This window comes from Pseudoalteromonas sp. A22, assembly GCF_018141345.1.
GTDB classification, from domain to species: Bacteria; Pseudomonadota; Gammaproteobacteria; order Enterobacterales; family Alteromonadaceae; genus Pseudoalteromonas; species Pseudoalteromonas maricaloris.
Genome location: NZ_CP047238.1, coordinates 2110416 through 2225758 on the forward strand (window position 1 = coordinate 2110416; position 115343 = coordinate 2225758).

A 115343-nucleotide genomic window follows, 5' to 3' on the forward strand; every position below is an offset into this window, starting at 1 on the left:
GTTGTACAAGTGCTCTATGCATACGTGCTACGCCACCGCGCATCACTGTAAAGCGAGAACCACTTAGCTTAACACCAGTTTCGAAATCGAGACCCTTATCAAGCGCTTCGCCAAGGTCAACATGATCTTTAACTTCAAAATCAAACTGCTTTGGCTCACCCCAAGTGCTTACTTCAACATTCTCAGACTCATCGGCACCTGCAGGTACCTCTTCAGCAGGGAGGTTTGGCAACGACATTGCGTAGTCATTAAGTTCAGCAAGAATTTTATCCTGCTCTTCTTTCGCTGCACTTAATTGGTCGCCCAAGTTTGCAACAGCATCTAGTAAAGGTTGAACGTCTTCCCCTTTCGCTTTAGCTTGACCAATCGCTTTGGAGGAACTGTTACGCTCACTCTGTAATTCCTGAGTTTTGGTTTGTAGCGCTTTGCGCTTTTCTTCTAATTCGGTGATCTTAGCAACATCGAGTTCAAAACCACGCTTTTTCAGACGCGCAGCGGCTTCCTCGATGTCTTGACGAAAGTATTTAGAATCTAACATTGTTTTTTAACCTTTTTGCATGATGAGGCAGAGACCAACCCAGGCCATAAAGATACACGCCACCACGTTTAATGTGACGTTAAACGCCATTTTCACATATTGCCCTTGTTGAAGTAACAACAAGGAATCCATTGAGAATGTAGAAAAAGTAGTCAGCGCACCTAAAAAGCCAATACCTATCAACGTTTTAGATGGAGAAACTGAAATAACTTCTTTTTCAATTAAACCGTAAAGCACACCCATCAATAATGAACCAAGAATATTAACGATCAACGTCCCAAAAGGGAATCCCTTACCTAAGAGTTTTATCGACATATCGCTGATAAAAAAGCGTAACATTGCACCAAACGCTCCACCTAGGGCAATTGTGAGATAATTTATTAGCATCGCTACTTGTACCTCTTGGTGCTACTTTGCGCATTTTGCGTCTGTAGATAGTTGAGCTTGTCGGCGATTTGTTTCTCAAGTCCCCTATCTGTCGGGTGATAATATTGTCGCTCTTGAATGGCTTCTGGAAAGTAATTTTCTCCGGCGGCAAAGGCGCCTGGTTCATTATGCGCATAACGGTATTCTTCGCCAAAACCGAGTTCTTTCATTAGTTTTGTCGGTGCGTTTCTGAGATGTTCAGGTACGGGGTAATTCGGATCACTTGCAGCATCACGTTTAGCTTGATTGAACGCCATGTAGACCGCATTACTTTTTGGCGCACTCGCAAGATAAAGCGTTGCCTGTGCTATCGCACGCTCTCCTTCACTTGGCCCTACCCGATGAAATATATCCCAAGCATTTAACGCAACTTGCATCGCTCTTGGGTCTGCATTGCCGATATCTTCAGTGGCGATCGCCAGCAATCGCCTTGCAACATAGAGAGGATCGCCTCCACCTGCTAATATTTTGCAATACCAATAAAGTGCCGCATCTGGTGCGCTGCCACGAACTGACTTATGAAACGCTGAGATTAGGTCATAATATAGGTCGCCCTTATTGTCATAACTTGATAATTGGCTGGGCAATACTTGTTTTAGTACAAGTTCATTCACCAAATGAGTGTTTGAATTTGGCTCAAAACTTAAGTCAACCGCCTGCTCCAGCAAATTAAGTGCCTTTCTCGCATCTCCCGAAGCTGCTTTGGCGATGAGTTCAAGCGCGCTGTCATCAATGGTGATCGCTAATTTCGACAGCTGTTCATCGCGGGACAACGCATCTTTGAGTACTTGACCTAATTCATCCTCTACAAGCGATTGTAAGGTATAGACACGCGCGCGAGACAAGATCGCGTTATTCAGTGCAAAAGAAGGGTTTTCAGTGGTCGCGCCAATAAAAATAAAGGTGCCATCTTCAATGTGAGGTAAAAATCCGTCTTGCTGGGATTTGTTAAAGCGATGTACTTCATCAACAAATAACAGCGTACGTCTGCCAAACTGAGCTAATCGGTTCTTAGCATCGACTACCGCTTCACGAACCTCTTTAATTCCTGCACTAACAGCGGAAAGCTTGATAAGCTCTGCATCCGCATAGTTGGCAATGATCTCAGCAAGGGTGGTTTTACCCACTCCGGGTGGCCCCCAAAGGATCAGGCTATGACAGCGTCCAGATTCGATCGCACGATAAAGTACAGAGCCTTTGGACAAAATATGACTCTGCCCGACATAATGCTCTAACGAGGTTGGCCGCATTCTTGCGGCCAACGGTCGTACATCTGGTGTAAAATCAAACCCTAAACTAGTCACTGCCTCTTTGGTCGTCTACGACCACTCCTTGTGGAATTGTAAACTCAAACAAACTCTCTTTTACTGGTACATTGACTTTGCTTTCTTTAAAGCTAAACGTAGAGACTTGACCTGAAATATCGTTCACTTTCAATAATGCTAAGCCGTCGTTTTTATCATCAAAACGCAGTGTTAATTGCTCTACCTGCGAGTCTACTTTGTTTTTTGGCGTGATCAGATATTCTTGACCGTTAAGTGCTACGTTGTACTTCAACCATTGACTGTCCTCTTGGGTCGTTAGTAGCACAAATGGCGTAGTATCAATAAGTTTAGTCGTATCTAGGATGGTCACTTGCTCGGCAAACGTATCGTAGTAATAGGTTGTTGCTCCGCTTGATACAAATAAAGTGTCATCCGGCATCTCTTGTTGCCAGCGGATTTTTAGTGGCTGCGCTAAGGTTATCGCCCCTTCACCGGTTTGCAACTCATTGCCTTCTTGATCCTTAACTATTTGCTCAAACTTACCTTGAAAGCTGCTTAATTCAGCCAGTCTTCCTTTTAGACTTTGCATCGCAGCCTCATCAGCCCACACTGGCTGAATAAGGAGGTTTGATAGTACCGTTAGCAACGCAATTTGCTTAAATTTTTTCATTAATTGGCTCCACCTTTTACCAATACATCTCGTGCACCATTATGACCAGGAGCACTTACCACTCCCGACATTTCCATTTGCTCAACTAATCGAGCGGCACGGTTATAACCAACTCTTAACTTACGTTGTACACTCGAAACAGACACTTTGCCTGTTTCAATAACAAACCCAACGGCTTCATCATAAAGTGGGTCAGACTCTTCATCCCCACCTTCCGGTGCTTCGCCTGGTAGTAAAATATCCTCGGTTGCTTCACCGCATAGAATTTCTTCTACGTAGTTTGGTTTGCCTCTTGCTTTCCAGTCACTCACTACCGCATGTACTTCATGATCGTCAACAAACGCGCCATGTACACGAACCGGAACACTCGTTCCTGGCGGCAAATAGAGCATGTCACCCATACCCAATAGGTTTTCTGCACCTTGCTGGTCTAAGATTGTACGTGAATCAATCTTACTTGATACTTGGAACGCCATTCGCGTTGGTATATTCGCTTTGATCAAACCCGTAATGACATCCACTGATGGGCGCTGTGTTGCCAGTACTAAATGTATGCCTGCCGCTCGCGCCTTTTGTGCAATACGTGCAATTAACTCTTCTACTTTTTTACCAACAATCATCATCATGTCGGCAAATTCGTCTATAACGACAACGATACTCGGTAATTTATCTAGCTCTTGTGGTTCATCCGCCATACCGTCTGTATCTTTAAAGAGTGGATCTAAAATAGGATGACCCGCTTCTTTAGCGTCTTTAATCTTTTGATTGTAACCTTTGAGGTTACGAACACCGAGCGCCGACATCAGCTTATAACGGCGTTCCATTTCCCCCACACACCAGCGTAGCGCGTTTGCTGCCTCTTTCATATCGGTAACCACTTCGCATAATAAATGTGGGATACCTTCGTAAACTGAGAGCTCAAGCATTTTCGGATCTATCATGATCATTCGCACATCTTCTGGCGGCGACTTATATAACAAGCTTAAGATCATGACATTAACGCCCACTGACTTACCAGAACCAGTGGTACCGGCCACCAGCAGATGCGGCATTTTGCCTAAATCAGCAACGACCGGTTGGCCTGCGATATCTTTACCAAGCACCATAGTCAAAGGAGATGGATTTTGTTCAAACTTAGGGGCGCCTATCACTTCAGACAAACGCACGATTTCACGGTGTTTGTTAGGTAGCTCTAAACCCACATACGTCTTGCCTGGGATAACCTCAACTACACGCACACTGACTGCAGATAATGAACGCGCTAAGTCTTTTGCTAAACCTGTGATCTTAGCAACTTTAATGCCCGGCGCGAGATCTAACTCAAAGCGCGTAACGACAGGGCCAGGATAGACGCCAACTACCTGGGCCTGAACATTGAAGTCTAATAGCTTAGTTTCAACTAACCGCGAGACCTGATCTAACTCTTCTTGCGAAATTGGGTTTTTAGCCTTGTCAGGTCTATCCAAGAGATCTAATGAAGGCAATGGATCTGCAGGTGGCTGAGCTTCTAGAAGCGCTTCAAATTGCTCTTTTGCGCTTGGTGGAGGCTGATAACCATTGGCCGCCTTTTCAGGTACTTTAGTCTTAAGAGGCCTTGCCGGAGAAACCACTTTGGTTTCATGCACTGGTGCTTCATCCAAGGCATTTAATGCTGCGACAGTATCTAGTGGCTCATCCTCTATCGCTGAAAAGTTGATTTCTTGCTCTAGAATATCATCTAGCTCATCAAATACCGACGGCTCTTTCTTCTCTTGTAAATCAGAGTGCGATGCAGCCGTGGTTTGAGGTGCAGGTTCAGTATTCGTTTTGCGGAACAATTTATCTTTTAATTTGCCAAGTCCACTGGGTTCTTCTTCAGCGTCGAAATCTATATTAATTTCCGTATCGGTTTGTTGCTGGTAAACCTGCTCAAGATCATCTTTTCGCTCAGTAGCTATTATTGGTGTCTCACTTTCTACTCTATCCGTTTTGGTGCCAGCACCCTCCGGTTTCTGAGAAACTGACTGCGTTTGCTCTATATTGCGCTCTGCTGTCAGCCTATCGCGTAACCATCTAAAACCGGCGAGTACCTTTTCACCTAAATAATCAACAAATTCAACCCAAGATACACCAGTAAGTAGCGTCATTCCTGCAAAGAAAAAGCACAGTAACAGTATAGAAGTACCAGTAAAGTTAAAGGCAGGCATCATGGCCCCTGCAACCACATCCCCTACTACCCCACCAGATGAGAAATTATAGATATCATCGAAATTGATGCTGCTGATTGCACTTGCAGAGGTAATAAACAGTGTCGCGCCAATAAGGCGTAAACCTAGCGTGGTGTAATCGAGTTGCAGTAGCTTATGCGGTTTTTTAAACAGTAGATAACCAAGAAACTGAAGTGCCGCTGGGATCAAAAATGCCAACCAACCGAAACTCAGCAGCATAATGTCTGCCAGCCAAGCTCCGGCAGCACCCGTTATATTGTTTACTTTTACGTACTCACCGGATTGAGTCCAAGCAGGATCGGCTGGGTCGAAACTTATCAACGCACACAACATAAATATTGCTGCAGCCGTGCTTACAATCAAACCTGTCTCTAAGAGGCGTTGCACACCATTTAAGCGCATTGTAATTAAACCTTTTTTCTGTTTCTTTTCTGGACTATAAAAGCCCAAAACGTCAGCAAATTAGTGATTTGCGTTAGTATTGCTGTATATACTTACACCTTACCAAGAAATACCTCAAGGTGCACAAGGTTTTATTACTTCTCCTTCTTCTCCTTTTACTTCTTCCATGACCACAAAAGTTCGACTTTCACTGATGTTTGGCAGTTTAAGTAAAATTTCTCCTAACACTCCGCGATATTCTGACATGTCGGTCACTCGTGTTTTCAATAAATAGTCGAAACTACCGGACACAAGGTGACATTCAATAATTTCATCATGCTGCTTTACTGCTTGATTAAATCTATCGAACACATCAGGCGAGTTTTTATTCACTGTAACTTCAACAAACACTAAAAGTCCCTGTCCAAGCTTAGCAGGATCGACTACGGCTTTATAACCTCGAATAAATCCTTCTCGCTCCAGCTTTTTAACGCGCTCCAAGCAAGGCGTAGCGCTCAATCCTATGCGTTTGGCTAATTCTACGTTCGAAATTCTGCCATCTTTCTGAAGTTCGACTAAAATCTTTCTGTCGATTCTGTCTAGTTGTTGATACATAGTGTAGTTTTTTATCCTGAATGATTCATTAATTCAGAGTATATCACTACATTGAAATATTAAAACAGTGAGACACACTGGCTATAGGTAAATATAATAGTCAAAAATTTTACCCCGTTCTTATTTTGAGGCGAATATTATGATTATTGGTGTACCTAAAGAGATAAAAAACCACGAATACCGCGTTGGTATGGTTCCTGCGAGCGTTCGTGAACTAATCAATCACGGTCACGAAGTCGTTGTTGAAACAAATGCTGGTATCGGCATTGGTTTTACTGACGAAGATTATGTTCAAGTTGGTGCTAAAGTTTTAGACACAGCGGCAGAAGTTTTTGCTACTGCTGATATGATTGTTAAAGTAAAAGAGCCTCAAGCTGTTGAGCGCGCAATGCTACGTGAAGATCAAATCCTATTTACTTACCTTCACCTAGCACCAGACCTTCCACAAACAGAAGATCTAATCAAGAGCGGTGCTATCTGTATCGCATACGAAACGGTAACTGATGCGCGTGGTGGTCTTCCACTGCTTGCGCCAATGTCAGAAGTTGCTGGTCGTATGTCAATTCAAGCTGGTGCTCAAGCGCTTGAAAAGTCGCGTGAAGGCCGTGGTATGCTGCTAGGTGGTGTACCTGGTGTTGAACCAGCTAAAGTCGTTGTGATCGGTGGTGGTATGGTTGGACGTAACGCAGCGCAAATGGCGGTAGGTCTAGGCGCAGACGTTACTATTCTTGACCGTAGCATTGATGTATTACGTTCTTTGAATGCACAGTTTGGTAGCCAAGCTAAAGTTATCTACTCAACGGCTGACGCACTTGAAAAGCACGTACTAGAAGCAGATCTTGTGATCGGCGGCGTACTAATTCCTGGTGCAGCGGCTCCTAAGCTTGTAACTGCAGAACACATCAAAGCAATGAAGCCTGGTGCTGCTATTGTTGACGTTGCAATCGACCAAGGTGGCTGTATCGCTACTTCTAAAGCGACTACACACGCAGAGCCAACATACATTGTTGATGACGTAGTTCACTACTGTGTAGCTAACATGCCAGGTGCTGTACCTCGTACTTCAACGTTTGCACTTAACAATGCAACGCTTCCGTACATCATCAAGCTTGCAAACTTAGGCTACAAACAAGCGCTACTAAATGACAAACACTTCATGGACGGCTTAAACGTTCTGAAAGGTCACGTAACGTGTAAAGAAGTGGCAGAAGGCTTCAACATGGAATATGTTGACCCGCGCGCTGCACTAGAAAATGCTTAATTTTGAATTTAAGTAGTAAAAAGGGCTTCAATTGAAGCCCTTTTTGTTTTGCTGTTATACCAATTCGCCTAAATGACTAGTTGATATTAGTTTGTCTCGAAATTCACTTCTGTATCTTGCGTTAACGTAACATCTTTTGTTTGATACAAACTAAAATCTGCATCTATCGTTTCGGCATCATCTAAATGACCTAAGCACGAATACCCTACTTTGTAATCTCCAGAACCAATAAATGCTATCTCATATTCACTCTCGACATCTAAGTTTGCGGTTGCTACTGGCGCTGAGTCTTCATCACTGATGTCGCTTGGCACTGCAACATCCGCTTTATAAAGATAAATAACGTGTTTGTACTCTCCGACTAGAGGAGCTAGGTCCGCGTTATCTGCTATACATGCATTTTTCACAGACTCGCTAACCATGCCCTCAATCTCGAAACTGGTTAACAGATTTTCCAAACGGACAGCTGTTGGTTTTAGATAAACGGTGTCATCATTTCCGCGCTTCAACAGCGCCTTATTTAAGTCAAACTCCAATACGATTTGGTTCTCACCTTCATTTAACGAGAAGTTATTGAGTTGGATCTCACCTACGCCATCGTTACCTTTACGGGTTACGGCTAGTGGTGCTTGACTACCATCTAAAAAACGCACGCTAGAGGTTAAATCGAAATTAGACCCCGCACTACCATTTACAACATCGGCTCTGATCCACTCATAATCACCAGCATCGATCTCTTGGTCATTTACAACCAAGTAGATATCATCACCCGTATATTCAAGCAGATTGATTTTCATTGGATTACCCTGCGCATCTAAGGTATCAAATGTGACATCTTCTTTTCCAGATGCTCTAAATGTCAGCCGTTGAATAACAAGGTTTACCTCTGCAAGATTATTCACAGCAGCATCTGATACACCAACACTTACGGTGGTTTTTTGGGTCGGTTGCGTGGTGTTGTTGTCGTTTGAGTCAGAACCTGAACCGCCACCGCATGCAGCGAGTATCATTGCCGAGGCAATTGCTGTTAAAACTGGTTTGTACATGATGTTTTCTCCTCTTCTAAGTCTTAAAGAATAGGAAGCGCACCATGAATAAATAATTAATATAAACGCAATAATTTGAAATACCTTCAAATCAACGCAGAAGATTTGGCATTTTCTTATTGAATGTCATAAGTTTAATGTATCAAACTTATTGGAGTGTGGCCGTGAAGTTTAAACACAAAGTCGTATCCGTCTCTGCGCTTGTGCTGCTTGCAGCATTACTGATCTTATCTGTTATTCAATACATTTCCGTGCAATCAGCAATCAAAGCACAAGCCGAACAAAGTGTGAATGAAATAATTCAAGGAATTGGTAACACTGTCACTGCGCAAATGAAAGGAGCAACCGATCTCGCCGCGCTTGCTACCAATCTCGTTGCTTCCACTGACACCTTAGACGCAGCCTTTCCTATCCTCTCGCAGCCACAGCTCACAACCTCTTTCCTACTGATAGGTTATGGTGAAGAGCAAACAGGAAAATATGTCGCTAGCGATCCAAATTGGAACCCTGGTGCAAACTGGGACCCGAGAAAGCGACCTTGGTATACCGACGCAAAAACTGCACGAAAGCTCATTATCACAGCACCTTACGCTGATGCAGTAAGCAACGAAATTGTGGTATCAATCGGTGCACCAGTGTTTAAACAAGGTCAATTCAACGGCGCGATTTTTTACGACGTTAGTTTGGCAAAACTCGGCGAAATGATTAACTCGTTTAACCTGCTAGACGCGGGTTTTGCCTTTATGGTGAGTAAAGACGGGTCGACTATCTCACACCCTGATGTAAAACTAAATGGTAAGTCTTCTCGTACATTTCTCGGTGATATAAGTATCTCAGAAAATATCCAATACGTTGAAGTCAACGGCGAAGACAAATTAGTGCAGTTTAAAGAAGTCGAAGGCTTAGATTGGTATTTAGGGGTGATGCTGGATGAAGACACCGTTTTTGCCGCACTTTCACGACTGCAAAGAGATGCAGCCATATTTGCCTTTATTTCTGTGGCGCTCGCGACTGTGCTACTTTCTTTTGTGATTAGCTTATTATTAAAGCCGCTTGATGAAATCAACACCGCCATGGCAGCTATCGCACGCGGTAATGCGGACTTAACCGTACGATTAAATACCGAGCATGAACCCGAATTTGCAGCACTGGCGCAAAATTTTAATGCCTTTACCAGTAGCTTACAGTCTCTAATAGCGAATATTCAGGGTCTAGGCCATGAAGTTTTAAACGATGCTCAACAAACATCTAAGGTTGCAAATAAAGCCAAACTTTCGATTCAAGAGCAATTAGCGAGTATCAAAGTCCTTGATGAAGCGACAACACACATGTCTGCAACTGAACATCAAGTAACACAATCTGCCCATGAAGCCGCTGAAGCAATTAAAACCACCGACCAAGTTGCTCGCCAAGGAGAAAAAATCGTTGCAGAAACAACGGAGACAATTCAAGAGCTATCTAATCAAATCAGTTCGGCAATGACCGTAGTTACGGAGTTAGAAAGCTCGTCTACAGCTATTGAGCAAATATTATCGGTTATCAACAGCATCGCTGAGCAAACCAATCTCCTAGCGCTCAATGCTGCCATTGAAGCCGCAAGGGCCGGTGAGTCTGGCCGCGGCTTTGCCGTCGTTGCAGACGAAGTAAGATCGCTTGCACAAAGAACACAAGAAGCCACAACTGAAATCCGTGGAATGATAAGTCAACTACAGTCAGGTTCAGAAAGCGCGGTTACTGTAATGAAGCAAAGCCAACACTATGTCGATAAAACGGTTGAAAAGGCAGAGCAAACTCGAGCCGCGCTTGAAGATATGCGTAGTGCCATTCGCCATATTGTCGATTTGAATTCCCGCATTGCTGATATGCTGAATGAGCAAAATGACATTGTAAATAACGTGAATAGCAGTAGCTCATCAATTCGTGGTATTTCCGAGTCGGTGTATAGCGAAGCTAAGAGCGTAGATGCCACCATGCAGTCTCAAGTAGAAAAGATAACAACCCAAGAACAACTACTTGAGCAATTCAAAGTTTGATTATCGGTAAACTAAACCGTTACTATAGAGACAGTTGTAAAGCGGCGCGATGCCAAGAGATAAAACATGAAAGCGAATTTGCAGGAATTATTTGAACAGTATTTTCAGATAGCTGAACAGGTTCAGATCAACCTCTACCCGGTTGATGACAATATGGTTCCAGAAAACGAATATCAATTAGAAGCTGCAATTCCGCCGCTATTTAAGCTCGCTAACGAAATTAATGAGTTAGATCTTAATGCCCTGCGACCACTTCGTAATCTGGGTGATATTGCCAATGAGTTAGCAGCTTATTTGCAGGCGCAATCACGTAAGATTGATTTAATTATCAGCCATATTCTCGCAACCGAAGAGCCTGACGACAGTCATCTATTTTGTGACAGCTACGGCGGCGGCGGCCTGACCGCAACGTTAGAAGCAGATTATGAGGTCGGACAATCGTTACGAACTAAAATATTTTTGCGCAATGAAGCCAGTGCTATCTTTTGCTACTCAGAAGTCATTGCCAAGCAAGATGGTAAGTTCACCCTCGCCTTTACCGCTATTAGAGAAGCGGATCAAGAGTTGCTCGTACGGGCGAGCTTACACGCCCAGACCAGACAACTTAAGCTGAAGCAGCAAAAAGACCAATAAGGCATTTAACGCATTAAGTGCCTTCTTTAAATGCTCAATTATCTTCACAAAACTTACTGACACACCTGAGGTTAATGATAAACTATAGGCTTATTATTATATGGTGATGATTTAATGAGTTTTACTTTACTCCCAGAATGGGCACCACAAGATGCAATCATGCTTACTTGGCCGCATTCTGATACCGATTGGAGCGACATTCTCAGTGACGTTGAACCTGTGTACGTTGCACTTTGCCAACATATTACCCAAGTTCAAGAAGTCGTTATCGTGGCGCATAATGAAGCGCTAAAACAGCATATCGAGAACCTACTCGGCGCAGCTGAGGTTAGCTTAACCAAGTGTCACTTTGTTGTGACGCCTTGCAATGACACATGGGCCCGTGACCACGGTCCACTTACAACGCAAACAAGTACAGGAAATCTATGTATTAAGGATTTCACCTTTACGGGTTGGGGTAATAAGTTTGCTGCGGATTTAGACAATAAGATCAATCTGCAGCTAGCCAAACAGGTCCTCAACCCAAACTGTACCTTTGAAAAAGTTGACGTGGTACTGGAAGGCGGCGGCATTGAGATCAACGAGTCCAATGTCTTATTGACCACTTCAGAGTGTCTGTTGAACCCAAATCGCAATCCACATCTAAGTAAAATCGAATTAGAACTATTGTTGCAAAAAGAGTTGGGTGCTGAGTCATTCCTGTGGGTAGATCATGGATACTTAGCCGGTGATGATACGGATAGTCATATCGACACGTTAGTGCGTTTTGCACCAGATAATACCTTGGTATATGTTAAGTGCGACGACAAATCAGACGAGCACTATGATGCCCTCAATAAAATGGAACAGCAGCTACGCACATTCCGCACCCCAAATGGCGATCCATACCGTTTGATTAGTTTACCTTGGCCTAGTGCTAAGTTTGATAACGAGGGGGAGAGATTACCTGCAACCTATGCAAATTATCTGATCTTGAATAAAACGGTGTTAGTACCTATCTATGGCGACGACAAAGATCAAGAAGCGCTGGACAAAGTCTCTCTCGCCCACCCAGAAAGAACGGTAATTGGCGTAAACTGCCTACCAATCATCCATCAATTCGGTAGCCTGCACTGTATTACGATGCAGTTACCAAAAGGTTTTTTAAGGTAAGTACCATGACTGAAAAAAACATCAAAGTTGGTATTGTTCAACATAGCAACTCTACAGATCTCGTAAACAACTTTGCGAAAACCTGTGACGGTATCCGAAAAGCGGCAAGTCAGGGTGCTAAGCTTATCGTGTTACAAGAATTGCACCGCAGCTTGTATTTTTGCCAGACTGAAGACACCGATCTCTTCGACTTAGCGGAAACCATTCCAGGCCCAAGCACAGACTCACTAGGCGCACTTGCAAAAGAGCTGAATGTTGTCATCGTTGCGTCGTTATTTGAAAAGCGCGCAACAGGGCTTTATCACAACACCGCGGTTGTACTTGAGTCTGACGGTACGATTGCAGGCAAATACCGTAAAATGCACATTCCTGATGACCCAGGTTTTTATGAAAAGTTTTACTTCACCCCTGGCGACATGGGCTTTACTCCAATTCAGACTTCTGTAGGCAAATTAGGCGTACTGGTGTGTTGGGATCAATGGTTCCCTGAAGGTGCACGCCTGATGGCAATGGCGGGCGCTGAGTTTTTAATTTACCCAACTGCAATTGGCTGGGATCCTCGCGATGATAAAGCAGAACAAATTCGTCAACGAGATGCTTGGATAATTGCACAGCGTGCACATGCAGTCTCTAACGGAGTACCTGTGATTAGCGTTAACCGTGTTGGCCATGAATCAGACCCTTCAGGTCAAAGTGAAGGTATTCAATTCTGGGGCAATTCTTTTGTTACCGGTCCACAAGGCGAAATGTTATTGCATGCATCTGAAGAAGCTGAGGAAATCTCTGTTGTTGATGTTGATCTTGCACGCAGTGAATCTGTTCGTCGCATCTGGCCGTATTTAAGAGACAGACGAATCGATCACTATCAGGATCTTTGCAAAATTTATCGCGATTAATAAATAGGAGTAATCAATGGCGAATGTGCAATGGAACAATTTACCTTGGGTAAAATCAAACAAGGATAAAATTTCGTGGGGTAATTTGGTTGGTAGTAGCTTGTCACTGTGTTTGAGTGAGCACATCCAACAACATGACAACTTAGTTGTACTCGTCACCCCCGATACACCCTCTGCACTTCGCCTTGAGCATGAACTGGCGTATCTTTTAAAAGACACGCCTGTCATGATGTTTCCTGACTGGGAAACATTACCCTATGATCACTTTTCACCACATCAAGACATTATTTCTCAGCGTCTTGCGACGCTAAATACACTCAAACAGGAAAAGCAATCCGTACTCATCATTCCTGTTTCAACCCTCATGCTACGTACCGCACCACCTAGCTTTATCCACGGCATGAGTCTTCAGGTAAAAAAAGGTGACACGGTAGACGCACAAAGCTTGCGTGATACCTTAACTCAAGCGGGTTATCGTCATGTTCAGCAGGTAATGGAGCACGGTGAGTTTGCTGTTCGAGGCTCCATTATTGATTTATACCCCATGGGTAGCCCACTCCCCTTTAGACTAGATTTCTTTGATGATGAGTTAGACTCCATTCGTCATTTTGATATCGAAAGCCAACGCTCAAACGATGAGATTGATGCTATCGATTTATTACCGGCGCACGAATTTCCAACCAATGCAGAAGACATTGAACGCTTTAGAATTAATTACCGTGAAGCGTTCGGCGCAAGTAGTGAAAAAGACAGTATTTATATGCAAGTCAGTAAAGGGAACTGGCCAGCGGGTATAGAGTACTATTTGCCGCTCTTTTTTGATTCGTTAGCAACGGTGTTTGACTATTTGCCTGAAGATACCGTATTTATGCCTTTTGGCGATATTGAATCTGCAGCGCAAACCTTTTGGCAAGACGTATCTAAACGCTACGAAAGTCGCCGGGTTGACCCACTTCGCCCTCTACTTTCACCAGCCAAGCTATATCAGCCAATAGAGACCTTGTTTGAAGGCCTTAACGGCTTCTCTCGAATAAAGCTTAGTCAAGCGATGCTAGGAACCAAAGCGGGCAATAACAATGTCGCAGCGGAATTAATCGACGATGTCCGCATTGAGCATAAACAAGCTAATCCATATCAAAAAATCCTCGATTACATCGCTGCTGAGAAAAAGCAAAAGTCTCGGGTGTTATTCAGTGTTGAATCAGAGGGCCGACGAGAGTCACTGCTTACCTTATTAAAACCAACAGGTCTAAAGCTTAAGCCTTATAAGCGCATTGCAGAGTTTGTCTCTAGCGACTCAGATGTTGGTATGGTCGTCACTCCACTTGCTACCAGTGTGAAACTACTGGATAAAAAATCGCTGTCTATCATCACCGAGCAAGAGCTGTTAGGTGTTAAGATCTCCCAAAAGCGCCGCCGTAAACATAAATACGAACAAGGGCAAGATGCCCTGATCCGAAACCTCGCTGAGTTAAAAGAAGGTCAACCTATTGTTCATTTAGATCATGGTGTAGGCCGCTATTTAGGGCTAGAAACCATAGATGCAGCGGGTATTGCGACCGAGTTTGTGACTATCATCTATGCCAATGACGCTAAACTTTATGTGCCTGTTTCTTCACTTCATATGCTCAGTCGTTACTCGGGAGGTGAAGAAGCTTCTGCACCACTTCATAAACTGGGTAATGACGCCTGGGAAAAAGCAAAACGCAAAGCGGCTGAAAAAGTCAGAGATGTCGCAGCTGAACTCCTAGACATATACGCAAAACGTCAAAGTAAACCGGGATATGCATTTAAGCTAGATGCGAGCGCCTATCGAGACTTTTCTGATAGCTTCCCATTTGAAGAAACAGACGATCAACGCAATGCAATCACAGCCGTACTTGCAGACATGCAATCAAGCCTAGCGATGGACAGACTCGTTTGTGGTGATGTTGGCTTTGGTAAAACCGAAGTGGCCATGCGTGCTGCATTTGTTGCCGTCAACGATAGCAAACAAGTGGCTGTCTTAGTACCAACTACACTCCTAGCCCAACAACACTTCGAGAACTTTAAAGACCGTTTTGCCGATCTGCCTGTTGAAGTCGGTGTGCTTTCGCGTTTTAACTCAGCGAAAGAACAAAAAGAAACGTTACAAAAACTTGATGAAGGCAAAATTGATATTGTGATAGGCACCCATAAGCTTATTCAAGAAAACATCAAGTTCGCCGATTTGGGTCTGTTGATTGTTGACGAAGAACACCGCTTTGGTGTGAGGCAAAAAGAAAAGATTAAGCAGCTAAGAGCGGATGTCGACATTCTTACCCTTACCGCAACCCCAATTCCGCGCACACTGAATATGGCAATGAGTGGTATGCGTGATCTCTCTATTATCGCGACACCGCCAGCCAAACGATTAGCAGTAAAGACCTTTGTGCGAGAGCGCAATGACGAGCTTATCCGCGAAGCAATTCTGCGCGAAATCAAGCGTGGTGGACAGGTTTACTTCCTCCACAATAACGTCGAGACGATAGATAAAATCACCGCTGATATCTCCGCGCTCGTGCCAGAAGCCAACGTCACCACTGCCCACGGACAAATGCGTGAAAAAGAACTTGAGCACTTGATGGGCGAATTCTATCACCAAAAGTATAACGTGCTTGTGTGTACAACCATTATTGAAACCGGTATCGATATCCCCTCTGCTAATACTATCATTATGGATAGAGCCGATAAACTCGGATTGGCACAGTTACATCAGCTTCGCGGCCGTGTAGGACGAAGCCATCACCAAGCATACGCATACCTACTCACGAAGAATAGCCAAGCCTTAACTAAAGACGCGGTCAAGCGCTTACAGGCTATAGAACAACTCGAAGACTTAGGCGCAGGTTTTGCCCTTGCCACCCACGATTTAGAGATCCGTGGTGCGGGTGAGTTACTGGGAGACGACCAAAGCGGTCAAATTCAAACCGTTGGCTTTACGCTGTATATGGAAATGCTGGAACAAGCAGTTGAAGCTTTAAAAAATGGTAAAGAGCCGACTCTCGATAACCTACTCCAGCAGCAAAGCGAAGTTGACCTGAAGTTCCCAGCACTGCTACCGGATGATTACATTCATGATGTAAATATTCGCCTTAGCATGTATAAACGCATTGCTAGCACAAAGTCGCTGGCAGAGCTTGATGAGCTACAAATTGAATTAATCGACCGTTTTGGGCTGTTGCCAGATGCGGCTAAAAACCTCTTTGCGGTGCAGTCTGTTAAGCTAAAGGCAACCCAATTAGGCATTAACAAGGTCGAAGCAAACCCCAAAGGTGGCTTCTTCGAGTTCAGTAGTCATACAAAAGTTAACCCAACATTCATCATAGGATTGATACAAAGTAGCCCGTCAACCTATAGAATGGAAGGCGCAAATAAACTGAAGTTCCTGATCGAAGAAAAAAATGGCCAAGAGAGATTAAAACTGGTCAATGCGATGATTGATGACTTTGAGAAAAAGGCTGTAGCATGAAAACAATAAAAAGTCTGGCCATCCTAGCGGCTTTGGTAAGTAGCGCGTCTGCACATGCCACCCGTTGGTTTGAAGTAGAAATGATAGCATTTGAGCAAGAGCCTAGTTTCTCTTTGCGAGAAGACTTTAGTATTGAACCTGAGCCGCTCAACCGGAAAAACATCAAGTCACTATTATTCGACGGTTTTAATACCACCGGCTATAAACTATGCTTAGAAGGCAGTGAGCAGTTTGCTGAGCACGACTTTATTCGTGGATTAACGTCGGGTGCACGCTCCAGTTCTTGCGATCCAGATGCAAACTATGTTGAAAAATTCGGCACTTTGCCTCTTTCACCGCAAGTTGAGCCACAAGAACATATGGACTCAATTTATTTATTGAATGAGTCACAGTTTAATTTTTCTAACAAAATTGCCGAGTTAAAACGTAAAGGACTCAAGCCACTGTTGCACACTGGTTGGCGATTCCCTGAACAAAGTAACAAGCGTGCTCCCAACATCGAAATTATTGCTGGCAAACAGTTTGCGCCACCATCCAGTTATAGCGTAACTGAAAATGACGATCAGTTTTCGTCACTATCGAAGCGCTTTAATATTCAAGAATCAAAAGAGCAAGTGCATTGGCAACTTGAAGGCTTGATTAAAATTCACGTGAGACACTACCTTTACGTGACCACGGATTTAGATTTAAAGTACGAAGACGGCAACGACATTCGTACTGCTCGTATGTCCCAATATACACGCGTGTATAGCGGCGACATACATTACTTAGATCACCCCAAACTTGGGGTCATCTTTCAAATAAGAAAATACAAACATTAGACGGGCAACCCTATGAAAAAATTACTAACTGCTGCTGCGCTACTCACCCTAGTCGGCTGTTCTAAAGTAAGTTTAGAAAACTACAATAAGCTAGAAGTAGGCATGGACAAAGCTGAAGTTGAGAACATTCTTGGCTCTGCTGATAAATGTGAAGAGAAAACGCTACACACCAATTGCATTTGGGGAAGCGAAGACAAGCACATTAAAGTAACGCTGCTTTCAGATAAAGTAACTCTTTATTCAAAGAAAGGTATTGAATAATCCTGAAACTTGTTATCGAGACTCAATAATAAATTGATTGAGTCTCATACCTTCCATCACTCAGTAGTTAAATAATGTTATAAAATTAGTGTCAAATAAGTTATCTCTCTTTGAACAAATATTCAATTCGTAAACCAATCAATACAATTAATTTTTAATCTCCCCAATACAACAACAATAAATTTAACAATTAATAACAAGATACTAAAAAAACGCGTAAATACTAGCTGCACAGTATAAAATGTAACAAATTAATTTTGAAAAAGTAAATTATCAATTGAGTGTGTAAATTTGTAATTAATCTAAATATAGTCGCTATTGCATACATAGATATGCTAAAAAATAGGAATAATTATGAAAATCAATACACTCTCATCGTCGATCAAAGCGGCTTTAGCCGTAAGTGCGACAATCGCAGCGGTATCTCCAGCAGTATACGCAGAAGAACAAGACGCAAATCAAGCTGTAGTAGATAAAGTTGAGCGCATAGAAGTAACAGGTTCACGTATTTCTCGAGTTGATCTAGAGTCAACACAACCTATAGAAACAATTGACTCTGAATATATAAGTAAACGAGGTACAACTAACTTAGCATCAGTGTTAGAGGAAGTCCCTGGTATCGCGCTTGCAGCGACAGCAAACCTTTCAAATAACGAACAAGCCGCTTCCCAAGGGGTTGGTCAAAGTACCGTTAATTTGTACGGACTGGGTTCTCAACGTACCCTATCTCTAGTTAATGGTGCACGTTTTGTTTCAAGTAATTCACCTGTAGGTGGCGGTAGTGCACCTGGTAGTCAGGTAGATATAAACAATATCCCGGTTTCTCTTATTGAGCGAGTAGAAGTAGTTAAGGTGGGTGGTGCCCCAGTGTATGGCGCCGATGCAGTTGCAGGTGTTGTAAACTTTATCTTAAAAACTGACTATGAAGGTGCCGAATTCTCAGCTGACGTAACGAATTATGACGAAGCAGGTAAGTACGATAAGTCATTCCGCGGTTTATTTGGCGGAAACTTCAATGAAGATAAAGGCAACTTAGTTTTTAGTTTTGAATACCAAGATCAGAAGAGTATCTTAGCATCCGAATTACCATCATGGGTTGACCAATGGGGTGGTTATACGCCTTTGGGATCTGACGCGGTAGTTGATGCCGATGGCAACCCTGTTGCAGGTCAACGTCGTTTATACCCAAATGGTAGAGCTGGAATTCTATCAAACTCTGGTCTTATCACTCCAGGACCGACAGCGGTAGTTAATGCGGGTTTAGGTGCGTGGCCAGACGGTTCATTTTTACAATTTGACCCAAGTGGTAACGGGCAATTAATTCCTTTCAACACAGGAACACCTACAGGTAATGCTGTTTGGTCTTCTGGTGGTGACGGCTTGGACCTTGCTGAATCTAATACTGCTCGAGAAGGGTTTGAGCGTTACAACTTTACTATATCAGGTAATTATAAGCTTACAGATGATGTCAACATGTCTGTACTAGGCTTCTTTAACTCATCAGATGCGGTAAATGAAGGTTACCAGCCAAACAAATATAGTTCTGGTCTATTCGGTGGCCTTGGCGCTGCACTTAAATTCGACACAGACTATGTTTACTTACCAAGTGAAACAAGGAATCGCCTTGAAAACTACCTTGGTGGTCCTGGTGAGTTTTATATGCACAAAGCTTGGACTTCACTGGGTAAACGTAAAATTACCAATGAATCTGATGTAAGAAGTATAAAAATTGGCTTTGATGGCTATTTTGAACTGGGAGAAAACGAATGGAAATGGGATGTCTTCTATCAACAGGGTGTAAGCAAAATATTCTCTCAAGACTTTAACATCAACGAAAATCGCTTCTTAGCGGCTATCGATGTTGGTTATAACAATGGCGCTATTGACTGTAAAGCCAACTATGTCGACGGCTATCACGACAAGTATACAACTAGCGGTTTTGGTGTAACAGAAACCCAATCAGTACTGGGTGAAGTTGGCAAGTGTGTTGCGTACAACCCATTTGGCCCTGCTTCTCAAGAAGTTCTTGATTATATCACCTACCCTGCAATGGGTTATTCACGTGTTGAACAAGATATCCTTCAAGCGTTCACCACAGGTGATATTATCGAATTACCTGCTGGTTATTTAGCAGCCGCATTTGGTTACGAAAGACGTACAGAAAAAGCAAGCTTTAGTGAAGATGGCACAAATGTGTTAAACAGTGGTTTGGCTAATGCATCTACTTCAGGTTCGTATACTACACAAGATTTATTTGCGGAAATCAGTCTACCGCTAGTTTCAAGCGACATGGATATTCCACTTGTAAATACGCTGAGCGTTGACGCTTCGTTCCGTAGAATTGACAATGATGCAGCGGGTAAAGACAATGTATGGGCTGTAGGTCTAAATTACCAGCCAATCAGTGACCTAATGGTTAGAGCTAACTATTCAGAAACCGTTAGAGCACCGTCTGTTACCGAACTATTTTTACCAGTAATTCAAGACTCTCAATTCGGCACAGATCCTTGTGATATCAATAATATAGATAAAGGTCCAAACCCAGCAACAAGAAGAGCTAACTGTGAAGCTGCTGGTGTACCAGATGGTTATAAGGCGGTATCAGGCAATGCTTCAAGGGTTGGTACAACTGGTGGTAATGTAGATCTTGAAAGCGAAAAAGCAGAAGGTTTAAACATTGGACTTGTTTATGCTCCAGAGTGGTTTGAAGGCTTCAGCTTTAAAATTGATTATATAAAGATCGATATTGAAGACGCGATTGTTGACTTCACTCTCACCGACATCTTAAATGCATGTTACGACTCTACTAATTACCCGAATGAGTTCTGTGGTAAATTTAGACGAGGCGCAGACTTCCAGATCCCTGCTGATAAAGCGTTTGAATCTGGCTATGTAAATGCTGCACTTCAAGAGTTTGAAACATATGAATATGAGGTCATGTTCAAGCGTCCATTGCACCAATATCCGCTTATTGGTGGATTACTACCTGAAAACTCTGGTGAGTTAGGTATTCGTTCACGTCTATATAACCTTAAAAAGGACGCTGAATCTAATACCGGCTTCGACTTCGAAGACAATACAGGTGAATACGAAAACCCAGATTGGCGTGGTGATTTAAGATTTGACTATACTCTCGAAGACATTAACGTGTATTTTGATGTTGAGTACCACGGTGAAGGTAATCGCAACAACGACTCTACTAATTTCTATGATTATATCGATCAAAACGGTAATCCGTATAACAAGATCCAATCACAGACTTTATATACTTTAGGTGGTTCATATTACCTGAATGATAATGCCATTGTGCGTTTCCGAGTGGATAATCTATTCGATTGGTACCCAAGTGTTCGTGAGCTATCAGTTGCTAGATACACTTATGGCCGTGTATTCAGCGCTGGTTTCACGTACAAGTTTTAAAATTTATTAGTACGTTATAAAGCTAGATGCCATTTCATGAGTGAAATGGCATCTTTTTAAGGCTTCTTTTTGCCCCCTGAACAGAGATTTTAACAGTACAACCCTTGCATGTCTTAATACTTGCTCAATTTGAAGAAGCAAATCTGACACTGACTGCGTTAAAAACTTCTCATTTCGAACGATTAAATAGCAAAATTTTCGCTTTGCCCACAGGATGTAGGTACCTTGGCGTAAGCAGGATGCGGAAGCGGTGTTATTGACAAGTTCCTCTCGCCTAAAAATAGATCACTTAATTAAGCGCATTCGTATAAGACTTCCAGCTACGCACCTACTGCACCCAAAGTACAATTCCAACGAAGCATATGGGAAGTAATTCAGATTCACTAATCAAATTGAACTACATAAGATTTAAGGTTAAATATATAACTTGCAGGTATTTGGAGTTATGCAACCTTGTTAAGAATTGTCTCGCACATCAGAGATGGTGCGCCAATCAATCCAAGTAATTCACTCAGTGAAACTTACCTAGTTTTAAAGCTTTATAATTGATTGAATGGCTATTTTTATCGGCCAAATCATGTTCAGCTATTGCATTGACATAATTTCAGTATGACTTTCACAGTAATTTCCAATTCAATAATTTAAATATTACCGCTTACTACTGTTAAATTTTTACAAATTAAAAAGGGCCGTAAAGGCCCTTTACAACAAGTAGAAACTAGCAAAAACAAGGATTAGCGCATTGCCATCATCATTTTAGCCGGTTCCTCTAGGAAGGTTTTCCATAAATTATTGAAACGTGCGATCGTGCCACCATCGATAATACGATGGTCGCCAGACCAACTTACTTGCATGATAGAGCGCGAAACCACATTACCTTCTGCATCGAAGCGCGGTAACTGCTGCACTTTGCCAAGCGCGACGATAGCAACTTCTGGTTTATTAATAATCGGTGTTGCAACCGTGCCACCAATCGCCCCTATGTTTGAGATTGAGATAGTACCGCCTTTCAGTGAATCAGGAGATACACGCCCTTCTCTCGCCGCTTCTGTCAGTTCAGTAACAGACTGGGCAACTTCTACAATCGATTTGCTTTGGCATGATTTAATATTTGGTACAAGAAGACCCAGCTTGCTGTCCACCGCCATACCAATATTGTGGTCATCAAAATAAGTGATTTCCGTACAGTCATCATTTACTTTTGCATTCAAAATTGGGAATTCGTTGATTGCAAGTGATAACGCCTTGATAAAAAATGGCATCATCGTCAGCTTCACGCCTTGTTTGGCATATTGCTCCTTCAGAGCACCACGAAGCGCTATTAAATCGGTTAAGTCAATCTCATCGCAGTAAGTGAAATGTGGGATCGTCGATACAGAGGCCACCATCTGTTTAGCCATCGCCGCTTTCATACCACGTAGAGGCTCAACTCTTTTACCACCTTCTGAGGTAGTAGTCAGCTTTTGTGGTTGAGGCTGTACCGTTGTACTAGCTTCATTCGTGGTCGAAGCGCCACTTGCACCGTGCTCAAGGAAATGTTCGATGTCCTCTTTATAAACACGACCATTTTTACCAGAGCCTGGCACTTCAGAGAGGTCAACACCAACTTCGCGCGCCTTACGGCGTACTGCTGGAGAGGCAATCGCTTTACCATTTTTTGGCAAACTACGCGTAGCCTCATCGTTTGCAGTAGCAGCTCGTGCAGTACTTTCTTTAGGTTTGTGGACATCAGCGATTGGATCGTCTGATTTTCCGGCGTGAGATGACGCCAACTTCATTTGAAATAGCGGACTATGCACCTGTGCTATCTCGCCTTTTTGATAATAGAGTTTTTCAACAATACCATCGTACTTGGCTGGAATTTGCACTAGCGCCTTGTCAGTCATTACATCACAAACGGCCTGATCTTCTTTGATTTCATCACCTTCAGCGACAAGCCATTCAACAATTTCGCACTCAACAATGCCTTCACCAATATCTGGTAAGATAAAGTCTTCTAGTACAGCACTGGTTGAAGTTGTTGGCGAGGATTGAGGTGCTGATTGCTCCGGCTGAGCAGCTTGCTCGCCGGCAACATCCATTGCAAACAAAGGTTCATGCACCTTTGCAATTTCACCTTTTTCGTAATGCAGCTTAGTGATCACACCGTCATGTACTGCAGGGATCTGCACTAGTGCCTTATCCGTCATCACGTCACAAATAGGTTGATCTTCTTTTACTTCGTCACCAACAGCCACCAACCACTCGACGATTTCGCATTCTACGATGCCTTCACCAATATCTGGTAAGATAAATTCTTTAGCCATAACTTATCCTTAAAATTCCATAGAACGTTTGATAGCGGCGAACACTTTCAGTGCATCTGGCACATACTCTTTTTCAAGTGCTAGAGGGTATGGCGTGTCTAATCCACAAACTCGCTCAATTGGAGATTCTAAATGCAGGAAACACTCTTTTTGTATGGTTGCTGCAATCTCAGCACCAAAACCATTTGTGATTGGCGCTTCGTGGCTCACGACCAAACGACCTGTTTTAACCACGGACTTGGCTACCGTGTCCATATCCCAAGGAAGAATGCTTCTTAAGTCGATTATTTCACAGCTAATACCCGCTTCTTCAGCTTTTTGCGCCGCTTGTTCGATGATTTCCATCTGCGCGCCCCAAGCCAATAGCGTTATGTCAGTACCTTCTTTAATCACTTCGGCTTTACCAAGCTCGATGCTGTAATCTTCTTCTGGCACTTCACCAACAGAAGCGCGATACAAGCGCTTAGGTTCAAAGAAAATAACCGGGTTATCGTCTTTAATGGCAGCACGCAGTAGGCCTTTTGCTTGATACGGGTTACGCGGTACTACAATTTTAAGACCAGGTGTATGCGCAAAGTAAGCTTCTGGCGATTGTGAATGATATAGACCACCTGCAATACCACCACCGTATGGCGTACGAATTGTTAAGTTACCCACATCAAACTCATTACCTGAGCGATAACGGAACTTGGCCGACTCGTTCACGATTTGGTCAAATGCCGGGAAGATATAATCCGCAAATTGAATTTCAGCAAGCGCAGGGGCACCAAACGCAGCAAGACCATTGGCAAAACCCAAAATACCTTGTTCAGTCAATGGTGTATTAAAAACACGATGTTTTCCGTATTTTTCTTGAAGGCCTGACGTTGCACGGAATACACCACCAAAGTAGCCAACATCTTCACCAAAAATACAAGCCTGCGGATGCTCCGCCATCGTGATATCTAGCGCCGAATTAATGGCGTGTAGCATGTTCATTTTAGCCATTATTTAATTCTCCCTGCTGTGACTGGGTATGCGTCTGGATAAGCTTTAATATGCGCTTTCAATTCATCATATTGCTTCTGCAGCGATGGAATTGGCGTGTCATAAACATCTGAGACCAGATCTTCTAATGCAGGCTTCTGTACTTTCTCTGCAACCTTCAATGCAGCCAAGATATCTTCACGGATTTTTTCTTTTTCCGCATCATCTTGGGCTTCATCCAGCCAACCTTGTTTTAGAAGCCATTGCTTAAATCGATTTACCGGGCAACTATTTTTAAATTCAGCTTCTTCGTCTTTAGTACGGTAACCAGACGGATCATCAGAAGTAGAGTGCGCACCCAATCGGTATGCAATAGATTCAATCATCACAGGCTCACCGTTTTCAACTGCAATTTTACGCGCAGCTTGTGTCGCGGCGTAAACGGCAAGCGCATCGGCACCATCCACACGGATAGTTTTTATACCATAGCCAACACCGCGAGCGGCAATACCATCACCTTTGAACTGTTCATCCGCAGGTGTTGAAATCGCATAACCGTTATTACGTGCATAGAAGATAACTGGTGAACCATGTACTGCTGCCATGTTTAGACCAGCGTGGAAGTCACCTTCTGACGCAGCACCTTCGCCAAAATAGCAAATCGTGACGTTATCGATTTCAGACGTTAGCTCGCCGGTTTCTTTATCAATGTGTTTTAACTTTTGGCCGTACGCATAGCCCGTTGCTTGAGGAATTTGCGTTCCTAGCGGCGACGAAATAGTCAGGTAATGTAATTCTTTAGAACCATAATGCACAGGCATTTGGCGGCCTTTGCCTAAGTCCTTCTCATTCGAGAACAACTGATTCATGAACTGCTCAAGCGAAAAACCACGATAGTGAATTGCGGCTTGCTCACGGTACTGAGCCATGATCATGTCATCTTCTTTTAGCGCTGCAGCACTTGCCGTAACAGCGGCTTCTTCGCCAAGACATTGCATGTAGAAGCTAATACGTCCTTGACGCTGAGCACCTTGCATACGCTCGTCAAGTAAACGAATAAACCGCATTGTAGAGTAAATTCTTAATGCCGTTTCTTTATCAATATCTGGTGCTGTTGCACCGTCTAAAACATCGCCTTGGTCACTTAAAATCTTTAATGTAGGGATATTGAGTGCATGACCATCTATAAATTCCAGCGCGTGGCTGATATTTAAGGATATATTATTGGGGTTAGTCATAACCTACCTTCTCTTGTTGTCATAACAAACTTACGGAGTTCAAACCCGACTTTCTCATACGAGATCTGGTTTCAGATTGCGTAAGACGAAAAGAGTCTTAACTCACCTCGCATTTATGATTGTGTTAATTGGTCTTGATCACATTCGTGGTTAGTATGAATAACTGGTCTAACAACTTATCAAAGACTGAATAATATTTGCGATTTAAGTAAGTAAATTAAATTAAAGCGTTTCAACTTTACGTTAACGTAAACGGTTATTCAACTAATCCTAGATGAATAACCGTGAAAATGCATCAATGTTTTTGGAAAGATTTTGATACGAAGGCAAGTAGGATTTTACATCTGTGATTTATATAAAGTTTTCATCAACCTCTAACGGTACAACGGTTAGCAATGCACGTTGCCCCAAAGCAACATTGGCATTTGGGAAGATAATAGCTTCTCCCTCAACCTCAGCGAAATACTGCTTATCTCCGTCCGTCGCTAGTAATTCACCTTTCGAAAAGCCTGTAAAATTCTCTGCAGAATCAGGGAATGGAAAAGAAAATTCGGCTTGAGTACGATTGATAGTACGATGAACGGTAAATAGCTCGAACTCATCTGCATTAAATTCTTTATATTCTACCTTTCCTTGGCTAATTAATGCTTTTAGCGTTTCCTTGGTTTTTGCAAAGCTCGCCATGTTATTCTCACCAAATGGCTTCACCTGCCCAAGTTCGATAGTGAAAGCATCGGCCCCAAACTGGTAAGAAGAAAAGTAACTAAATGTTGTCGCCGCAGAGCGCATCATTAATACGGTATTAACACCGCATGACAATAAAAACTGTAGCTGTGATTTCTTCCACGGCTTACCATGTAAAAACGGATAAACTGCAAACTTCTCATTTTTAGACCCTCGAATAGCAGTGTGAAGGTCATAGTGACAACGATAGCGCTCGTCACCGCCCTGTTCAAAAAATCTCCTAACGTAACCCTCTAGTTTTTGTGCTCGCACCTTTTCGGGGTTATCTGTTTCTTGATTATGTGCACCGTTAAATAGGCGGTTTAGATTTTCATCGACAAAACGCTGGCCAATATTAATGGATTTCGGGTTGCCAAAAATAAACAACACGCGCTGCGCCAATGCCAATTTGCCAGTAATAATATGTTGGATAAGCTCATCACATATTTCAATTGGCGCGGTTTCATTACCGTGCACAGCGCTCGATAGCACAATATCTTTCGTTGTTTCACCCGCGGGCGTAAACTGGATCACACCAGTATCATGGACTTCAACCAAGGTACCGTTGTCTAAAGTGAAGTTTACGGGTTCGAGTGTAAATTCGTTATTTCTTGTGATAGTAAGAAAGTCACCGCTTTGTTTTAATTCTGCTAAGTACGTCATAATTCCAAATTGATGTTGTTGAGTAATACCAATTATCTTAATTAAGTGATCTATTTTGAGGCGAGAAAATCTTGTCGATAACAAGGCTAAAATTTTGCTATTTAGTTGTTCTAAATAAGAAATTTTTAACGCAGTTAGCGTCAGATTTACTCCTTCAAATTGAGCAAGTATTAAGACTAATTGGTATAACCCGCATTGGGATACAAAAAAGCCATACGAGGAGTATGGCTTTTAGAAGCTTTTTGTTAACTAATCACTGAGTCAACCAATGTCTTTGCCTCATGTTCAAGTTCAGCTAAATGCGCTTCACCTTTAAATGATTCAAGATAAATTTTGTAGATATCTTCAGTGCCCGATGGGCGCGCCGCAAACCAACCATTTTCGGTAACGACTTTAAGGCCACCAATAGCCGCGCCGTTACCAGGGGCATTGGTTAATATCTGAGTAATTTTATCACCTGCTAGGGTGTCCGCCTTGATATTGTCCGCGCTCAATGCCTTGAGCTTTGCTTTTTGCTCAGTATTTGCGGGTGCATCGATACGTTTGTATACAGGCGCACCAAATGCTTGTTCAAATGCTTGGTAATGCTGAGATGGCGATTTACCCGTAACAGCTAGGATCTCAGCGGCAAGTAACCCCATGATAAAGCCGTCTTTGTCTGTACACCATGTGGTGCCGTCTTTTCTTAAAAATGCTGCGCCAGCACTCTCTTCACCGCCAAATGCGAGCTCTCCAGCTGCTAACCCGTCTACAAACCATTTAAAGCCAACTGGCACTTCGTAAACTTCTCGACCATTTGCACCACACACTTTGTCAATCATGGCACTAGATACCAATGTTTTACCGATTTTTACTGAGCTCTTCCAGCCTCGGTGTTTAATGAGGTAGTCAATTGCAACCGCTAAAAAGTGATTAGGATTCATCAGGCCATCAGGTGAGACAATGCCATGTCTGTCGAAGTCTGGGTCATTACCAATACCGATATCGTAGTCATCTTTCAGTGCTATCAAATTAGCCATTGCATAAGGTGATGAACAGTCCATGCGCACCTTGCCGTCTTTATCAAGTGGCATAAAGGCAAAACTTGGGTCGACGACGTCATTTACAACCGTTAGCTTCAAGTCGTAGTGTTTGGCGATCACAGGCCAGAAATTAACACCTGAACCACCTAGAGGATCCACACCAATATTAACTCCGGCTCGAGCAATGGCTTCCATATCAATTATATTACCCAAGTCTTGAACGTATGGTGTGATCAGATCTTCATACTTGATAAATCCAGATCTTCTCGCTTTCGCAAACGGGAATAACTCAACTTCAACCAAATCTTCGAGTAGTAGCTGATTGGCTCTATCTTCAATCCATTTGGTGACATCGGTATCGGCCGGTCCACCATTTGGTGGGTTATATTTGAACCCGCCATCTTCTGGCGGGTTATGTGATGGCGTCACCACAATGCCATCTGCAAGCTCGTGTGGATTGTTTAAATTGTGCGAGACAATCGCGTGGCTGATCACAGGGGTTGGTGTGTAGTCATCATTTTCTTGTGTGATAACTTGTACTTCGTTGGCAACCAAGACCTCAATAGCCGAGTTGAAAGCGGCTTCCGACAACGCATGGGTGTCTTTACCAAGAAAAAGCGGACCGTAAATATTGTTGTTTTTACGGTAATCGCAAATCGCTTGAGTAATAGCCAGAATATGCGACTCATTGAACTTAAAATTGAGTGAGCAACCTCGGTGGCCACTTGTGCCAAAGGCGACACAATGCTCTGGGTGCGCTTCTAAGTCAGGCTCATTTAAATAGTACGATGAAACCAGCTTAGGTACATTTACCAATAATTCTTTCGATACCTTTTTGCCAGCTTGCGGATGGATCGCCATAAGATTTCCTTACTTATAGGTAGTCTCTAATTTTCTCGGCAGCTTCATCTGTGTAACCTAACACCTTAGCTACTTCATGAAGCATCATTTTCTTTCTAGTCGTATTTGAATTTGTCATCACCCAATATTCGCTGTCTGCGATATTTTTCGGGTTCATACTGCTACCACTTTCGAGTAGTGCATTTTTACTCGTAGCAAAGTAAATTCTATCGCGGCCCTTAATTTCAAGCACACTATTAAATTCGGATTTATGTGTACGATGGAGCGCCGATAGGATAAACAAAAAGCGCCCGACTACACCTTTTTGCATGGCGAGCTCTTCTTTATTTAGAATATTAAAGACATTCGCTGCTGGCTTTACAGGTTGGCTTGGTGTTTTTGTTTGTGACTCAGCTGCAATTTCTTGTACTTGTTTTTCTTCCTGCTGTGCGACGGGTTTAGATTCTGTCCCAGGAGTAAGTTTTAATAAACGACGTAAAATCTCAGAAGCACTTTCTCCAATACTTTGTGTGTTACTTGCAATGTATTGATATAGCTCGTCATCTATTTCTATCTTTTTCATGCGTTTCCTGTCATCTATGCTAATTAGGAGCAACTCATTTCAATTGTCACTTAGTATATCCAAATTTAACTTATTACTCTATGGCTTTGCATTTTTACTCTTCAATGTCACAATTAGCGCCAAATTTGGAGGATTTATGCAGTTAAACTATCAACAAATTGGCGACCAAGCCAAACCTAGTGTATTTGTTATGCACGGACTCTTTGGTTCTTTGGAAAATGTAAATGTGGTGGCAAAAGCACTTGCTGAACATTTCAATGTGATTAACGTCGATTTGAGAAATCACGGTCGCTCTTTTCATGATGAGCAAATGTCCTATCCAATAATGGCAAATGACATCAAAGCACTAATGGATGAGTTAAAACTGGATAAAATACACCTCGTTGGTCACTCGATGGGTGGTAAAGTGGCAATGCAGTTCGCCCAATTATTCCCAGAAAGCATCAACAAACTTGTCGTATTAGATATTGCACCTGTTGATTATCACTCTAGACATGATGCAATAATTGCTGCGCTGAACGAAGTGCAAAAAAGTGATGTATCAAGTCGTAGTGAAGCAGATACTATCATGTCGCAGTATATTGAAACTGTCGGCGTGCGTCAGTTTTTGCTCAAAAGTTTAGCAAAAAATGAAGAAGGCAAACTTGCTTGGCGTTTCAATTTAGACGTAATTACTGAAAAATACGATACAATCACATCAAATATTAATGAAACTCATTCCTGTTTGTGCGATACTTTGTTCATTAAAGGGAATGATTCTGACTACATCCTGCCTGAGCATAGGGATGCCATCGCTCGTTTTTTCCCAAATGCGCGAGCAAAAATAATACAAGGTGCGGGCCATTGGCTACATGCTGAAAAGCCCGAAGCGGTAAATCGCTCAATTATTGATTTTCTTCAATAAAACGAATCGAATTTACCGTTATAAACTTAATTTATGCATTTAGGTTATGTTATAGTAGCCGCCGTTTAAATATTGAGTAGAGCTCAGATGGTCAGTCAATTTATAAATGAATTTGAAACGCTAGGGCTGTGGTTTGCGCTAGCTGGTATATTCTTTTTCATCGGTATGGCGATTCAGGACGTACTGAAAAAAGGTGACGTGCCAAAGTTCGGACGCTATATCGTTTGGCTGGTGTTGTTTCTAGGTTGCTCTGGATTTATAGCAAAAGGCTTGATCCAAGTGTTTTGGCAAGGCGCAGGTGTTGGATAATGGCCAAGGCTGAAACAGATAGAACGACTATCGACCTATTTGAAAATGAAAAACGTCCCGGACGTCCTAAGACGAATCCACTGCCACGAGAAGTGCAGTTAAAGGTTAACAAGCGCAATCAAATAAAGAGAGATCGTGCTCGTGGCCTAAAAAGGGTAGAATTTAAGGTTTCATCAGAGTTGTATCAAGCGCTAAGTGATATGGCAGAGTCGCAAAACATTAGTCGAAGTGCACTCATCGAGACCATCTTACAAGAAAAGTTAGCGGTTAATAGATAGAAGGTAAGCAATTAATGGCAAGCGTAGGTATTTTTTTCGGCAGTGATACTGGTAATACAGAGCACGTTGCTAAAATGATTCAAAAAGAGCTAGGTAAAAAGCTCGTTGACGTAAAAGACATTGCTAAAAGCAGTAAAGAAGAGATTGCTGAGTTCGATTTACTACTGTTCGGTATTCCAACATGGTACTACGGTGAAGCGCAATGTGACTGGGATGATTTTTTCCCTGAACTTGAAGAAGTCGATTTCGAAGGCAAACTCGTTGCAATCTTCGGTTGTGGCGATCAGGAAGATTATGCTGAATACTTCCTTGATGCGATGGGCATGATCAACGACATCGTCACCGAACGCGGCGCTATTGTTGTTGGCCATTGGTCTACCGATGGTTATGACTTTGAAGCGTCAAAAGCTGTCGTTGAAGATGGTAAATTTGTTGGCCTTGGGATCGACGAAGACCGCCAACCTGAGCTAACAGAACAACGTGTTAAACAATGGTGCGCACAAGTATATGATGAAATGTGCTTAAGCGAGCTGGAAGATTAATTCCATTTGCTTTGCACTTGCTGCCCGAGCAAGTTATTCTTAGGTATAGCGTCGTGAATATTGACCTAAGACAAATTATAACTAACAGATTGAGACAGATTTAATGACTGATCACAACTTAGAGCTTAAAAAGGCTGGTTTAAAAGTAACGCTTCCACGCATCAAAATTTTAGAGATCCTTCAGTCTCCTGATAATCAACACATCAGCGCAGAAGATGTGTACAAGATCTTATTAGACAAAGGTGAAGAAATTGGCCTAGCGACGGTATATCGCGTACTAAACCAATTTGATGATGCTGGTATTGTAACACGTCACCACTTTGAAGGCGGTAAATCTGTTTTCGAGCTGTCTGGCAGCACGCACCATGATCACTTGGTATGTTTAAAATGTGGCAAAGTTGTCGAATTTGAAGATGACGTTATTGAAACACGCCAAGAAGAAATCGCGAACAGCAATGGCATCAAGCTAACAAATCACTCACTATATCTATACGGTGAGTGCGAAGATAAAGAAGCGTGCAAAAAGTACGCTGAGGAAAATGGTAACTAACCTACCTTTTCGCCAATTTAAGCATTAAGCCAGCAAATTGCTGGCTTTTTTAATTTGCTGCATAAACACCTCCTTCCATTTATATGGTCACTATATCGTAGAGTACAATTCCAGCTGATCTTTGTATGCTTTTTTAAAAGCAGCTCTAGAAACGCAAGTCTCTAGATACTTTCGGCAATAGCTATATTGTTTTAGCCCATCAAACCTATCGACCAAACGAAGTACATCAGCCATCGCGATGTCTGCAACAGAAAATTGCTCAGCCAACCAAGTTTTTCCCCGAAGATATTCATTCATGTGTTTCAAGCGACTATGTAAAAATCGCTCTATCGCTTTGCTGCCATCACTCTCAAAAGTATCTCCAGAAAATTTCAAAATTGTCCATGGAAGAGTTGCCATTTCTACAGAGTTGAGCGCGGCGAATAACCACTGTATTACCGATGACCTATTCTCTGTGGATATTAATTCATCGCTATGTTCAGCGATGTATAACAGACCAGCACCACTTTCGAATATTTCCTTATCTTCATGGCTAAGCCAAGGAACTTGGCCAAATGGTTGATGTAAATAATGCGTATTTTCTCGTTCATTGAAAGCGGTAAGTTCTATATCATAGGATATGCCCGCCTCTTCTAGCGCCCAGCGCAAGCGAATGTCCCTGACATACCCTCTTGGCAGCTCAGGCACCCAATCAAACGTAGTAATGGTAAAGTTCGGCATATATCAGCTCCATGTCAATTGGACTGATAACTCAGCCCAATTTAATAACTAAGGTTAACACTCTACTATGGTCTTAAAGCCACCATAGATAAGCCTTTTGCCATCAAACGGCATTGGATTAGCTTCTTGATCGCAAATAGGATCTTTAAATACTTCTGCCATTCCAGCATCACGGACTTCTTTTGAAGGCCAAGTGATCCAGGAAAACACCACAGTTTCATCAGGCTTACATTTTACAGCCAGTGGAAAAGAGGTAAGCGTTCCATCAGGAACATCATCCCCCCATGCCTCGACAACGCGTTCTGCCCCAAATTTTTTAAACACTTTTGCCGCTTTACTGGCGTGCGTTTGATATTCTTCGCGCTTATTGGTGGGTACGGCGCATACAAAACCATCAATATAACTCATCTTTGACCCCTCTATTATTCTCGTCTTTGTGCTTCATAGCTGACATTGTTCTCGTCTTGCAACTCGCGAACAGGCCGAATTTCGATGCTGCCATAGCGTGCAGGCGGAATTTTGCTAGCCGCTTGGATGGCCTCATTTAAGTCTTTAACATCTAGTAAATAAAATCCCGCAAGCTGCTCCTTAGTTTCTGCAAATGGGCCATCGGTAATATCAACTTTACCCGCTCGTATCCGTAGTGTTGTCGCACTTTGAGTTGAGAGTAACGCATTACCCCCTATCATTTGCTCGCGCTCTTTTAATGATTCCCCACACGCGATGCATTCACGGTTAAGTGCGTCCCATTCATCTTGTGAGAGCTTTTCCATTGCTTGTTCATCGTAATAAACCAAAGCGACATATTTCATAGTGTGTCCAGCTCCTTATTAATTAGTATCTGAATAGCAAGCGTCTTTTGCTGCTCGCTTTCACTTAGCTATTCCGTGCTCAAAGTTAATTAGTATTACTAGGTAACATCACCATCCACGCAACACCGAATTTATCAACGACTTGACCATAAAGGGGAGACCAAAATGTTTCTTGTAATGGCATTCTGACCGTGCCACCATCAGCTAGAGCATTGAATGCCCGGTGAGCTTCTTGTTCAGAATCAATGGTTATAGACAGGCTAAATCCTGCAAACGAAGCATGATCACCACAGCCGTCAGATGCAAAAACCTTCATATCGCCAATACTAAACTCACAATGCATTACTTTATCTGAGAAGTTTTCTGGTATCGCACCATCAGGAATAGGATCTGGACTTTCGTTAAAGCGCATAAGCAGACCGACTTTGGCATATAGGTGCTGTTGATAGTATTCAAGTGCCTCTTCGGTACGCCCTGCAAAAAACAAATAATTGCAAACATGTGCAGTTTGCATCGCAATCTTTTGTCTTAATTGTTCTTCGTCTTCGAGGATTTCGCCGCTGGGATCGATATCCGCAAAGTCAGCCATTTCATAAAACGGTCGAACTTCAATATCAGACTCCTCATTCATGGGATTAGGGCAGCGCTTAACCCATTCTAGCGCCTCTTCCATTGATGTTACTTCCCAAACCCAATAACCCGCAATTAACTCATTAGTCTCTGCAAAAGGCCCTTTAGTTACAATGCGCTCTTCGCCTTTAAAACGAACGCGAACTCCCTCTTTACTCGGCTTTAAGCCGTCACCAGAAGTCATTATTCCAGCATCAACTAAAGCATTATTGAATTCTCCCATCGCAGCCATTAATTCCGCGGTTGGTAGCTCCCCTGCTTCAGACCCTTCACTTGCTTTTACAATCACCATTACTTTCATCGTCAATTCTCCTGTTGTCTTTTGCAAATAACCTCAGGTTAAATAGAGCTGAATAACCAAAGGTTACCTGCGGTTTTAGTAAATAAAGAGCTCTATACACTCTAGTCGAATGCATTCTTTAGAGATCGACAAAGTAAGGAAAAATTTTTTTAATTAATTTTCACCGAGCTTGAGAAGCTTTTGTTTGAGAACCCTTTGCTCTGGTAATTGCATTGTTAAATTGAGAGCAGTTTTAAATGCATTAATCGCACTAGCCGTTCTGCCAGCACGAGATAATAGTTCGCCATAAGCCGCATGAGCCAAGTGATACCTTTGCATTTCTTTGTGCTCAAATAGCCGCTCTATAATGGTAATACCCGCATCAGGGCCGTCTTTCATAGCGATTGCGACCGCTTGGTTGAGCTCAATAACGGGAGACGGGCTCACTTGGTGTAACTGAGCATATAATTCAATGATCTGTGACCAATCTGTCGCCGCGGCGGTTGTCGCAACTGCATGAGTCGCAGAGATAGCCGCTTGAATGGTGTAAAAGCCATATTCACCGGCGCGCATTATTTCAGCGACCAACTGCGTACCTTCTGCAATCATACCTTTACTCCAAAGGCTTCGGTCTTGATCTTCCAGTAAAATAATGTCGCCGCAGGCATTGGTGCGCGCCGCCTTTCTTGCATCATTCAGGAGCATCAGGGCGAGTAACCCCGCCACTTCTGGATCTGGCGTTAGAGAATAAAGTAAACGAGTTAAGCGAATTGCCTCCGAAGTCAGTTCACTGCGTATTGCAAGTTCGCCTTGTGTTGCTGAATACCCTTCATTAAAGACCAGATAGATAACCGTAAGCACCGCATCAAGTCGGTTGTTAAAGTCAGTGTCGTCTGGCAGCTCGAACGGAATACGGGCATCACGGATCTTCGCTTTGCCGCGCACAATTCGTTGCGCCATTGTTGTGTTTGACACCAAAAATGCACTGGCAATTTCCTCTGTTGTTAGTCCACAGACCTCCCGCAGAGTAAGCGCAACTTGTACTTTTGGATCAATAGCCGGATGGCAGCAGGTAAAAATTAACCGCAATTGGTCATCTTCAATTGCATTGGCGTTTTGCTCTTGAGCTTGGCCTGCGATGTCAGAAACCTCATCCAAGTCTGTAGCAGCAACTTCTAGCTTTTCTCTTTGACGTTGCTGTTTACGTATTGCATCAATGGCTTTAAAGCGACCAGTAGAAATTAACCAAGGGACTGGATTTTCTGGCATGCCTTGAGTAGGCCAATGTTTTAACGCCACATTAAACGCGTCTTGCAATGCTTCTTCCGCTAACTCAAAGTCACCTAGAAGGCGGATCAGTGTGGCGTAAATTTTCCGGCTTTCTTGCTTGTACAGCACTTCTATAGACTTACGAATAGCATTGCTATCGCAGGCGAGTTGATTGCTCATCACTTTCCTTCGTCAGCTAGGTTATCGCCATTTGAATTGGTATAGTCACTATTTCATAAATCAGCAAGAGCCTCAACTTGACACCATCACTCTGAAAGACTCAGCAGATTGGTTTTAGCCTGGGCAGATCCACCTTCTTTTTCCTATACTCTGCTCGCGATGCAATTAAAGCAACCGGGGTTTGCATTGTGAATATGCACATATTCGATTTTATGGTCATCAAATATGGTATGGAGGCAGTCTTTAATTTCCATTCCTTTTACTATTTGCGCCTCAATCATTACACCCAAGCTGTCGTAGGCCCTGATGGACAGTGATCTGGTTTGCAAGATTTCTGGCACTTCATTTACTTTAGGCTCTGCCAGTACTGCATTTTCCCTCACAAAGATAGGCCCAGAAGAGCGATATGGCGATAAAGTAGTATGGTGCTGATAATGTAACAACAACACCACCTCCCCAATCTCGGCTTCTTGTAGGGAAACGCGACAAGGGTAGCCGGGTTTAGCGTCAACGACGAACTTCTTGGCATGTAATGCCGTTAGCTCTTCATCACTTAAAGAAAATAAATGCTTAAATTGTTTGTAGTCAATCGCGTTAATTTGAAATTGTGTTGTCATGTTTACCACTCCTGCTTTCACTATAATTAGTGTAAAGAACTAGTAGTTAATGACTGGCCAGAAGTGGTACTAACACCTAAGTGTTAACAACAAATGTTTTAGGGTTTTTGGGAAAGAAAAAGTCAGGCTGACGGTCGCATAAAGCAAACTCACGTGTATTTTTATAGGGCAGCTTCATAAACCCTGCTACGCCATAATCTTGAATACTAACCGCGTATTGCATGATCCGAGTCAATAGCGCCTTAAATTGCGCCTCTTTATTAGCATCAAGTAGCCGGTAGTAATAATGAATTTTCATCCTATCTTGCAACGATTCAAAAATGATGCAACCTGTATGGTGGATCTGATTTAACTCGAACACGCATTGAATTATCTGCCTGGGCAGCTGCAGTTGCTCGTCTGGATCTTTGCCGTCTTCAAAGTATGAATGCGGGCGTGTAATTTCATTGCTCGAAATATCGCTAACGCTAAACTCTAGTTCTGGCAGATGGTCAAATTGGAACGCACCGGTGCCGTCACGAGTCAATTGAATAGTTTGTCGCGCGTCGAACAAACAGCATTTAAACAAGCCTTTTTGTTTGATCCCCTGCGCAATCATTACAGTGGCGTTCAACGCGTCTTTAAATGCAAGGCCTAATGTTTCATCATGTAAAATAAGACTCGACTCAACAAATACTTGCGCATCTTTCCAGTGAAAACTGAGTCCACCAACGACCGGGTATTTTGCCAGTCTGCTGATTGAGGCCAAAAAGGCTTTCTCGGTATCTCCGGTATCAAACAAAAACTCTTTATAATATCTATCTAATTGCGCGTCGTTTACGTCTCTTAGATTGTGTTTATCGTCAGCACGACGCAAAAACTGCTTGCGTGAGCTATAGACGACCGTTTCAGGCTTAACTGTGGTTTCGTAGGTCCAAAAAGGAATGCGGGACTTTTTCTCTGACAGCGTTAAATCCGGTAAATACATTTTTGCCATTGCTGGCATATTACGAACAAAGTAATCCCCTGCGCTATCCCTCGTTGCTTTGTCTTTGCTAAGCATGCCATCCAGCACTTGCGCAAATACTTTTGGCAGCCCCAAAGCGCTAGCAGGAATGACCTGAGCACCAAAACGACATGATTGTGCACTAGCCAGTGCATAAATCGTCGATGCAACGCCTTGTTCATCGAAGCGAGGAGAAGATTGTGCACCCGACATTTGCTCATCGCCAATAAAGTACACATCTCCCATCCGAGCGTTAGTCGTACTTACATCAGATGACATCAAATCCATGATATTGCTGGCGATAGGCTCACCATGCACGTCCACCTGAGCATAGACTGAGCTTCCCCAATCAACCAAAGAGAAACCATCGGAAGCTTCATCCCATACGATATTAGATGGCTTAATATCTCCATGAACAATGGGCTGAGGAGACATGCCATTGCGACGCTCACGCAAATCAACCAACACATTCCTGAGTTTTAGCGCGAGGCTCACCAACTCATGCGCTTTAAAACGGCCCTTTTTGAGTGAGATCTTTTCTAAGTCTTCACCAGGGGCACGCTCCATCATTAAAATGCCTTGCTTTTTTACTCGCTCGAAGGCATAGAAGTTTGGCACCATCGGGTTGTCGATTTGCGACAACATATAGCCTTCATCTTCAAGCCTATCACGCACACTTTGGGCAAGCGTGATCCGAGAAAATTTAAACACCCAGTCTTTCCCCATATCACTTGTACCAGCAAATACGAAGCCAAATGCACCGGAGCCAATTACCTCAACATGTTTATAACCAAGTTGGCTCAATTGTTTTTTACAGATATTCAGCCATTGACGGTGCTTTTTTGCATCATGATGAGACAGTAAGTAGATGGACTGCTGTTCGTTGATATAGAAGTGTTGGATGGATTTTTCAGACATAATTATACGTAGAAAAAGCAATAAAAAAGGTCGACATTAGCCGACCTCATTCAGTATTAACCTTGCTGTTCTATCTTAGCCCACGAATCACGTAGACCAACAGTTTGGTTAAATATTAGCGCTTCTGACTTGTTATCACGACAGAAGTAACCTAAACGCTCAAACTGATAACCTTGCTCAGGCTTAGCGTTTGCAAGTGCTGGCTCAAGTTTGGCATTTGCAATGGTTACCAAAGAGTCTGGGTTTAACACTTCCGTGAAATCTTCAGCAGCCGCTGGGTTTGGCACGGTAAATAGGCGGTCATACTGACGCACTGGCGCTTCAATACAATGTGAAGCAGATACCCAGTGAATTACGCCTTTCACCTTGCGACCATCTTCTGGGTTTTTACCCAAAGTATCAGGGTCGTAACTACAGTAGATTGTCGTAATATTACCGTTTTCGTCTTCTTCAATGCGCTCAGCTTTAATCACATAAGCATTACGAAGACGCACTTCTTTACCTAGCACCAAACGTTTGAACTTTTTGTTCGCTTCTACGCGGAAATCTTCTTGTTCAATGTAGACTTCACGGGTAAACGGTAGCTCACGCTCTCCCATGTCTAATGTCGGATGATTAGGCGCTTGTAGCATTTCAACTTTATCGGCATCAAAGTTTTCAATGACTAGCTTAACCGGGTCAAGTACCGCCATTGCGCGTGGTGCATTTTCGTTTAAGTCGTCACGGATACACGCTTCAAGCATGCCCATTTCAACCATGTTGTCCATTTTGGTTACGCCAATGCGCTTACAAAATTCGCGAATTGCAGCTGGTGTATAACCACGACGACGAAGGCCTGCAATTGTCGGCATGCGCGGGTCATCCCATCCTTCAACATGGTTATTAACAACCAAGTCATTAAGCTTACGCTTCGACATCACCGTGTATTCAAGATTTAAACGAGAAAACTCGATTTGCTGCGGATGACACTCGATGCTGATGTTATCTAGCACCCAGTCGTACAAACGGCGGTTATCTTGGAACTCTAATGTACAAAGTGAATGCGTGATCCCTTCAAGCGCATCGGAAATACAGTGCGTAAAGTCATACATCGGATAGATGCACCACTTATCACCGGTTTGATGATGGTGTGCAAAACGTACACGATAGATGATAGGGTCGCGAAGCACCATAAATGAGCTTGCCATGTCAATCTTAGCACGAAGAACACATTCCCCTTCTTTAAACTCGCCATTTCTCATTTTTTCGAATAAGGCTAAGTTCTCTTCAGGTGAAGTGTCACGATAAGGACTATTTTTGCCAGGTTCAGTAAGCGTACCGCGATATTCACGCGCCTGCTCGGGCGACAGGAAGCAAACGTACGCTTTGCCATTTTCGATTAGCTCAACTGCGTAGCTATAGAGCTTGTCAAAGTAATTTGATGAATAGCAAATTTCGCCATCCCATTCGAACCCTAGCCACTGTACGTCTTGTTGGATCGACTTAACGTAGTTGATGTCTTCTTTTTCTGGGTTGGTATCGTCAAAACGTAAGTTACACTTACCTTGATAATCTTGGGCAATACCAAAATTTAAGCAAATTGATTTAGCATGGCCAATGTGTAAAAAGCCATTTGGCTCAGGTGGAAAACGTGTGTGCGTAGACGCATGTTTGCCACTGGCAAGATCCGCATCAATAATGTTGCGAATAAAGTTTGATGGGCGATTTTCAGTTTCCGCCATAGGAAATCTTTCCTCTGAATTATGCTCTTAGTTAACCTCGGCATTATTACAAAAACTCAGCCGAACTTACAGCAATTATCTGCGCTGTATCAGGATTTATTCATTTGGTTAAATGTTCATCAGATTTTTGTGACAAATTTTGTTCTAGCGCAATATTTCCGTCACAACTTCATCCTATAGTTGCGCCATCTCAGTGTTTATACCACAAACACTGCTTAAGTCACGTTACCGAGGAAAGGACAAAAGTAATGGCTTCAATGAATTTGAATCGTGTTTATATATCAACTAAGGCTAGGAACAATCACTATATTCTTGCTGAGTTTAAACCGGATGATGCATTCTATGCATGTTTTGACTCCAGCAGCGCGTGTTACGAGCGTTTGTCTCGTCAGCTATTCGCACTGTGTGACGAATATGAGCTGCATAATGTACATGTAATTGCGAACGATAAATTGCCGGTGGTGCGTTACCATGACGAAGCCTATACCATGCAAACAGAAAAGCAGATTTTGTTTTTCTATAATCCTAAGTTCCACGAAGCGCACCAAACTTATCTCAATGACGGATACCAAGCGCGTAAAATCCGCTTATTATTTTTAGCCACGGGAAATGAATTACGCGCCAATGCAGCGACCTTCCACAACAAAGTGAAAAAGGTGCTTGATGCACTTAAAGAAGGCTTTTCTCCGCTAGAACCTCAGTTTAGAGTGAGAGACCATCAACATTTAACCTATGACCTATTTGCCAAAGCGAAAGGTGACAAAGAGTCGTATGGTTATAAGTTGCGTGCACTTTACCCTCGTTATCAAGCCAGAAACTGCACGCTACCAGAAGAATATAGTGAAATGACCTACGCGACCTTTAACATTCCAGTGTCACGTGCAATAAAAACAGAGTTCCAAAGCCAAATGCGCCCTGGTGATTACGGACAATTCTATCGCACACTAGAAGATGCATTTCTGTCTTCTTGCGCCGATAAACAACTCAATATGGTAGCAATGGTAGCCGATGGCCGTTTGCCTATCATCAGAAGCGCCAAAATCGATAAGTCCGATACTAACCGAGAGCTACAAAAGCTGAGTTTTGATACCGGCTCCGGTGACAATCAAATTTACTCGCTGTTTAACGAAGCAAACCTAGTGGACACCATTCGCTTTGTGATCGTTGCCAATGACAAAGACAAAAAAGACATGGGCTATGGTCGTTTTATGAATCACGTAGAAACGGCTATCAAACGCTTTGTTGCGCAACTTCCTGTTAATGTTGAAAAGCAAGATGTCAACGTACGCTTCTTCCAGCATATTAGTTACGACTATTAATAGATAAAAGGGAGCATGTTCTATTAGGGTGTACTTTTGTCACCCTAAGGCAAAGGAATATGCTCCAATTTATCACCGGGGATCATATCGAACCTACCCTCACGCCAATCTTGCTTCGCTTGTTCAATACGGGATTTACTAAAAGAAACAAAGTTCCAATCAATATAAGGGATTTTTTTAAACGCCTCTCCGCCGAGCAATACCACTCTGCTATTCTCATTGAAATGTAATTGCGCGTCGTCGTCTTCAAGTAATACAAATGCTCCTGCACTATATGATTTATTCGACACCACCACTTCGCCGTAAATCACATATACGCCAACTTCTTGTGTCTGATCAGGCCTTTCAATATGTCCGCCAGCTTTTGCCATCACATCAACATAAAACATAGGTGAAAATGTTGGGACAGGAGAATGCAAGCCATATGCACTGCCGATAATGACCCTAGCCATCACCCCTTCTAGTTGCCTAGTAGGCAAGTCAAAACGGTTTATATGTGAGAAACTGGGTTCAACTTCAGCATTTTCTTCCGGTAACGCCACCCAGCATTGCAAACCATGAATAGTATGTGATTGCGCTTTGGTTTCAAACGATTCTCTCTCCGAGTGTACAATGCCGCTCCCTGCTACCATCCAATTTACATCCCCTGGGTGGATCTCAAGTTGATTACCAAGAGAGTCACGATGGAGCAAGTTACCATCTAACAAATAAGTGAGAGTTGCAAGCCCAATATGTGGATGCGGCCTTACATCAATACCATCACCAGCACTGAAGTTACCGGGGCCCATTTGATCAAAAAAGATAAAAGGACCTACCATACGTTTCGCACGCTGCGGAAGTACGCGGTTTACTGAAAGACCACCGATGTCATGTGCTTTGCCATTTAGTTGAATTGCCATTACTTTGCTCCATCATGTTTTGTTTTATTATGGAGCTCAGTAACCAGAAGTAAAATACGCAATTAAAGATACAAGCATTCTAGAAAATAGAATCACACCGATTTGTACCAAGTGAGGCCTGAATACGGTTGCTGCTGCAAACTTTTTAACCGACTTTGCAAACTACCACTATGGATCTCGAGTTTGTGGTGATCGGGGTCATAAATATAGAGCGAGTCTCCTTCGCTGCTATTTTGCTGCCATAAGCCGACTCCATTATCCAATAATGTTTTAGAAAAAGTTGTAAAGTCTTCGGCAGCAATATTGAACGCTATATGACTGTAATCTGAGCTTGGAGATGGCTCTCCTAAAGATAAACAAAGCCATACGTCACCAAGCGCTAAATATGCCCCTTTGTCCCAAGTTACCCAAAGCTCGCATCCCAGCAAGTCGCAGTAAAAATCCAGTGATGTTTTTAGGTTAGACACTGTGATTGTGATGTGATTTAAGCCGGTTAGCACATTCCCTCCGCTAGACATGAAAAAAGCCGCGACCATAGGTACAACGGCTTTAACAACCAGAATTATTTTTCTTGATGTAGGCTAGCTACAAAAAGAAGCGTTACAGTGCCTGTTCAAGCTCTGGTAACGCATCAAATAGGTCCGCAACAAGGCCATAATCAGCCACTTGGAAAATGGGCGCTTCTGGGTCTTTGTTGATAGCGACAATGACCTTAGAATCTTTCATACCTGCAAGATGTTGAATAGCGCCGCTGATCCCAACTGCAATATATAAGTTAGGCGCCACAATCTTACCGGTTTGGCCCACCTGCATATCGTTAGGCACAAAGCCCGCGTCAACTGCAGCACGCGATGCACCAATTGCGGCCCCTAGTTTGTCAGCAATACCATTTAGCAAGGCAAAGTTTTCACCGTTTTGCATACCACGGCCACCTGAAATAACAACCGGTGCGGCAGTTAATTCAGGGCGCTCAGATTCAGTTTGTTCAATGCTCACAAACTCACTCACTTGAGAGGCAATACTTTGCGAGCGATCCTCAATGTCACATGCTGCTTGAGTCTCTACGGCATCAAATGCGGATCCACGCACAGTGATAACTTTTTGTGAGTCTAATGATTTTACAGTCGCAATTGCATTACCCGCATAAATTGGACGCTTAAAGGTGTCTGCATCAATCACATCGATAATTTCTGAGATCTGTGATTTGTCGAGTAACGCCGCGACACGTGGCGCGATATTTTTACCTGTGGTAGACGCTGAAAACAAAATGTGTGAAAAGTCACTTGCTAATTCAACAACTAGCTCAGATGTGTTTTCTGCCAATTGATGTTCGAATGAAGCATCGTCAACAGCAACCACCTTTTGTACGCCAGCGATCTGTGCAGAGTGATTGGCAGCCTCAGCAATGTTGTGACCTGCAACTAATACGGTAATGTCGCTTGCGATTTTTGTTGCAGCAGCAACCACCTTAGCGGTTTCAGGTTTCAATACACCATTTTCATGCTCAGCAATAACTAATACGCTCATGAGATCACCTTTGCTTCTGTTTTTAACTTGTTTACTAACTCTTCAATGCTCTCAACCATCACGCCACCAGAGCGCTTAGCTGGCTCTTCAACTTTCACCAATTCAATACGAGGAGCTAAATCAACGCCTAACGAATCCGCAGCGATTACGTCTAGTGGTTTACGCTTAGCTTTCATGATATTTGGCAATGAAGCATAACGAGGTTCATTTAAACGCAAGTCTGTTGTCACGACAGCTGGAAGTGATAGCGATACCGTTTGCAAACCGCCATCAACTTCACGCGTCACTTGCACTTTATCGCCTTCAACTACAACTTTAGAGGCAAAAGTGCCCTGAGCACGCTTAGTTAACGCCGCTAGCATTTGTCCTGTTTGGTTATTATCAGAATCGATAGACTGTTTACCTAGAATGACCAGTTCCGGACTTTCTTGTTCCACTACCTTAGCCAGTAGTTTTGCAATGTGTAGAGATTCAAGTTTTGCGTCTGTTTCAATGTGGATCGCTTTATCTGCACCTAGTGCAAGCGCCGTTCTCAATTGCTCTTGGCAAGCTTTATCGCCAATTGATACGGCAATAACTTCCGTTGCGGTACCCGCTTCTTTCAAACGAACCGCCTCTTCTACTGCGATTTCACAAAATGGGTTGATCGCCATTTTAACATTGCTCAAATCAACATCACTGTTGTCAGATTTGACTCTTGCCTTTACGTTGTAATCAATCACGCGTTTGATTGGCACAAGTACTTTCATGGTTACTCCATCATCTGGTTATTCTCTAAGCTGACGTCTACGTCAACAAATTATTTTATTGGTTTCAGACTACTTCCTGTTGACGTAAACGTCAACCTCAAATAACCTTAGTTTAACGAAAATCAAACTAAAGCCTCTCTTTAGTTAATCTACCGTCAAATAGTGTGAGGTTAATAATGGTCGAACGTGAAACCATGGAGTTTGATGTTGTGATAGTTGGTGCAGGTCCTGCGGGCCTGTCTTGCGCTATCCGACTCGCTCAACAGGCTCAAGAAAAACAACAAGAATTAATGATCTGTGTAGTCGAAAAAGGCTCAGAAGTAGGTGCACATATCTTGTCGGGTGCAGTATTTGAAACCAAAGCACTAGACGAACTTATCCCTGATTGGGCTGCAAAGGGCGCTCCCGTAACAACGAAAGTGACGGCTGACGACATTTATTTATTCAAAAATGAAACCAATGCCACCAAACTGCCTCATCTAGTGGTACCAAAAACATTTAAAAATGACGGCAACTATATTGTTTCCATGGGGAATGTTTGCCGTTGGCTCGCTGAACAAGCAGAGCAACTTGGCGTTGAAATTTTCCCAGGCTTTAGCGCCCACTCTCTAATTGTTGAAGAGCAACAAGTTAAAGGTATTATTACCGGTGATATGGGCCTAGATAGAGATGGCCAGCCTAAAGACAGCTATATGCCTGGAATGGAACTTAGAGCGAAATATACCGTATTTGCTGAAGGTTGCCGTGGCCACTTAGGCAAACAACTTATAGCTGAATTTAAACTAGATAAAGACGCTTCCCCTCAACACTATGGGATCGGCTTTAAGGAAATTTGGCAAGTAGACCCAAGCAAGCATAAAGAAGGTCTTGTTGTACACGGCACAGGTTGGCCACTCGACAATGATACCCATGGCGGTTCATTTATGTATCATGCTGAAAACAATCAAGTCGTTGTCGGGTTAATCATCGACTTAAATTACACTAATCCACACCTAAGTCCATTTGATGAATTTCAGCGTATGAAGCATCACCACACCTTTGCGAGTGTACTGGAAGGTGGTGAGCGCATTGCCTATGGTGCTCGCGCAATCGCCAAAGGTGGCTTTCACAGCCTACCTAAAATGCATTTCCCAGGTGGTTTACTGATTGGCTGTGACGCAGGTACCCTCAACTTTGCCAAAATTAAAGGCAACCATACAGCAATGAAGTCCGGTATGCTTGCAGCCGATGCCATCATTGAGGCACTCGGTCAAGAAAGCGTTCCGTCAGACTTGGTAAGCTTTGCCGACAAATTTAAGGCAAGTTGGCTTTATGATGAGCTTTATCAATCTCGTAACTTTGGTCCAGCAATGCATAAGTTAGGTCGTATTATGGGTGGTGCCTACAATATGATTGACCAAAACATTTTCTCAGGTTCGCTACCATTTACTATTAAGGACGAACATCAGGATCACGCACAGCTTAAGCTTGCATCTGAATCGCAAACTATAAGTTACCCAAAGCCGGATGGTAAATTAAGTTTTGACAAACTTTCTTCCGTATTTTTATCGAATACCAATCATGAAGAAGTGCAACCATGTCATTTACAGTTAAAAGATTCTGATATACCAATCAAAGTCAATTTAGCTAAGTTTGATGAGCCTGCACAGCGCTACTGCCCCGCAGGCGTGTATGAAGTAAACGAAAACGAGCAAGGTGAGAAGCAGTTTGTTATCAATTCGCAAAACTGTATTCATTGCAAAACCTGCGATATTAAAGATCCGAGCCAAAATATAACCTGGGTCACACCAGAGGGTGCCGGTGGTCCAAACTATCCAAACATGTAATACCAATAAATCCTAAATTGCGGGGGCGAAATGCCCCTTTCTTTCCTATACTTAGCGTATATTTTTAAAAATAGAGCTGAGCCTATGCCACAACAATCCGTCACCTTTCGATTTTTAGCAGAGCCCACCGACGTCAACTTTGGCGGTAAAGTACACGGTGGTATGGTCATGAAATGGATTGATCAAGCTGGATATGCTTGCGCCGCGGGTTGGAGCGGTAGCTACTGCGTTACCGTTTCAGTAGCGGGCATGCGCTTCCACCGCCCGATTCTTGTGGGTCAGATTGTTGAAGTTTCCGCGCGCATTGCCCATACCGGGAACACCAGCATGCAGATTTTTATTCAGGTGCGCTGTGGCGATCCAAAAACGCAGCGACTTGTCGAAACCAATCACTGTATTATCAGCTTTATCGCTATGGACCAGGCTGGGTATCCAATTCAAATTCCGCAGTTTAAAGCGAAAACCGAAGAGGAGAAAAAATTAGAAGCCTATGCGATGAAAATGAAGGAAATAGCGATCCAGACTGAATCGCTATTAGAAGAAACCTTGTCCGATAGTAAATAACATAAAAGTCTGATAACAAAAATTGAAGTGTAGAAGTTCAGCTACGATTGAACTTCTATCAGTTTAAAGGAGCTATTCGGCTCACCAAAAACCAAGACATTACACTCACCCCAACTTTTCGGTATATTCCACTGCATATTTTCAGCAAATTTAAATTGTGAAAACTGGTTATCACATCTTACTTCAAGGGTATGAAGTGCGCCTGAAACCTCAGTGATAGCGAAATTTGGTCTGACCAATGCGTGCGTCCAGACATCATCATTTTTGATTTCAGCGGCTATAACAAGCATCTTGCTCTTATCTGCTATTAAAGCAACGATTTCATCTATGACAGGTTGAACTGCCGACTTGTAAGTGTCTTGTCCATCTAATTCCATTAGTTTTTTATGGTTTTTCAGCGCTCCTTTATATTCCTGCAGCTGGGTTTGGAGCTTAATTGCATTGATAAGTGCGTTGGAGTAGAGTTCAGGTTTAACGATATCCTTGCCGTGCCAGATGATCCCTTTATGCGCCTCAAGTTCTTGTCTAGTTTCAGCTGTTAGTTGAAAGTATCGCGCTTTTACTAAGTTAAAAAACGCTTCTTCATATCGATTCCAACGACCTTTTTTTGCCAGTTTATCAATATGTTCTTTAGCTTCTACTAGCTTACTTTCATCAAGGAGGTTATTGATGTTGCGATAACTTCTCACAAAACCTCGAGATGCTCCTTCTTCCGCATCTGACATATTAAATGAAAACATCACACTGTTTTTGCACTGCTTAATCGGCTTACCATCTTTTGTTGCTGGAGAATATTGCCAACGTTTGATTGCTCGCAGTGCAGCGCGTTCGAAGCCTTTCTGTCCAGATGAATCCTCCACTATCGGAGACGCCACTGAACCATCCTCATTGATGATATAGCTCAGCGTAACCCAGCCTTCCCCGCCGACTAACGCAACATTACGTGGATACTGAGGAGCAACTCTTTCAACAGCCGATGCATTTACGATTGTAGATAAATGTAAGTTTGGCTCGCTTTGCGCAAATGCGTCTGTTGTGAGTGAAGCGAATAGAACTGAGGTCATTAAAGTAGATTTAATAAAATTTTCCATATCAAATTGTCCGTTATTGATAGCAGCTAAAATATAGCACAGACTTTATATTCGCGACAACGACCCTAAAACGGGGACCTTGTTTTTATTTACAATTTAGCTCAGATAAGAGCCGTACGTCCTTTGAAAAACGCGTGCCTTGCTGGTCCTGCACTTTAATGGAAGCTAGATAATGTAATGGCTGTAGAGCCTATGAAAACTGGAACTAAAGATACAAAATCATTCGGGAATATTGGCAATGGATTTGGCTAGTTAAATCGCGCTAAAGCAAATTTCTTGCTAGTGTAAATATGGCTTTTTCACTTGCAGCGAGCGCGTCGCGTTTGCTTAAGTTGCCTTCCTTTAATAATTGTAAGCTTACTTTTTCCGCTTCTTGACTGAGCAGTACATCCATTTTAGTTGGACTTACCGCTCCTTCTGTTAAATCATTTATTATTGCTTGCAACGTTGCTCTGCGCTCCGATATCGCGCGGATCAAAATAGGCTTTAGAGGAGAAGATTTGCAGAGCGCTTCTTGGCAGCTTTGGTCAACCTTTCTATGAAACTCCATTGTTTTTACTCACCTCGTTTCAGGCGATTAAATGCTTGTAATTTTTCTCGTAAGCCTTGAATTGGTTTTATGTCTTCGACCAATTGCTTGTATTCGTATGCTCTAGTACCAATAATTTGTTCGTTATCTGTGCGTAAACTCGAACGTAAGCTATTTTGGGGCGAAAAAGTATATCGATTCATGTTGCGACTTCCATCAATATTCCATTATTTACAAGGTTATGCGAAAAATCTGAATAAATGAATTACATGACATTACAGGGCTAATTACGAGCAGGATTTTGTGAAAGTCAGGATCAATAGTAAACTTCGCTCATCTTAATTAAAACAGAGACCATAGTGGAACAAATCACTATCGAGCCCATCGGCTTTATCCAATCTCCTTATAAACAGAAGTTCGCTATCCCGAGACAACCAAGGCTTGTCCCAGAGGCAAAAGCCAAGCTTAGATTTGTTGGTGAATTCAACCGCGAAGAATTTGTTCGTGGTATTGAAGCGTTCACGCATATTTGGTTGTTGTTTCGTTTTCATGAAACCGCTGATAAGGGCTACTCTGCGCTTGTACGCCCGCCGAGACTCGGTGGCAATGAACGTAAAGGCGTGTTTGCGACTAGAGCGACTTTTCGGCCCAACGGGATTGGCATGAGTGCAGTAAAGCTCGAGGGCGTAGAATATAAAAATGGTCAGCTGGATCTGTTGCTCTCTGGCGTAGATTTATTGGACGGTACACCAATCATTGATATTAAACCGTATCTCCCCTATTCAGATGCTCTGGTGGATGCCACAGCTGGCTTTGCTGATACTCGGCCAGAAACACAGATGTCTGTTAGTTTCTCAGACAAAGCCATCATCTTTATCGAAAAACAGAAAAACTATCCTGAACTTCAGCAATTCATTACCAATGTACTGAAGCAAGATCCTCGTCCAGCTTATAAAAAGAAACGCACATCACAGCAGGACTATGGTATGAGTTTGTATGATTTTAATATCCGCTGGACAGTAGATGGTGAGCATAACCATGTCACTGAAATTTCGTTAGCAAAATAGCAAACTCAGCGGTTTGCCAATAAACTTATAAATTATGAAGATGTTTAGGTATTAAAGCTTTTTAAGCGGCTACTGCACTGCTAGAATAGCCGCCAATAAGAGAACAATAAGTAACTTATACTGGAATAAGAATGCGTACGAGTGAATATATATTAGCGACTCTAAAAGAGACGCCGTCTGATGCAGAGGTGGTAAGCCACCAGCTAATGCTTAGAGCGGGTATGATCCGTAAATTGGCTTCAGGTCTTTATACTTGGCTACCATCAGGCCTAAAAGTTTTCCGCAAAGTAGAGAGAATTGTCCGTGAAGAAATGGACAAAGCGGGAGCGATTGAGCTGCTAATGCCAGTGATCCAGCCTGCAGAGCTATGGGAAGAGTCAGGCCGTTGGGAACAGTTTGGTCCTGAACTACTTCGTATTAATGACCGTCATGGCCGTCCATTTGCACTTGGTCCAACGCATGAAGAAGTGATCACTGATCTTGTACGTCGCGAAATCAACAGCTATAAGCAACTGCCGATCACACTTTATCAAGTCAGTACGAAAGTACGTGACGAAGTTCGTCCACGTTTTGGTGTGATGCGCGCGCGAGAATTCACCATGAAAGATGCCTATTCATTCCACATGACTGACGAGTGTCTTGAAAAAACGTATCACAAGATGTTCCAAGCTTACTGTAACATTTTTGATCGTTTAGGCGTTGACTACCGTCCAGTTATTGCTGACAGTGGTTCAATTGGCGGCAACCTATCGCATGAGTTCCATGTACTTGCAGAGTCTGGTGAAGATGCAATCGCATTCAGTGATGAAAGTAACTACGCTGCAAACATTGAAAAGGCAGAAGCGCTTGCACCAACTGAAGCTCGCCCAGCGCCAAGTAAAGAGCTTAATACATTTGACACACCAGAAGCTTTCACCATCGCTGAACTAAAAGCAAAACATGGCGTTAAACCACACCGTGGTGTGAAAACACTCATCGTGTATGGTGCACCAGACGAAGATGGTAAACGCGGCCTAGTCGCACTTATCGTTCGTGGCGATCATGACTTAAATGAGCTGAAAGCTGAAAAATTAGCACTAGTGGATTCACCGCTAGAGATGGCGAGCGAAGAAGACATTGTTAACACTATTGGTGCAAAACCAGGCTCTTTGGGGCCTGTTGGTCTTTCAATGCCTATTATTGTCGATCGCAGCGCAGCTATCATGGCTGATTTTGTTGCTGGTGCAAACAAAGATGGTATTCACTACAGTGGGATCAACTGGGACAGAGACGTAAGCGCTTATACTGTTGAAGATATCCGTAACGTGGTTGAAGGCGATCCAAGCCCTTGTGGTAAAGGTAAAATCCTTATCAAACGTGGTATCGAAGTAGGTCACGTGTTTCAACTTGGTACTAAGTACTCTGAAGCAATGAAAGCTGGTGTACTTGGCGAAGAAGGGAAAAACCAAACATTAACCATGGGTTGTTATGGTATTGGCGTTTCTCGTATCGTTGCCGCTGCAATTGAGCAAAATAACGATGATTATGGTATCAAATGGCCTGTTGCTATTGCGCCATTTGAGTTGGCAATCGTGCCAATGAATATGCATAAGTCTCACCGTATTCCAGAGATCGCAGAAAAGTTCTATGCAGATCTACAAAATGCGGGAATTGATGTGTTATTCGACGACCGTAAAGAGCGTCCGGGCGTTATGTTTAACGATATGGAACTTATCGGTATTCCATACACCCTAGTGATTGGCGAGCGTAACCTTGATGAAAATAAGGTTGAGCTGAAAAATCGTCAAACTGGCGAAAAACTGATGCTGGATATTGGATCTGCGGTTGAAACAATCGTTAATGCAATTAAAAGCAAATAAGCCTACGTAAATTGTATAATAAAAGAGCATACAGATGTATGCTCTTTTGTCATATTAGCTTCTCCTAACTGCCCCGCCACTGTCATCTTTGCCTCTTAGCATTGTCATTATTACGCTAAAGAGCCAAGCCATGAAAACAACATACTATCCGAGTATTTGGATCTCAGACGTACACTTGGGCTACAAGGACTGTAAAGCGAAGTTCTTGCTAGATTTTCTCAACAAAACTGAATGTGATGTACTCTATCTGGTTGGTGATATCGTTGATCTATGGTCAATGAAACGCCAGTTTTTTTGGGATCCATCCCACTACCAGGTATTAGAATGCATACAGAAAAAAGCGAGATCTGGTACACGCGTTATCTACATACCGGGTAATCACGACGAAACCTTCAGAAACTACGTTGGACAAACGCTTTTTAAAGTCGAAGTGCATAAAACCTTTATTCATACCACTTCAGCAGGTAAGCGGTTTTTATTACTACACGGTGATGATTTTGACTCGGCAACAAGATACAACAAACTAATCAGTATCATTGGGGATGCCGCTTATGATTTTCTACTCTTCTTAAATCGCTGGACCAATCGCGTACGACGTTTATATGGTGGTCATTATTGGTCGCTTGCATCTTGGCTGAAAAAACGCGTGCATAAAGCCAGAGAGGCCATTGCCGCATTCGAGAATGCAGCAATTCATGAAGCGAAGAAGCAAGGTGTCGACGGTATTATCTGCGGGCATATCCACCAACCAGAGATCCGTGTCGTAGATGGTATTGTGTACTGCAACGATGGTGATTGGATAGAAAACTGCACGGCATTGGTTGAAAACCAAGAAGGTCGTATCGAATTGCTGCATTGGTCAGATGTACAATCTGTCCTCAACGTAGTTGAAATTGACAATGTTAAAACCGATAATGTTGAAGCCGCTTAATTAGCGGCTTTAGTTCTTTCGGTCACTCTTCTTTTAATAGCTTATGCAGTAAATCGATGCGTTTATTGATACGCTTGTTTTGCACGTGTGCCTCTGCGCTTAAGCTCATCATTAAAATCAAAAAGATGTATAAAACGGGTTGTTCAATAATTTCTGGGTAGCGATAAATTAAAAATACGACTGCCGTTAGCATACCGATGATCTGGTAGAATCGTCGCTTATTATTAGGCCTCAGCGAATTAAACTCTTTTAGTATCGCTTCCTTTCGCGGCATATCCTCAAACAGCGCCTGAGGACAATCCTGATTTTTCTTCATATGCTTTCACTTATGTTTAGCGAAGTTATATTCGAAATAAACAATCGCCGTTGGTTAACAATACTTGTTGCCCAAAATGGGGAATTACCCAAGCTTTATCACTTAAAAAGACGTTTTATAAAAACAATCTCCGCTTTTCGTCAGGTGCGTTATATCACAAATGTAGTCATTGCCCAGACAATTATACCCAAAATAAACACTAGAATGCCATATTGAAAGTGCCTCACCATTGGGAACACCGCTTTATCCGTACGCTCAATAGACAAAGGATATTGCCAATGCGTTAACGCAAGTAAGAGTGGCTCAGCTTCTACGCTCATACCAGAGAGTGAAACCGTTGCGCCATACTCAGTATCAAAGACCAAATCAACAATATGATTACGACGAGTCGACGCGGTTAACCTATCCAATTCGCTAACTGTAAACGTATTCCAGTGAACCTTAATATCGTTAACTTCATCCTTTTTTACCTCTCGTGCTTGTTTATCTGTAAACAGTAACGCAGGTAGCAGCAAACTATTTTCCTCAACCTTAATTTGGTTACAGGGCGATTGGTAAACAAAATAGTGTTTATTACTGATGAGTAAAGACGTCAACCAATAGCTCAAATACGTGAGCACCAAAAATACTAAACCAGCAATGTAATTTTGTGACGAGTAAAGAATAAAGCAGGTCATTAGACCAAAAGCCCCTACCACCATCCAAACTATATGCAGCTTATGCTTAGGCGTCGGTAGTGCACATCGTAACACGGAGAATCGTGCTTCAATATCGCGATTGCGATTCATAAATAAAGGAAATAATCTTGCAAGGCTAGTTGGAGTTGAGCGCGTAGCTGATCTTCTATCTGCATCCGCATCTGCCGTCGGTTGAACGTTATGGTCAAGACCTGATGCAGACAAAAGCGCGGTGAGTTTATCAGCTTGCCGCAAACACGAAAATGAATAGACCGCAGGCTCCTCACTTTCTGATAGATAACTTATACCAATATAATTGAGTTGCTTGTTTCCACCCGAAGATACATCAGTCACAGTAGCAAGCGGTATCACACACTCGTCTATTCGCCAAACACTTACATTCAATAACGATAGTTGTTTAGTGATAACAAACTGCTTTTGTGCAGGGTCAAACATCAATCGATTACGGTATGAAAATAGTAACAAAGAAATCACTAAGTAGATCAGAGCTTCCAAAAAGCTTGACCCGACTAAGTGAAAAACCGACGATAACAAGAATAAAATGGCAATGCCGTTAGTAACTGATTCACTGACTGACTTAAGTACCGTGGTTGATGTCATCCTACATTCCTTGAGTGACTAATATTGAAACCTACTACTTGCACAAGCTACCTAAACAGGTAGAAGACTAAATTACAAAAAGTTAAACGCTGAACAAGGCGTTTATCGTACAGAAAAACGCCATAATTCTCAATGACTCACACCTAACTGAAGCTTTACCTAAACAAAACGGTTTCTTTATTAAACCATTTAACGCAGCATACGAGTAACCCTGCCGCTAAAACGGCAGAAGCGCCAAAAATTAATGCGACGTAACCATAATCAACTGTGCCTTTGATGATTTCTTTAATCGCTAATGCCACATTGGTAATTGGGATCAATGCAGTTTTAGCGGTTAACTCCATATTTGGCATTAAAGACATCACAATGGGAATGAAGATCCCCATGCTAAGTGGCCCCATGTAGTTTTGTGCTTCTTTAAAGGTTCTGGCGTAAATTGAGATGGCAAGTGTTAGCGACGAAAGCATCACTGCAACAGGAAGCAACAACGCAAAAATCAACACAAAGTCTAATAATGCAACCGACGAGAAGGCGTTTTTAATCACGTCTAGCTCGACAAAGCTACTGGCAATTCCTATCCACAGTGCCATACTGGAAACCGTGATAAGCGCACAGAATATTGAACTGCTCAATACGGTTAAAAATTTACCTAACACCAGCTCTGTGCGTGAGATTGGTGTTAATAACAGCGTCTCTAAGGTGCCACGCTCTTTCTCTCCAGCGCCTAAATCAATAGCTGGATAGCTTGCCCCCATCAATACCAACGGAATTAACATGTAAGGGATAAAAGCACCTAACTTTTCGCCTAAATTTTCGCGTTTGTCAGCAGTATCCACTTTAGTAATCGATATAGGCTGGAGCACTGCCACTTGCTCCGCTTGCGACAACCCCAGTGAGGTTAACTTCGCCGCTCTGAGTTCATCAGAAAACTTCTTAGCAAGTTTAGACAAACGGTCATAAATAAAGTTGATAGATTGCGCATCGTTAAACACGATTTTCCATTCACTTTTTACGCCAGACTCTAGATTTTCAACCGGATCGGATGGAATAAAAACCCCAACATCGATCACTCCTCTTCGTACCGCATCACTCAGCGCTTCGACGCTATCAAGCTTGAGCTCACCAGCATATTTCTTAAAACTTTTATGATAAAAAACCTGCTCAGAGAACTTTTCAGCATAAGCTTCATTTACGATGTAATACGTATGGACTTCTTGCTTTGCTTCCATGGCGGCTTGTGAAGCCATAAAGCCGACTAAAGCCATAACCACGGGAAATACCAACATCGGTAGTGCAATCACAAAAAACAGTGTTTTGCGGTCGCGCAGCAGCTCTCTAATTTCTTTTAAAAATACCTCAAACATGCTGTGCTCCCGTTAACAAATTTAAAAATGCCTGATTTAGCTCTTCACTTTGCCCCTTTGCTTTAAACTCAGCCAAACTGCCATCAAAACAGGTGATCCCTTTATCGATAACAGACACCCTATCGCACAATAACGCGACTTCATCTAAGTGATGGGTAGAAAATATAACGGGTGTACCACGTGCTTTGAGGTCGCGAATAAAAGAGATAACTGTTTGTGTGGTCATAATATCAAGGCCAGTCGTAGGCTCATCTAGTACCACGACTTTAGGGCTATGTACCACCGCCCTTGCTATATTGGTCTTTTGTTTCATACCGGTCGATAGGTGTTCAGCCCTTTTATCTAGAAAGGTCTCCATCTCTAAGCGCTGAAACAGCTCATCGCATTTCGCTTTTAATGCTTTTCCTTTTAAACCATGAAGTCGTGCAAAATATTCAACATTTTCTTTGGCGGTTAGACGTCCATATAACCCTGTTGACCCTGATAAAAAACCGATGGCTTTGCGTGCAACAACAGGCTTTTTCACAATATCCTGACCATCCACTAAGATAGTACCGGCATCCGGCGTCAGTGCAGTTGAGAGCATACGCAAAGTGGTGGTTTTTCCCGCCCCATTGGGGCCGAGCAATCCAAGTACTTCACCTTGCCCACAGTGCAAGTTAACCTCTTCTACACTGTGAAAAAAACCATCACGCTCGCGAGGATCCGTCTGACTTTTTTTCTTTTTGTGTTCGCGAGTCAGGGCGAAGCGTTTTTTTAATCCATTGATAGCTATCATGCTATTTCCTTCTTTTCGGCCTGAAATAGTCCGTATTTTGATAAAATTCTAAATCTTGTGGCTCATGCCAGTTTGGGATCCCAAGCAGCGGAATGGGTGACATTTTGGTATTATCTTCAAGCAACCCATCATTGATCAGTGCGACCAATTTATCATCTAACCAACGATATTGTTCGCTTAATGAAAGTTGCCAAAATGTGGCATCGACATTGATACACACCAGTTTTCCCGTCAGCCCAATAAAGGGATTGGTTAGCATCTCGTAGTTTGCGTGGCCAAATACAAAAGGCTTTAGGTTTTGCTGCCATTCTGAGCGATTATCGTAAAATACATTCTGCCATTGGTGTGATTTAAAGGCATCACGCCATTTATCATCATCGATTGCCAACACCAAACCACACTCATCAAAAAGTGTTAACGCATTGCGCTTTTTACTTCGCTGCTTTAAACCAAACTGTGCTATTTCTTCGATATGTAGGGCATTTAACAAAGCTTTTGTTTTTGGGAATAAACACCAAATCAACGCACCAAATAAGTCGTGCCAGTTTTGACTACGCGTCGGTACCTGATGAGTTTCAAAGATAATCTCTTCATAGTATTTATCGCCAAAGTCTATCGTTTCATCGGCCACAAAGCGGGTATCATACTGCTGCAAGCTAATGCTGTTTACGTGCGAAGACAACCACTCGGGGCTTGGCCAGTCTTGTTGACTTTTTAAGTCAAAAAGCTGATTTAAATGGGAAAATGGCTCAGCATGTAAACATGCAACCTGCCACGCCTCAGGCGCTGTAAACTTTTTCATTTGATTGAGATACTTATCATGCAATTAGCCGCCTATTTTACTGAAGCGCCTGATACTTGGCAAAAGCCAATTGTAAATGAGCGTAACAGGCTACATCGCATGCTAAAAGTAAGGTAATTATTAAAAATTGTGCTGTGCTTTATACCAGCTACGGATTTTCATTAATTTCTATCTCCTCTAGCCGTCTTGTCCCGCTCGAACTTTTACGCATTTTATGTTACTACTTATGGGTTCCTAACAAGTAAAAGAAAGGCAATTATGAAACTTAAACTGACGCTCAGCGCTTTATCTATGGCGGTGCTGGCGGGCTGTGTTAGCACTAGCAATAGCCCCCAAGACATTGATACTGCATACAATAGTATTAACGATGCTCAACTCAGAGCCCATATTAAAACCCTTGCCTCTGACGAATTTGGCGGCCGAGCTCCGTCAACAAAAGGTGAAGAGCTAACGCTTGCCTATTTAACCAAACATTTCAAAGCGCTTGGCTATCAGCCAGGTAATGGCAACAGCTTCTTACAAGAAGTGCCGCTTGTTTCGCTTGAAGCCGATCCTAATATGACGTTAACAATCGGTGGCAAAAACTACGAATATAAAAAAGACATGGTGATGGGCTCAGCCCGTATCAGCGAACTCGAGTCAATCAAAGATTCAGAGCTGGTTTTTGTTGGCTATGGCGTAAATGCTCCAGAATACGACTGGAATGACTACGAAGGCCTAGACGTGAAAGGCAAGACAGTGGTGATGCTAGTAAACGATCCTGGCTTTGCTAATCCTGAGTCGGGTAAATTTACCGGTGAAGCTATGACCTATTATGGTCGTTGGACGTACAAATACGAAGAAGCTTCACGCCAAGGCGCAGCAGGTGCGATCATTATTCATGAAACAGCGCCGGCTTCTTATCCTTGGAGCGTAGTAGAAAACTCTTGGAGTGGCCCACAGTTTGGCTTCCAAAAAGAAAATAACAATATGGACCGCGTTGCGGTTGAAGGTTGGGTAACGGTAGACGTTGCTAAAGAGCTGTTTCAAAAGGCAGGACTTGATTTTGACACCGCAAAGAAAAAAGCTGCTGAAGGCGCATACCACGTTGATATGGGCAACCTAAGCGCGTCAGTTACCGTCAAAAACACCATCAAAAAATCAACTTCGTATAACTTTATCGCCACCCTACCAGGTAGTAATAAGTCTGACGAGCACATCATCTACTCAGCACACTGGGATCATTTAGGTACCGATCCAAATCGTAAAGGCGACCAGATCTATAACGGTGCGCATGATAATGCCAGCGGTACAGGCGGTATGATTGAGGTAGCCGAAGCCTTTACTAAACTGCCAACTCGCCCTAGCCGTTCAATTACGTTTTTGGCTGTGACGGCTGAAGAGCAAGGTCTATTAGGCTCAAAATTTTATGCTGCAAACCCTGTTATTCCAGCAGAGAAAACCGTTGCTAACATCAATATGGATAGCCTAAATTTATTGGGTAAAGTAAAAGACATCAGCGTAGTTGGTATTGGTAAATCAGAGCTTGATGAAATGCTAGAAACCGCAGCAAAAGCGCAAGACCGTGTCGTTTCAGGGGATCCACGTCCTGCCGCTGGTGGTTACTATCGCTCTGATCACTTCGCATTTGCGAACATGGGTGTGCCTGCCATGTACGCCGGTGGTGGAACCGAAGCACGTGACGAAGAGACTGAAACCTACCGTAAACGTATGGGCTTAGTATTGCGTGGTTGTTATCATCAGCCGTGTGACCGCTACCGTGAAGAGTGGGATTTAAGCGGCGCGATACAGGATCTACAGCTGTTCTTTAAAGTTGGCTATGATGTCTCTGAGCAAGACGCGTGGCCGAAATGGAAAGCAACGGCAGAGTTCCAAAGAAAATAATGCAAATGATATTGATTTTCATTTAAAATGAAATTAAAGTGCAACTTAGACAATACACGGGTTGCACTTTATGTTTTTATCTCTACTTCGATACTCTCAACCAGCACATGGCGCTAAGGTGAGTTTATTGTTCAACAAACGGCTAATTTTACCCCTCGTTATTATTGTACTTTTAGCATTTGAAACGGCGAGACCAATTGTGGTCAGCGCGCTGAGTGATGCATTCTTTCAAGTCAGCGTTTTTGTTGCCGCTACCCTGCTCGTGTACTACTTTCTTGTTGACAGAATTCCACAGCTTAATCTCAGTTATCTGAGTACCAAATCCCCTATTCTCGAAATAGCCATGGCGTCAATATTGGGCGCGCTGCCAGGCTGTGGTGGTGCGATTATCGTGGTCACCCAATTTACCAAAAAACAAGCGAGCTTTGCTTCAGTCGTCGCAGTGCTTACTGCGACGATGGGAGATGCGGCGTTTTTGCTACTCGCCAAAGAGCCCCTGACAGGCTTTACTATCATTGCGATGGGGGTTGGTGTGGGTATCGTGAGTGGGCTATGTGTGCACTTAATTCATCAACCCGACTTTTGTGTCCCGCAGACCATCAATGAGGTCGAAGAAGAAACCTTACACGCGAGCCGTGCGTTTAGTCTAAGCCGTAAGGTGTGGAAGCTATGCTTACTGCCTAGCCTTGCAATTGCACTCGCGATTGCTTTTAACGTCGACTTAGCACCTTTTGATACAGAAATTGCTTGGCTTGGTGCAGCATTATGTCTTTTCGCTGTTTGCGTGTGGGCACTTAATTCAAAAGGCGTAAGCTATAAAGATATCACCTGTGAAGAAGGTGAATGCGACCCACCGTCAAAACTCACTAGAGTGCTACAGGACACGCACTTTGTGACCGCTTGGGTGGTTGCAAGCTTTTTGCTTTACGAGCTATCTACTGCGTATTTAGGACTTGATCTCGCGGTTTGGTTTAAAGACTATGCGCTGTATGCACCACTGGTGGCCATTCTTGTCGGATTATTACCTGGCTGTGGACCCCAAATTGTTGTTACAACGCTTTACCTGCAAGGCGTCGTGCCATTTAGTGCCCTTGCAGCCAATGCCGTTGCTAACGATGGCGATGCGTTATTTCCAGCGATAGCATTGGCACCAAGGGCGGCGCTATTTGCCACCATCTACTCTGCAGTGCCAGCATTTATCGTGGGCTACGGCCTCTACTACATTAATTTGGCTTAATACTTGAGTATGTCGACGTAGTGATCTGACGCAGGCTCAGTGCGCTAACTCATACACGATCTGGCAGTTTAAGGTTATGAGTTCAACCAAATCTGACCGTCCGTAACTAATTAATGGCCGAAAAGAGCGAATAGCGGGCGGTCAAATAAACTTATTTTTGGACAAAAATGTTTTAGGTCGTCGGCTGTATTAGGTGAGTTTCGCATAAAAATTCCTATGGGCTAGCGCCTCAAACACCGGCTTGGTGAAGTTGGCGGCTTTTTTGGAACAAAAAAGGTGACAGCTTTACCAAGTCCGAGTGCTTTGACTTGTTAGCGATCACGGTACGAGCCAATCTCTGTCTGGCCGTGCGAGCTGCCTTGCGTTGTTGTACGCCATATCCAGAGTCAGGCAGGTTGACGCTCTATAAAAACCATCATGGTTTACGGCAACTACAGCCAAATCAGCTACTGATGGATTACCCAAGCAAAGAGGCAAAAGCAATTGAATATTGCCCCTGTGGTACTGAGGGATTGCAGTCTTATAGTTTCTTTTTACTCGCTCAATAGCGTTGTCAATAGCGCCTTTTAAAAAGGTCTGCAACGCATAATCCTCCATTGATTTATAAGGTTCGGGAAAGCGCTCTTTATTATCTGAGACAATATGCTCAACATTCAGTCGTAGCTCTTTTGTAGCATCAAATACAAGTAAACCAGGGTTGTCAAAGTAGTTGGCCATTTCTGGCAAAGATTCGAAACGAGTTAGCTCATGCTGGCCTTTTCGACGCCAACCGACAAAAAACCAGTTTTGATTTGCTTGAGACTGGCGATTTGTAGAACAAAACGCAAATATTGGCTCTTGTGTGGCCGTAACTAGACCTGTATTGAATGCTAACGATTGTCCATCAGTTGATACTTCGAGCTTATCTTCCTCGGCCAGGCGCATATAAGTGTATTGGAGGTAGTTATACAATACCGGCTTATGATGATCCGTCTCAGTGTTTTGATAATCCCAATCCTCTGGCTCCGCTAGCGCAGCAAGCTCGTCTAATTTTTGATCCATTTCGGGAATGAAAATAAGATCAAATAATTTTTCTGGCCATGTACTCACGATTACTCCTTAATTTTGATTTGTGGCGCTAACATTTTATTCGTGCGCATGCGCGTTTACCTCATTGGACCAGTGAAAACGCGCACAGTTAACTATCAGTATGCAAAGAACTTATCAGCATTCTGCTAAATATACCATCTGGAAAAATGCGCATGCGCGTTTCCCAAACCTACTATCTCAAATCGCAGATAAGTAACCTTTTGATAAACAATAATATTTTAAATTTATTTATGCGTAAACGCGCAAAAATTTTTTCATTATTTCCCTTAATATCCGAGAATTCCAGATAATACTGTATATATACAGCTTAATAAGGTAAGGAGTTATCATTAGTCTAAAAAGTCCATTTCTGAAAGGTCTTCAGGAGGAAATGCGTATCCGTGGTTACAGCATTAGAACAGAAAAAAACCTACCTATATTGGATTAAGGCATTCATTAACTTTCACCACAAGCGTCACCCTGAAACAATGGGAACGGAAGAGGTTACACAATTTTTAACCTTCCTTGCCAACCAACGAAATTGGACAGAAACATGTTAGTACCGCTGTCCGCATTTGACCAATAGCTGAAATGTCAGAATTTACAGCGTTCTATATTTGTACTTTGTCAGGTCAAAAATTAGCGCTTATTCACTTAATTGTGTTCACTTAATTGAATAAGCCACTTTACTCACTCGGATGATAATGGCGAATACCATTGTCATCCACCATGACGTAACAGCTATCGTGGTTTTGAAACGCTTTGTAAAACACCTCGTCATATAGCAGCTTTTCGCTTTTCGTTTCGCCACCAACTCCTTGATAACTAACCAACATGTGACATTCATGACAAATAAGCGGATTCACCAAGCGCTTATCAGCAGCTTTGACTACTGCGGTTACTTCATACACTTTACCGTGCTCTTTATTTTTGAACCAAGTCATACACTAATTTCGCTCCAATTAAATCACTCAGTGCTGTTCCTACAGACTTAAACAAAGTAATTTCATTCTCGTTACTTCGACCTAGGTTATTTTTAGTCATTTCGCTAAGCTCTGCAACCACCTTATCGGGGCTAAATTGACCTTCACTGATCGGTAACAACAATTCGCCCGCCTCGTTCAATACATTGGCGCGACTATCTACAAAAACGCGACTCCTAGTTACCGTTGTGGTATCAATTTCTCGACAATCTTTATGGTGATTGCCAATGCAATCTAAATGCGTACCATCGCTCAACCACTCTCCATTGAACAAAGGCGTATGACTGCCTGTTGCACAGCTGATCACATCTGCTGAAGCAATAACAGACGCTGTTGCCTCCTGATACAGTGCAAATTCAACCTCCGGATGCTGCGAGGACAATAGATCCAGCAACAGACGTCCTTTTTCAGCATTGCGTGCAATTATTGAAATTTTACTATAATTTCTAACACTTAAATGCGCATTAATCATGTAACTGGCTAAATTGCCTGAACCGAAGAAAACCAAATGTTTGGCATGCTTAGGTGCTAAATACTCCGCGGCTAATGCTGACACAGCAGAGGTTCTCCACAACGTTACTTCGGTGCCGTCCACAAGCGCGAGCGGCTCACCGAACTGCCTAGAAAACAGCATGATTTTTGAATAAAGGCTGGCTTTATCGTGCTGGTTGTTATCTGGGAAATAGGTAAAGGCCTTCACGCCAATCACATCTGCATTCCAAGCAGGTAAAACAGCAAAAGCGTCATGATTGTTGTGACTATTATCTAGCTCAAAAACTTGCCGTGTTGGTGTACCTGCTGGTTGCGCAAAACCCTGTTTAAGCGCCTGAATTAAGCTTGGGTAGTTGAGGCTATCCGCGACCTCTTGGCGAGTAATAATTTGCATCATCATTCCTTAGTTTGTTAGCTGAAATACTTGTGGCGCGTGGGTTAAGCATTCAAAACCATTTTCAGTCACCAATACATCCTCTTCCAAGCGCACACCACCATAATTTGGAATGTAAATACCCGGCTCTATGGTAATGATATTGCCAGCTTCTAATTGGTGATCGACCCCAGGTTTAATAAACGGCTGCTCGTGTAGAAATAGCCCCACACCGTGACCAAGTCCCTCACCTGCGTATTGTGAAAAGTCACTATGACTTAACACATCGTGTGATGCGTTATTTAAATCTATGCAGTTAACGCCCGCATTTATTAGCGCCAACGCAGCTCGCTGCGCATGTTGAACCGTGTCATAAATGGATTGTTGTTGCTTCGTCGGCTCCCCCAACACGTAACTTCGCGTCATATCAGAGCGATAGCCGCTTATCACCGCACCAAAGTCGATAAGTACCAAGTCCCCTTGGTTGAGCTTTGTCTGTCCTGGGTTTCCATGCGGTAAGGAAGAGCGTGCACCAAATAATAGGATTGTGTCAAAAGAGAGTCCTTCGGAGCCTAGCTTTTGCATCTGATACTCAAGCTCAATTGCCGCTTCTCGCTCAGTGATCCCTACTTTTAACAAAGGCAGTGTACGGGCAAGCGCCGAGTCAGCTATCTCGGCGGCGCGTTTAATACAGTTAATTTCATAACCATCTTTAACTTGTCTTAGTGATTCCACCCACAGCGGCGCGGCAACAAGCGTGGTATTTTTTGCACTGATATTTAATGAGACATAATCTGCGTGACTGATTTGATGCGCTTCAAATGCAAGCTGTCGCGGCCCATCCAGTAATCTAAAAATACAATCAGGTAACGCTTCTTTATCACGATTTCTTAAAATAACTTCGACTCCAACCGCTTCATTGCAAGCACGCTCAAAGTAACGATAATCGGTGATGAGTCGGTGTTGCCCATTTGAAGACATCAACAATGTTGCTGCATGACCGGTAAAGCCGGTTAAATATACAATATTCTCGTAGCCATAGATAATGATAGCGTCACTTTGGTGTTGTTGTAATTTATTGACTAAGCGTTGCTGTCTGGCTGCGTAATCTACATTCATCGTAGTAAAAATCCTCTTACTAATGGATCGTGGTCGTCTAAAATAAATTGGTGTCGGCCTGTAATATAGGCCGTGCCCGAAACTATTGGGATCAACGATTTACTGTCATCACTAAGTTGATAACAAACATCTAAGCCCAATCCTAATATACCTTCAATAAAGATACGTTGGTTTGCGGCGAGCTCATCTCTGGCGGCAAGAATTGCAGCTCTACCACTGACACCAGTCCCTGTTGGACTGCGATCTAATTCGCCATCGGCAAAAATGCACACATGCTTACTGTGAGCAGAGTCCGATTGTTGAGAATTGGAATAGAAAATCACACCATATAAAAATGCGAGGCGCGCATCGTCATGCACTAAGCTAATCTGTGTTGCAATTTCTTGTTTAAGCGTTAAACCTAACTGCTGAATGTAAGCTGCATTTTTTGGTATAAGAGCCAAACCGATTTTATCGGCATCAATATAGGCATAAAACGCACCACCAAATGCGATATCCACTGAGATTAAACCAAATTCAGATGTCTTGACTTGCTTATCAAGTGTCACTACCTCTGCTGGTACATTGGCAAATTCAGCGTGGCCATCTCTTAGCCATGCGGTAATTAGCCCAGCAGGCGTATCTATCAACAACTGCTTCTTTGCGGGATTGTGCTTTAAAAATAACGTGGTTAAAGCAATAATCGCATGACCACACATTGTTGAGTACCCTTCATTATGAAGAAATAACACGCCAAAATCGCTTTCTGGTAACTGTTTTTCAACGATAAGCGCACCATACATATCAGCATGACCTCTTGGCTCATACATCAGCGCGGTGCGATAGTGATCAAGATTTTCTACGCAGTATTGCCGTTTATCTAAAATAGTGTTGCCTTGAGGTTCAGGGAAGCCACCGACAATCACCCGCAAAGGCTCTCCAGCGGTATGCATGTCAACCGACTCTATTACTTTCGCGTGGCTCAGTATCTGCTCCAAATCTATTGTTAACGTCATCATACTCTCCGTTATGTGAAATAAGCCAAACACTTGGCTTGGCTTAAACCAAGAACGAGGTGCATAGCACCCAGTCTTGGCTATCACCAGGGAAACTAGAATGTAAACCTTGCAACCAACGACGCGTAACGCTCAGTTTGTCGTAACGTTGTAATGCCGTAGTCAGGATTAACGATTAAGCCATTTTCACCATCTAAAGATCGCTGTTCATTGATCCCAAGCGCTTTATCACTGTTTAGTAGGTTATAAACGGTGCCCTTGAGTAACAAGTCATGTCCCATAATATCTGTAGAGTAACTGAGTGATAAGTCTACCGTGGTTGCCCAAGGAAGATTATCAACGCTGCCGCGAGGAGCTGGATTGCCGTTTTCGTCATAATGCGAAACATGGCCGTAATATTTACTCACGCAAGCATCCCAAGGGTTACCTGGCGCACAGCTATCTACACCGACAGGGTGTTTTGAGAAATAATTAGTCGGGCGACCTGATGACGTTCTTGCAACCAGCCCCAGAGTTAACTCATCTGTAATATCGTAAGAACCTGATACTTTTATTGTATGGCGATGGTCGTTCGGCAAATTACCATAGCCGTGATCCATCAGATCCGCGTAATCATAGGAAGTTGTCCAACCAGGATCTGCCTGATCGTTATCGGTTTTCACTAAACCTTCGGTATTACCATAGCTGTGTGACCAAGTATAAGAAGAATTAATCCGTAACTTGTCGGTAATATTTCCTTCTAAGGTAAATTCAAGTGCCAGATATTTACGCACTGCTTGTTGCAGGGCAAGCTCTTGTGCACTGAGTGTCACTTCATCGACTTGGCCATCGCCATCAAAGTCATAACTCATGGTGATCGCTTCACCCGGGTTATTTAGCACATAGTAAGAACCCTGACCGACATTGTCTTGGATACCGAGTTCGGCCAATTTCTTCGCAAGCACAGGGCCGACATCCGTATCTTCAACACTGCGTCCAAGATCTCGATAAATCGCTCTAACCCCAAATGCCATATCGTCAAAAACGGTGGTCTGGTACCCTAAGGTCAACTCATCAGAATACATCGGCTTAAGGGTGGAGGAAGCAATCAAACCGGGCTCTGTAATTCCGCGTTGGCGCCAGCGTCTATCTCGAAGCATCTCCCCTCGACTTGGCGAGCCATCACTTAATAAAACGGGATAGCCATCACTGTCGACTTGATCTAGGTCGAAATACTCAAACCACTCTACTGAAGCCGAGCCTTGAGTGATGTTCATGTTGGCAGACACAGGTTGAAAGTATCGCCCGTAAGTAAAGAAAACTTTGGATTCGCCATCACCGTTTAGGTCATAAATCGCTTGAAATCTAGGCGCAAGTTGGTTATCCATATCAACAAATGCTCTGCCGTCAGTGACGGTATTTTCAAACTGACTATAACGCAGGCCCAGATTTAGCACGAGTTGGTCGGTGACTTGCCAAGAATCATTGACGTAGAAAGCAAGCGAGTTAACCTCAGAATCAACCGTCCTAGTCCTCACTCGGCGTTCAATATAATCTTGACCAAGTGCAGCACCGGAAATACTCCCATCACCAGCGGTTTTAATTGTCCACCAGCCTTCCGCGTCTCCAAGACCATTTTGACCTTCAAAATAATCTACTGTCACTTTGGTATAATCGACACCAAACAGAATGGAGTGGTAATCCAAATCGATATTAAAATCTATTCTCGCTTGGTCACGGATAAATTCTTGCTCAGAAACACCGCTTGCTGTGTGGCTCGATAACGTTACCGTCCCTTCTCTTTCATCCCAAACTCCCGGTACGGTTGATGCGACAATATTTTCTACATTTTCAGTGACTCGACCAACTACCGCAGACACCGAGAAGAAGTCTGAAAAGTAGCCATTATAATTGATGCTGTATACCTTACCGCCATCTTCACCGGGAGCCGCTACACCTTGTTTATCACCAATCGCATCGCTTTCCCAATCATAGGCATAGGTTTGTCTCGTCCATTCTCTTTTGTTATTCATGGCTGAAAAGCCGATTGAGTGGTCTTCATTGATGAACCAATCTAGTTTTGCAAACCAGCGGTCTTCATCTCGGCTTCTGTCATTGAAGGTCGTTTGCCCAGCCCAGCGATTAACCTCTCGTCGAGGCGCATACAGACCATAGTAAAATAAGCTGTCTTCAATGAGTGCACCACTCGCCCAGATTTGCAGTTCTTTGAACGAGTCATAATCTTGCTCGGTATTTATATTGATGGTGCCATTATCTAAATAATTAGAGTCGTGATAACTATGACTTGATGAAGGATCGACCCTCACTTCCGCCCCTAAGTTAAATTCGTTATCACCAGATTTAGAGATTGCATTAACGATCCCCCCTAGTGCACCACCAAATTCAGGGCTAATTCCCCCCGTTTTGATTTGGGTTTGCGAAATGGCTTCCCAAGGCAAGCGAATTGAGCCTAAACCCGTTTGAATACTCGTGACATTTAGGCCATTAAAGTAATAACCATTTTCTGCTGACGAAGAACCGCCAAAGCTTGATGCACCACGAAATGAACTACCACCAGGTTCAGCGGTACCCGGTGCGAGTAACGCGATACTTTCAAAGCCGGTGTTTACTGGCATAACTTTAAGCTCTGCGTCTGTAAAGGTTACGCCAGCCGTTGACGAGGCCATATCAACACGTCGGATAGCCGTACCAGTTACCGCTATCCGCTCTATATCCTGTCCTTGTTGTAATAGTTGAGCGTCTAAAATTAGCGCCTGTCCAATATTAAGCTCAACATCCTCTTCAATAACGGTTTCAAATCCTGCTTTATTAATTGACACGCTGTAACGACCAACAGGCAGATTACGTAAAATGTATTCGCCCTTGCCATTAGTTTGTACAGCAAACTTCAGCCCCTTAGTTTTATGTGTGAAGGTTAATTGAGCCTGCGATAACTCAAGACCTTGACCATTAACGATGCTCCCTTTCACAGTGCTATTGCCATCTGCAGCAAATGCAGTAGTAGTCCCCAATGCTAGAGCAAGTGCTGATGCTGTGAGTGATTTACACAGTGTTTGCGCTGTTTTTTTGTTATTACGCATATTGTTGTCCTTTTGTTCCCATTGATTTGAGTGTTTTTTTGGTAACGAACAAACAATACACAATAGATATATTGTATACAATATTAATTATGCAATAATTACATGTAAAGATAATAACACTTTGATTTGGATAGGAATTATTTATTAATTTTTTATTTCAGCTCGTTTTTGGTACCGCTTGAACTCAGTACAAACAGCTTAGAAAGCAGACATGGAACAACCTAATCCATTGAATTATTTGATATATTCAAATTTAATCTAATTGGTGTCTACAGCAGTATAATTGGATCCATTTCAACTCGGCTGCTAGCCTGAGCGTTTTACTCAGCCTTCAAATTACTCTTTTTACGTTTCAAATAAATTCGCCCTAGCCCAATCAAATTACTCACCAAAAACGTACTTTCTAACACAATCGCCATGGGTGAGCCGACATAGCAATTATGTATCAGCCAGCACACCGTACCTAACATCATTACACACCGAAATGCCACCTGCTCGCGAATAAATGCACCAAACGTCAACAAAACACTACCAAAAATAGCATAAAGTTCGTAATTTGCATTTAAATGTACTAAAGGTGGCACTGTATTGAGTAGTAGAAACCCGATAAGCAAGCGCTTTGACTGCGACTTGATGAACACCAGATATCTGAGGCTCGCAACCGCCATAAGCAAAGCACCAGCCATAGCATCAAGTAGATAGAAGTGAATTGCAGTGAGTGCAGTCGACAAGCTGAGTGCCAATAACACCTGCTGGCGTTTCATAAATTGAAATGAGGCGAGATCGAGTAAAACAGCAACGGTAACCAAAACTTGAGATAATAAGAACATGACAAACTCCTAAAAGAAGCATTGTCACAGGCAGTTAGCTTGCTGTAATTCACCTAAGTTAATTTTCAGCCGTTATTTTCTTAAACGGTACTTTTATTGTAATTTCGACACCTTGTAATTTCGCCGTTTTACAGCGGATCTCGCCTTTTAAAAGTTGCGTAACCAAATTATAAACAATATGCATGCCTAATCCGCATCCGCCTTGATTACGTTTTGTGGTTACAAATGGCTCAAACAAGGTCTTTTGCATCGCTTCGTCCATGCCGACACCATTATCGCGGTATACAATAGTCCAGTGGCTATCTGTCGCCTCGACTAACACGCTGACTGTGCCAGAGGCACTCCCCTCAAAACCATGGATAACGGAATTGTTAAATAGGTTTGCCATTATTTGATAAACTGCGCCTGGATAGGTGGAGAGATTTACATCAGCATTCCCATCTATAGACAAATATACTTCTTTATTTTTAGCCAATGGTTTGAGTGAATCAAATACATCATTGATATATTCAAGCAGGTTAATATCACGCTCCGTCTCACTGGATTGATCGACTGCAACTTGCTTAAAGTTACTAATAAGGCTTTCTGCTCTTTGCAGATTGCGACTGATCAGCAGATAGCCTTCTTGCTGTGCATCGATAGAGGTGACCAAATCTTTTTGCTTAAGGGTTTTATTCTCAAGCTTTTCTACCAGCTCAGATAAACAATCTTCATTATGCGAAAGTGCGGTGATAGCTATACCTAACGGGGTGTTGATTTCATGCGCAACACCCGCAACCACAACACCCAAAGAAGCCATTTTTTCACTTTCAATCAAGTCTTCTTGCGTTTGCTTTAACTCAAACATTGCTTGCTCAAGTTTCTGATTCTTTTTATATAGCTCATCGGTGCGCATCGCGACTTTTATCTCAAGTTGCTCGTTTAACGACTGCAAGGCTTGTTGATGTGCTTTTAAATCAGCAATATCTTTCAGTGCCCCCGCTATCCGCGTTGCTCTACCATTGTCATCTCGGGCCACCACCTTTCCTCTGTCTAATACCCAGATCCATTCTCCCTGTTGATCTTTAACTCGAATAGACAGTTCATATACGTCTTCTCGTCCGTCTACACAGGATTGCAGACGCTCCTCAAGTAACACACAATCCTTAGGGTGTACAAACTGGTCAAGCTCATTGAGAATAAGTTTATCTTGGAGTTCACTAAAGTCGATCCTTGGATTCACGCTGTAGCGATAAATTTTACCCGACTCAACATGCCAGTCCCAAAGTTCGTCACCACTCGCCCACAACGACAACTCCAACCGCTCTTGTAGTGCAGACATTTTCTGATTATCCCGCAGTACTTGTTGATAACGCCGTTGTCTCGCTCGAACGAATGCAGCGATGATCAGCACAATGACTAAGGTGTAAAGGGTTTTCGAGTAGGCATTCCACCAAATTGGCGCGGCAATATAAATACTAAATTCATGAACGGGCGACTGCATATTAAAGCGATTTACGGTATAGGTTTCTACTCGATAGGTGCCGGGTTCAAGCTGGAGTAAGTTTATTTGCCGTGCTCCATTTGCAAGTTTTAACCATTTGTCGCTTAATCCTTTAATACGGTAGTAAAAGTTCAGCTTCTCAGAACCAAAATCTAAGCTTGAATATTGAAGCGATATAATATTTTGGTCATAGCGTAGCCGCAATGAACCCGCAAGCTCTGGCGCGACCGTGAGGATCCCATCAAGACTTGGCTTTAACGGCTCGCCTAATAATTCGATTGTGGAGACCAAAATAGGTCGCGCGGTATTTGAAATTGATACATTCTGAGGAAAAAATTGATTAAAGCCTTTGGCTCCACCCATAAAAATTCGACCATCAGGGGCTTTCCACGCGGCATTGTAGTTAAACTCATGGGCTTGCACTCCGTCAATGGGTAGAAAGTTATCAATAGCAAAATCCATCACATTGACGCGCGACAGCCCACCACTGGTGCCAAGCCACATGTATTCGTAGTCATCGTAAACCAGCCCCCACACGGCTTGGTTTCCTAGTCCTTCTTGCTCACCAATAGTACGGACAACTTTCATTTGTTTATCAACTAAACTAATACCCGCTTCACTTGCAACCCAGATACGTTGCCATGGATCTTCATCGATCATAAAGACCAAATTCGACTTTAAGCCATCCTGTGTGGTGAGGTTATGAAGCTGACCTTTACTAAATTTGAACAAACCCTCACCGATAGAACCAAACCATAGGTCCTGTCCGACCACTTTAAACGACGACACATGTGACGGCGCATCTGAACGATTTTCAAAAAACTGCACTAAGGTTTTCGATTCTTCGTCGTACCTCATAAGACCTAGCGTCCTTGAACTCACTAAGATCTGAGATTGGTACTCAATGACATCATTAAAACTGAGTTCTGGGCCATTATCAGAGTCAGGCATCAAATGGCTATATTCCCCTTGAGTTAAGGCGTATCTAACAACGCCATCTCCCCTTGTTGTTACCCACAACGTGTCATCATAAATCTTTACTTGAGTGATAAAGCTTCCTTTGATTGCAGACAAACTCGGGAAAATTCGATGCGCTTCGATAAAGCTCGATTTTTGATAAATATATAAACCGGATGACGTACCTATCCAAAAACGTTCACTACTGTCTAATGCGAAATTCCTAACATCAGGATGCCCCAAGGGAGCGTGCGGAAAGTTTTGTTCACCAACATGACCAAACGACTCGCTCAGCTGACTAAAAAAATGTAGCCCCTGTGATTCCGTACCAATCCATAAATCACCATTTCTATCTCGTTGAACGCTCAGAACATTGTTGTCTTGCAGTCCGTCATATTGCTCTGCACGACGATACCAATGACGTTTGATATTACCTTGCAGGTCTAAAATAAACACACCCGTGTTGGACGCGACGAGTATTTCATTCGCCCTGACTTTAATTTGATGAATACTAAGATTTACTTTCGCGCTGACCGACTTTTGCCATTGCACTTTATTGAACTGAGTGTCGAAACTAATGATTTTATCATCCGCGTCAACCACGAATATCCGTCCGTGGGAAAGCGACAGTGTTTTAAACTCACCTTCCAACAGAACATTGGCTCCGACTTTGTCTTTTGGCTGACTGACTAGGCCATCCGCATTGAGGTAAACAAACGCATCCCTTGTTTCTTGGACTTCACGAACAAATTTACCGGTTAAATAAAGCTTTTCAGGCGTCAAGGTTTGGTAGTTAACCCGGTAAGCGTCGCCTTCTTCTGTTGATACAGTGACTGATTCACCATAACAAGCCACTTTTTTCACTCTATCTGAGCTCACCGCCTCATTCTGCGCCGCTAAGATAGAGCGAAAGGTCCCCGCTTCAGTATCGTAAATGCTAAGCCCAGTACTTGTTCCAACCCAGATATATTTGCCACTGTGGCATAGTGAGGTAATAAAGCCACCGGAGAGATGATGTTTGGAGTTCTGCTTTACTTCAAATTGAACAAAATCATGACCATCAAAACGATTTAGGCCAGACTGTGTGCCAACCCAAATGTACCCGAGTTGATCTTGCGTAATTGCAGTGATAGTGACCTGACTGAGGCCAGAATTATAGTCATAGCGTCGCATAACCTGCGCCGTATCGCTAAATTCGGGAAAACTGGCGGCACAAGGAAAGCTCGGTAATAACAACAGCAGCAACACACAAAACCATTTCAGTGTGCTGTATGGTACAACGAACAGAGACATGCGCTTGAGTAGAGTCATATAGTCGAGATGTTAGCCCGCGTTATATTAACTATAGCAAAAGCGAAAAAGAGCATGTGTTTTTTGATGGGTTTAGCGCATCACGCAAGCTCACTCGTACAGCCAAGCTAAGCTAAGCTACAAATAGCTGAAGTCGGTTTATTCAATTCTAAAATCTATTACCAAGGCTTATAACTCAAAATGACTGTGGATCCCCGTGCCGTGCAGTAGCTCATACTTCTCTAGCAAGCCGTTCTCAAGCGTTACTAAGCTAATCGCAGAGTCTGACACCAAATAGCCATGTTTTTTTAGCGACGAAGGATGCTTACTTACCGATAGCTGCCAACGTTTCGTAAAGAGATTCAGAGGACTATATTTGGCATACAAAATCGTGTCCGTCTTATCTAAAATATTGATAAGCGGCTTTGGAAATTCGTTTTTTATCCCTGATGCAGTTAGCTGCCAAATACGATTATCATGACGACCAAAACGTGCCTGAACCGAAAAGCAAAACGAATAATGTACATCGCCGGAGAGTATAATGGTTTCTTTGGGTGTATCTGGACGCTTAAAAATTTCTATGAGCTTCTTCGCAGCCCCTTCATGCGCCATCCAATTTTCTACATCTACCATTAACGGCTCACCACACGCATTAAATACAGCTTGTATGGTTTCGATTGCCTTTACCCCAAATACTGGCGCAGGACTGACCATCAATACTGCACTGTGGTCGATAAGCGTGTCTTGCAGCTCCATCAGCATTTCCCAGTCAAGTAAACCACTCGGTTCATTGAAATCCTGTTCATTACGCCACCGATGTGTACGAGTATCTAGCACCACCACTTTTGGAAACGTATCTAAACAATAATGCCAGTGTGTGAATCGACGAACTTGTTTGTCAAACGCCGAAAAGTGCCATTCGTTGTCAATCAGGCTTGAATTAAAATCTGATGTCAGCGCCCCGCTATACTCAAACGCATCATTACCAATGCCCTGAAACAGCCAATAGCTAATGATGCCATTACTGATAATGCGTCGACTCACTTTATGGTTCGCAATTGCCTGTTCCCATTTAGCCGTCAAGTTCCAATCATCGGTAACATCATGGTCGTCAAACATCATTAGTACAGGCACGTTCGCACACAACCGCTCAGCACTAGGCAACGTTTCAACAAAGCCTTTTAAGGCGTCAAGTTCGGACTCAAATATTCGCCGAACTTTGTCGTTACCACCGTCATAATGAAGCGCATCAAAGTTAACCAACTGCCAAGCAATATGAGAGAAGTTTAACAGGTAACAGGCGACAAACTCTTCGAAGAAAATTAGGTGATTAAAAGCCTTAACACTAGAAAAGTGCGGTTCATCCTTTCGAAACCAGTAGCCCGGTGAAAACTTTGAGCGCTCCTGCCATGGCGTCTTCGGCAGATATAAGTGGCGATGGTAAAGCTGGGCTTGTTGATCAGCAGGTAAGTGCATTGGCAATTTGGTTTCTTTAAACAAACCTAGCCTTGCTATAAGTTGATGAATAGCCAGCAACGTGGCGCCGGCAACATCATCGGCATAGATCTGATCGCCAGAAAAAATACACAAGTCAGCACCTAACTCACCAAGCTCGCGCTGCTGCTCCTGCCACTGATCCGCAGTATGTAGACTATCTTTTGAGTGGTGATGCGGGTTACGACATGAGCCATGTAATATTTGATTGAGCACAGCCGGTATCGCAAAGCTTAGCTCTTCTCCATAACGCAGATAAGCTGGCTTATACGCGGCACCGTTAATAAGCACTTGATACTCGAGCAGCTGCGCTGTTGGCAGAGCCTTCTCGCTGCATATCATCAAAAAATGCAAAAAGCAGGCTGCACCGAGCTGAAATGTCTCAACCTCACACCGACTTTGATGGGCCAATAGCGAAGCCGAGATGTCCACGGCTTCACAAGTAACAATCTGAATACAAATTTTATTCTGTTCAGCTCGGCGAACCAGCGGGCCCATCAACACCTGAGGTAGCTGATTAAGTTGTGCTACCATCTTGGCGTTTCACCAAATTAAATAAAGAGTAAAAGTTATTCGTGGTTTGCTCTGCAAGCGCTTTGAAGCTCATTCCTTTTAAGTCAGCAATATAATACGCAACGTCTTGTACGTAAGCAGGCTGGTTAGTTTTGCCACGATGTGGGACAGGTGCAAGATAAGGTGAATCAGTTTCAATCAGCAATCGATCCATAGGGATTTGCTTAACGACTTCTTGAAGCGCCGTCGCATTTTTAAACGTCACAATACCAGAGATTGAAATGTAAAAACCAAGGTCAAGGGCCTGCTTTGCCATCGCCCAATCTTCGGTGAAACAGTGCAACACGCCACCGCAATTTTGCGCATTGTGGGCACGCATGATGTCTATCGTGTCCGCTTTTGCATCGCGAGTATGAATGATCAGTGGTTTTTGTAGCTGATTAGCCACATCTATGTGTCCAGCAAAGCTTTCCTGCTGTACCTGATGCGTATCTTTTGAATAATAATAATCTAATCCAGTTTCACCAATAGCAACAACCTTATCATTACTCGCCAGTTGTATTAGCCTTTCAACATCCAATTTATCTTTTTGATCTAGTGGATGTACCCCACAAGATGCAGAAACATCATCAAAATGGGCTATTTTTTCTAACATGGATGGAAATTGGTCTAGCGTCACGCTAACGCATAAAAAGTGTTCTACTTGTTTTTGTCTCGCGTTGCTGAGTACTTCTTCAAGGCTTAGGCCTAACTTTTCAAAATCGAGTCTATCTAAATGACAGTGAGAGTCTACAATCATACTGGCTCTACATGGTGTAAGTTGGTTTATCTGAATGCAAAGTCGCACCCAAAAGCTTATTTATTTTATCGTTCAAAGCTGGCGCGTCAACAAACGCAACGCCAACCCCAGATGGATTAGAATTTTGCGCGCCTTGCGGTGTTAACCAAGCAACAACCACGTCAACTTCGTCCGCTTCAAGGGCGTCAGGCAAGGTGACTCTGAGCTTTAATTCTTGCCCCATATCAAAATGGGCATTGGACTTGATAAATATGCCACCGGATTTCAGAAATGGCATATAACAACGATATAGCTCATCTAAATCTTCAAAATCCGCAAGTAACTCTTGCATGCACCACCTCTTTATAGCTGTTTTTGTAAGGCAAAAAGTAAATTAGAAATGCTCAGGTTTTGATTTAACCCTAACACATTTTTCTGTTCGTACATAAACCGATGTACTAAGCTCACTAAGTCTTGATACTGAGTAAAACCCAAACCATTCCCTTGTGTCATCGCCCCTTTTAAACGGTTGAGCAAAAAACGGGCGAATACATCACTCATTGCGCTGTGCTTTAACAAAATTTTTTCAACCGTTTGCGCACTCTCTACTGTTAATTGATTCGCCGCGTGATAAAGCGCAGTCACATCGTCAAGCGCACCTTCTTGTTGCCACGTTTCGATAATAAATGGCTGTAGAGAAAATTCATCAAACCAAGGGAAATCACAAGCGACATTTTTAGCTGCCAGCCACTGCGCGGCCTCTGCTTGATTGGGCGAGTGAATCGCCACTTTATTACAGCGGCTCAAAATGGTGGCAGGTAACTTACTGTCATCATCGCTGGTAACGACCAAATAACGATTAGCATTTGGCTCCTCAAGTGTTTTTAACAGCGCATTTGCGGCTGAATGGGTCATCAAATGCGCGTGCTCAATCAACGCGACTTTATTGCCACCTTGCTGCGCTGAATGGTTCAAGAAATGCGTGATCTCTCGAATTTCATCCACCCCGATTGATTTGCCCTCAGGCACTACACTCAGTCTATCAGGGTGATTACCAGCTAAGTTCAAGTTGCACGGCTTACATTGCCCACAGGCAGTGAGATTTTGTGGATGTAAGCATAAAAGTGCATCTGCCAAGTGCGCCGCAAGCAGAGACTTTCCCACACCTTTTTTGCCCGATAACAACTGAGCATGGTGCAAACGACCATTATGCTGTGCCCGAGCAAGATAACTCAAAGCGTCGCTGTGCCAACTTGGAAGCAAATTATTCATTGCCACCCACTGTAAGGTATGTGGCTATCAAGCTATCAAGTAGTTCAATACTTTGCTCAAGCACTTGCGCTTTACTTTGACTGGCATCAATCACAGTAAATCGTTCAGGGTCATTCTTCGCTTGAACGAGATAACCCTCACGTGCGCGCTGCAAAAATTGTTGCTTTTCATCCTCGAGTCTATCTAGCCCCTCACCTCGCGATTTGACTCGCTTTAAGCCCTCTTCAGGGTCCAAGTCCAAAATCAAATTCATGTCTGGACGAAAACCGCCAAGCGCAAGCTGATTAATGGTTGTGATGGTGGCAAGATCTAGTCCTCTTGCATAATGTTGAAAACTAAATGTTGCAGCGTCAAATCGATCAGAAATAACGACTTTGCCTTGCTCAAGTGCTGGAATAATTTTTTCACGAACGTGCTGAGCACGCGCAGCCCCAAACAACATAAGCTCCGTCATGTCTGTCATTTCGGGGGTTGAGGGATCTAGAATGATTTCTCTGATCTTCTCTGAGATCTCTGTTCCACCAGGTTCACGAGTCATCACAACTTCAATACCGCGTTGTTTTAAATGCGCTTCCAATCCGGCAATAACCGTCGTTTTTCCAGCGCCATTGCTGCCATCGCAGACCAGCATAAACCCTTTTTTCATAGCAAGGACGTACTCATCATTCTTATTTGACTGTTATTTTATCGTGTTTTAGTGAATTATTCACGACTGAAATAGAATTGAATTGCCTAGCAAATTGAATTTGTCATTCTGAAAATAATTTAAAACAGAAAAATTTGGTCTACAATAACAAGCACATCCGATTAGTTTTATGTAAGAACCGCCCCATGCCGAGCAACATTAACATGCCTTTTAGGCCCGTAAAGGAAACGTATTGATATGCTGGGTAAAATGCTTTGTTTGGTGTTCATGTTACTTCTTCTGGCTTATAGCCCAGTACATGCACGTGCAAGTGAACCGCCAGAGATAGATGTCGCGGTAGGACTTGAAAACTTTGATTTTCAGCCATTATTTGAAGAATTTAGTGCAAAAACAGGGATTAAAGTTAACATTCTTGCTTTTAACAACAATCAGTTGAAAAGCGAGTTATTGTTGTATGCAGATGCCCTGCAGTTACCGGATGCCGTGATTATTCCCAGCGATTATATGGGGTTGTCGGAACTGCAATTTTCTCAGGTGCCAGAATCTTGGTTAAGTAAAAAGCTCACACAAAAAGTCATTGAGAACAGTAAAGTCAATGGTGAGCTTAAGGGCGTACCAATTATGTATGGCAACCATCTTGTACTCTATTACAACCGCGCACTTGTGCCACACCCTATTACCGACTTACAAACCTACGCACAGCATGCTGTAACAGACAAACCTACGCTCGGCTGGAATTTTTATGAAATGTATTGGTTTGTGACCTTTGCGAACGCGCTTCAGCCTAACCTCATTCAGGCTGGCGTGCCACAGCTTGACACCAAAGCGATGCGCCTCGCAATTTCCAATTATCAATCACTTCTCAACAGCGGCATCATAGACGCTGATTGTGTTTATCAATGCTTAATGAATCGCTTTAAGACTGGCAAGCTCGATTACTTTGTGAATGGAATTTGGGCATATCGTCAACTTAAAGACAAGCTTAAAGACGACCTAGCTATCGCGCCTTTACCGAGGTGGGGTAATCATCAGCTGATGTCTCTAGCATCGTCTCATGTACTGGCTTTTCCTGCCAATGGCATAGAATCTAAAAAAGGTCCGCATCTAAAGCAGCTTGTTGACTTTATGCAAAGCCAAAAGGTACAAGATAAACTATGGGATGAGCTCAATGCGCTGCCAGCAAACGGCGACAGCTTAGCTGAACTTACAAAACGCGGCGACAAAGCACTGTCTCAACTGATTGCATCTTTGCATGAAACCTATCCACAACCGAATGAACCTATTATGGCCTATATTTGGGAAGCCATGTTAAAGGGACTAACACGCTATTTAGGTGGTGTGTATAGTGTCGAAGAAACGACGCAATATATGCAATTTATCGTCACAAAGTCGGGACAGAATGAAAGCAAATCGCAGCATCGTTGATGAAATAAAAAGAAAAATTACGGCATTATTCTCTCTCTTCCTGGTTGTACTGGTTGCGATGGTTGGTTTTTCTCTGATGCAACAAAAGGCAACCTTAGAGCAAGAAGACGTTAAACGCACTGGTGCAAGTCTTATCAGCGATTTTAAAGCGCAAGTCAATGAGCTTATCTATCAAGTTGCACCATTAAGTGAAGACCATATTTTATCTACCTTACCGAGCGATCTACTGTTTACTCAATACGCGGTTAAGGCGCTAACTAACTTAGTCGACAACACCGACATGGTGAAGTCTGCGTTTATCAACGATGGTTCCGTGTTTACCGTAGAGGGATATCCTTTTGATACCCTACGTTGGAACAATTCCGTATTTAGCGAGCATGCTAACAAGGTCCTCTCGCAACAGCGACGCACTTTAAGAATCGACAAACTGGTTGTCCCAGTTGAAAGCATTGAAAAAAAACCGTCTGATCAGGCCAAGTTGTTTCTCGCCATTCCCCTTAGACAAAAATTATCATCGTTAATGCGTCCTTATAAATATACGGGTGTACTATTCCTCGAAGTCGATCTTGAACCATTTTTAGATTCCAATCAGGAAAAAGGGTCTATCTGGCTCACCAGTCAAGAGCTTGTGCTTGAGGGAACACAGTCCTCAGATGCCACAGAAGGTGTATACCGCAGTCCTATTTATTCACTAAAAGACGATTTTGTAGCACTTGATTTACAGCTACAACGAGAAGCCGAAGTATACAGTAACGACATTTTACGCGCAGTGTTATACATAGTGCTTATCGGGTTGATGCTAGTGGTATTACTTACCTGGTATTTACGCCGATTAGCAAAACGCTTGACCAATCCGATGCAAGCACTTGAACGCCATTGTGAACGACTGAAACGAGGACATTACGTTTCTGCAAAAAGCGATTTTGAATTTAGAGAATTAAGAACACTTCAAGTGACTCTTAACCAACTTGCGAAGCAAATCAAAGAGCAGATCAGCTCTCTTGAAAGTGAAAAAGTAAAAGCACAAAGTTCAGAGCGGGCAAAAAGTCACTTTTTGGCGAACATGAGCCACGAATTAAGAACGCCACTTAACGGTATTTATGGCGTATTTCAGTTGATGAAGCACCATAGAAATGCAGCAGACTCCAAAGAACTCATTGCACAAGGCATGACGTCCACAGAAACATTACTTAGCTTACTTAATGATTTACTTGATTTTTCTAAAATTGAAGCTGGTGAATTAAAGATGGAATCAGCGACGGTGGATGTCAAAAGTATTGTCACTGAAGTAAAACAAGAGTTTGTCCATACTGCCAGTGCTAAGCAAATCGACCTGATTATTCATACTGAAGAACTCGCTAACCCTTATCGACTCGGTGATTCGCTGCGTTTGAAGCAGATACTAAGGAATTTAATATCCAATGCCGTTAAATTTACCAGTGACGGCTCTGTAACCATTATACTCCAAGATGGCGGTAAACATCTCTCCATCCGAGTAATAGATACGGGCGCCGGTATTTCCGAAGTCGCGCTAAAGAAGCTATTTAATCGATTTCAACAGGCAGACTCATCGACCACCAGAAAGTATGGAGGAACCGGTCTTGGACTTGCAATTGTAAAGCAACTCGCCGAGTTAATGGACGGACGTGTTACGGTGACAAGTAAAGAAGGTATTGGCAGTGAGTTTACAGTTGAACTCGTACTCGATATTTGCGACGCACCAGAACAATCTATCATGCAAGACTTGCAAGCTATACCCGCCTTGAAAGATAAAAACCTGCTACTTGCTGAAGACAATCCCCTTAATCAAAAAATATTTAGTGCCATGATTAAACCAACTGAAGCGAATCTTGTCATAGCTCAGGATGGTGAAGAAGCGATAGAGCTTTATCACGAATTGAAACCTGATATCTTTTTTGTAGATATTCAGATGCCAAAAAAAGATGGCCTAAAAGTATGTTCAGAAGTCAGAGAACAAGATAAAACAACGCCGCTTATTGCCGTCACGGCCAACGTGATGTCGGGAGATTTAGAAAATTATCAGCAGCTTGGATTTGATAATTGCGTCGCAAAACCGATAGATATGAAAAAACTTTATGAAGTGATAAATACGATTGTGAGTTAACGGTCAATTTAGTCCCATTTTAGTTGGCTAGATGTAATAAGCTAAATTGAAGAAAGTTCACTTAAGTTACAATTGAATAACATCGTGAAATTCTTATAATCTTAGCCTGAAAGCAGATATTCACCTCAGGTAAACTTCTTCTAGTACAACATTCAATTAGCATTCAAGTCTTTATACCATCAGCATTTTTACCTGCACTATTGCATGGTTTCATCGAATGTAATTTCATAGGAGTCAAAAGGAATGACAACCATCGTCTATAACGCGAAAACAGCAGAAATAGCCTGTGATAGTAGAACCACTACCGACAAGATAATCGTTACAGATAACGCTCAAAAGTGGTTTGATTATCACGGCTGGAGAGTGTTTTGCACTGGCCAGACATGCGATATATACAATTTGCAGCACAATTTTTCAAATAATCAGTTTGATACGATTGAGAGTTTGGAATTCATTAAATACCACCCCAAAAAAGGCGTATGGTATGGCTGTGTAAAAAGAGGCACCTGTAAATCTGAACCCTTAGCGCAATCTTATGCCATCGGCTCTGGCCAACAAGCAGCGATGTTTGGTTTACTCAATGGTTATAATACGGTGGAAATCGTTGAGCAAGTTAAACGTGTTGATTTTAGAACGGGCGGTGATATTCATTGCTTTAATGTCACCGACCCGTTAGAAAACACATAAGCCAGCGTCAAAATGCTGGCTCTAACTCACTTAAGTTAGTTAACCTAAGCTTCGGATAATTAATGCCTTTCTAGCAGCCAGTTTTAACGCTAACTGCGTTGAATTCACTTCCAATAGCCAGCTATTGATACGTAAATTCGCCTTGTTATCCTCAAAACTCTCTGGCTAGGTAAGAAGATAGTTTAAGGTGATTAAAAACAGTTAGTTAGTTCATTCCTTATCCAAACCTCAGGTTAGTTAAATAACTGAAAGCTCAACCGCGATATTGCCACGAGTAGCATTTGAATATGGACAAACTTCGTGAGCTTTCTCAACGAGTGACTGCGCCGTGTCTTTGTCTAAGTCGCCAACCGATACCGCCAATTTCACCGCTATCCCGAAGCCACCTTCGATTGGCCCAATAGACACTTCAGAGTTAATATGTGTGTCTTCTGGCAACTTAACTTTTGCTTTGCCTGCCACCAATTTTAATGCGCCAATAAAACACGCCGCATAACCTGCTGCAAACAACTGCTCTGGATTAGTCCCTTGCCCGTCATCACCACCTAAGCTTTTTGGTGTCGAAAGAGCAACATCAAGACGACCATCGTCAGATTTTGCCACACCTTCTCGACCACCAGTGGCAGTTGCTTTCGCCGTATATGCAATACTTTGTAGTTCTTTCATTTCGTTCTCCTAAGTTTGTGCTTGTAGAGTACTCACCTACACCTTAACGCAGCAAGGCTTTACTCCAGATGAAGTAAAATCAATTCAATATTTACTTTGTACGCAAAATAATAAATCAATTTTTTAGAATTGCAAATACTTTGTGTGCAAATTAAAATATAGTTTAGCTACTTTGTAGGAATATGTGATGAACTACCCACAACTAAAACTGGACGCTCAAATCTGCCACCGCCTTTACATGGCTTCCAATGGTATTGCCCGTGCTTACCGAGCATCTTTACAAAAACTCGACTTAACCTATCCTCAATATGTGGTGATGATGGCACTTTGGGAGAAAGATGAAATCAGCATTGCTGAGTTACTAGAGAAAACCGCCATCGATGGCGGTGCTATGACGCAAATCTTAAAGAAAATGACTGACAAAGCCCTGCTCTCTATCGTTAAAGACGAAAAAGATAAGCGCAAACGAGTGGTAAAACTACAAAGTAAGGGTCATGATCTGCGACACCAAGCTGCCACAATTCCCGAGCAGATCCGTTGTAAGTTTCCAAGTATCGACGAGCAAAAAGCACAAGCACTTATTGAATTACTAGATTCGATCAATGATGATTTGGCTTAAAGTAGAAATCAATAGAGGGTCATTGTAGCGCGCGTTCTAAATGTGCCAGAAATGCTGATATTTTTTTGGCCAGATGTTTACGGCCAGCATAGAACGCATAAAGCACGAGGTCTTCTGGTTGCTGCTCTAACTCGATTGGTATCAGCGCGCCTGACTCGATTTCTGCTTTACAGGAGTTCAGTGGCAAGATAGCAAACCCAACCCCAGATAGCGCGGCAGACTTGGCTATAAACCCACTGTTTACTCTGAAGTTCGATTTAACATTCACCGTCGTTAATCTTCCATCCTTGGTGGTAAATACCCAAGGCGTACCGTTTACGGCGGTAAGGGTTGAAATACAAGGAAGAGACTGTAAATCAGCTAATCTATACGGCGAAGTATGCTTTTCTAGCAAGCTGGGAGCTGCCACCACAACGCTTGGTAATCGAGCCAGCTCTTTAACCACCCAATTACTATCCTCAAGCTTGCCACGATGAAAGTAAAGCACGACATCAAAGCCATCTAAGAGGTTTTCTCTTGGACTCAGGCTAGTGTCACAACTTATTGATATTAATGGATGCGCAGCGCAAAAGGTTACTACCGCTTGGCCAAGTATGGGGATATCGGGCATCATTATACGCAAATGACCCATTGGCGTAGAGGCATGTTTATTGACTTCTTGCAACGCATCCGACAGCGAATCGATTAACGGCTTGGTACTCACATAAAGCTGCTCACCCGCCTCTGTCACTGAGATCCGCCTTGTCGTTCGTTCCAACAATCTTGCATCAAGCTTCTCTTCAAGTAGTGCGATGTGACGACTTACGTTGGAGGTCGGAATATCCAGAAACTCTGCAGCTTGTTTGAAGCTTAAGCATTCATAAACACAGTGGAAACTGTTAAGCCACTGGGGGTCAATCTGATCAATCATTTTATTAGCCCAAAATATGGGTTTATCAATTCAATAATGGACACTTTATTACCTAATCAAGGCTAATACAATCAAGACTTCTTTGTTTACATCAATTAAGGATGTCTATGTTTTCAGCTTCAATGACCAGCTTAGCAAGCCCAAAAGCTAAATTTGGGTTATGTTTTGTCATCCACTTTTTAATCGCATTAGATGCATTAATTATCGTGCCCTTTAGTGCAGAAATGGCGCTAAGTTCAGGTACCAGCCCATCAAATTCAGGACTACTCGTTTCAGCTTATGCAATTGCCGCAGCTTTCACTTGTTTATGGGTGCGTGGTACCGGCAACCTTTCAAAGGAGAAATACAAGGTCTTTATTTTTCTGTCAGCAACCACATTGTTAACCTTGCTTACTTCAGCGCTCGAGAGTTTTTATATCCTGCTTTTAGTACGTGCATTGACTGGCATTTGTGGCGGCGCACTGGTAGTACTTAATCTCAACTTGGTGATCCAGCTAAGCCATGAAAACGACAAGAAAAAAGACACCGCGATACTGCTGAGTGCTTTTCCACTCGCCTTGGCAATTGGGATCCCTGCTCTATTATTTATCACGGCAAATCAAGGCTGGCAGTTGGGGTTCATGATACTAGGAAGTGGCTTAGCCATTACAGCGCTATTATTTACATTTATATTCCTCTCAAACATAAAGCAAGCTTCGCAAAGCAGCGCTAGCAACCCAATGCCGAGCAACACATTTCACCCGACCAAAACCCTTAAATATGCTCTGTTCATCGCATTTTTTGTGGTGCTAAGTACATTTGCAATTTCAACTCAATTTCCGGTGATGCTAATTACCAACTTAAGCATCTCAAGCCCAATGCTAAGCGCATGCTATTTGTTAAGTGGTGTGTGTTCGTTTATTGCAATTCAGCTATACGCTCGACGTAAGCTAAACAATCACACAACCTCATACTTAATTTACTTTCTTAGTGGCTTGATGATATTAGCAGCCTTGTTTGGCTTTACGATAAGCTCAGTTGTTTTTGCAGCCGGACTGTTTACCCTGTTTGTGATTGCAAGCGCTACCCGTTCTATGATCTTAGTGACAGAACTCATAACCTCACTTCACGCAGAAGAGCGCAGTACCTTTATTAGTCTGCAAAATGCGATACAGCACTTTGCGATAGCCTCTGGCGGCACCATTGCAAGTTTGCTAGTCATGCCCCGCGAAAACCACACACTTAATTTTAATGTCTTGATTGTTGTCTCAACCCTATTGGTAGTTATAACGGTTGTTATGTGGAAAAACTTTCAAAGTAAGCGCTTTTAATCGCGATTTAGTGATTGATCAATAGATAATTGGGCAGCTTGCCCCAATTATCGCTTTGCTCTGCTTTAATAACACAATCCGCCATGGTTACGCCTTACTCTAAGCGCGCCTCTATGCGATAATGCCAATCTATCGTTAGTCATATGTGTCCGCATAGCGGCAAACAGCTTAGTTATCACGGTATACACACTGGTGTGAACTGATATACACATTAATATACACAGTTGTCATGCCATCACGACAAATATGATTAACCAAAACAAACAAAAACAGTAGAATAACTTTTTGATTTTATGACAAATACAAACCAATCAGATACACCAAATAATGCCCAGAACATCCCGACTATCTATTGGCACGACTACGAGAGTTGGGGTGCGACGCCGCAAAAAGACAGGCCAAGCCAGTTTGCTGGGATCAGAACGGATCTGGATCTCAATATTATTGGTGAGCCACTGATTGAGTATTGTCAACCAGCGCCTGATTATCTCCCGCATCCTCAAGCCTGTTTGGTCACTGGGATCACACCACAGTTAGCACTAAAAAAAGGCCTGACTGAGGCCGAGTTTATGGCAAAGATCCACGCTGAATTTGCCAAACCACAAACCTGCGTTGCCGGATATAACAGTATTCGGTTTGATGATGAGCTAACCCGTTATAGCCTTTATCGTAATTTTTATGACCCCTATGAACGTGAATGGCAAAATGGCAATAGCCGCTGGGATATCATAGATCTAGTTAGAGCCTGCTATGCGCTTCGCCCTGAAGGAATTGAATGGCCAACCCGTGAAGATGGTAACCCTAGTTTTAAACTGGAACACTTAACCGTCGCCAATGGCATTGAGCACGGCGCCGCGCACGATGCACTGAGTGATGTTACCGCAACGATTGCGCTGGCAAAACTGATTAAAACCAAACAGCCAAAACTGTATGAGTTCTACTTTAATCACAGACATAAAAAAGCGGTGTCGAGCCTAATCGATGTTTTCAATATGCAGCCTTTAGTACACGTTTCTTCTATGTTTCCAGCGCAACAAGGTTGCACCACTTGGATTGCCCCGATGAGTTTTCACCCGGTCAATAGCAATGCCGTGATCTGCTTTGACTTAACACAGTCGCCGGAGGTATTGAATGACCTTGACGTTGAGGCACTCAAACAACGGCTTTATACAAAACGCAGTGAATTGGGTGATGATGAGCTACCGGTTGGATTAAAACTAGTACATATCAATAAATGCCCGCTGGTAGCACCAGCTAAGACCCTCTTGCCCGAAAACGCAGCAAGGCTTGGAATTGACCGCGAGCAATGCCTTGAAAACTTAAAGTACCTTAAAGCACGCCCAGAGCTAAGGGATAAGGTTGCAGAAGTCTTTAGCGATGAAAAAGGATTCGAGAAACCAAGCAATCCGGATTATCAACTCTACGATGGTTTCACCAGCAAGGCCGATAAAGCCAAATTTGCAATCATTCGCAATGCATCGCCCGAAGAGCTGGCGACCATTGAACTGGATTTTGAAGACAGTAAATTTAACACTTTGTTGTTTCGCTATCGGGCAAGAAACTGGCCGCAGTCGCTCTCACCTGTAGAGCTTGATAAATGGCGTAAATATTGCCAAAACAAGTTGATGCATAATGAAGATAACCCTTCAATTTCAGCCGAAGATTTTATGCTGGAGCTTGAAAACTTAGTCGCCGAAAATGAAGGTAATGAGCGCAATATGCAGATCTTAAAAGCGCTTTACCATTACGCTCAAAGTTTGTAATTCGCAGGTTTTCGACCTATGGGTGTCGGCCCATTGGAGGTCGGCCTAAAGGCCGACCTACGGTTTTAGGTGTTACCCATTTCCCAGTACTTTGGCAGGATCCGTTTTGGTGGCTTGCCAAGCGGGATATAAGCTTGCGACGACTGCCATAACAAAAGTCGTGACTAAACTGATATAAATGTCTGTCCAAATAATTTTGCTCGGTAAGTATTCAATAAAGTAGACGCCTTCAAGCGGATTGCTATCACTCATATTGATCCAAGCTTTAAAAATATCGGGAATATTAATAGCAATAAAAATGCCGATCCCAGTGCCTAGCAATGCACCAATCCCTGCATACGTCACACCTTGTAGCGCAAAAGTCGAGAAAATCGTACTGTCCTGTGCGCCCATGGTTTTCAAAATGGCGATATCCGCCCGCTTTTCTTTTACTTCCATCACCATAGAAGAAACGATATTAAAGCTCGCGACAGCGATGATCAGAAATACCACGAGATAGACGATAGTGCGCACCATCTGAATATCCTGATACAGTCCGCCTTGCGTGCGAAACCAAGACGATACGTACACTAAATCGGGTAATGCCCTACCCGCTGATGTCGCGATTTGCTGTGCCTGAAACACATCACTCACCTTGGCACGCAAGTCCGTTACTTGATCTTCTCTAAAGTCCATCGCTTCTTGCAGTGCATTAAGCGGCACTAACGCTAATGTTTGGTCAAGTGGCCCACCCATATCGATAAGCCCCACCACCGTTGCTGTTAATCGCTTTGGCGCAGCGAGTGGATTATCCGAATGTTTGTTAGCAACCAAGAGTTGAATATTATCGCCAGCCACGACACCAAGCTTGTCAGCTATCCCTTTACCGATGATCACTTCACCCGGTTTTAATGCTTTTAGTTCCGCACCTTCTATAAAATCACCTATGCTCGACACCGTATGATGCCTATCCGGTGCGATCCCTTTTAACTGCGCCGCTTTTAAGGTGCCTTTGTATTGCAGCATAGCTGTTAAGTTAATTTCAGCCGTCGCGCTTACGATGCCACGCTGACTCTCCAAGATCTCTACTTTTTGCTGCCACGCTTGAATAGGGTCGTAAGGTGCTTGATAACTCACTTGCGGCACCACCGACAACAGCCGCTGCTCTAATTGTTCTTCAAAACCATTAATCACAGAAAGTGCGACTATCAATACTGCCATACCCAGCATTACACCAAGCGTAGAAGCACGGGTTAAAAAACCAATAAAACCAAGCTGACGTTTAGACTCTCTAAAGCGTTTGCTTAAAAAATAACTAAGCATGCTGATACACACCTACTTTGCCATCGTCCAGTTGCACTGCACGACCAAGCTTATCTGCCAACTCTAAGTCGTGTGTTACAACAACAAAGCTGGTTTTTAGCTGTTGATTGAGTTCAGCCAGCAAGTCATAAATTCGCAGTGCATTATGCTTATCAAGATTGCCGGTTGGTTCATCAGCTAGCACCAAATCAGGTTCTGTTACTAACGCTCTTGCTATCGCAACACGCTGTCTCTCCCCCCAGAAAGCTCTGAAGGCTTATGATCAGCACGATGACTCAAGCCTACTTTATCAAGCATGAGTAATGCCTTTTCGCGGGCTTGTTTTGCTTTATTACCGGCAATTAGTAATGGCATCGCCACATTTTCAACCGCGCTAAACTCCATCAACAAATGATGAAACTGATAGATAAAACCCAAATGCTTATTTCTAAATTCCGCCTGCTTTTTACGCGACAGCTTGCCAACTTCCACACCTTTGATTCTTACACTGCCGGTGGATGCTTTATCCAAGGTACCTAGAATATGCAGTAAAGTACTTTTACCTGAGCCCGAGCTACCTACAATCGCAAGCATTTCACCTTGGGTTACAGATAAATCAACGCCTTTTAATACCGTTACCTCGGCTTTACCATCTTGGTAGCTTTTGACCAAGTCCTGGCAGTCAATGACTAAATCACTCATATCTTAATACCTCTGCTGGCAGCACACTCGACGCGCGTTTAGCTGGATACAAGGTTGCTAAAAAGCTTAGCAATATGCTGCCCACTGCCATAATCGTTAAATCTGTTAGTTCTATTTTGACCGGAAGTTCAGCGCCACCAAGCAACTGAAGGCCTGCGAAGTGGAGCACCTCATTAATATTGTTCGAAAGCAATAATCCACCAGCAACACCAATGAGTGTGCCAAAAACGCCGTTATACATCCCTTGCGCCATAAACACTTTTGCTATCATTTGTGGTGTAAAGCCGAGCGTTTGCAAAATAGCCACTTCCCCTTGCTTTTCACTCACCATCATAGATAGCGCTGAAATGATATTAAATACAGCCACTATCACAATAAGGCCAAGTAATAGCGACATAATGCGCTTTTCCATTGCAACCGCCGCAAACAATGTGCCTTGCTGAGTTTGCCAATCCTGTGTCTCGAGCCCTTGTAACAAGCTGTCCGCTTGCTGATAAAAATCAGGCAGGCTAAAAGCATCATATAAATGAATGTTAAGGTCGTATTGCTCTGGCTTCTTGCGCATTAACCGCTGCAAGCTTTTGCCATCGGCAAATGCCAAATAAGTGTCAGCTTCGCTTTGGCCATCATATATGGCAGCTACGGTGAATAAGCGCTGCGTCGGCGTGCGACCAAGCGGTGTGTATGTGGTGAATTCAGGCATGATCACGCGAAGTTGTTGACCAACGCTTACGCCAAGTTTATTGGCTAAATAGCGACTCAGTGCCACTTGGTATTTTTGCTCGTACAATCGAGTTAAGCTACCTGCGCGTACGGCATCATCCAAAGCAGTTTCATACCCTTGAAATAGCCCTTGAAGTTGCACGCCCACCAAATCTTGATTGGTTTGTAGAATTACATCACTTGCAACATATGGCGAAACTTGCTTAACCAACGGATGATTTTCAATGGCTTGTAATTTATTTTGATCAAGTTGCTCATTTTCCTTAATTTGCACATGCGGGATCAAATCAAGCATGGCGGCTTTTAAGGTTTGCTCAAAGCCATTCATCACTGAGCTGACGGTGATCAAACTCATTAAGCCAAGGGCGATACCCGCAATTGAGAAAAATGAGATAAACGATATAAATGCATTGCCTTTCGCAGCACGGCTATATCTTAACCCAACAAAGAGGCTAACTGGTTGAAACATAATCTATCTCGTAAAAAACTGCTGCACGGATACTAACATACTCAAAACCAGATTGATGGCAGGATTGCTATAAAAAGTGTGACAAACTATAAATTTGTTGACGTTTAGGTGCGCATTGCTTATCCCGTCAAAACTTTACTGCTCGCCATACTTAACGATTACCTTTTGCGGATCTGATATGGCACGTTTCTACGTTTGACTATTGTTGATTTCACCACCGATGTGTGGGTATCACCTAGTGTCGAGACTTTATCCAAAATTTCGTCTAGCTTAGGCATACTCTCAAAACACAACCTCACATAAAAACAATCCTCTCCCGTCACTTTGTCACATTCAATCACTTCAGGAATGTTTTGGATCATCGCTTCAAGTTGTTTTAGTTTACCGGGATGCTGACGAATACGCACAATCGCTGTCAGCGGGTAATCAAAGCTTTCTGGGTCTAATTCAATACTGTATTTACTAATTACCCCATACTCTTCCATACGTTTCATGCGCTCATTCACACTCGGTGAAGACATATTCACAGCACGAGCCATTTCAGCAACGGACACTCGGCTGTTGTTTTCTAACAGCTTTATAAGCTTGCTATCTATCGCATCAAGCGACCATTTTTCATTATTAATTAGTTTTCGCATTTTTGCCTTTCATTTTTAGGAAATTAGAAAAATTAGCCTTTTATTGTCTATTAGTAATACGGCAAACCCTAAGTAATATGCAAGTATAGAATTGAATATGACAAGGTGTGAACAATGTTTGGCTCAGATAAAGAAAAAGGTTCAATAGAGATGATAATAGCTATGGTGCTGTCCGGCACCATAGGATACTTTGTCGTCAGTGCACAACAATCCTATTGGAATGTGGTATTTTTACGTTGTGTTATTGGCGCATTGTGCCTTCTTGGATACGTGCTCGTAACAAAGCAACTGACAAAAGAGGTGTTTAAAGGTCCCGTTTTTATGACCATCTTGCTCGGCGGTATCGCGCTGGTCGGAAACTGGGTGCTATTATTCGCCTCGTTTGACTATATTCCTTTTTCAATTTCAATCATCGCATACCATCTACAACCTTTGATGTTGGTATTATTAAGCGCGGTGCTTTATCGTCAGTATCCAAGTAAGGCAATCCTTTTATGGTTGGCCATCGCCGTGGTGGGATTATGGTTGGTTGTTGGGATCCCGTATCAAGAAATCGTCGCAGTTATTTTTGCACAAGAGAGTAACCAAGCCGTTTTTGGTCTGCTACTAGCACTTGGAGCTGCATTTCTGTATACCATTACAACGCTGATGACGAAAAAGGTAAGCCAAGTGCCATCCGGTGTAGTTGCTGTGATCCAAATCTTTTTTGGTGGCTTATTTTTGTTACCTTGGGTTGATTTTGCACACTTCCCAGAGACTTCATCGAGCTGGGGCAATATCCTATTCTTAGGCGTCGTCAACACAGGGTTTATGTATGTGATCATGTATGATGCGTTTCAACGCTTAAGCACCACATTAATCGCTATTCTTTCTTTTATTTATCCGGTCGTGGCGCTGTTTGTAGATTTTATTGCATTCGAGCACACGATTTCGATGCTACAAACGCTTGGGATTGTTTTAATCTTAACGGCCGTCAGCGCTGTAAAGTTCGATTGGAAGTTAGGCAAGTTATTTAGCACACCAAAGCAAAAAGCTAGTTAATTTAGCTAATTCGAACTTAAAGGAAATACCAGTGATAACAGCAGAGTAAAGTGCAAGTACTTTGCTCTGCTGCTGTTGACTAGCTTACTGCTCTAGATAACAAATAACCGCAGCTTGCTTAGGGTTGCTTTGTGTATCTTCAATTAGATAGCTCGCTTTTTTACTGTTTTGGCATAAACACATGTCGTAATGACTGATCATGTAAGCATTGCCAACAGCATCCTCATCCGTTTTTTGGATGCTACAGGTAGGCTCTCTCCAAATTGGATCCCAGCCGCTTTGGCCAATAGCAACAATTTTAATGTTTTGTTGAGTAACGAGTGCTTTCGCCTCCTCTACTTCTTGAGCAGATACAGACAATGCAGTGAATGCAACGAGTGCGGTGATTAGCTTTTTCATTTTTCATCCTTAATTTAAGTCAGCGCTATAGATCAAAAACAGCAAAATACTGTAACAGTAATAAAAATATTGAATAAAAACTCTATAGCGCTTGCTATTTTATTCATTAAATATGACAACTCAAGAATAAATTCATTAAATTTATAAAAACAATTTCAACATTAAAGCCACACAAATAAAAAATCCCCCCTAATACGTAAAGGCACATACTTTGGCTCCCTTCTTACTTAGATTAAATAAGAATATCAGACACAACTTAAATAACAAAAAGAAATAACAGAAATTAATTCTATTTATCTTAATAGCGCATTTCGCACAACAAACTCGCACAGTTTAAAAAGTCACAATGCCATTAACCTAAACACCGCAATTTTTTTAATTACGAATAACACAAGACATAGCTCAAACAATAAAAATACAACATTGATCATTAAGAGAAATTATTTTTCATACATTCAGAATATTAGTACATAGAGCATTTACACCAAACTTAATTCAATAAAACTAAAATATAAAAACCATATAAACAGTGTTGTAAATAACAAAAACAATTACTCCACAAAAAACAACAATGAAATTATTTAGGTTAATTCAGTCAAAATAAAATCATTAGCATCTAAATAATTTCAATGTTTGAATACGCAACTTGTGAACGAAGTGTAATTAAAATGTGTACAGCATTATTTTTAATTGCCTATTTATCATACTTCTGCATTGAGGTTTTTTGAGATGAATGACTTTTCTTCAAACACTTGTTACGAACTTGTCTCTGAAGCGCTAGAGGATATCGAGGCTCTACACGAGGAGTTTCAAGGTATTGAAGAGGATGAACATGCCAGCCACCGCGTTGTTGACATTGCACGGCAGTTAGTCGCATTTAAATCAATCACGCCGGATGATGTTGGGTGTCAACTGTGGTTAGCACAAGAGCTGCGGACTTTGGGTTTTTCAATCAAGCACTTGCCTGTTCGTGATGTGAGTAACTTAGTAGCAAGTATAGGTAACAATAGTGACGCTAGGTTTGCTTTTCTTGGTCATACCGATGTAGTACCGGCAGGAAGTGCACAAGATTGGCAGTTTAACCCTTTTAAGCTGACAGAACACAATGGCTGCCTCTTCGCTAGAGGTATTGTTGATATGAAAGGCGCTATTGCCGCCTTTTTCTGTGCAATTGAGGCTCTAGTGACAGAATTTGGAGTACCGGAAAAAGAGCTTTGGTTGCTACTCACCAGCGACGAGGAAGGCGAAGCGGAACACGGAACCAAGCGGATCGCTCATTTTTTAAAACAGCAGCGTATTGCATTTGATTTTACCTTGGTCGGAGAGCCAAGCTCAGAAGCGTATGTAGCAGACACACTGAAAGTCGGTCGTCGTGGCGCTTTGTCTTTTACCGTCAATTTACATGGTAAAAGTGGACATGTGGCTTACCCTCAAAAAGCGACCAATGCCATCCATTTGGCGCAAAATATTATGCAAGCACTATTGTCGCAGGATTGGCCAAAGCACTGTGATAACTTTGACTCGACCACGCTGCAATTCACCCATGTACATTCAGGAAATTTTGTTGACAACATCATTCCAAGCCAATGTCAGCTAAATTTTAATATCCGTTATACTCCCGCATACGACGAATATGAATTGGTCGAGCTGGTAAGAGAAACCATCGAAGAACATACGCTCAATTATGCATTAACGACCAGCAACCCCTGCCAACCCTATTACTGCGTAAATAATGAAGAGATCCCTTCTCCATCCCTCGCTATCGTCTGCGATGAAATCAACAGTCAATGTCATTTCACACCAAAACTATCGACCGCAGGGGGAACGTCGGATGGCCGCTTTATTGCTGAAATATCAACCTCAGTACTAGAACTCGGACTGGTGAACAAAACCATTCATCAAATAGATGAACACACAACAACATCCGACTTAATCCAGCTTCAACAGCTTTACTACGGCATCTATAAACGCCTGCTCTACCCTACGCTTCATGTTCACTCAACCGCTCAAGATGAACTACTGCAACTTCGCTAATTAATAGAAAATAGATAACTTCAAGGAATGCATTATGGCAATCGAAAATGAACGCTCTGTTCACCCCGCAAACGACACGCTACCGATAGCAATTATTGGCATGGGTTGTCGTTTCCCAGGTCACGCGAATAGTCCTGAATTGTTTTGGGAAAATATTAAACATGGTGTCGATTGCATCATAGAAACCCCAGAATCGAGATGGAATATTGATACTCATTATTCGTCTGTAAAGGCGAATAAAGGCAAATTGAGCTCAAAATGGGGTGGCTATATCGATGGTATCGATAAGTTTGATCCAGCATTTTTTGGGATCACGCCTCGTGAAGCCGAGTTTATGGACCCTCAACAACGTAAATTGCTGGAGGTAACTTGGGAAGCCTTGGAAGATGGTGGGCAAAAGCCATCTGAACTCGCAGGAGAGTCGGTCGGTGTTTTTATGGGTGGGTTTACGCTTGATTATAAAATCATGCAATTCACTAACCCTGATTTTGACAACATTGATGCCCACACTGCGACGGGTGTCATGATGACGATGCTTTCAAATCGCATCTCACATACTTTTGATTTTAATGGCCCCAGCATGTCCATCGATACTGCTTGTAGCTCCTCTATTGTCGCATTAGATATGGCCTGTAAAAGCCTACAGACCGGGGCAAGTAATATGGCACTCGCAGGTGGTGTGCTATTACATTTGGCACCACAATATACAGTATCCGAGTCTAAAGGCGGTTTCTTATCTCCGACAGGTTTTTCTCATGCTTTTGACGACTCCGCAAACGGCTATGTCCGTGCTGAAGGCGCTGGCGTCGTTGTGCTCAAGCGCTTAGATGATGCGATTAAGGATGGCGACCCAATTCATGCGGTGATCTTAGCCACCGGTGTAAACCAAGACGGTAAAACACAAGGGATCACGGTACCGAATGGGGATGCCCAATTGCGCTTGATGAAGGAAACCTATGCCAAAGCGAATATTAACCCCGGTAAAGTGCAGTACATTGAAATGCACGGCACAGGCACACCAGTTGGCGACCCTATTGAAGCAAAGTCTGTTGGAACACTCCTTGGGATCAACCGTGATCAAGCCGATAAATGCTACATTGGCTCGGTAAAAACCAATATTGGCCATACCGAGGCAGCCGCTGGTATGGCTGGTTTGTTCAAAGCGGTCAAAGCCATTCAAAACAAACAGATCCCACCGCATTTACACTTAAAATCAATTAATCCTAAGATTGATTACGCCAATGCGCCGTATGAGATCCCCACAAAACTTACACCTTGGCCTAAACATGAAGGTTTAGCCGTTGCGGGGGTAAACTCCTTTGGTTTCGGTGGAACCAATTCCCACGCGGTTATTCAAGAATACGTTGCGCCAGAAGTGCCTTCAATACCTCCAGCAAATGAGAATGGCTTAAAGCTTTATCCACTGAGTGCAAGAGATCAACACGGGATCCATCGCTTTGCCAAAGCGCATAATGAGTTTTTACAAGATAGCGATGCATCACTCAGTGATATTATTTATACACTGGGTGAGCGCCGTGAACATCACCAATATCGTCATGCAATTTGTTTTAAAAATGCAGAGGATCTGCAACAGCAACTACAAACATTAAGTCATGATGTTGAATTTGCTGTGGCCAACACACTGCGCACACTGAAAAAAGATGAGCAAAAACTCGTCTGGGTCTTCACCGGTATGGGGCCACAATGGTGGGCAATGGGCCGTGAGTTGTACCAATCAGAGCCAACTTTTAAAGCGATGATCGATGAGTGTGATAGCTATATGTCAGCGCTTACAGATTGGTCATTGGTTGATGAAATGCTTGCCGATGAATCAGCGTCAAACATGCAATATACTTGGCTTGCTCAAACGGCAAACTTTGCCGTGCAAGTCGCACTTGCAGCAATGTGGCGTCAACACGGCATTTCCCCTGATGTCATTGTTGGCCACAGTACCGGTGAAGCAGCAGCATTTTATGAAGCCGGGGTCTACTCATTAAAAGATGCTTGCACCATCGTAGTCCATCGAAGCCGTTTACAACATCAATGCCGCAACACAGGTAAAATGATGGCGGTAGGACTCTCTGACAGTGATGTCACGCCTTATCTCAACGACCAAGTTGAAATCGCAGCGGTAAATAGTCCAAACTCTGTCACCCTAGCTGGTGAAGAAAACGCGTTACACAGTATTGAAACACAACTGAGCGAAGCTGGTGTGTTTTGCAAGTTTCTCCGCGTTGAAGTGCCCTATCACAGCCAGTTTATGGAACCGATTAAGGCCGAATTGCTCGAGTGTTTAGCTGGTATTCAAGCTAACACCGCACATACTCCATTGTATTCAACGGTAACAGGAACACTTGCTGAGGGGCCTGAACTTGATGCTAACTATTGGTGGCTCAACGTCCGTCAAGCCGTGCGCTTTGTTGATGCCACCCGCGCAATATTACAACAAGGTTATCAAGCATTTTTGGAACTGGGTCCACACCCTGTGCTTGGCGCATCTATTGCCGAAACCGCAGAAGAACAAAGTTGCTCAAGTGTTGTCGTCTCGAGTATGCGCCGTAAATCCGACGAACAACACACCTATTACCACGCTGTAGCTCAACTATTTGGTTTAGGCTTTGAATTAAATTGGTCAGCCATAAACGGGCGAGGTAAGTTCACTACGTTGCCAACTTACCCGTTCTTGCAAGAGCGCTTTTGGACCGAGCCTGAGTACTTTAATCAAGTGCGTTTAGGGCAAAGTAACCATGCATTCTTGGGCCGTAAGCGCAGTGAGGCTGAACATGTTTGGAACGCGGTAACCGACACAAATCGCGATAGTTTTTTAAGCTGTCACCAAATCCAAGGGAATACCCTCTTCCCTGCTGCTGGCTTTATCGAAATGGCGTATGCTGCAGCCAAAGAGACTTGGGGCAATGGCAGCTATGCACTCGACCACTTTGTCATCGATAAAGCGTTATTTTTGAATAATGAACATGCACCCAATGTGCAATTCATTTTGCACCGTGATGAACCGAATTTTAAAGTGGTAAGCCTTGAAGATGGCAAAACGACCCGCCATGTTCAAGGGACAATCCGCCGAGTACAAAGCGCCAACCTTGCTGAGCCTATTGATCTCAATGCTATTCGTAGTGCTGCCACCAGCGCGCAGCAGCACGATGAGTTTTATGCACACCTAAAAGAGTTTGGTTACGAATATGGTCCATGTTTTAGAGCCATTGAACAGATCTGGGCTTCAGACAACGGCGTGCTTGCCAAGATCTCTTGGCCTACTCAACTTGAGCGAACAGCACAATTTACCCTACACCCAAGTCTATTAGATGCATGCTTCCAGACGTTAGTATTTACGGAACTTGCAGGTGCTAATGCTCAGCAATTTTCTATCCGCTTACCTGTGATGCTTGAGCAGATCTTGCTTTGCGAGCAGAACAATACTGATTTTTGGTGTTATACCCAAATCACTCATCGTGACGACGAAAAAACGGTCGGTGATTTATACCTCTGTGATGAGTCTGGTCAAGTCTTTGGTGTTATCAAAAACTTTATTGCACAAAGCGTTGACTCCGCTGCAAGTGGGATCACCACCAGAACCATAGATAGCTGGCTTTACCAAGTCAATTGGCTTGCAGAGCCTGAGCAGGAAATACAAAAAACTGACACATCAGGACGTTGGGTGCTCCTCGCAGATCAATCAGGAACAGCTGAACAGGTAGCCGACCGTTTAGCTCAGCTTGGCCACTCTAGCTGTATCGTTAAATCTGGAGAATATTTTGATATCGATAGAGACCATTGTCATGCATGGCTGGTTCCCGATTCACGGGATCACCTGTCACAACTTATCGAGACTTTGGGCAAACAAGAAATTCGTGGCGTTGTACATTGCTTTAGTCTAGATAACAACGCGATAGAATCACTAACTCTTGCTCAGCTGCAAAAAGAAAAACGTCAGTCGCTGCATTCATTGTTGAACCTGGCCAAAACCATAATTGAACAAGACTGTAAATTCCCGCTTTACGTGGTAACACGCAACGCTAGCCTCGTTAATAGCGAGCAACTTACCGCGGTGATGTCCGCTTCATTAACTGGATTTAGCCGAGTGCTCGCACAGCAAGAACTGGTTGATAATTGGGGGGGCCTCATCGATATTGATGGTCAAAATGATGCCGAACATATCACAGCCAGATTATTAAGTGACCGCCAAGAAGGGGAAGTTGCTTTTAGGGAAAATCAAGCTTATGTTGCTCGTTTAGAGCTGGCAACGTCACTCCAACCCGCCTTCCCGACTCGCGTACAAAGCCATAAAGCACAGTTGATCACGGGTGCATTTGGTTCAATCGGACAGTTAGTTTGTCAGCTACTCGTCGATAGAGGTGCACGAAACCTCATTTTGCTTGGTAGGAGTCAATTACCTGAGCGTAAGAGTTGGTCAGAGCTTACCCCAAGCGACCGTAACTATGATCGCGTTCGGTTTATTCAACACCTTGAGAGTCAGGGCGTTAATGTCTCGTTATGGCAAACAGACTTAACTCGAGAGCGTGAACTTAACGCGGCCCTTGAGTCTTATCATCTAAGTGCACAAGCACCGATCAACGGATTATTTTTCTGTGCTGGTATCGTGAATGACACCTTACTTGGCAATATGGATACCAGAGCATTTGACGGTGTGTTTGACACCAAAGCGATTGGTGCGTTGATGCTTCACAAAGCACTCAGTAAAGTTGACCTTGAACATTTTGTGCTCTTCTCCTCTGTCGCGGCTCAAGTCACTACCGCAGGGCAAACAAACTATGCTTCTGGCAATGCTTTCTTAGATGCCCTCGCCCACTACCGTCGCAATCAAGGTCTTCCGGCGCTAAGCATCAACTGGGGCCCTTGGGCTATTGGTATGATTGAAGAGCTGGGTCTTGCCGAACATTACAAGAACCAAAGGGGTATGAACTGCATTTCACCAAGTGCGGGGATGGCCGTGCTTGAACGTATTCTAGACCAAGAGCAACCTCAACTCTTAGTGTGTGACGCCGATTGGTCCAAAGTAACCAATTGGTATGCAGGAAAGCCGAGTTTATTTAGTCACTTGGCTACCCAAGAAAACGATAAGCAAAGCCACCAAGAGCAAGAATTTGCTCCTTTATACCAGCAAACAGACAGCGCGCTTCGATTACCGCTTGTTGCCGATCATCTCGCTAATGCTGTCAGCCAAGTATTACGCTGTAAACGAGAGCAAGTGGAATTAGATCTATCGCTCGGTAATCTCGGTATTGACTCTATTATGGCGACAGAGCTGAGAAATAAGATCACCACCCATTTTGGCGAAACCCTAACGATTGTGCGTCTTCTAAGTGGCGCATCTATCAACGAATTAAGTATAGAGCTTAATGACAAACTCGTGGAATCGCTTGGCTTTGAAGTCATAACCACAGAAACATCACAGGTTCAGGCAGTTTCCGAAACCAAGGTTAACTCTATTATCTTATCTGATGCCAATGTGGAAGCTGAGTTCCCACTTTCCTATGGACAAAAAGCGATTTGGTTTATCAATCAACTCAACCCAACTAGCGCTTCCTACAATATCGGCGGCGCGATGCACATTCCTAGTGCCCTGAATATTGACGCGCTGAAAAAAGCCCTTAGTGCTGTAGTTGCTCGCCACCCAATGTTAAGAACAAACTTCTTCTTTAAAGATGGCGAACCCTATCAAAGAGTCTGGACTCATCGTGAGGATGCACTACAAATCATTGATGTAAAAGGTAAGTCTTGGGAAGATATTCAACCTATGATGATTGCAGACAATGAACAGCCTTTCGACCTTGAGCACGACCCGCTGTTTAGACTGTATTTGTATAAACAGAATGATCAAAGCTACTACTTTGCAGTGACGATTTATCACATCATCTCAGATGCATGGTCAAATTACATGTTTATCGATGAAATGCAGTCACTGTATGCGCATTTCGCAAAAAGTGAACCGTTAGCACTCAGCGAGATAACGTCAAACTATGAAAAATTTGTCGATTGGGAAACACGCTTTGTTCACTCTCCACGCGGCGCGGCAAACTATAAGTTTTGGCAGAATCACTTACCTGCAGAGATCCCCGTATTAGACCTTGCAACCGACAAACCTAGACCTGCGGTACTCACCAACGTTGGTGATTCATATCATTTTGAGTTGGATAAAGCCCTTACGTCTTCGTTAAATGCCCTGGCAAAGGCACAAGGTTCCACCATGTTTATGGCGTTGCTTAGCATCTATTACGCAGTCATGCATAAATATACTCAGCAGGATGAAATCATTATAGGCAGTCCTGTGGCCGGTCGTACAAATCCCGAGTTTTCAAACGTCTACGGTTACTTTGTGAATCCCCTACCGCTATGCGCAAGATTTGCTCCCGAAACGCACTTTACTTCGCTTTTAGCGCAGGTGAAAGACATTACCCTCAACGCACTAGATCACCAAGAATATCCGTTTGCGCTGTTAGTGGATAAGCTTGGTATTGAACATGATGCCAGCCGCTCTACGGTATTTCAGGTCATGTTTGTGATGCTCAATCACCGCGTTGAGCAATCACATATGGATGAAAATAATGTCGCGTACTATAAGGGCTTTCCTATGCAATTCATGGAACTGCCTGAAGAAGAAGGTCAATTTGACATTACGCTTTCGACCTATGAAGAAAATGGCGTGTTCAAAGGCACATTAAAATATAATACCGACCTATTCGAAACCGAAACGATAGCGCAGCTGGCTCGGGACTATATCGCACTAACGCGAATGGTCGTTGATAGTCCAAATCGGCCACTTTCAGAGCTTGCCTTAAAAAGTCCAGACGCAATACATGCCTTGGCGACATTTGCTGAAAGTCAACAAAACGCACCTGCATTACCGACTTTGGTCAGCCAAATAGAAAATGCGGCGCAACATAGCCCTGAGCTTCCTGCCCTCAGCATTGCCTGTGAAACAAATGCTGGAGAACTGGCTGCTATTTTAAGCTATCGTGAACTCAACAATCAGGCAAACCAGTTGGCGCGACTAATTAATTCACAGCTAGATGATCAACCTAGTCAAACGATTGCCTTACATTTTGAAAAATCTATCGCATTAGTTGTTGCTTGTATCGCTACGTTAAAAGCAGGTCATCATTTTGTGGTAATTGACCCGCAGCAACCCAATGAACGTAAGCAACTGTTGCTTGAGCAAAGTCGCTGCGCGTTACTACTTTGCGAAGAAGCGCTAACATCAGATCACCCTACACTACTTTGGGAAAGCTTCCAAAGCCAACGAGATGAAATCAGCGAGCACAATTTGGCGTTAAATCATCAGCCAAATGACATCGCGTATATTGTCTTTACTTCTGGCTCTACAGGTACGCCCAAAGCTGTCCAGGTTAGCCATCAAAACTGGGCTACGATCGCTGTGGACTGGTTAGCCCAATTTGATTTAGCACCTACTTCTCATCATTTACAATTGGCCAGCCCAACCTTTGATGTGTTTTGTGGCGATCTCGCGCGCGCATTTTACAATGCGAAGCACTTAGTGTTGTGTCCTAAAAATATGATGCTGAACATGCCGGTGTTGTATGACCTCATTGAGACACAGCAGATTGATACGGTTGAGTTTGTGCCCTCTGTGGTTCGTAATCTCATCTTATTCGCAAAGCAAAGTCAGGTTGGATTTACCAGCTTACGTAGAGTGATTGTTGGCTCTGAGCAATGGCAAATCGCTGAATACCGCGCACTCAAAGGATTGCTACAAGAAGATGCTCGACTATTTAGCTCCTACGGTACATCTGAAGCAACCATAGACAGTAGCTTCTTTGAGGAATCAGAACAGTACCTGGAAACCAGCGCGACTGTGCCTATCGGCAAGCCTTTCAATGCAACGCAACTTATCTTGCTCGATAAGCAAAACCAGTTAGTATCGAGTAACGCAGTCGGCGAAATTGCAATTGCGGGGCAAGGCGTAAGTCTTGGCTATCTCAATAATCCAGAGAAAAATGCCAGCCAATTTATCCAACTTCCCGTGTCAGAAAATAGCACCCTACGGGTATATAAAACGGGTGATTTAGGTAAGTGGGACAAACACGGCAATCTACATATTCTGCAACGTATCGACAACCAAGTAAAAATACGAGGTCACCGCGTTGAGCTTGGAGAAATTGAGTCTAGCATCAACCAGATCCCAGGAATTAAGCGAAGCCATGTAAAAGGAATAGAAGTACATGGGCAAACCCAATTAATTGCCTATTTTGAATCAGAACTTGCGATCGGTACTGAATTTGTCCTCGAGCAGTTAGAGAACCAGCTACCAAGCTATATGGTACCTAGTAAGCTGGTTGCTATTGATCAATTTCCATTACTGAGTAACGGTAAAATCGATGCAGCGGCACTACCACAGGTTGAACTCGCCGAGTTGGTAAGAGCATTCGTAGCGCCTGCCACCTTATTTGAGCAGCAGCTCGCTGAGATTTGGTCCAATATGCTAGGGCAAAAATCCATTAGTCTTCATGATGACTTTTTTGCCCTTGGCGGTAACTCTTTATATTTGATTGAGCTAATGGTCAGGATCCAGTCAGCCTTCAGCATCAAAATGGAAGTTAATCAGCTATTTAGATTTACAACCTTACATGGCATGGCCAGTGCAATTGAAGATGTAGTAACAGGAAAAGAAACGGGCGCGTCCCCTTATCTTATCTTCAATGCAGGCCAATCTACTCGTTTATTTGCCCTACCACCAGCGGGTGGTTACAGCATCGTTTACAAGGCATTTGCCGACGCATTGCCTAACACTGAAGTGATCTCTTTTAATTACCTCGAAAGTGACACTAAGGTTAGCGACTATGCCGACCAAATTATGCAAATTCAACCTCATGGCCCCTATACCCTATTTGGATACTCCCTTGGCGGTAATTTAGCCTTTGAGATTGCGAAGGAACTGGAAAGCCGAGGTCAACGTGTCGGGGATGTGGTGATCTTAGACTCATTCAGGATCACCGAAGCAATCAAAATGCGGGAGCAAGACTTCGCGCACTTTGAGCAAGAGTTAAAAGCACATTTCGCCCGCCACACCGGCTCAAATACGGTACACGAGCATACACTGGCACAAGCGAGAGACTATATCGATTGGTGTTATGAAGTGAAAAACCTAGGTCAGGTTCACGCCAAACTGCACTTTATCGTCGAGCAAAATGCACATGCAGAAGCTGCTCGTCTAACCAGTTGGGATGCAGCATCAGACGCCGAAGTCATTACCTATCAGGGAGTTGGTAAACATGAGGAAATGTTGATGCCCGATATGATGCAGGCAGGCAACGGCGCAATTATGCAAAGTATTCTGCAGGATACCCAAAGCCAGGCGGTAATAGCAACAAACGTGGAGTAACAGCTTGCCCCAAAGCCATCGCTTTGGGGCTTTCTAACGACTTTAAGGACAGAATTATGACCACACAAAGACAATCTATGATCATCATAGGTGCCGGTATGGGTGGACTCTCAACCGGTAGCTATGCACAAATGAACGGCTACAAGAGCGTGATCTTAGAGCTGCACGATATTCCCGGCGGCTGCTGCACATCGTGGGAACGTAGAGATTATATTTTTGATTGGTGTATTAGCTGGCTACTGGGTAGTGGCTCAGGCAACGGCATGAATCAAATCTGGCAAGAGTTAGGTGCGCTGGATGATAAAGAAATTAGAGACTTTGAAATCTTCAATTCAGTTATTGATGAAGAATTAGGAGAAGTACATTTCTACGCAGATCCAGATAAACTCGAAGCCCACCTCTTGAGCATTTCTCCCGCAGACAAGAAACTCATCACACAATTTTGCGATGGCATTCGTGAATTCGTCAAAATGATAGACGCTTATCCCTTTCTGGTGCCAGTTGGCATTATGTCACGCTGGCAAAAGCTAAAGATGATGTGGCCGTTCATCAAAAAATTTAATTTAATCCGCAAATCCATGGCGACATTGATGTCAGACTTTGCCGCTAAGTTTTCACATCCGCTGCTGCAAAAAGCATTTAACGTTATCTTTTATGAGCAACATCCCAGTTTCCCGCTATTACCTTTCTATTTTAATCTGGCCTGCGCAGCGAAAAAAAATGCAGGTGTGCCCGAGGGTGGCTCGTTAGGTCTCGCGCAATCGATGGAAGCAAGATATAAAAAGTTGGGGGGTGACATCATATACAACACCCGAGTACACAAAATCTTGGTCGAAGACAACAAAGCCATCGGTGTTGAACTCAGCGACGGCCAAAAAATGTATGCCGATATCGTGATCTCAGCATGTGACGGTACGGATGTGGTAAAAAACATGCTTGATGGCCAGTATTCCAGCCCTGTGTTAGACAAGCTATACGACGAGTTAAGGGAGACCGATGGTCAAATGTTCCCAGGATACGTCTCTGTATTTTTGGGGGTAAACAAGGACTATACCCATCAACCTCATTGCCGCACCCACTTGTTAGACCAACAAGATCTGGTCCACTGCCCTGGTATGACGCACCCGGGGATCAATGTGCAGGTGCGCAATGTGCACTACCCGCATATCGCCCCAGAAGGCAAATCCGTGCTTTATATCACTTACTTCTCAACTTATGAGCCATGGGCTGAATTAAATAATTTCCAAGAAACAACGGCGACTAAACGCCATCACACTAGGGTCAAGCGTAGCGTTCAATATCGCCTCGCTAAAAAGACCTTAGGTGAATTTATAATCGATAAGCTCTCCACTCATTTTGAGGGACTAAAAGAGCATATCGAATATATCGACATCGCGACCCCTTTGACCCAAGTTCGCTATACCCGCAACAGCAAAGGAACGGTATTGGCGTGGCAGCCATTTTTGGAAAGTGGTGAAAGTTTAGAAGACGAAATAAATGCCAACGGGACAACGGGACTGCCAGGCCTTAGCAACTTTTATATGGCTGGTCACTGGGTGACAACTGGCGGGTTGATCCGTGCAGCAGCTACAGGCAGACATGTTCTGCACTTTGTATGCCGTGATGATGACAAGCCGTTTCAGGCTTGGATCGGTGAAAACCCACTACACCAACCTCAATCTTATAGCGAACAAAAGCAGCATGTTGCTTAACCAAGAGAATTAAAAGGAAATATTATGAGTACTCGTATTGGCCTATTTTATGGCAGCACAACAGGTAACACTGAAGCCGCAGCAGAATTAATAAAAGCAAACCTAAACCAGTTTACCATCGATCTCTTTGATATAGCAGACACCGAATTAACCTTAACCGAGAACTATGAATTTTTGATTTTTGGGATTTCAACGTGGGAATACGGTGGTTTACAGGATGATTGGGAATCACGTTGGGAGAGCCTAGCACAACAGGATTTCAGCGGAAAAATCGTGGCTATCTTCGGTCAGGGCGATCAAGTTGGTTATGACGAGTGGTTTCAAGACGGTATCGGCATCTTACACGATAAACTAACCGAACAAGGCGCCACAGCAATTGGTTACTGGCCAAATTCAGGTTACCACTTCACCAAGTCGAAAGGGCTAAATGAAGACGGTAGTGAGTTTCTCGGCTTGTCGCTTGATGATGATAACCAACCAGAACTCACCGAGCAGCGCATCAACGACTGGTGCCAAGAGATTGCCGTCGTGCTTCAAGAGCTTGCCTGCGAAACAGCTTAAGACGCACTTTGTGTTTTCGCTCGACGGGCTAATTTGGTATTTAAAATGGCTTGTCGAGCATCATTAAAAGAACAAAACTATGTCCGAACAACAAAAGTCTGTGATTATCATTGGTGCTGGTATGTCTGGTCTTGGTACCGCTGCTTATAGCCAAATGAATGGTTATCAATGCACCGTCTTCGAACTGCATGAAACACCAGGTGGGTGCTGCACCTCATGGCAACGAAAAGAATACACTTTTGATTGGTGTATCAGCTGGTTAAACGGCACAGGAACCAACAACGAAATGGCAACCATCTGGGATGAGCTAGGCTGCCTTGAAAACGTGCCTATATACAACACTGAGATATTTAACTCAGTCGTCACGGCTAACGGCGAAAAGATCCGCTTTTATGTCGATCCAGACAAGTTAGAGTCCACTCTAATTGAGCGCTTTCCTGAAGATAGCAAACTAATCATTGAATTGTGTGGACACATCCGAAAACTACGCAAGTGTATGCCGTATTTCCCTTTTCTTAAAAGTAGTGGCTTGATGACATGGTGGGAAAAAAGCAAAATGATGTGGCAATTGCTGCCCTATATGCGCACCTTTATGAAAACGCTTGCTGTCACGATGGAAGACTTTTCTAAGCGCTTTTCAAACCCCACGCTTGCGGAAGCACTCAACTGGATTATTTTTGACCGCCATAGCGAGCTACGATTAATGCCCTTTGTCTTTAACTTAGCTTGTGCTGCAAACCAAAATGCAGGAGTGCCTAGTATTGGTTCATTAGGTCTTGCGAAGCGATTGGCAAATCGGGCAAAAGAGCTAGGGGCAAACATTCATTATAAAAGTAAAGTCGAGCACATTCTCACCGACAATAACCGCGCGGTTGGTGTGCAATTAGCCGATGGCTCTCTCCATTACGCTGATTATGTTGTCGCCAGTTGTGATAGTTACAAACTCACTCGTAAGATGTTGCAAAATCGCTACCCTCACCCTGTGCTGGATAAGCTTTTCACAAAGCTAGAAGAAGATGCAAATAGCGTGGTATTTCCGGGCTGTGTTGCGGTATTTATTGCAGTAAATGCAGACTATTCCGACCATGACCCTTATACCTCATACTTGTTACCCGAATCGATTTCGCGCCAATTGGTCGGTAATTATCATAGTGGGATCGGTGTGCAAATCCGCAATACGCTATATCCAGATCATGCACCAAGTGGCAAGTCAGTCCTTTACGTCACTTATTTATCAAAAAGTGACGCATGGCAAGCGATGGAGCAAAGCGTCGTGCAATCTACGTCTTCAGGGCAAAGTCGTAATCCTTATACACGCAAACGCCGTTCACCCGAATATAAGCAAGCAAAGAAAAAAGTGGGTCAGGCGATAATCGAGTTCCTTAACCAATATTTTGAAGGCCTTACAGACAAAGTTGAGTTTATAGATGTTGTAACGCCATTAACCAGTGAACGTTATACCGAGAACCACAATGGAACAGTTTTAGCTTGGCACCCTTTTGCGCCACTGACAGAAGAATTAGAAAATTACCAAATCAAGCATGGTCCTACTTTCCCGAATCTAGGCAACTTTTATTATACGGGGCAATGGAGTACATTTAGCGGCGTAACACATTCAACGGCCAGTGGCCGCTATGTTGCACAATACCTTTGTCGACAAGATGAAAAACCATTTAGGGTCTGTTATCCAGAACAGCAAAATCCACAGCCGCACCTCACTAATGAGGCAGACAATTATGCCTAGTCCAATCAAAAACCAACTTCGTAGGCTTTGTGCATTTATCTGCTACCCTTTAATCGTTTTGATCCTTATTGGTTACAGTATCTTTGTCTTGCAACAAGACATTGACCTTGGATTAGCGGCATTCTCCAGTGTGCTCATCATCATTGCCTATTTTATTATCATGGAAAGACTAAACCCGTTTAAAACACAATGGCATCCCAGTAAAAAGGAATGGAGCAGAGATGGCTTGTGCTTTATTCTTGTCATCGTATACGGGGCGTTTAGCGAGACACTAGTGCGAGTGATTGCACTCCAGCTCGCTCCTATCGAAAATACATTGAGCTTGGCACAAAATGCCATTCTAGCCATTTTCGTCGGTTCGTTTATCGGATATTGGCTACATAGGTTAGAACATCGTCACCTGTTTCTTTGGAGTTTTCATGGGATCCATCATCGGCCTAACAAAGTCACGGTAAGTAATAACTCTGTCGTTCACTTTTTGGAAGTGTTTTTGAGTGCGCTAGTTATACAAACCTCATTTCTATTGCTGGGTTTCTCAGCCGAAGGGATGTTCATTGCCGGTCAATTTACAGCACTGCACGGATATTTCATTCATGCCAATGTAAATGTTCGTATGGGATGGCTAAACTACATTGTGGCAACACCAGAGCTCCATCGTTTCCATCATAGCGTTGAATTGAAAGAGGCTGGAAATTTTGGCTCTGATTTGAGTCTTTGGGACCAGTTATTCGGGAGTTTTTTTTACCGCCCAGATAGTAGTCCAATTCAAGTTGGAGTTACTAAGCCATATTTATTTCCAAGTGCCTTTGAGGTTGCCAAAGGAATTCTTCATCCATTTCGATGGTTCATCAGTAAACGTGGAAATAGACCAAGATACACCAAATCAACTCCGCTACCTCAAGAATATGACATCGAGTCACGTTCCACTCCCTCAACAGTAGATATTAGGAAAAGGTAGCTGCATGAAAGATCTAACTCAAGGTTCCTTACCTAAGCATCTAGTAGCTATGGCGCTACCCATGTCTATTGGGATGTTTGTGCAAACACTTTATGTGCTTACCGATCTCTATTTTGTTTCAGACTTAGGCAGTGCTCCAGTCGCAGCGCTCAGTTTAATTGGCAATATCATGTTTTTGATTTTCGCCGTCAGCCAGATTTTGAATGTCGGAACGGCAACATTAGTTGCACACGCGGTAGGAGAAAAGGATCAGTCCAGCGCCAATCTTGTATTTAACCAAGCATTATTCGCTTCCGTTGCACTTGGTACCATCTTGTTACTAACTGGTATCTATGGCATCAAATCTTATCTGCACATCACGAGCGAAGATCCCGCAACCACAGAGGCAGCATTAAGCTACTCATACTGGTTTTTACCCTGTTTAGTGCTGCAATTTATTATGACTACAATCGGTGCTGCACTGAGAGGAACTGGTGTTGTAAAGCCAATGATGATCGCGCAAATCGGCTCTCTTATTATTAATATTATTCTGTCTCCCATCTTAATCTCGGGATGGCTATTAGGTATAGAAATGGGCATTGCAGGTGCGGGGCTGGCCAGTTCCATTTCTGTTGTGATAGCCGTGCTGTCACTTTGGTTTTATCTCAATTACGACAAACGTTATTTGGTGCTAGATAGCCAATTGTTTCTAACGTTTCATCGCCACACCATAAAACGGCTATTTTCTGTAGGGTGCCCAGCAGGTGCTGAACTTATTCTGATGTTTGTTTATATGTCGACAACATTTTGGGTATTAAAAGATTTTGGCACCGATGTACAAGCCGGATTTGGAATTGGCTCGAAAGTGATCCAAGCTCTGTTTTTGCCCGTGATGGCCGTCGCATTTTCACTGCCTGCAATAGCAGGACAAAATTACGGCGCAGGGAACTTCAAACGATTTAGACAGGCATTCTATTGGTCTCTGGTCGCGACGTGTAGCTTGATGTTGGGAGTTTCCTTACTCGCAGCACACTTAGGAGCTCAACTCGCCATGCCATTTTCAGAAGACCCACAAGTCATCGAACACACCCGTTACTTTCTATATGTCGTCGCTTGGAGCTTTATCGCAACGGGGGTTATTTTCACTTGTTCGGGATTGTTTCAAGCCTCAGGTAATACGTGGCCACCACTTTACAGTAACACCACAAGGTTATTTACCTTTGTTCTGCCAATCATTTGGTTAGTAAAACAACAGCAACTTACGATTACGGAACTGTGGTATATCACGGTGTTAAGTGTGGTAGTTCAAGCCCTCGTAAGCCTTACGTTTGTGGCTTTCTCGCTACGCGCGACCTACAAACTGCCAGCCACTTTCACAGCAACTAAAAAGAACCTATTGAGTTAACAATGAGCCAAGTCGCATTACAAACATGTAGAGATAGCATAGATTCAAAATGGCTAGTTTTATTAAATAAGCCTAACACCATTCGCAAACAACTCATTTGCTTTCCTTTTGCTGGCGCAGATGCAGCTGTTTATCAAAACTGGGCAGGAAAACTGCCTGAAGATGTCGCTTTATATGCTCTCCAAGCACCCGGACGAAAGGAGCGAAGTCATGAAGCTGCCATTGATAATATTCATACCTTGGTCGCAGCAATAGCACCTATTTTGAGCGAAGCAACGCCATTACCCACCATTTTTTACGGTCATAGCAATGGCGCTTATATTGCGTATGAGCTTGCCCTAGCACTTCAACATAGCAGCTGCAATATAGTTAAACACCTGTTTATTGCTGCAAGGAAGGCACCGCAATATGCGATAAGAAAATCCCCCTACCATACTCTTGACGATAAGAAGTTCATTGCGGCGGTAAATTTAATGGGCGGTTTACCACCGGCTTTGCTCAATGATATCGAACTGCAACAACTGATGCTGCCAACGTTAAAAGCGGATTTTAAGCTGGGAGAGACCTATCAATACGACTCGGCTTGTAAACTCGACGTGCCTGCAACCGTGTTATATGGTACTCGGGATAAAGCAGCAACAGGGACGGATATGCACCATTGGGAAAGTTGCTTTAAACAAGGTATCACGCCTAAAGCGATACCTGGACGGCACTTTTTTATGCAGGATTCCTCGGCTTTGGTGCTAAAAGAAATCAACGCGGTGTTAGAAACACTGAGCCCCTTATAGTTGGGGCTCTTTGGTTACTTCAATTTGCCTAATGGCCAATCCTTGAATTTCTATTACTTTAAACTTAAAGCCATCAACTTCTAACGCCTCTCCTTCGACAGGAAAATGCTTTAGCCTGTGGATCACAAAACCGGCTAAGGTTTCTATGGCTTCAATCGGTTCAAACTCGTACTCAATCACCGAAGCTTGAAAGTCCTTAATCGACATATCACCCTGCACTAGCCATCGGGTGTTATCCTTTTGTCTAAATTGGGCTTCTATTGCTTGGTCGTCTTTCAGTGCAATTAAATTCAAGATGCTGGATAACGTTACCATCCCGACCACAGTTGAGAATTCATTGATCACCACCGCACAGTTGCTTTCATGACTTTTCAGCCCATCTAGCGCATCGGAAAGGCTTAGAGTATCAAGTAAAATTACCGGCTTATGGAATTCTTGTTGTTGACCATCCAGTAACGGCTTTTTAGCCAAAATATTACTAAGCAGTTGTTTGGCTTCAGGTGCAGCTATCACTTTGTCGAGCGAGCCGTCACACAGTAGATACTGTTGAAAACTGTGCGCTTGAATTAACGTGCTCAGATTTTCTTCTGGTTCTTGAATGTCTAACCACACGATTGCATCGCGATTGATCATCGCTTGGGTAATATTAGTCTGGTTAAGGTCGAGCACGTTGCCAATGATATTGTACTCATGCTCGCACAGTTCACCCTGCTCAGCACTTTGATCAACTACCGCATAAATATCGTCACGCGTTACCTGTTCGTCACGCTCATTTGGTAAATTGAATAGCTTTATAATCCAATCGGCGAACACGTTAAATAGCCAGATAATAGGCTTAAAAATCCAAACGCTGGCAAGCATTAGATGGATAAATCGCATCGCGATAGTTTCTGGAATGACCATAGCTATTCGTTTTGGCAATAAATCCGCAAACAATACAAATAACGATGTGATCAGTAAAAACGACACCACTGTGGATATTTGCAATAACATCGAAGCATGAGCCGCAACGTCGGCAAACATAAAGCTTGCAACCCAGTTTAGTAGTTGCAATACATAAGGGGTAAAAACCGACTCACCTATCATACCCGCAACAATTGCCAAGGCATTGAGTACCACCTGTACCGCAGCAAAAAACTGATGCGCATTGGCCTGCAAATACAATACTTTCTTGGCTCTAACGTCACCAAGATCAAATAAGGTTTGTAATTTAACTTTGCGTGCCGCTGCCAATGATATTTCACACAGCGCGAAAACTGCACTCAAGCTAATGAGTAACAACACCCAAAAAAAGTCCACAGATACACCTAAAAAAGAAAGCGAGAATTCGACGCGATGTATACGCCTATTTTATGACTTTAGCAATGTAATTCGCGTCAAATAATTAAATTTTTGTTGCCAATCTCGTACCGATTATCGTACTGTTCGCGACGAATAAAAAAGTACGTCAAGGAAGGAAAATGACAAAACTGATACACACCCTCAAATTAGCTCTACTCACAACGATATTGTTCTGCTTTTCAACGGCATGTTCAACCTATCATGAGATCACTAAAACCACGTCTTATCAAGATGAAATCTCGACCTTTTTAAAAACTGAAGACGGTAAACATGTCATCTTTGTTGGAAAAGAGCATCATTACATACTGCGTACTGATCCCACCTTAGCCAAGCTACTCGATAGCCCGCTTTTAGCATTTATCTCTCTTGAAAGAAATGACTTTCACATCAGTTCAATGCGAAGCGTAGAAGGAAAGGTTGATATTCTATTAAGTCCTAATACACCGAACGAGATAGAAGCAAAGGCCCAAGACTATGGTTTTAAGTCTGGTCGTGTTTCTGTCAAACTTGTTGGTGATAGATATGATAATCGGGACCTGAACTTTGCTCACTTCAAACAATTTGAGCACCCACTCGTAATCCACTTTAGCGTTGCACAAAGTTTTTCAGAAAAGGCATCAGCAGCGATTACGACACCACTAAGAGATATCGCAGAAGGCGCTATTTTTTTATTAGCTGTCCCTGTCATTGCAATATTATGCATGGGTGAAAAAAGGTGCCTACACTAAACACTTTACGAAGGCTAAATTCAGCCTTCACATTATCTTTTCGCTGAATACCCTAACTAAATCATCAATATCTTTGACAAAGTACAAAAATGTAGTGCGATAAAAAACCACTCTGAAAGATATTTCCATGATAATAATTCAGGTCAAGCTCATCGATCTCTGTCGGTGTAATCCCGCAATGTCAGTGATTACATTACTGATTGGACTAAATTCGCTTCACTTGTCCGTGTACTTAACTTTCCTATGTTTAACGAAAGTGATAACCAAAATCACCAACGCCAGTAGCTGAAAAAGCCAAATAGCGGAATAAATCCAAATGGCTCAACGAGCGATGTAGCCAGCCTTTACGCCCTCACTTAAAGTAAAGCTGTCCCCCACAGAGCCCACCACCATTTGCTTACGGTTTGACTTCATCAATTCACGCAGCACGTATAGCGAGTTAATACCAGTACAATGTGCACCCATCATATTCTTTAAGCCAAACTGCTGTAATTTACCTGCTGTCCATGCCAAGTGTTTATCATCCGCATTCATTAAATGGAATCCGCCTATCGCCGTCGTAATATCTGCGGGGTGGATCGTTTTTACTATGTGTTCCATCGTGTTGATGATACCCGCGTGCCCGCAACCAGCTATTAATACAAAGCCATCTTTGGTATTTATCACCAGTGACATATCTTCTGGAATGTTATCTTCTATATCGCCGTGCTTACCTTCAATTTTGCTATTTCCACTCCAATTATGTTCGGGGTGAATGCGCTCAACATAGCCTGTTAACCAAACACCTGGGTAAATTTCCTGCGCCTCACTGTATTGTTTGAAAATCACACCTTGTTTTTCAAGCGCGAGCTTCATCGCGTGCATGCGGTTTTCTCTACCTGCACGTTTTGCGAAAATACCGTGACCAACATGAACGCGAGACATCGCTTTTGCATTCTTTTTACTCAGCTCGGTCCTTAACGTTTCTAGTCCACCGGTGTGGTCGCCATGATTATGACTTAAAATTACATCTTCTACATCAGACAAATCGATCCGCAAGTCTCGCGCATTTTGCAGTACTGTTTGCGGCCGATTACCAGTATCAAAAAGAATTTTTCGGCCGTCCACTTCAACTAGTGCTGCATATCCCCACTCGCCAATGCCACTATCCGCAAGCATGGTCGACAGCGTAGTGATTTTGAGTGCTTTGACTTGGTGAGGAGTTTCACTGGCAGCCGCTGTCCGTACCGTAATGAGCCACCACAAACAAATTAGACACAAAATATGTATACGGTGCATAAGAATTCCTTTTGCGTATTTTGAAGTTAGATATTGACGAAACTAACTGGATATTGAATAAAAATCAACCTGTTACTATATTAGTCTAGAGCCAAATTAGTATAAATGGCCACATGAACGGCAGATCAAATTTTAGGAGGAAGCAACCAAAGTACCACTTTGAAAAGTTAACAAGTAAACATGTTCTCCTAATACACAAAAGTAACTTCGACTTTGGTTTATGTCTGCCTCCTTAGCAAAAGGTAGCTTTAGGCGTAATACCTAAAGCGCCTCTCTCGCTTTAAACTCAAGTACTTGGGCATTGATACAATAGCGGTCTTGACCCTTTGGCCCTTCATTTTTAAATACATGGCCTAAATGAATGCCGCTGCTTTTTGAGCGTATTTCGGTTCTCACCATTCCATGGCTTAAATCTTTGTGATAGGTCACGCTGTCTTTTACTGGGTGAGTAAACGACAGCCACCCAGTGCCTGAGTTAAATCTATCTCGGGTGTCAAAAAGAATCTTGCCGCTTAATTTATCGATAAATACGCCATCTGGTGTGTTTTTAAAGATATCATACTGCTTGCAAAATGGTCTTTCTGTGCCTTTTTGAAAAGCAATGTCAAAAGCTTCTGAACGACCCAGCTTAAAAGCACCGAGTGCCTTATAAAACTCTTCTCTCGCCATAAAACCTTGAAAGCCAAGGGACTCAACACCATTTTCAATAAATAAGATCGTTGGCGTCGCCCAAGTCGCGGTTTTTATCATTAGTCCCTCGAGTTGATCTGCATAGCGAAAATGAAGTGGGATATCACCTTGATAGTCGTTTAACACCTCTTTTTTTAGCTTTTCACAATAAGGGCAATAGCTTTTAGCATCAACAATCACAATATGCTTACCTTGGGCTAGCATAGTGTTATCAGCTTTATCTTTCGCCACCTTTTCAAAGGTCACTCCCGTGCTGTGATCTGGGCAGTATCCCTTAGGGTTCTTGGTTAAGTAGTTTTGATGATACTCTTCCGCTGGATAGAATTTTCTAAGTGGCTTGATCTTGGTTTGAATGTCGCCATAGCCTTGCTCAGATAATAAATGTTGATACTGCGCTTTTAATGTGT

Annotated in this window: 93 protein-coding genes and 2 pseudogenes (2 of these 95 cut by a window edge); 39 read left to right on the top strand and 56 right to left on the bottom strand. The window is 43.1% G+C overall.

Annotated elements, in window-relative coordinates; genetic code table 11:
* From serS to lrp, 6 genes are all read right to left on the bottom strand, one after another.
* Positions 1–538 carry the start of a serine--tRNA ligase gene (serS, locus tag GSF04_RS14235; RefSeq protein WP_211857561.1) on the bottom strand. Its footprint begins 758 nt before the window's first position, so 538 of the gene's 1296 nt are visible here — the first part of the coding sequence; its start codon is at positions 536–538; the stop codon falls past the left edge of the window.
* Positions 539–544: 6 nt separating this feature from the next.
* Positions 545–925 (bottom strand): fluoride efflux transporter CrcB, encoded by a 381-nt coding sequence (gene crcB / locus GSF04_RS14240; RefSeq protein WP_010604733.1) that lies wholly within the window; start codon positions 923–925, stop codon positions 545–547.
* Positions 926–927: 2 nt separating this feature from the next.
* Positions 928–2268, bottom strand: a complete 1341-nt coding sequence (locus GSF04_RS14245; protein ID WP_010604732.1) for a replication-associated recombination protein A — start codon at positions 2266–2268, stop codon at positions 928–930.
* A complete protein-coding gene (gene lolA, locus GSF04_RS14250) occupies positions 2261–2899 on the bottom strand; it encodes an outer membrane lipoprotein chaperone LolA (protein ID WP_211857562.1) in 639 nt (212 codons plus the stop codon). The genes GSF04_RS14245 and lolA overlap by 8 nt, the downstream gene beginning before the upstream one ends.
* Entirely contained in the window at positions 2899–5508 is a 2610-nt protein-coding gene (locus GSF04_RS14255; RefSeq protein WP_211857563.1) for a DNA translocase FtsK, read from the bottom strand. Before GSF04_RS14255 ends, lolA begins: the two co-directional genes overlap by 1 nt.
* Positions 5509–5622: 114 nt before the next feature.
* The gene (lrp, locus tag GSF04_RS14260; protein WP_010372754.1) at positions 5623–6102 is read right to left on the bottom strand and encodes a leucine-responsive transcriptional regulator Lrp; all 480 of its coding nucleotides are present in this window, start codon (positions 6100–6102) and stop codon (positions 5623–5625) included.
* 139 nt (positions 6103–6241) lie between these two features.
* Between lrp and ald the strand changes: the two genes are divergently transcribed.
* Positions 6242–7363: an alanine dehydrogenase gene (ald, locus tag GSF04_RS14265; RefSeq protein WP_211857564.1), complete on the top strand. Its 1122-nt coding sequence runs from the start codon at positions 6242–6244 to the stop codon at positions 7361–7363.
* A gap of 86 nt (positions 7364–7449) precedes the next feature.
* Here ald and GSF04_RS14270 read toward each other — a convergent pair whose 3' ends face one another.
* Positions 7450–8409: a DUF4382 domain-containing protein gene (locus tag GSF04_RS14270; RefSeq protein ID WP_211857565.1), complete on the bottom strand. Its 960-nt coding sequence runs from the start codon at positions 8407–8409 to the stop codon at positions 7450–7452.
* Between the two features lie 164 nt (positions 8410–8573).
* Between GSF04_RS14270 and GSF04_RS14275 the strand changes: the two genes are divergently transcribed.
* The 8 genes from GSF04_RS14275 to GSF04_RS14310 all read left to right on the top strand — a co-directional run bounded on the left by GSF04_RS14275 (position 8574) and on the right by GSF04_RS14310 (position 21115).
* Positions 8574–10442, top strand: coding sequence for a methyl-accepting chemotaxis protein (locus GSF04_RS14275; protein WP_188249524.1), 1869 nt, complete (start codon positions 8574–8576; stop codon positions 10440–10442).
* A gap of 66 nt (positions 10443–10508) precedes the next feature.
* The gene (locus tag GSF04_RS14280) at positions 10509–11075 is read left to right on the top strand and encodes a hypothetical protein (protein WP_010372743.1); all 567 of its coding nucleotides are present in this window, start codon (positions 10509–10511) and stop codon (positions 11073–11075) included.
* Positions 11076–11189: 114 nt separating this feature from the next.
* On the top strand, positions 11190–12227 hold the full coding sequence (locus GSF04_RS14285; RefSeq protein WP_211857566.1) for an agmatine deiminase family protein: 1038 nt from the start codon (positions 11190–11192) through the stop codon (positions 12225–12227).
* A gap of 5 nt (positions 12228–12232) precedes the next feature.
* Entirely contained in the window at positions 12233–13123 is an 891-nt protein-coding gene (locus GSF04_RS14290) for a carbon-nitrogen hydrolase (protein ID WP_017217436.1), read from the top strand.
* Positions 13124–13139: 16 nt separating this feature from the next.
* Positions 13140–16613 carry a transcription-repair coupling factor gene (gene mfd, locus GSF04_RS14295; protein WP_211857567.1) on the top strand — a complete coding sequence of 1158 codons (3474 nt, stop codon included), beginning with the start codon at positions 13140–13142 and terminating at the stop codon, positions 16611–16613.
* A complete protein-coding gene (locus GSF04_RS14300) occupies positions 16610–17434 on the top strand; it encodes a CsiV family protein (RefSeq protein WP_211857568.1) in 825 nt (274 codons plus the stop codon). Before mfd ends, GSF04_RS14300 begins: the two co-directional genes overlap by 4 nt.
* Before the next feature lie 12 nt (positions 17435–17446).
* Complete coding sequence (locus tag GSF04_RS14305; protein ID WP_017217439.1) at positions 17447–17695, top strand: hypothetical protein; 249 nt, start codon at positions 17447–17449, stop codon at positions 17693–17695.
* 354 nt (positions 17696–18049) lie between these two features.
* Positions 18050–21115: a TonB-dependent receptor gene (locus GSF04_RS14310; protein WP_211857569.1), complete on the top strand. Its 3066-nt coding sequence runs from the start codon at positions 18050–18052 to the stop codon at positions 21113–21115.
* A 734-nt stretch (positions 21116–21849) separates the two neighbouring features.
* Here the strand turns inward: GSF04_RS14310 and GSF04_RS14315 are convergent.
* From GSF04_RS14315 to seqA, 6 genes are all read right to left on the bottom strand, one after another.
* Positions 21850–23421: a dihydrolipoyllysine-residue acetyltransferase gene (locus GSF04_RS14315; RefSeq protein WP_211857570.1), complete on the bottom strand. Its 1572-nt coding sequence runs from the start codon at positions 23419–23421 to the stop codon at positions 21850–21852.
* Positions 23422–23430: 9 nt separating this feature from the next.
* On the bottom strand, positions 23431–24408 hold the full coding sequence (locus tag GSF04_RS14320) for an alpha-ketoacid dehydrogenase subunit beta (RefSeq protein ID WP_010604720.1): 978 nt from the start codon (positions 24406–24408) through the stop codon (positions 23431–23433).
* Positions 24408–25625 (bottom strand): thiamine pyrophosphate-dependent dehydrogenase E1 component subunit alpha, encoded by a 1218-nt coding sequence (locus GSF04_RS14325; protein WP_010372716.1) that lies wholly within the window; start codon positions 25623–25625, stop codon positions 24408–24410. The genes GSF04_RS14320 and GSF04_RS14325 overlap by 1 nt, the downstream gene beginning before the upstream one ends.
* Before the next feature lie 351 nt (positions 25626–25976).
* Positions 25977–27011, bottom strand: coding sequence for a succinylglutamate desuccinylase (gene astE / locus GSF04_RS14330; RefSeq protein ID WP_211857571.1), 1035 nt, complete (start codon positions 27009–27011; stop codon positions 25977–25979).
* A gap of 245 nt (positions 27012–27256) precedes the next feature.
* Positions 27257–28894: a phosphoglucomutase (alpha-D-glucose-1,6-bisphosphate-dependent) gene (gene pgm, locus GSF04_RS14335; RefSeq protein ID WP_211857572.1), complete on the bottom strand. Its 1638-nt coding sequence runs from the start codon at positions 28892–28894 to the stop codon at positions 27257–27259.
* A 13-nt stretch (positions 28895–28907) separates the two neighbouring features.
* Positions 28908–29456 (bottom strand): replication initiation negative regulator SeqA, encoded by a 549-nt coding sequence (seqA, locus tag GSF04_RS14340; protein ID WP_039495937.1) that lies wholly within the window; start codon positions 29454–29456, stop codon positions 28908–28910.
* A 136-nt stretch (positions 29457–29592) separates the two neighbouring features.
* Here seqA and GSF04_RS14345 point away from each other — a divergent pair, with 136 nt between their 5' ends.
* The 5 genes from GSF04_RS14345 (at position 29593) to fur (ending at position 32039) form a co-directional block, all read left to right on the top strand.
* Positions 29593–30360 carry an alpha/beta fold hydrolase gene (locus GSF04_RS14345; protein WP_211857573.1) on the top strand — a complete coding sequence of 256 codons (768 nt, stop codon included), beginning with the start codon at positions 29593–29595 and terminating at the stop codon, positions 30358–30360.
* Positions 30361–30447: 87 nt separating this feature from the next.
* Positions 30448–30669 carry a DUF2788 domain-containing protein gene (locus GSF04_RS14350; RefSeq protein WP_010372701.1) on the top strand — a complete coding sequence of 74 codons (222 nt, stop codon included), beginning with the start codon at positions 30448–30450 and terminating at the stop codon, positions 30667–30669.
* Entirely contained in the window at positions 30669–30947 is a 279-nt protein-coding gene (gene ybfE / locus GSF04_RS14355; protein WP_010372698.1) for a LexA regulated protein, read from the top strand. Before GSF04_RS14350 ends, ybfE begins: the two co-directional genes overlap by 1 nt.
* 14 nt (positions 30948–30961) lie before the next feature.
* The gene (gene fldA, locus GSF04_RS14360) at positions 30962–31489 is read left to right on the top strand and encodes a flavodoxin FldA (RefSeq protein WP_010372695.1); all 528 of its coding nucleotides are present in this window, start codon (positions 30962–30964) and stop codon (positions 31487–31489) included.
* A gap of 103 nt (positions 31490–31592) precedes the next feature.
* A complete protein-coding gene (gene fur, locus GSF04_RS14365) occupies positions 31593–32039 on the top strand; it encodes a ferric iron uptake transcriptional regulator (protein WP_010372691.1) in 447 nt (148 codons plus the stop codon).
* Positions 32040–32129: 90 nt separating this feature from the next.
* Here the strand turns inward: fur and GSF04_RS14370 are convergent, their stop codons facing one another.
* From GSF04_RS14370 to glnS, 8 genes are all read right to left on the bottom strand, one after another.
* Complete coding sequence (locus GSF04_RS14370) at positions 32130–32759, bottom strand: glutathione S-transferase family protein (RefSeq protein ID WP_211857574.1); 630 nt, start codon at positions 32757–32759, stop codon at positions 32130–32132.
* 54 nt (positions 32760–32813) lie between these two features.
* On the bottom strand, positions 32814–33167 hold the full coding sequence (locus tag GSF04_RS14375) for a DUF1428 domain-containing protein (RefSeq protein ID WP_211857575.1): 354 nt from the start codon (positions 33165–33167) through the stop codon (positions 32814–32816).
* 14 nt (positions 33168–33181) lie between these two features.
* Positions 33182–33571 (bottom strand): YciI family protein, encoded by a 390-nt coding sequence (locus GSF04_RS14380; RefSeq protein ID WP_045988513.1) that lies wholly within the window; start codon positions 33569–33571, stop codon positions 33182–33184.
* A gap of 85 nt (positions 33572–33656) precedes the next feature.
* The gene (locus GSF04_RS14385; protein ID WP_211857577.1) at positions 33657–34502 is read right to left on the bottom strand and encodes a YciI family protein; all 846 of its coding nucleotides are present in this window, start codon (positions 34500–34502) and stop codon (positions 33657–33659) included.
* Positions 34503–34655: 153 nt separating this feature from the next.
* Positions 34656–35930 carry an RNA polymerase sigma factor gene (locus GSF04_RS14390; protein WP_211857579.1) on the bottom strand — a complete coding sequence of 425 codons (1275 nt, stop codon included), beginning with the start codon at positions 35928–35930 and terminating at the stop codon, positions 34656–34658.
* A 143-nt stretch (positions 35931–36073) separates the two neighbouring features.
* Positions 36074–36547 carry a DUF1203 domain-containing protein gene (locus GSF04_RS14395; RefSeq protein WP_211857581.1) on the bottom strand — a complete coding sequence of 158 codons (474 nt, stop codon included), beginning with the start codon at positions 36545–36547 and terminating at the stop codon, positions 36074–36076.
* Between the two features lie 76 nt (positions 36548–36623).
* Positions 36624–38450 carry a serine/threonine protein kinase gene (locus GSF04_RS14400; RefSeq protein ID WP_211857583.1) on the bottom strand — a complete coding sequence of 609 codons (1827 nt, stop codon included), beginning with the start codon at positions 38448–38450 and terminating at the stop codon, positions 36624–36626.
* Between the two features lie 56 nt (positions 38451–38506).
* Positions 38507–40171, bottom strand: a complete 1665-nt coding sequence (gene glnS / locus GSF04_RS14405) for a glutamine--tRNA ligase (RefSeq protein WP_211857585.1) — start codon at positions 40169–40171, stop codon at positions 38507–38509.
* A 248-nt stretch (positions 40172–40419) separates the two neighbouring features.
* On the opposite strand from glnS, the gene GSF04_RS14410 reads away from it, so the two are divergent.
* On the top strand, positions 40420–41490 hold the full coding sequence (locus tag GSF04_RS14410) for a DUF3083 family protein (RefSeq protein WP_211857587.1): 1071 nt from the start codon (positions 40420–40422) through the stop codon (positions 41488–41490).
* A gap of 44 nt (positions 41491–41534) precedes the next feature.
* Here the strand turns inward: GSF04_RS14410 and GSF04_RS14415 are convergent, their stop codons facing one another.
* The 4 genes from GSF04_RS14415 to GSF04_RS14430 all read right to left on the bottom strand — a co-directional run bounded on the left by GSF04_RS14415 (position 41535) and on the right by GSF04_RS14430 (position 44665).
* Entirely contained in the window at positions 41535–42389 is an 855-nt protein-coding gene (locus GSF04_RS14415; RefSeq protein WP_211857589.1) for a pirin family protein, read from the bottom strand.
* A gap of 92 nt (positions 42390–42481) precedes the next feature.
* A complete protein-coding gene (fos, locus tag GSF04_RS14420; protein WP_211857591.1) occupies positions 42482–42889 on the bottom strand; it encodes a fosfomycin resistance glutathione transferase in 408 nt (135 codons plus the stop codon).
* A gap of 100 nt (positions 42890–42989) precedes the next feature.
* Positions 42990–43916, bottom strand: a complete 927-nt coding sequence (locus GSF04_RS14425) for an FAD-binding protein (protein ID WP_045990058.1) — start codon at positions 43914–43916, stop codon at positions 42990–42992.
* On the bottom strand, positions 43913–44665 hold the full coding sequence (locus GSF04_RS14430) for an electron transfer flavoprotein subunit beta/FixA family protein (RefSeq protein WP_211857593.1): 753 nt from the start codon (positions 44663–44665) through the stop codon (positions 43913–43915). The genes GSF04_RS14425 and GSF04_RS14430 overlap by 4 nt, the downstream gene beginning before the upstream one ends.
* 176 nt (positions 44666–44841) lie before the next feature.
* Between GSF04_RS14430 and GSF04_RS14435 the strand changes: the two genes are divergently transcribed.
* Together GSF04_RS14435 and GSF04_RS14440 are read left to right on the top strand one after the other, a co-directional pair.
* On the top strand, positions 44842–46491 hold the full coding sequence (locus tag GSF04_RS14435) for an electron transfer flavoprotein-ubiquinone oxidoreductase (protein ID WP_211857594.1): 1650 nt from the start codon (positions 44842–44844) through the stop codon (positions 46489–46491).
* 84 nt (positions 46492–46575) lie between these two features.
* Positions 46576–47055 (top strand): acyl-CoA thioesterase, encoded by a 480-nt coding sequence (locus GSF04_RS14440; protein ID WP_211857595.1) that lies wholly within the window; start codon positions 46576–46578, stop codon positions 47053–47055.
* A gap of 41 nt (positions 47056–47096) precedes the next feature.
* Here GSF04_RS14440 and GSF04_RS14445 read toward each other — a convergent pair whose 3' ends face one another.
* From GSF04_RS14445 to GSF04_RS14455, 3 genes are all read right to left on the bottom strand, one after another.
* Entirely contained in the window at positions 47097–48146 is a 1050-nt protein-coding gene (locus GSF04_RS14445) for an energy transducer TonB (RefSeq protein WP_211857596.1), read from the bottom strand.
* A gap of 262 nt (positions 48147–48408) precedes the next feature.
* Entirely contained in the window at positions 48409–48696 is a 288-nt protein-coding gene (locus GSF04_RS14450) for a hypothetical protein (protein WP_211857597.1), read from the bottom strand.
* Between the two features lie 5 nt (positions 48697–48701).
* On the bottom strand, positions 48702–48878 hold the full coding sequence (locus tag GSF04_RS14455; RefSeq protein WP_211857598.1) for a hypothetical protein: 177 nt from the start codon (positions 48876–48878) through the stop codon (positions 48702–48704).
* Between the two features lie 156 nt (positions 48879–49034).
* Between GSF04_RS14455 and tsaA the strand changes: the two genes are divergently transcribed.
* From tsaA to GSF04_RS14470, 3 genes are all read left to right on the top strand, one after another.
* On the top strand, positions 49035–49742 hold the full coding sequence (tsaA, locus tag GSF04_RS14460; RefSeq protein ID WP_211857599.1) for a tRNA (N6-threonylcarbamoyladenosine(37)-N6)-methyltransferase TrmO: 708 nt from the start codon (positions 49035–49037) through the stop codon (positions 49740–49742).
* Between the two features lie 131 nt (positions 49743–49873).
* Complete coding sequence (locus GSF04_RS14465; protein WP_211857601.1) at positions 49874–51601, top strand: proline--tRNA ligase; 1728 nt, start codon at positions 49874–49876, stop codon at positions 51599–51601.
* A gap of 130 nt (positions 51602–51731) precedes the next feature.
* Positions 51732–52532 (top strand): UDP-2,3-diacylglucosamine diphosphatase, encoded by an 801-nt coding sequence (locus GSF04_RS14470; protein WP_102056759.1) that lies wholly within the window; start codon positions 51732–51734, stop codon positions 52530–52532.
* A gap of 22 nt (positions 52533–52554) precedes the next feature.
* Here the strand turns inward: GSF04_RS14470 and GSF04_RS14475 are convergent, their stop codons facing one another.
* The 5 genes from GSF04_RS14475 to GSF04_RS14495 all read right to left on the bottom strand — a co-directional run bounded on the left by GSF04_RS14475 (position 52555) and on the right by GSF04_RS14495 (position 57090).
* Complete coding sequence (locus GSF04_RS14475; RefSeq protein ID WP_211857603.1) at positions 52555–52848, bottom strand: hypothetical protein; 294 nt, start codon at positions 52846–52848, stop codon at positions 52555–52557.
* 149 nt (positions 52849–52997) lie between these two features.
* Complete coding sequence (locus GSF04_RS14480) at positions 52998–54146, bottom strand: hypothetical protein (RefSeq protein ID WP_211857605.1); 1149 nt, start codon at positions 54144–54146, stop codon at positions 52998–53000.
* 155 nt (positions 54147–54301) lie between these two features.
* Positions 54302–55510 (bottom strand): ABC transporter permease, encoded by a 1209-nt coding sequence (locus GSF04_RS14485; RefSeq protein ID WP_069020689.1) that lies wholly within the window; start codon positions 55508–55510, stop codon positions 54302–54304.
* Complete coding sequence (locus GSF04_RS14490; protein ID WP_010604694.1) at positions 55503–56288, bottom strand: ATP-binding cassette domain-containing protein; 786 nt, start codon at positions 56286–56288, stop codon at positions 55503–55505. The genes GSF04_RS14485 and GSF04_RS14490 overlap by 8 nt, the downstream gene beginning before the upstream one ends.
* Position 56289: 1 nt before the next feature.
* Positions 56290–57090, bottom strand: a complete 801-nt coding sequence (locus tag GSF04_RS14495; protein ID WP_045990068.1) for a DUF3025 domain-containing protein — start codon at positions 57088–57090, stop codon at positions 56290–56292.
* A 258-nt stretch (positions 57091–57348) separates the two neighbouring features.
* On the opposite strand from GSF04_RS14495, the gene GSF04_RS14500 reads away from it, so the two are divergent.
* A complete protein-coding gene (locus GSF04_RS14500) occupies positions 57349–58974 on the top strand; it encodes a M28 family metallopeptidase (RefSeq protein WP_211857607.1) in 1626 nt (541 codons plus the stop codon).
* Positions 58975–59044: 70 nt separating this feature from the next.
* Positions 59045–60211: a putative manganese transporter gene (locus GSF04_RS14505; protein ID WP_211857608.1), complete on the top strand. Its 1167-nt coding sequence runs from the start codon at positions 59045–59047 to the stop codon at positions 60209–60211.
* 318 nt (positions 60212–60529) lie between these two features.
* Here GSF04_RS14505 and GSF04_RS14510 read toward each other — a convergent pair whose 3' ends face one another.
* Positions 60530–61300, bottom strand: coding sequence for a DUF3825 domain-containing protein (locus GSF04_RS14510; protein WP_211857609.1), 771 nt, complete (start codon positions 61298–61300; stop codon positions 60530–60532).
* A 328-nt stretch (positions 61301–61628) separates the two neighbouring features.
* On the opposite strand from GSF04_RS14510, the pseudogene GSF04_RS14515 reads away from it, so the two are divergent.
* Positions 61629–61821 (top strand): annotated as a pseudogene (locus GSF04_RS14515) (phage integrase N-terminal SAM-like domain-containing protein); the annotation flags it as partial.
* A gap of 144 nt (positions 61822–61965) precedes the next feature.
* Here the strand turns inward: GSF04_RS14515 and GSF04_RS14520 are convergent.
* The 12 genes from GSF04_RS14520 to tmk form a co-directional block, all read right to left on the bottom strand.
* Entirely contained in the window at positions 61966–62223 is a 258-nt protein-coding gene (locus GSF04_RS14520; RefSeq protein WP_017217477.1) for a hypothetical protein, read from the bottom strand.
* Complete coding sequence (locus tag GSF04_RS14525; RefSeq protein WP_211857610.1) at positions 62204–63148, bottom strand: ornithine cyclodeaminase family protein; 945 nt, start codon at positions 63146–63148, stop codon at positions 62204–62206. The genes GSF04_RS14520 and GSF04_RS14525 overlap by 20 nt, the downstream gene beginning before the upstream one ends.
* Positions 63149–63157: 9 nt before the next feature.
* Positions 63158–64246: a Xaa-Pro peptidase family protein gene (locus GSF04_RS14530; RefSeq protein ID WP_211857611.1), complete on the bottom strand. Its 1089-nt coding sequence runs from the start codon at positions 64244–64246 to the stop codon at positions 63158–63160.
* Positions 64243–65241: a proline racemase family protein gene (locus GSF04_RS14535; protein ID WP_211860009.1), complete on the bottom strand. Its 999-nt coding sequence runs from the start codon at positions 65239–65241 to the stop codon at positions 64243–64245. Before GSF04_RS14535 ends, GSF04_RS14530 begins: the two co-directional genes overlap by 4 nt.
* A 95-nt stretch (positions 65242–65336) precedes the next feature.
* Positions 65337–68321, bottom strand: coding sequence for a TonB-dependent receptor (locus GSF04_RS14540; protein WP_211857612.1), 2985 nt, complete (start codon positions 68319–68321; stop codon positions 65337–65339).
* A 320-nt stretch (positions 68322–68641) separates the two neighbouring features.
* A complete protein-coding gene (locus GSF04_RS14545) occupies positions 68642–69151 on the bottom strand; it encodes a YgjV family protein (RefSeq protein ID WP_211857613.1) in 510 nt (169 codons plus the stop codon).
* 58 nt (positions 69152–69209) lie between these two features.
* Positions 69210–72884, bottom strand: coding sequence for an ATP-binding protein (locus GSF04_RS14550; RefSeq protein WP_249122383.1), 3675 nt, complete (start codon positions 72882–72884; stop codon positions 69210–69212).
* Positions 72885–73070: 186 nt separating this feature from the next.
* The gene (locus tag GSF04_RS14555; protein ID WP_211857614.1) at positions 73071–74909 is read right to left on the bottom strand and encodes an alkaline phosphatase D family protein; all 1839 of its coding nucleotides are present in this window, start codon (positions 74907–74909) and stop codon (positions 73071–73073) included.
* Complete coding sequence (locus GSF04_RS14560; RefSeq protein WP_045961845.1) at positions 74893–75687, bottom strand: YchF/TatD family DNA exonuclease; 795 nt, start codon at positions 75685–75687, stop codon at positions 74893–74895. Before GSF04_RS14560 ends, GSF04_RS14555 begins: the two co-directional genes overlap by 17 nt.
* A gap of 7 nt (positions 75688–75694) precedes the next feature.
* Positions 75695–76018 carry a PilZ domain-containing protein gene (locus tag GSF04_RS14565; RefSeq protein WP_039497871.1) on the bottom strand — a complete coding sequence of 108 codons (324 nt, stop codon included), beginning with the start codon at positions 76016–76018 and terminating at the stop codon, positions 75695–75697.
* 11 nt (positions 76019–76029) lie between these two features.
* Entirely contained in the window at positions 76030–76938 is a 909-nt protein-coding gene (gene holB / locus GSF04_RS14570) for a DNA polymerase III subunit delta' (protein WP_045961842.1), read from the bottom strand.
* Positions 76931–77584: a dTMP kinase gene (gene tmk, locus GSF04_RS14575; protein WP_211857616.1), complete on the bottom strand. Its 654-nt coding sequence runs from the start codon at positions 77582–77584 to the stop codon at positions 76931–76933. The genes holB and tmk overlap by 8 nt, the downstream gene beginning before the upstream one ends.
* Positions 77585–77821: 237 nt before the next feature.
* On the opposite strand from tmk, the gene GSF04_RS14580 reads away from it, so the two are divergent.
* From GSF04_RS14580 to GSF04_RS14590, 3 genes are all read left to right on the top strand, one after another.
* Positions 77822–79009, top strand: coding sequence for an extracellular solute-binding protein (locus tag GSF04_RS14580; RefSeq protein ID WP_211857618.1), 1188 nt, complete (start codon positions 77822–77824; stop codon positions 79007–79009).
* Positions 78984–81134, top strand: a complete 2151-nt coding sequence (locus GSF04_RS14585) for an ATP-binding protein (RefSeq protein WP_211857620.1) — start codon at positions 78984–78986, stop codon at positions 81132–81134. Before GSF04_RS14580 ends, GSF04_RS14585 begins: the two co-directional genes overlap by 26 nt.
* Before the next feature lie 243 nt (positions 81135–81377).
* A complete protein-coding gene (locus GSF04_RS14590; protein ID WP_045990087.1) occupies positions 81378–81821 on the top strand; it encodes a hypothetical protein in 444 nt (147 codons plus the stop codon).
* A 237-nt stretch (positions 81822–82058) separates the two neighbouring features.
* Here the strand turns inward: GSF04_RS14590 and GSF04_RS14595 are convergent, their stop codons facing one another.
* Positions 82059–82487: an organic hydroperoxide resistance protein gene (locus tag GSF04_RS14595; RefSeq protein ID WP_211857622.1), complete on the bottom strand. Its 429-nt coding sequence runs from the start codon at positions 82485–82487 to the stop codon at positions 82059–82061.
* A 187-nt stretch (positions 82488–82674) separates the two neighbouring features.
* Here GSF04_RS14595 and GSF04_RS14600 point away from each other — a divergent pair, with 187 nt between their 5' ends.
* A complete protein-coding gene (locus tag GSF04_RS14600) occupies positions 82675–83106 on the top strand; it encodes a MarR family transcriptional regulator (RefSeq protein ID WP_193521485.1) in 432 nt (143 codons plus the stop codon).
* A gap of 19 nt (positions 83107–83125) precedes the next feature.
* Here the strand turns inward: GSF04_RS14600 and GSF04_RS14605 are convergent, their stop codons facing one another.
* Positions 83126–84016 carry a LysR family transcriptional regulator gene (locus GSF04_RS14605; RefSeq protein WP_211857624.1) on the bottom strand — a complete coding sequence of 297 codons (891 nt, stop codon included), beginning with the start codon at positions 84014–84016 and terminating at the stop codon, positions 83126–83128.
* A gap of 107 nt (positions 84017–84123) precedes the next feature.
* On the opposite strand from GSF04_RS14605, the gene GSF04_RS14610 reads away from it, so the two are divergent.
* Positions 84124–85326, top strand: coding sequence for an MFS transporter (locus GSF04_RS14610; protein ID WP_211857626.1), 1203 nt, complete (start codon positions 84124–84126; stop codon positions 85324–85326).
* 293 nt (positions 85327–85619) lie between these two features.
* The gene (gene sbcB / locus GSF04_RS14615; protein ID WP_211857628.1) at positions 85620–87089 is read left to right on the top strand and encodes an exodeoxyribonuclease I; all 1470 of its coding nucleotides are present in this window, start codon (positions 85620–85622) and stop codon (positions 87087–87089) included.
* Between the two features lie 72 nt (positions 87090–87161).
* Here sbcB and GSF04_RS14620 read toward each other — a convergent pair whose 3' ends face one another.
* From GSF04_RS14620 to GSF04_RS14635, 4 genes and pseudogenes are all read right to left on the bottom strand, one after another.
* Positions 87162–88391: a lipoprotein-releasing ABC transporter permease subunit gene (locus GSF04_RS14620; RefSeq protein ID WP_211857630.1), complete on the bottom strand. Its 1230-nt coding sequence runs from the start codon at positions 88389–88391 to the stop codon at positions 87162–87164.
* Positions 88384–89072, bottom strand: a pseudogene (gene lolD, locus GSF04_RS14625) (lipoprotein-releasing ABC transporter ATP-binding protein LolD). Before lolD ends, GSF04_RS14620 begins: the two are co-directional and overlap by 8 nt.
* Positions 89065–90264 (bottom strand): lipoprotein-releasing ABC transporter permease subunit, encoded by a 1200-nt coding sequence (locus GSF04_RS14630; protein WP_211857632.1) that lies wholly within the window; start codon positions 90262–90264, stop codon positions 89065–89067. The pseudogene lolD and the gene GSF04_RS14630 overlap by 8 nt, the downstream one beginning before the upstream one ends.
* Before the next feature lie 158 nt (positions 90265–90422).
* Entirely contained in the window at positions 90423–90902 is a 480-nt protein-coding gene (locus GSF04_RS14635; RefSeq protein WP_069022524.1) for an Lrp/AsnC family transcriptional regulator, read from the bottom strand.
* 114 nt (positions 90903–91016) lie between these two features.
* Here GSF04_RS14635 and GSF04_RS14640 point away from each other — a divergent pair, with 114 nt between their 5' ends.
* Positions 91017–91943: a DMT family transporter gene (locus GSF04_RS14640; RefSeq protein ID WP_211857633.1), complete on the top strand. Its 927-nt coding sequence runs from the start codon at positions 91017–91019 to the stop codon at positions 91941–91943.
* An 84-nt stretch (positions 91944–92027) separates the two neighbouring features.
* On the opposite strand, the gene GSF04_RS14645 is transcribed toward GSF04_RS14640, so the two are convergent.
* Positions 92028–92342, bottom strand: a complete 315-nt coding sequence (locus GSF04_RS14645) for a hypothetical protein (RefSeq protein WP_010604891.1) — start codon at positions 92340–92342, stop codon at positions 92028–92030.
* Between the two features lie 729 nt (positions 92343–93071).
* On the opposite strand from GSF04_RS14645, the gene dapE reads away from it, so the two are divergent.
* The 8 genes from dapE to GSF04_RS14685 all read left to right on the top strand — a co-directional run bounded on the left by dapE (position 93072) and on the right by GSF04_RS14685 (position 110899).
* Positions 93072–94376: a succinyl-diaminopimelate desuccinylase gene (dapE, locus tag GSF04_RS14650; protein WP_211857634.1), complete on the top strand. Its 1305-nt coding sequence runs from the start codon at positions 93072–93074 to the stop codon at positions 94374–94376.
* Between the two features lie 34 nt (positions 94377–94410).
* A complete protein-coding gene (locus GSF04_RS14655) occupies positions 94411–103752 on the top strand; it encodes a hybrid non-ribosomal peptide synthetase/type I polyketide synthase (protein ID WP_211857635.1) in 9342 nt (3113 codons plus the stop codon).
* A 56-nt stretch (positions 103753–103808) separates the two neighbouring features.
* Entirely contained in the window at positions 103809–105464 is a 1656-nt protein-coding gene (locus tag GSF04_RS14660; RefSeq protein ID WP_211857636.1) for an NAD(P)/FAD-dependent oxidoreductase, read from the top strand.
* A gap of 24 nt (positions 105465–105488) precedes the next feature.
* The gene (gene fldB, locus GSF04_RS14665; RefSeq protein WP_069022514.1) at positions 105489–106025 is read left to right on the top strand and encodes a flavodoxin FldB; all 537 of its coding nucleotides are present in this window, start codon (positions 105489–105491) and stop codon (positions 106023–106025) included.
* 79 nt (positions 106026–106104) lie between these two features.
* A complete protein-coding gene (locus tag GSF04_RS14670; protein ID WP_211857637.1) occupies positions 106105–107769 on the top strand; it encodes an NAD(P)/FAD-dependent oxidoreductase in 1665 nt (554 codons plus the stop codon).
* Entirely contained in the window at positions 107762–108727 is a 966-nt protein-coding gene (locus GSF04_RS14675; RefSeq protein ID WP_211857638.1) for a sterol desaturase family protein, read from the top strand. The genes GSF04_RS14670 and GSF04_RS14675 overlap by 8 nt, the downstream gene beginning before the upstream one ends.
* A 4-nt stretch (positions 108728–108731) precedes the next feature.
* On the top strand, positions 108732–110111 hold the full coding sequence (locus GSF04_RS14680) for an MATE family efflux transporter (protein WP_211857639.1): 1380 nt from the start codon (positions 108732–108734) through the stop codon (positions 110109–110111).
* A gap of 2 nt (positions 110112–110113) precedes the next feature.
* Positions 110114–110899 carry a thioesterase gene (locus tag GSF04_RS14685; protein WP_211857640.1) on the top strand — a complete coding sequence of 262 codons (786 nt, stop codon included), beginning with the start codon at positions 110114–110116 and terminating at the stop codon, positions 110897–110899.
* On the opposite strand, the gene GSF04_RS14690 is transcribed toward GSF04_RS14685, so the two are convergent.
* Positions 110894–112198, bottom strand: a complete 1305-nt coding sequence (locus GSF04_RS14690; protein ID WP_211857642.1) for a hemolysin family protein — start codon at positions 112196–112198, stop codon at positions 110894–110896. The genes GSF04_RS14685 and GSF04_RS14690 overlap by 6 nt on opposite strands.
* Positions 112199–112359: 161 nt before the next feature.
* On the opposite strand from GSF04_RS14690, the gene GSF04_RS14695 reads away from it, so the two are divergent.
* A complete protein-coding gene (locus tag GSF04_RS14695) occupies positions 112360–112968 on the top strand; it encodes a hypothetical protein (RefSeq protein WP_211857643.1) in 609 nt (202 codons plus the stop codon).
* 321 nt (positions 112969–113289) lie between these two features.
* Here the strand turns inward: GSF04_RS14695 and GSF04_RS14700 are convergent, their stop codons facing one another.
* Both GSF04_RS14700 and msrA read right to left on the bottom strand, forming a co-directional pair.
* On the bottom strand, positions 113290–114246 hold the full coding sequence (locus GSF04_RS14700) for an MBL fold metallo-hydrolase (RefSeq protein ID WP_211857644.1): 957 nt from the start codon (positions 114244–114246) through the stop codon (positions 113290–113292).
* Positions 114247–114507: 261 nt separating this feature from the next.
* Positions 114508–115343, bottom strand: the 3' portion of a protein-coding gene (gene msrA, locus GSF04_RS14705) for a peptide-methionine (S)-S-oxide reductase MsrA (RefSeq protein WP_039497723.1). It continues 418 nt past the right edge of the window; only the last 836 of its 1254 coding nucleotides appear in the window; its start codon lies beyond the right edge, outside the window; it ends in the stop codon at positions 114508–114510.

Coding starts and splice junctions, on each gene's coding strand:
- glnS (WP_211857585.1), bottom strand. CDS start 40,171: ATGGCGGAAACTGAAAATCGCCCATCAAACTTTATTCGCAACATTATT.
- GSF04_RS14310 (WP_211857569.1), top strand. CDS start 18,050: ATGAAAATCAATACACTCTCATCGTCGATCAAAGCGGCTTTAGCCGTA.
- GSF04_RS14500 (WP_211857607.1), top strand. CDS start 57,349: ATGAAACTTAAACTGACGCTCAGCGCTTTATCTATGGCGGTGCTGGCG.
- GSF04_RS14480 (WP_211857605.1), bottom strand. CDS start 54,146: ATGACATCAACCACGGTACTTAAGTCAGTCAGTGAATCAGTTACTAAC.
- GSF04_RS14505 (WP_211857608.1), top strand. CDS start 59,045: ATGTTTTTATCTCTACTTCGATACTCTCAACCAGCACATGGCGCTAAG.
- GSF04_RS14600 (WP_193521485.1), top strand. CDS start 82,675: ATGAACTACCCACAACTAAAACTGGACGCTCAAATCTGCCACCGCCTT.
- GSF04_RS14675 (WP_211857638.1), top strand. CDS start 107,762: ATGCCTAGTCCAATCAAAAACCAACTTCGTAGGCTTTGTGCATTTATC.
- GSF04_RS14300 (WP_211857568.1), top strand. CDS start 16,610: ATGAAAACAATAAAAAGTCTGGCCATCCTAGCGGCTTTGGTAAGTAGC.
- GSF04_RS14375 (WP_211857575.1), bottom strand. CDS start 33,167: ATGAGTTATATTGATGGTTTTGTATGCGCCGTACCCACCAATAAGCGC.
- GSF04_RS14410 (WP_211857587.1), top strand. CDS start 40,420: ATGGCTTCAATGAATTTGAATCGTGTTTATATATCAACTAAGGCTAGG.
- crcB (WP_010604733.1), bottom strand. CDS start 925: ATGCTAATAAATTATCTCACAATTGCCCTAGGTGGAGCGTTTGGTGCA.
- GSF04_RS14495 (WP_045990068.1), bottom strand. CDS start 57,090: ATGAAAAAGTTTACAGCGCCTGAGGCGTGGCAGGTTGCATGTTTACAT.
- GSF04_RS14655 (WP_211857635.1), top strand. CDS start 94,411: ATGGCAATCGAAAATGAACGCTCTGTTCACCCCGCAAACGACACGCTA.
- GSF04_RS14315 (WP_211857570.1), bottom strand. CDS start 23,421: ATGGCTAAAGAATTTATCTTACCAGATATTGGTGAAGGCATCGTAGAA.
- GSF04_RS14415 (WP_211857589.1), bottom strand. CDS start 42,389: ATGGCAATTCAACTAAATGGCAAAGCACATGACATCGGTGGTCTTTCA.
- GSF04_RS14555 (WP_211857614.1), bottom strand. CDS start 74,909: ATGGTAGCACAACTTAATCAGCTACCTCAGGTGTTGATGGGCCCGCTG.
- GSF04_RS14695 (WP_211857643.1), top strand. CDS start 112,360: ATGACAAAACTGATACACACCCTCAAATTAGCTCTACTCACAACGATA.
- fldB (WP_069022514.1), top strand. CDS start 105,489: ATGAGTACTCGTATTGGCCTATTTTATGGCAGCACAACAGGTAACACT.
- dapE (WP_211857634.1), top strand. CDS start 93,072: ATGAATGACTTTTCTTCAAACACTTGTTACGAACTTGTCTCTGAAGCG.
- GSF04_RS14520 (WP_017217477.1), bottom strand. CDS start 62,223: ATGACTTGGTTCAAAAATAAAGAGCACGGTAAAGTGTATGAAGTAACC.
- GSF04_RS14345 (WP_211857573.1), top strand. CDS start 29,593: ATGCAGTTAAACTATCAACAAATTGGCGACCAAGCCAAACCTAGTGTA.
- GSF04_RS14390 (WP_211857579.1), bottom strand. CDS start 35,930: ATGAGCAATCAACTCGCCTGCGATAGCAATGCTATTCGTAAGTCTATA.
- GSF04_RS14270 (WP_211857565.1), bottom strand. CDS start 8,409: ATGTACAAACCAGTTTTAACAGCAATTGCCTCGGCAATGATACTCGCT.
- GSF04_RS14305 (WP_017217439.1), top strand. CDS start 17,447: ATGAAAAAATTACTAACTGCTGCTGCGCTACTCACCCTAGTCGGCTGT.
- GSF04_RS14645 (WP_010604891.1), bottom strand. CDS start 92,342: ATGAAAAAGCTAATCACCGCACTCGTTGCATTCACTGCATTGTCTGTA.
- GSF04_RS14370 (WP_211857574.1), bottom strand. CDS start 32,759: ATGCCGAACTTTACCATTACTACGTTTGATTGGGTGCCTGAGCTGCCA.
- pgm (WP_211857572.1), bottom strand. CDS start 28,894: ATGGCGATCCATCCGCAAGCTGGCAAAAAGGTATCGAAAGAATTATTG.
- fldA (WP_010372695.1), top strand. CDS start 30,962: ATGGCAAGCGTAGGTATTTTTTTCGGCAGTGATACTGGTAATACAGAG.
- GSF04_RS14605 (WP_211857624.1), bottom strand. CDS start 84,016: ATGATTGATCAGATTGACCCCCAGTGGCTTAACAGTTTCCACTGTGTT.
- GSF04_RS14455 (WP_211857598.1), bottom strand. CDS start 48,878: ATGAATCGATATACTTTTTCGCCCCAAAATAGCTTACGTTCGAGTTTA.
- GSF04_RS14590 (WP_045990087.1), top strand. CDS start 81,378: ATGACAACCATCGTCTATAACGCGAAAACAGCAGAAATAGCCTGTGAT.
- GSF04_RS14255 (WP_211857563.1), bottom strand. CDS start 5,508: ATGCGCTTAAATGGTGTGCAACGCCTCTTAGAGACAGGTTTGATTGTA.
- astE (WP_211857571.1), bottom strand. CDS start 27,011: ATGACGTACTTAGCAGAATTAAAACAAAGCGGTGACTTTCTTACTATC.
- GSF04_RS14560 (WP_045961845.1), bottom strand. CDS start 75,687: ATGATTGTAGACTCTCACTGTCATTTAGATAGACTCGATTTTGAAAAG.
- GSF04_RS14680 (WP_211857639.1), top strand. CDS start 108,732: ATGAAAGATCTAACTCAAGGTTCCTTACCTAAGCATCTAGTAGCTATG.
- GSF04_RS14485 (WP_069020689.1), bottom strand. CDS start 55,510: ATGTTTGAGGTATTTTTAAAAGAAATTAGAGAGCTGCTGCGCGACCGC.
- GSF04_RS14350 (WP_010372701.1), top strand. CDS start 30,448: ATGGTCAGTCAATTTATAAATGAATTTGAAACGCTAGGGCTGTGGTTT.
- GSF04_RS14525 (WP_211857610.1), bottom strand. CDS start 63,148: ATGCAAATTATTACTCGCCAAGAGGTCGCGGATAGCCTCAACTACCCA.
- GSF04_RS14700 (WP_211857644.1), bottom strand. CDS start 114,246: ATGCACCGTATACATATTTTGTGTCTAATTTGTTTGTGGTGGCTCATT.
- GSF04_RS14280 (WP_010372743.1), top strand. CDS start 10,509: ATGAAAGCGAATTTGCAGGAATTATTTGAACAGTATTTTCAGATAGCT.
- GSF04_RS14285 (WP_211857566.1), top strand. CDS start 11,190: ATGAGTTTTACTTTACTCCCAGAATGGGCACCACAAGATGCAATCATG.
- GSF04_RS14425 (WP_045990058.1), bottom strand. CDS start 43,916: ATGAGCGTATTAGTTATTGCTGAGCATGAAAATGGTGTATTGAAACCT.
- GSF04_RS14660 (WP_211857636.1), top strand. CDS start 103,809: ATGACCACACAAAGACAATCTATGATCATCATAGGTGCCGGTATGGGT.
- GSF04_RS14465 (WP_211857601.1), top strand. CDS start 49,874: ATGCGTACGAGTGAATATATATTAGCGACTCTAAAAGAGACGCCGTCT.
- ald (WP_211857564.1), top strand. CDS start 6,242: ATGATTATTGGTGTACCTAAAGAGATAAAAAACCACGAATACCGCGTT.
- GSF04_RS14530 (WP_211857611.1), bottom strand. CDS start 64,246: ATGAATGTAGATTACGCAGCCAGACAGCAACGCTTAGTCAATAAATTA.
- GSF04_RS14550 (WP_249122383.1), bottom strand. CDS start 72,884: ATGTCTCTGTTCGTTGTACCATACAGCACACTGAAATGGTTTTGTGTG.
- lrp (WP_010372754.1), bottom strand. CDS start 6,102: ATGTATCAACAACTAGACAGAATCGACAGAAAGATTTTAGTCGAACTT.
- GSF04_RS14610 (WP_211857626.1), top strand. CDS start 84,124: ATGTTTTCAGCTTCAATGACCAGCTTAGCAAGCCCAAAAGCTAAATTT.
- holB (WP_045961842.1), bottom strand. CDS start 76,938: ATGAATAATTTGCTTCCAAGTTGGCACAGCGACGCTTTGAGTTATCTT.
- tmk (WP_211857616.1), bottom strand. CDS start 77,584: ATGAAAAAAGGGTTTATGCTGGTCTGCGATGGCAGCAATGGCGCTGGA.
- GSF04_RS14445 (WP_211857596.1), bottom strand. CDS start 48,146: ATGGAAAATTTTATTAAATCTACTTTAATGACCTCAGTTCTATTCGCT.
- GSF04_RS14540 (WP_211857612.1), bottom strand. CDS start 68,321: ATGCGTAATAACAAAAAAACAGCGCAAACACTGTGTAAATCACTCACA.
- GSF04_RS14380 (WP_045988513.1), bottom strand. CDS start 33,571: ATGAAATATGTCGCTTTGGTTTATTACGATGAACAAGCAATGGAAAAG.
- GSF04_RS14535 (WP_211860009.1), bottom strand. CDS start 65,241: ATGACGTTAACAATAGATTTGGAGCAGATACTGAGCCACGCGAAAGTA.
- seqA (WP_039495937.1), bottom strand. CDS start 29,456: ATGAAAAAGATAGAAATAGATGACGAGCTATATCAATACATTGCAAGT.
- GSF04_RS14640 (WP_211857633.1), top strand. CDS start 91,017: ATGTTTGGCTCAGATAAAGAAAAAGGTTCAATAGAGATGATAATAGCT.
- GSF04_RS14290 (WP_017217436.1), top strand. CDS start 12,233: ATGACTGAAAAAAACATCAAAGTTGGTATTGTTCAACATAGCAACTCT.
- GSF04_RS14435 (WP_211857594.1), top strand. CDS start 44,842: ATGGTCGAACGTGAAACCATGGAGTTTGATGTTGTGATAGTTGGTGCA.
- ybfE (WP_010372698.1), top strand. CDS start 30,669: ATGGCCAAGGCTGAAACAGATAGAACGACTATCGACCTATTTGAAAAT.
- mfd (WP_211857567.1), top strand. CDS start 13,140: ATGGCGAATGTGCAATGGAACAATTTACCTTGGGTAAAATCAAACAAG.
- GSF04_RS14395 (WP_211857581.1), bottom strand. CDS start 36,547: ATGACAACACAATTTCAAATTAACGCGATTGACTACAAACAATTTAAG.
- GSF04_RS14580 (WP_211857618.1), top strand. CDS start 77,822: ATGCTGGGTAAAATGCTTTGTTTGGTGTTCATGTTACTTCTTCTGGCT.
- GSF04_RS14635 (WP_069022524.1), bottom strand. CDS start 90,902: ATGCGAAAACTAATTAATAATGAAAAATGGTCGCTTGATGCGATAGAT.
- GSF04_RS14450 (WP_211857597.1), bottom strand. CDS start 48,696: ATGGAGTTTCATAGAAAGGTTGACCAAAGCTGCCAAGAAGCGCTCTGC.
- GSF04_RS14325 (WP_010372716.1), bottom strand. CDS start 25,625: ATGACTAACCCCAATAATATATCCTTAAATATCAGCCACGCGCTGGAA.
- lolA (WP_211857562.1), bottom strand. CDS start 2,899: ATGAAAAAATTTAAGCAAATTGCGTTGCTAACGGTACTATCAAACCTC.
- GSF04_RS14595 (WP_211857622.1), bottom strand. CDS start 82,487: ATGAAAGAACTACAAAGTATTGCATATACGGCGAAAGCAACTGCCACT.
- GSF04_RS14490 (WP_010604694.1), bottom strand. CDS start 56,288: ATGATAGCTATCAATGGATTAAAAAAACGCTTCGCCCTGACTCGCGAA.
- GSF04_RS14400 (WP_211857583.1), bottom strand. CDS start 38,450: ATGTCTGAAAAATCCATCCAACACTTCTATATCAACGAACAGCAGTCC.
- GSF04_RS14430 (WP_211857593.1), bottom strand. CDS start 44,665: ATGAAAGTACTTGTGCCAATCAAACGCGTGATTGATTACAACGTAAAG.
- fur (WP_010372691.1), top strand. CDS start 31,593: ATGACTGATCACAACTTAGAGCTTAAAAAGGCTGGTTTAAAAGTAACG.
- GSF04_RS14630 (WP_211857632.1), bottom strand. CDS start 90,264: ATGTTTCAACCAGTTAGCCTCTTTGTTGGGTTAAGATATAGCCGTGCT.
- GSF04_RS14585 (WP_211857620.1), top strand. CDS start 78,984: ATGAAAGCAAATCGCAGCATCGTTGATGAAATAAAAAGAAAAATTACG.
- GSF04_RS14545 (WP_211857613.1), bottom strand. CDS start 69,151: ATGTTCTTATTATCTCAAGTTTTGGTTACCGTTGCTGTTTTACTCGAT.
- sbcB (WP_211857628.1), top strand. CDS start 85,620: ATGACAAATACAAACCAATCAGATACACCAAATAATGCCCAGAACATC.
- GSF04_RS14385 (WP_211857577.1), bottom strand. CDS start 34,502: ATGAAAGTAATGGTGATTGTAAAAGCAAGTGAAGGGTCTGAAGCAGGG.
- GSF04_RS14470 (WP_102056759.1), top strand. CDS start 51,732: ATGAAAACAACATACTATCCGAGTATTTGGATCTCAGACGTACACTTG.
- GSF04_RS14620 (WP_211857630.1), bottom strand. CDS start 88,391: ATGCTTAGTTATTTTTTAAGCAAACGCTTTAGAGAGTCTAAACGTCAG.
- GSF04_RS14475 (WP_211857603.1), bottom strand. CDS start 52,848: ATGAAGAAAAATCAGGATTGTCCTCAGGCGCTGTTTGAGGATATGCCG.
- GSF04_RS14670 (WP_211857637.1), top strand. CDS start 106,105: ATGTCCGAACAACAAAAGTCTGTGATTATCATTGGTGCTGGTATGTCT.
- GSF04_RS14685 (WP_211857640.1), top strand. CDS start 110,114: ATGAGCCAAGTCGCATTACAAACATGTAGAGATAGCATAGATTCAAAA.
- GSF04_RS14320 (WP_010604720.1), bottom strand. CDS start 24,408: ATGGCTAAAATGAACATGCTACACGCCATTAATTCGGCGCTAGATATC.
- GSF04_RS14565 (WP_039497871.1), bottom strand. CDS start 76,018: ATGCAAGAGTTACTTGCGGATTTTGAAGATTTAGATGAGCTATATCGT.
- GSF04_RS14440 (WP_211857595.1), top strand. CDS start 46,576: ATGCCACAACAATCCGTCACCTTTCGATTTTTAGCAGAGCCCACCGAC.